The sequence below is a fragment of the Burkholderia sp. A9 genome (assembly GCF_000801975.1).
Genome location: NZ_JSZN01000015.1, coordinates 1 through 113,591, shown reverse-complemented (window position 1 = coordinate 113,591; position 113,591 = coordinate 1). Strand labels below are relative to the sequence as shown.

At 66.6% G+C, this 113,591-nt stretch carries 102 protein-coding genes and 6 pseudogenes; 61 read left to right on the top strand and 47 right to left on the bottom strand.

The features are described 5' to 3' along the window. Positions 1-32: 32 nt before the first annotated feature. The 6 genes and pseudogenes from PI86_RS07625 to glmS all read right to left on the bottom strand — a co-directional run bounded on the left by PI86_RS07625 (position 33) and on the right by glmS (position 7,382). The gene (locus PI86_RS07625) at positions 33-1,157 is read right to left on the bottom strand and encodes a hypothetical protein (protein ID WP_039320516.1); all 1,125 of its coding nucleotides are present in this window, start codon (positions 1,155-1,157) and stop codon (positions 33-35) included. A 523-nt stretch (positions 1,158-1,680) separates the two neighbouring features. Then, positions 1,681-2,229: a hypothetical protein gene (locus PI86_RS07620; RefSeq protein WP_039320514.1), complete on the bottom strand. Its 549-nt coding sequence runs from the start codon at positions 2,227-2,229 to the stop codon at positions 1,681-1,683. A 4-nt stretch (positions 2,230-2,233) separates the two neighbouring features. After that, on the bottom strand, positions 2,234-2,767 hold the full coding sequence (locus tag PI86_RS07615; RefSeq protein ID WP_039320510.1) for a hypothetical protein: 534 nt from the start codon (positions 2,765-2,767) through the stop codon (positions 2,234-2,236). Positions 2,768-2,839: 72 nt separating this feature from the next. Then, positions 2,840-3,322, bottom strand: a complete 483-nt coding sequence (locus PI86_RS07610; protein ID WP_039320509.1) for a hypothetical protein — start codon at positions 3,320-3,322, stop codon at positions 2,840-2,842. A gap of 991 nt (positions 3,323-4,313) precedes the next feature. Then, a pseudogene (locus PI86_RS16955) lies at positions 4,314-4,464 on the bottom strand (IS3 family transposase); the annotation flags it as partial. 1,088 nt (positions 4,465-5,552) lie between these two features. After that, positions 5,553-7,382, bottom strand: coding sequence for a glutamine--fructose-6-phosphate transaminase (isomerizing) (gene glmS, locus PI86_RS07605; protein WP_039320507.1), 1,830 nt, complete (start codon positions 7,380-7,382; stop codon positions 5,553-5,555). A gap of 156 nt (positions 7,383-7,538) precedes the next feature. Between glmS and PI86_RS07600 the strand changes: the two genes are divergently transcribed. Beyond that, positions 7,539-8,030, top strand: a complete 492-nt coding sequence (locus PI86_RS07600) for an Lrp/AsnC family transcriptional regulator (protein WP_039320504.1) — start codon at positions 7,539-7,541, stop codon at positions 8,028-8,030. Between the two features lie 19 nt (positions 8,031-8,049). On the opposite strand, the gene panB is transcribed toward PI86_RS07600, so the two are convergent. Further along, complete coding sequence (gene panB / locus PI86_RS07595; protein WP_039320501.1) at positions 8,050-8,901, bottom strand: 3-methyl-2-oxobutanoate hydroxymethyltransferase; 852 nt, start codon at positions 8,899-8,901, stop codon at positions 8,050-8,052. A gap of 77 nt (positions 8,902-8,978) precedes the next feature. Here panB and PI86_RS07590 point away from each other — a divergent pair, with 77 nt between their 5' ends. Then, complete coding sequence (locus PI86_RS07590) at positions 8,979-9,797, top strand: AraC family transcriptional regulator (protein WP_039320498.1); 819 nt, start codon at positions 8,979-8,981, stop codon at positions 9,795-9,797. Between the two features lie 28 nt (positions 9,798-9,825). On the opposite strand, the gene PI86_RS07585 is transcribed toward PI86_RS07590, so the two are convergent. Together PI86_RS07585 and PI86_RS07580 are read right to left on the bottom strand one after the other, a co-directional pair. After that, complete coding sequence (locus PI86_RS07585; protein WP_039320494.1) at positions 9,826-10,365, bottom strand: methylated-DNA--[protein]-cysteine S-methyltransferase; 540 nt, start codon at positions 10,363-10,365, stop codon at positions 9,826-9,828. Continuing rightward, positions 10,362-11,828 (bottom strand): DNA-3-methyladenine glycosylase 2 family protein, encoded by a 1,467-nt coding sequence (locus tag PI86_RS07580; RefSeq protein WP_039320491.1) that lies wholly within the window; start codon positions 11,826-11,828, stop codon positions 10,362-10,364. Before PI86_RS07580 ends, PI86_RS07585 begins: the two co-directional genes overlap by 4 nt. A 342-nt stretch (positions 11,829-12,170) precedes the next feature. Here PI86_RS07580 and PI86_RS07575 point away from each other — a divergent pair, with 342 nt between their 5' ends. Continuing rightward, positions 12,171-13,463, top strand: a complete 1,293-nt coding sequence (locus PI86_RS07575; protein WP_039320488.1) for an MFS transporter — start codon at positions 12,171-12,173, stop codon at positions 13,461-13,463. A 91-nt stretch (positions 13,464-13,554) separates the two neighbouring features. Here PI86_RS07575 and PI86_RS07570 read toward each other — a convergent pair whose 3' ends face one another. Further along, complete coding sequence (locus PI86_RS07570; RefSeq protein WP_039320486.1) at positions 13,555-14,658, bottom strand: LacI family DNA-binding transcriptional regulator; 1,104 nt, start codon at positions 14,656-14,658, stop codon at positions 13,555-13,557. A 93-nt stretch (positions 14,659-14,751) separates the two neighbouring features. Here PI86_RS07570 and PI86_RS07565 point away from each other — a divergent pair, with 93 nt between their 5' ends. Continuing rightward, positions 14,752-15,588, top strand: coding sequence for an NAD-dependent epimerase/dehydratase family protein (locus PI86_RS07565; protein WP_039320483.1), 837 nt, complete (start codon positions 14,752-14,754; stop codon positions 15,586-15,588). Positions 15,589-15,718: 130 nt separating this feature from the next. Here PI86_RS07565 and PI86_RS07560 read toward each other — a convergent pair whose 3' ends face one another. Then, a complete protein-coding gene (locus PI86_RS07560) occupies positions 15,719-16,042 on the bottom strand; it encodes a hypothetical protein (protein ID WP_014900369.1) in 324 nt (107 codons plus the stop codon). 602 nt (positions 16,043-16,644) lie between these two features. Here PI86_RS07560 and PI86_RS07555 point away from each other — a divergent pair. After that, positions 16,645-17,277 carry a LysE family translocator gene (locus PI86_RS07555; protein WP_039320479.1) on the top strand — a complete coding sequence of 211 codons (633 nt, stop codon included), beginning with the start codon at positions 16,645-16,647 and terminating at the stop codon, positions 17,275-17,277. Between the two features lie 75 nt (positions 17,278-17,352). On the opposite strand, the gene PI86_RS07550 is transcribed toward PI86_RS07555, so the two are convergent. Together PI86_RS07550 and PI86_RS07545 are read right to left on the bottom strand one after the other, a co-directional pair. Further along, positions 17,353-18,981, bottom strand: a complete 1,629-nt coding sequence (locus tag PI86_RS07550) for an NADP-dependent glyceraldehyde-3-phosphate dehydrogenase (RefSeq protein ID WP_039320477.1) — start codon at positions 18,979-18,981, stop codon at positions 17,353-17,355. Between the two features lie 460 nt (positions 18,982-19,441). Next, on the bottom strand, positions 19,442-20,386 hold the full coding sequence (locus PI86_RS07545; protein WP_039320475.1) for a LysR family transcriptional regulator: 945 nt from the start codon (positions 20,384-20,386) through the stop codon (positions 19,442-19,444). A gap of 226 nt (positions 20,387-20,612) precedes the next feature. Here PI86_RS07545 and PI86_RS07540 point away from each other — a divergent pair, with 226 nt between their 5' ends. The 5 genes and pseudogenes from PI86_RS07540 to PI86_RS07525 all read left to right on the top strand — a co-directional run bounded on the left by PI86_RS07540 (position 20,613) and on the right by PI86_RS07525 (position 25,414). Then, positions 20,613-21,641: a DUF1338 domain-containing protein gene (locus PI86_RS07540; protein WP_014900365.1), complete on the top strand. Its 1,029-nt coding sequence runs from the start codon at positions 20,613-20,615 to the stop codon at positions 21,639-21,641. Between the two features lie 163 nt (positions 21,642-21,804). Further along, positions 21,805-22,143: pseudogene (locus PI86_RS15680) on the top strand (response regulator transcription factor); the annotation flags it as partial. A gap of 165 nt (positions 22,144-22,308) precedes the next feature. After that, positions 22,309-22,479 (top strand): CsbD family protein, encoded by a 171-nt coding sequence (locus PI86_RS07535; protein ID WP_039320472.1) that lies wholly within the window; start codon positions 22,309-22,311, stop codon positions 22,477-22,479. Between the two features lie 415 nt (positions 22,480-22,894). Next, positions 22,895-24,046 carry a branched-chain amino acid ABC transporter substrate-binding protein gene (locus tag PI86_RS07530; protein WP_039320469.1) on the top strand — a complete coding sequence of 384 codons (1,152 nt, stop codon included), beginning with the start codon at positions 22,895-22,897 and terminating at the stop codon, positions 24,044-24,046. Positions 24,047-24,241: 195 nt separating this feature from the next. Next, positions 24,242-25,414 carry an NAD(P)/FAD-dependent oxidoreductase gene (locus PI86_RS07525; RefSeq protein ID WP_039320468.1) on the top strand — a complete coding sequence of 391 codons (1,173 nt, stop codon included), beginning with the start codon at positions 24,242-24,244 and terminating at the stop codon, positions 25,412-25,414. Positions 25,415-25,532: 118 nt separating this feature from the next. Here PI86_RS07525 and PI86_RS07520 read toward each other — a convergent pair whose 3' ends face one another. From PI86_RS07520 to PI86_RS07505, 4 genes are read right to left on the bottom strand one after another with little or no spacing between them, the layout of a single operon-like run. Then, a complete protein-coding gene (locus PI86_RS07520) occupies positions 25,533-26,105 on the bottom strand; it encodes a PAS and helix-turn-helix domain-containing protein (protein WP_014900360.1) in 573 nt (190 codons plus the stop codon). A 35-nt stretch (positions 26,106-26,140) separates the two neighbouring features. After that, positions 26,141-26,713, bottom strand: a complete 573-nt coding sequence (locus PI86_RS07515; RefSeq protein WP_039320465.1) for a DUF5943 domain-containing protein — start codon at positions 26,711-26,713, stop codon at positions 26,141-26,143. Between the two features lie 25 nt (positions 26,714-26,738). Continuing rightward, positions 26,739-27,710, bottom strand: coding sequence for a dipeptidase (locus tag PI86_RS07510; protein WP_039320463.1), 972 nt, complete (start codon positions 27,708-27,710; stop codon positions 26,739-26,741). A 55-nt stretch (positions 27,711-27,765) separates the two neighbouring features. Further along, positions 27,766-29,112, bottom strand: a complete 1,347-nt coding sequence (locus tag PI86_RS07505) for an MFS transporter (protein WP_039320460.1) — start codon at positions 29,110-29,112, stop codon at positions 27,766-27,768. Between the two features lie 301 nt (positions 29,113-29,413). Here PI86_RS07505 and PI86_RS07500 point away from each other — a divergent pair, with 301 nt between their 5' ends. The 4 genes from PI86_RS07500 to PI86_RS15675 all read left to right on the top strand — a co-directional run bounded on the left by PI86_RS07500 (position 29,414) and on the right by PI86_RS15675 (position 33,545). Then, positions 29,414-30,859, top strand: a complete 1,446-nt coding sequence (locus PI86_RS07500) for a DEAD/DEAH box helicase (protein WP_039320458.1) — start codon at positions 29,414-29,416, stop codon at positions 30,857-30,859. Positions 30,860-31,031: 172 nt separating this feature from the next. After that, on the top strand, positions 31,032-31,223 hold the full coding sequence (locus PI86_RS07495) for a hypothetical protein (protein WP_039320455.1): 192 nt from the start codon (positions 31,032-31,034) through the stop codon (positions 31,221-31,223). A 772-nt stretch (positions 31,224-31,995) separates the two neighbouring features. Further along, positions 31,996-32,571 carry a hypothetical protein gene (locus tag PI86_RS07490; RefSeq protein WP_039320736.1) on the top strand — a complete coding sequence of 192 codons (576 nt, stop codon included), beginning with the start codon at positions 31,996-31,998 and terminating at the stop codon, positions 32,569-32,571. Between the two features lie 359 nt (positions 32,572-32,930). Further along, a complete protein-coding gene (locus PI86_RS15675; protein WP_442854569.1) occupies positions 32,931-33,545 on the top strand; it encodes a type VI immunity family protein in 615 nt (204 codons plus the stop codon). Here the strand turns inward: PI86_RS15675 and PI86_RS07480 are convergent. Together PI86_RS07480 and PI86_RS07475 are read right to left on the bottom strand one after the other, a co-directional pair. After that, the gene (locus tag PI86_RS07480) at positions 33,542-34,864 is read right to left on the bottom strand and encodes an McrC family protein (RefSeq protein ID WP_052319390.1); all 1,323 of its coding nucleotides are present in this window, start codon (positions 34,862-34,864) and stop codon (positions 33,542-33,544) included. The two genes, PI86_RS15675 and PI86_RS07480, sit on opposite strands and share 4 nt — an antisense overlap. After that, entirely contained in the window at positions 34,861-37,119 is a 2,259-nt protein-coding gene (locus PI86_RS07475; protein WP_052319389.1) for an AAA family ATPase, read from the bottom strand. Before PI86_RS07475 ends, PI86_RS07480 begins: the two co-directional genes overlap by 4 nt. Before the next feature lie 607 nt (positions 37,120-37,726). Between PI86_RS07475 and PI86_RS07470 the strand changes: the two genes are divergently transcribed. From PI86_RS07470 to PI86_RS07395, 15 genes and pseudogenes are all read left to right on the top strand, one after another. Continuing rightward, entirely contained in the window at positions 37,727-38,926 is a 1,200-nt protein-coding gene (locus PI86_RS07470) for an aminotransferase-like domain-containing protein (RefSeq protein ID WP_039320454.1), read from the top strand. 10 nt (positions 38,927-38,936) lie between these two features. After that, entirely contained in the window at positions 38,937-39,125 is a 189-nt protein-coding gene (locus PI86_RS07465; protein ID WP_039320451.1) for a hypothetical protein, read from the top strand. 106 nt (positions 39,126-39,231) lie between these two features. Further along, positions 39,232-39,828: a pyridoxamine 5'-phosphate oxidase family protein gene (locus PI86_RS07460; RefSeq protein ID WP_039320450.1), complete on the top strand. Its 597-nt coding sequence runs from the start codon at positions 39,232-39,234 to the stop codon at positions 39,826-39,828. Positions 39,829-39,998: 170 nt separating this feature from the next. After that, positions 39,999-40,238: pseudogene (locus PI86_RS07455) on the top strand (epoxide hydrolase N-terminal domain-containing protein); the annotation flags it as partial. Beyond that, positions 40,226-40,588, top strand: a pseudogene (locus PI86_RS07450) (tripartite tricarboxylate transporter permease); the annotation flags it as partial. The pseudogenes PI86_RS07455 and PI86_RS07450, both read left to right, overlap by 13 nt. A gap of 256 nt (positions 40,589-40,844) precedes the next feature. Continuing rightward, on the top strand, positions 40,845-41,888 hold the full coding sequence (locus tag PI86_RS07445; RefSeq protein WP_039320445.1) for an alpha/beta fold hydrolase: 1,044 nt from the start codon (positions 40,845-40,847) through the stop codon (positions 41,886-41,888). Beyond that, entirely contained in the window at positions 41,888-42,424 is a 537-nt protein-coding gene (locus PI86_RS07440; protein ID WP_039320443.1) for a cytochrome P460 family protein, read from the top strand. The genes PI86_RS07445 and PI86_RS07440 overlap by 1 nt, the downstream gene beginning before the upstream one ends. A gap of 279 nt (positions 42,425-42,703) precedes the next feature. Then, a complete protein-coding gene (locus PI86_RS07435; RefSeq protein WP_039320441.1) occupies positions 42,704-43,060 on the top strand; it encodes a DUF4148 domain-containing protein in 357 nt (118 codons plus the stop codon). An 82-nt stretch (positions 43,061-43,142) separates the two neighbouring features. Further along, entirely contained in the window at positions 43,143-43,934 is a 792-nt protein-coding gene (locus PI86_RS07430) for an alpha/beta fold hydrolase (RefSeq protein ID WP_039320732.1), read from the top strand. A 26-nt stretch (positions 43,935-43,960) separates the two neighbouring features. Continuing rightward, positions 43,961-44,559 (top strand): annotated as a pseudogene (locus PI86_RS17905) (amidase family protein). Between the two features lie 418 nt (positions 44,560-44,977). After that, on the top strand, positions 44,978-45,448 hold the full coding sequence (locus PI86_RS07415) for a rhodanese-like domain-containing protein (protein WP_039320435.1): 471 nt from the start codon (positions 44,978-44,980) through the stop codon (positions 45,446-45,448). A gap of 28 nt (positions 45,449-45,476) precedes the next feature. After that, positions 45,477-46,436 carry a serine O-acetyltransferase EpsC gene (gene epsC, locus PI86_RS07410; protein WP_039320432.1) on the top strand — a complete coding sequence of 320 codons (960 nt, stop codon included), beginning with the start codon at positions 45,477-45,479 and terminating at the stop codon, positions 46,434-46,436. Further along, on the top strand, positions 46,433-46,654 hold the full coding sequence (locus PI86_RS07405; RefSeq protein WP_014900338.1) for a helix-turn-helix domain-containing protein: 222 nt from the start codon (positions 46,433-46,435) through the stop codon (positions 46,652-46,654). The genes epsC and PI86_RS07405 overlap by 4 nt, the downstream gene beginning before the upstream one ends. 135 nt (positions 46,655-46,789) lie before the next feature. Then, entirely contained in the window at positions 46,790-47,722 is a 933-nt protein-coding gene (locus PI86_RS07400) for a family 2A encapsulin nanocompartment shell protein (protein ID WP_039320429.1), read from the top strand. Further along, the gene (locus PI86_RS07395) at positions 47,697-49,709 is read left to right on the top strand and encodes a family 2A encapsulin nanocompartment cargo protein cysteine desulfurase (protein ID WP_039320426.1); all 2,013 of its coding nucleotides are present in this window, start codon (positions 47,697-47,699) and stop codon (positions 49,707-49,709) included. The genes PI86_RS07400 and PI86_RS07395 overlap by 26 nt, the downstream gene beginning before the upstream one ends. Positions 49,710-49,865: 156 nt before the next feature. On the opposite strand, the gene PI86_RS07390 is transcribed toward PI86_RS07395, so the two are convergent. Next, the gene (locus tag PI86_RS07390; protein WP_039320729.1) at positions 49,866-50,750 is read right to left on the bottom strand and encodes a patatin-like phospholipase family protein; all 885 of its coding nucleotides are present in this window, start codon (positions 50,748-50,750) and stop codon (positions 49,866-49,868) included. Positions 50,751-50,943: 193 nt separating this feature from the next. After that, a complete protein-coding gene (locus PI86_RS07385) occupies positions 50,944-51,558 on the bottom strand; it encodes a LysE family translocator (protein WP_039320423.1) in 615 nt (204 codons plus the stop codon). Between the two features lie 225 nt (positions 51,559-51,783). Here PI86_RS07385 and PI86_RS07380 point away from each other — a divergent pair, with 225 nt between their 5' ends. Next, positions 51,784-52,932, top strand: coding sequence for a porin (locus tag PI86_RS07380; RefSeq protein ID WP_039320421.1), 1,149 nt, complete (start codon positions 51,784-51,786; stop codon positions 52,930-52,932). 111 nt (positions 52,933-53,043) lie between these two features. Here PI86_RS07380 and groL read toward each other — a convergent pair whose 3' ends face one another. Next, positions 53,044-54,684, bottom strand: a complete 1,641-nt coding sequence (gene groL, locus PI86_RS07375) for a chaperonin GroEL (protein WP_039320418.1) — start codon at positions 54,682-54,684, stop codon at positions 53,044-53,046. A 12-nt stretch (positions 54,685-54,696) separates the two neighbouring features. Beyond that, a complete protein-coding gene (locus PI86_RS07370; protein WP_011356207.1) occupies positions 54,697-54,987 on the bottom strand; it encodes a co-chaperone GroES in 291 nt (96 codons plus the stop codon). A gap of 130 nt (positions 54,988-55,117) precedes the next feature. Between PI86_RS07370 and PI86_RS07365 the strand changes: the two genes are divergently transcribed. From PI86_RS07365 to PI86_RS07350, 5 genes are all read left to right on the top strand, one after another. Beyond that, positions 55,118-56,080 (top strand): DMT family transporter, encoded by a 963-nt coding sequence (locus tag PI86_RS07365; protein ID WP_235362704.1) that lies wholly within the window; start codon positions 55,118-55,120, stop codon positions 56,078-56,080. Positions 56,081-56,343: 263 nt separating this feature from the next. Beyond that, positions 56,344-57,057, top strand: coding sequence for a hypothetical protein (locus tag PI86_RS07360; protein WP_039320411.1), 714 nt, complete (start codon positions 56,344-56,346; stop codon positions 57,055-57,057). Further along, on the top strand, positions 57,058-57,339 hold the full coding sequence (locus tag PI86_RS07355) for a hypothetical protein (RefSeq protein WP_039320408.1): 282 nt from the start codon (positions 57,058-57,060) through the stop codon (positions 57,337-57,339). 88 nt (positions 57,340-57,427) lie between these two features. Then, positions 57,428-57,670, top strand: coding sequence for a hypothetical protein (locus PI86_RS16230; protein ID WP_235362703.1), 243 nt, complete (start codon positions 57,428-57,430; stop codon positions 57,668-57,670). Positions 57,671-57,744: 74 nt separating this feature from the next. Beyond that, entirely contained in the window at positions 57,745-58,071 is a 327-nt protein-coding gene (locus tag PI86_RS07350; RefSeq protein ID WP_039320406.1) for an antibiotic biosynthesis monooxygenase family protein, read from the top strand. A gap of 56 nt (positions 58,072-58,127) precedes the next feature. Here PI86_RS07350 and PI86_RS07345 read toward each other — a convergent pair whose 3' ends face one another. Continuing rightward, positions 58,128-59,060, bottom strand: a complete 933-nt coding sequence (locus PI86_RS07345; RefSeq protein WP_039320403.1) for a LysR family transcriptional regulator — start codon at positions 59,058-59,060, stop codon at positions 58,128-58,130. A gap of 205 nt (positions 59,061-59,265) precedes the next feature. Between PI86_RS07345 and PI86_RS07340 the strand changes: the two genes are divergently transcribed. The 4 genes from PI86_RS07340 to pdeR all read left to right on the top strand — a co-directional run bounded on the left by PI86_RS07340 (position 59,266) and on the right by pdeR (position 67,958). After that, positions 59,266-60,039: a putative hydro-lyase gene (locus PI86_RS07340; RefSeq protein WP_039320400.1), complete on the top strand. Its 774-nt coding sequence runs from the start codon at positions 59,266-59,268 to the stop codon at positions 60,037-60,039. Positions 60,040-60,228: 189 nt separating this feature from the next. After that, positions 60,229-61,533, top strand: coding sequence for an MFS transporter (locus PI86_RS07335; RefSeq protein WP_014900326.1), 1,305 nt, complete (start codon positions 60,229-60,231; stop codon positions 61,531-61,533). 118 nt (positions 61,534-61,651) lie between these two features. Further along, complete coding sequence (locus tag PI86_RS07330) at positions 61,652-65,290, top strand: hydantoinase B/oxoprolinase family protein (RefSeq protein ID WP_039320397.1); 3,639 nt, start codon at positions 61,652-61,654, stop codon at positions 65,288-65,290. Between the two features lie 664 nt (positions 65,291-65,954). Further along, positions 65,955-67,958 carry a cyclic di-GMP phosphodiesterase gene (gene pdeR / locus PI86_RS07325; protein ID WP_039320395.1) on the top strand — a complete coding sequence of 668 codons (2,004 nt, stop codon included), beginning with the start codon at positions 65,955-65,957 and terminating at the stop codon, positions 67,956-67,958. Positions 67,959-68,009: 51 nt separating this feature from the next. Here the strand turns inward: pdeR and PI86_RS07320 are convergent, their stop codons facing one another. After that, positions 68,010-68,873: a crotonase/enoyl-CoA hydratase family protein gene (locus tag PI86_RS07320; RefSeq protein WP_014900323.1), complete on the bottom strand. Its 864-nt coding sequence runs from the start codon at positions 68,871-68,873 to the stop codon at positions 68,010-68,012. 461 nt (positions 68,874-69,334) lie between these two features. Between PI86_RS07320 and PI86_RS07315 the strand changes: the two genes are divergently transcribed. Then, positions 69,335-71,305 (top strand): APC family permease, encoded by a 1,971-nt coding sequence (locus PI86_RS07315; protein WP_039320393.1) that lies wholly within the window; start codon positions 69,335-69,337, stop codon positions 71,303-71,305. A 141-nt stretch (positions 71,306-71,446) separates the two neighbouring features. Here the strand turns inward: PI86_RS07315 and PI86_RS17320 are convergent, their stop codons facing one another. Beyond that, entirely contained in the window at positions 71,447-71,659 is a 213-nt protein-coding gene (locus PI86_RS17320; protein WP_161792358.1) for a hypothetical protein, read from the bottom strand. A gap of 358 nt (positions 71,660-72,017) precedes the next feature. On the opposite strand from PI86_RS17320, the gene PI86_RS07305 reads away from it, so the two are divergent. Continuing rightward, positions 72,018-72,338 (top strand): DUF1840 domain-containing protein, encoded by a 321-nt coding sequence (locus PI86_RS07305; protein WP_039320390.1) that lies wholly within the window; start codon positions 72,018-72,020, stop codon positions 72,336-72,338. A gap of 123 nt (positions 72,339-72,461) precedes the next feature. Here PI86_RS07305 and PI86_RS17455 read toward each other — a convergent pair whose 3' ends face one another. The 3 genes from PI86_RS17455 to PI86_RS07295 are packed head-to-tail and all read right to left on the bottom strand — an operon-like array spanning position 72,462 to position 73,167. Next, positions 72,462-72,620: a hypothetical protein gene (locus PI86_RS17455; protein WP_162835534.1), complete on the bottom strand. Its 159-nt coding sequence runs from the start codon at positions 72,618-72,620 to the stop codon at positions 72,462-72,464. Positions 72,621-72,665: 45 nt separating this feature from the next. Continuing rightward, positions 72,666-72,935: a hypothetical protein gene (locus PI86_RS07300; protein ID WP_039320388.1), complete on the bottom strand. Its 270-nt coding sequence runs from the start codon at positions 72,933-72,935 to the stop codon at positions 72,666-72,668. 46 nt (positions 72,936-72,981) lie between these two features. Beyond that, positions 72,982-73,167 carry a hypothetical protein gene (locus tag PI86_RS07295; protein ID WP_014900317.1) on the bottom strand — a complete coding sequence of 62 codons (186 nt, stop codon included), beginning with the start codon at positions 73,165-73,167 and terminating at the stop codon, positions 72,982-72,984. A 351-nt stretch (positions 73,168-73,518) separates the two neighbouring features. Between PI86_RS07295 and PI86_RS07290 the strand changes: the two genes are divergently transcribed. Both PI86_RS07290 and PI86_RS17450 read left to right on the top strand, forming a co-directional pair. Further along, on the top strand, positions 73,519-75,411 hold the full coding sequence (locus PI86_RS07290) for a DUF3857 domain-containing transglutaminase family protein (protein ID WP_039320385.1): 1,893 nt from the start codon (positions 73,519-73,521) through the stop codon (positions 75,409-75,411). A 56-nt stretch (positions 75,412-75,467) separates the two neighbouring features. Next, on the top strand, positions 75,468-75,635 hold the full coding sequence (locus tag PI86_RS17450; protein ID WP_014900315.1) for a hypothetical protein: 168 nt from the start codon (positions 75,468-75,470) through the stop codon (positions 75,633-75,635). 58 nt (positions 75,636-75,693) lie between these two features. Here the strand turns inward: PI86_RS17450 and PI86_RS07285 are convergent, their stop codons facing one another. After that, entirely contained in the window at positions 75,694-76,728 is a 1,035-nt protein-coding gene (locus tag PI86_RS07285) for an AraC family transcriptional regulator (protein ID WP_039320382.1), read from the bottom strand. Positions 76,729-76,798: 70 nt separating this feature from the next. Here PI86_RS07285 and PI86_RS07280 point away from each other — a divergent pair, with 70 nt between their 5' ends. After that, the gene (locus tag PI86_RS07280; RefSeq protein WP_039320379.1) at positions 76,799-78,010 is read left to right on the top strand and encodes an MFS transporter; all 1,212 of its coding nucleotides are present in this window, start codon (positions 76,799-76,801) and stop codon (positions 78,008-78,010) included. A gap of 76 nt (positions 78,011-78,086) precedes the next feature. On the opposite strand, the gene PI86_RS07275 is transcribed toward PI86_RS07280, so the two are convergent. Continuing rightward, positions 78,087-78,554 (bottom strand): MarR family winged helix-turn-helix transcriptional regulator, encoded by a 468-nt coding sequence (locus PI86_RS07275; protein ID WP_039320376.1) that lies wholly within the window; start codon positions 78,552-78,554, stop codon positions 78,087-78,089. 82 nt (positions 78,555-78,636) lie between these two features. On the opposite strand from PI86_RS07275, the gene PI86_RS07270 reads away from it, so the two are divergent. Continuing rightward, on the top strand, positions 78,637-79,005 hold the full coding sequence (locus PI86_RS07270; protein ID WP_039320374.1) for a hypothetical protein: 369 nt from the start codon (positions 78,637-78,639) through the stop codon (positions 79,003-79,005). 102 nt (positions 79,006-79,107) lie between these two features. Beyond that, positions 79,108-79,725: a glutathione S-transferase family protein gene (locus tag PI86_RS07265; RefSeq protein ID WP_014900310.1), complete on the top strand. Its 618-nt coding sequence runs from the start codon at positions 79,108-79,110 to the stop codon at positions 79,723-79,725. A 58-nt stretch (positions 79,726-79,783) separates the two neighbouring features. Here the strand turns inward: PI86_RS07265 and PI86_RS07260 are convergent, their stop codons facing one another. The 4 genes from PI86_RS07260 to PI86_RS07245 form a co-directional block, all read right to left on the bottom strand. Further along, complete coding sequence (locus tag PI86_RS07260) at positions 79,784-80,506, bottom strand: HAD family hydrolase (RefSeq protein ID WP_039320725.1); 723 nt, start codon at positions 80,504-80,506, stop codon at positions 79,784-79,786. A 29-nt stretch (positions 80,507-80,535) separates the two neighbouring features. After that, on the bottom strand, positions 80,536-81,507 hold the full coding sequence (locus PI86_RS07255; RefSeq protein WP_039320371.1) for an ornithine cyclodeaminase family protein: 972 nt from the start codon (positions 81,505-81,507) through the stop codon (positions 80,536-80,538). 159 nt (positions 81,508-81,666) lie between these two features. Then, entirely contained in the window at positions 81,667-82,797 is a 1,131-nt protein-coding gene (locus PI86_RS07250) for a DSD1 family PLP-dependent enzyme (RefSeq protein ID WP_039320369.1), read from the bottom strand. A 111-nt stretch (positions 82,798-82,908) separates the two neighbouring features. After that, positions 82,909-83,835: a LysR family transcriptional regulator gene (locus PI86_RS07245; protein WP_152608061.1), complete on the bottom strand. Its 927-nt coding sequence runs from the start codon at positions 83,833-83,835 to the stop codon at positions 82,909-82,911. Between the two features lie 122 nt (positions 83,836-83,957). On the opposite strand from PI86_RS07245, the pseudogene PI86_RS07240 reads away from it, so the two are divergent. From PI86_RS07240 to PI86_RS07225, 4 genes and pseudogenes are all read left to right on the top strand, one after another. Continuing rightward, positions 83,958-84,158 (top strand): annotated as a pseudogene (locus tag PI86_RS07240) (transcriptional regulator); the annotation flags it as partial. Positions 84,159-84,417: 259 nt separating this feature from the next. Continuing rightward, entirely contained in the window at positions 84,418-85,020 is a 603-nt protein-coding gene (locus PI86_RS07235; RefSeq protein WP_039320365.1) for a DUF2760 domain-containing protein, read from the top strand. Further along, complete coding sequence (locus PI86_RS07230; protein ID WP_039320363.1) at positions 85,017-86,858, top strand: Hsp70 family protein; 1,842 nt, start codon at positions 85,017-85,019, stop codon at positions 86,856-86,858. The genes PI86_RS07235 and PI86_RS07230 overlap by 4 nt, the downstream gene beginning before the upstream one ends. Before the next feature lie 5 nt (positions 86,859-86,863). After that, a complete protein-coding gene (locus PI86_RS07225; RefSeq protein ID WP_039320361.1) occupies positions 86,864-89,617 on the top strand; it encodes an Hsp70 family protein in 2,754 nt (917 codons plus the stop codon). Positions 89,618-89,698: 81 nt separating this feature from the next. On the opposite strand, the gene ctlX is transcribed toward PI86_RS07225, so the two are convergent. Both ctlX and PI86_RS07215 read right to left on the bottom strand, forming a co-directional pair. Next, positions 89,699-90,700 carry a citrulline utilization hydrolase CtlX gene (ctlX, locus tag PI86_RS07220; RefSeq protein WP_039320359.1) on the bottom strand — a complete coding sequence of 334 codons (1,002 nt, stop codon included), beginning with the start codon at positions 90,698-90,700 and terminating at the stop codon, positions 89,699-89,701. Between the two features lie 58 nt (positions 90,701-90,758). Further along, a complete protein-coding gene (locus tag PI86_RS07215) occupies positions 90,759-91,838 on the bottom strand; it encodes an ornithine cyclodeaminase (protein WP_039320356.1) in 1,080 nt (359 codons plus the stop codon). Positions 91,839-92,134: 296 nt separating this feature from the next. On the opposite strand from PI86_RS07215, the gene PI86_RS07210 reads away from it, so the two are divergent. Then, entirely contained in the window at positions 92,135-92,566 is a 432-nt protein-coding gene (locus tag PI86_RS07210; protein WP_006479718.1) for an Lrp/AsnC family transcriptional regulator, read from the top strand. 77 nt (positions 92,567-92,643) lie between these two features. After that, positions 92,644-92,850, top strand: a complete 207-nt coding sequence (locus PI86_RS07205; RefSeq protein ID WP_235362702.1) for a hypothetical protein — start codon at positions 92,644-92,646, stop codon at positions 92,848-92,850. Between the two features lie 53 nt (positions 92,851-92,903). On the opposite strand, the gene PI86_RS07200 is transcribed toward PI86_RS07205, so the two are convergent. Both PI86_RS07200 and PI86_RS07195 read right to left on the bottom strand, forming a co-directional pair. Beyond that, positions 92,904-94,325: a sensor histidine kinase gene (locus PI86_RS07200; protein WP_014900298.1), complete on the bottom strand. Its 1,422-nt coding sequence runs from the start codon at positions 94,323-94,325 to the stop codon at positions 92,904-92,906. Then, positions 94,312-94,977 carry a response regulator transcription factor gene (locus tag PI86_RS07195; RefSeq protein ID WP_014900297.1) on the bottom strand — a complete coding sequence of 222 codons (666 nt, stop codon included), beginning with the start codon at positions 94,975-94,977 and terminating at the stop codon, positions 94,312-94,314. Before PI86_RS07195 ends, PI86_RS07200 begins: the two co-directional genes overlap by 14 nt. A gap of 237 nt (positions 94,978-95,214) precedes the next feature. On the opposite strand from PI86_RS07195, the gene PI86_RS07190 reads away from it, so the two are divergent. The 4 genes from PI86_RS07190 (at position 95,215) to PI86_RS07175 (ending at position 98,331) form a co-directional block, all read left to right on the top strand. Further along, a complete protein-coding gene (locus PI86_RS07190; protein ID WP_039320333.1) occupies positions 95,215-96,240 on the top strand; it encodes an ABC transporter substrate-binding protein in 1,026 nt (341 codons plus the stop codon). 113 nt (positions 96,241-96,353) lie between these two features. Further along, on the top strand, positions 96,354-97,664 hold the full coding sequence (locus PI86_RS07185; protein WP_039320331.1) for an MFS transporter: 1,311 nt from the start codon (positions 96,354-96,356) through the stop codon (positions 97,662-97,664). Between the two features lie 95 nt (positions 97,665-97,759). Continuing rightward, positions 97,760-98,035, top strand: coding sequence for a YlcI/YnfO family protein (locus tag PI86_RS07180; RefSeq protein ID WP_039320328.1), 276 nt, complete (start codon positions 97,760-97,762; stop codon positions 98,033-98,035). Beyond that, positions 98,032-98,331 carry a type II toxin-antitoxin system RelE/ParE family toxin gene (locus PI86_RS07175; RefSeq protein WP_039320325.1) on the top strand — a complete coding sequence of 100 codons (300 nt, stop codon included), beginning with the start codon at positions 98,032-98,034 and terminating at the stop codon, positions 98,329-98,331. The genes PI86_RS07180 and PI86_RS07175 overlap by 4 nt, the downstream gene beginning before the upstream one ends. A gap of 39 nt (positions 98,332-98,370) precedes the next feature. Here PI86_RS07175 and PI86_RS07170 read toward each other — a convergent pair whose 3' ends face one another. Further along, positions 98,371-100,167, bottom strand: coding sequence for a sensor histidine kinase (locus PI86_RS07170; RefSeq protein ID WP_039320322.1), 1,797 nt, complete (start codon positions 100,165-100,167; stop codon positions 98,371-98,373). Beyond that, complete coding sequence (locus tag PI86_RS07165; protein WP_039320319.1) at positions 100,164-100,811, bottom strand: response regulator; 648 nt, start codon at positions 100,809-100,811, stop codon at positions 100,164-100,166. The genes PI86_RS07170 and PI86_RS07165 overlap by 4 nt, the downstream gene beginning before the upstream one ends. Before the next feature lie 306 nt (positions 100,812-101,117). On the opposite strand from PI86_RS07165, the gene PI86_RS07160 reads away from it, so the two are divergent. After that, positions 101,118-101,570: a hypothetical protein gene (locus PI86_RS07160; protein ID WP_039320316.1), complete on the top strand. Its 453-nt coding sequence runs from the start codon at positions 101,118-101,120 to the stop codon at positions 101,568-101,570. A 102-nt stretch (positions 101,571-101,672) separates the two neighbouring features. Next, on the top strand, positions 101,673-103,691 hold the full coding sequence (locus tag PI86_RS07155) for an LssY C-terminal domain-containing protein (RefSeq protein ID WP_039320313.1): 2,019 nt from the start codon (positions 101,673-101,675) through the stop codon (positions 103,689-103,691). 122 nt (positions 103,692-103,813) lie between these two features. Here the strand turns inward: PI86_RS07155 and PI86_RS07150 are convergent, their stop codons facing one another. From PI86_RS07150 to PI86_RS07135, 4 genes are all read right to left on the bottom strand, one after another. Further along, positions 103,814-104,368, bottom strand: a complete 555-nt coding sequence (locus tag PI86_RS07150) for an arsenate reductase/protein-tyrosine-phosphatase family protein (protein WP_039320310.1) — start codon at positions 104,366-104,368, stop codon at positions 103,814-103,816. Positions 104,369-104,595: 227 nt separating this feature from the next. Next, positions 104,596-107,058, bottom strand: a complete 2,463-nt coding sequence (locus tag PI86_RS07145) for an alpha/beta hydrolase fold domain-containing protein (RefSeq protein ID WP_039320307.1) — start codon at positions 107,056-107,058, stop codon at positions 104,596-104,598. Then, complete coding sequence (locus tag PI86_RS07140) at positions 107,045-108,772, bottom strand: GMC family oxidoreductase (protein ID WP_039320304.1); 1,728 nt, start codon at positions 108,770-108,772, stop codon at positions 107,045-107,047. Before PI86_RS07140 ends, PI86_RS07145 begins: the two co-directional genes overlap by 14 nt. 26 nt (positions 108,773-108,798) lie before the next feature. Beyond that, positions 108,799-110,220, bottom strand: coding sequence for a coniferyl aldehyde dehydrogenase (locus tag PI86_RS07135; RefSeq protein WP_039320302.1), 1,422 nt, complete (start codon positions 110,218-110,220; stop codon positions 108,799-108,801). Positions 110,221-110,365: 145 nt separating this feature from the next. Between PI86_RS07135 and PI86_RS07130 the strand changes: the two genes are divergently transcribed. Further along, positions 110,366-111,412 carry an AraC family transcriptional regulator gene (locus PI86_RS07130; protein ID WP_039320300.1) on the top strand — a complete coding sequence of 349 codons (1,047 nt, stop codon included), beginning with the start codon at positions 110,366-110,368 and terminating at the stop codon, positions 111,410-111,412. Between the two features lie 58 nt (positions 111,413-111,470). Next, entirely contained in the window at positions 111,471-111,980 is a 510-nt protein-coding gene (locus tag PI86_RS07125) for a GNAT family N-acetyltransferase (protein ID WP_039320298.1), read from the top strand. A gap of 93 nt (positions 111,981-112,073) precedes the next feature. Here the strand turns inward: PI86_RS07125 and PI86_RS07120 are convergent, their stop codons facing one another. Next, positions 112,074-112,529, bottom strand: a complete 456-nt coding sequence (locus PI86_RS07120; protein ID WP_039320295.1) for an Lrp/AsnC family transcriptional regulator — start codon at positions 112,527-112,529, stop codon at positions 112,074-112,076. A 117-nt stretch (positions 112,530-112,646) separates the two neighbouring features. On the opposite strand from PI86_RS07120, the gene PI86_RS07115 reads away from it, so the two are divergent. Beyond that, positions 112,647-113,192, top strand: a complete 546-nt coding sequence (locus PI86_RS07115; protein ID WP_039320293.1) for an RBBP9/YdeN family alpha/beta hydrolase — start codon at positions 112,647-112,649, stop codon at positions 113,190-113,192. A 95-nt stretch (positions 113,193-113,287) separates the two neighbouring features. Here the strand turns inward: PI86_RS07115 and PI86_RS17375 are convergent. Next, the coding region (locus PI86_RS17375) for a hypothetical protein (RefSeq protein ID WP_039320291.1) at positions 113,288-113,591 on the bottom strand (304 nt) is incomplete at its 5' end.

The following is a 113,591-nucleotide window of genomic DNA, read 5'->3' as shown; positions in this document are numbered from 1 at the left end:
TCCGGTTGCCACGCGCAACGCACCAGGAAAAGTCAGTCTTCGTTGTATTTAAGGGTTGCTGGGTCACTGTTTCTGAAGATCGGATACCACGGCTGCTGCAGCGGGCCGCCGGCGGAGTTGGACTTGACGATGATGTCGCACGGCACCGGCGTTGTCGTTGCCGTCGTACTGCAACGCCACACCTGACCAGTCGTCGTAGAGTCGCCGCCAGTGATGGGGATATACAGCGTGTTGTGCGGCCCGAGAACAATTGCCTGTGCAAAGGCTCTGGCTCCGGGCGGCGTCGATAACGGAATTTCCGAGATGCGGGTTCCCGTCTTGCTATCGAGCTCGAGGATTCTATCGCTATCGTTCGGGTTCGCACGGAAGCTCGCGACCCACAAGTGGCCTGCGTTGTCGAAGACCAGACCCTCAGGACGATGGAGGTCCGGAACGGTGGCATTTGAGGCGAACACGTCAACGAATTTGCCATTGGTGGCATTGAAACGCAGGATGTAGCCGGTCACCGGGTTGAAGAGCGGGTCGGTCGGGGTGTCGAGGCAACCCGATGCCGAGACGTACAAGAGACCGTCAGGGCCAAATACAACGCCGCGCGGATGAAACACATCGGTGAACACCTTAGGGTCCGGCGTGAGACTGCCGACAAACGCGCCATTACTGTTATATTCTTTCACATTGCCGGCCGCGCACCCGTTCCCCCCGACGATATCCGCCACGTAATATTGATTACCTGGCCCTCCGCGCACGATGCCGCGCGGCGCAAAAGGTGCGTGTCGGTCGCTCGAGGCGACAAGCTTGCCAACAAATGTGCCTCTGTCGTCAAAGCGCAGAATCTCGCCGGATGCGGTGGCGTTCAAATTCTGGTTGACGACCACGAGTTGCCCATCCGTAAAAATCATCCCCCTGGGCCCGTCCAGCCCGGCAGCCGCAGGGGCAACAAATGAGTCAACATAGGCTCCGCTTGCATCGAACTGCTTGACGGAATTGTCCCCCGCGTCGCCGATGAACAGTGACTGCGCTCGCGCCGAGGGGCCTACCGAAAACGCACTGAATACCACCGCTGACAGCAAGATCGCGCGCGATGCCGAACGATACGTTAAACGAAATGTTGTTCGCAAGGAACCACTGCGTGAAGAAACACCAGAGCATGCAAACATTTGATACCTCCATTTGGTGTTAGCCACTTCGGGTGGGCAACAAGGCAATACAAAGGCAAGTTCGCTACGTAAAGTGTCCTATCCTCCGTTTGCAGGCGTAGACGAAGCCGAATCGTTGACAACTGCTCCGTCGGGACCTGCGTTGACACCGCCGCATGCGGTCAATACCGTTGCGACCCATATGACGAATGCTGTTGCTTGAGATGCTCTCTTAAAAAATGAGAGCCAATCCTTCATGGCGTGCTCCCAATGAGCAGAAGGGAAACATTGATGAGTTATTCCTCGCCCGAAGAAAGCGCATGGTTGCCCGCGAGGAGTCGGCTGCTTTCAAGAAACGCGCAGGGGGCGTGGTAAGGTCGTCGCGCGTCGGGAAAAGCGATTTCATAATGGCCTCCTCAGAGGCAGTGCGTGTTGCGCATCGAGCAAGTGGCTTTCACCGAGGCCTTCAGGATCCGGGATCCCAATGCCTTGTCGACTATGAGCATCTTCCGCGCGGCCTGTTGGTTGTCGTCGACTGTTCTGCCTATTCCATCCAGTACACACCCTCGAACTTGCTCTCGTTGTAGCCTTTTGAAGGTTCAGCGACCGAGGACTGCTGCAACGTACCCCGAATGCCTTGGAACTTCCCGGTGCCGCCAGTCAGCACGATATTGACCATCGCGGTGCGCCGCCCGCCCGACTGTCCCACCGACGCGCGAGTCGTCCCTTCCAACCGGCCAAATACGTTGTCGCCATTGGCAAGGATAAACACCACGTAGCCTGACACCCGGCCGTCATTGTCAACCAGGTCGGTTGCCGCACGCGTGACGAAGTCCCTGACCCGGACGCCGGCAAATGCAGGTGGGTCGTTGGGGAAGGTTCGATGGTTTTCGAAGATACGAATCTGGTGGCCGGGCATGTCGCCAACGTCGAGGGCGTGTTGTTGCGTGTATTTGGTATTGGCGGCCGGCACCGAAAAGGAAATCGTGTTCTTCTGCGGGGCCTGCGCCCATCCGCCGGACGCACCCACCATCCCGGCGGTGGCTACAACCGCCACAACAGCCCTTGCACGAGTCAAAGTTAAGCGCTTCATCGCGTCACTCCTGCATCCAGTACGTGCCTTCGGCTTTCGTCTCGTTGATGTCCTTCGAGGGCTGCACAATGGTCGAGTTGTGCAACAGACCGCGAAGTGTTTTGAATTTTCCGGTGCCGCCGGTAAGGATGGTATTTCCCACGACGGTCAGTCGGTCGCCCGCGTATTGTCCAGTCCCCTCGTACCGCCCAAAAATCTTGTCTCCATTGGCGAGCGTGTACACCACGTATGCGACGACGGGACCATCCGGCAGTTCCGCTTCGCCGGTTGTCGTCTGCTCCTTGACCGGCACCCCGGAAAACGCTGCCGTGTCTTTGGGAAAGGTTCGATGCAGCTGGAACACCCGCATGCGGTGGCCCGGCACATCGCCGACATCAATTTCGTGCTTGTCCGTGTACTTGCTATTCCCGGCGGAAACCTGATAGGAAATCGGGCTCTTCTGCTGGGCTTGGGCTGGATACGCGCCAAGCATCATCGCGCCGACGACCGTCGCTACAAGCAGGGGCGCACGCGAGTGGGCCACGACGGTTATTTTCATGGCTAACCTCCGTATGAATAAGCTGCCAACGACGAGTAGTCGTTGATGGCCTTTGCGAGAAAGTCGGCTCCGCTACTGAAGCTGGAACGGGTCGGTCGGGTAGCTGACCCGCGTGACGCCGGTCGTTGCGTTGAACACGTCGTGGCTCGCCGCGAGGAACCAGCCACGACGCGAAGTGGTCTGCGTCGTCACTTGCCGCACCACCGCCCGATACGCGAAGCGGTTTGCCAAGCCTGTGGCGCTGCTCGGTGCCGGTAGCATCAACGACGCCGACGCGCCGGGAGCCACCGTCACCAGTGAGATGACGGGCAGCCCGTCGGCATTGAACACGGTGTTGCCAGCTGCATCGTTAAAACTCGGTTGCGCGGCGCACGGGCCCGAGGGGGGCGTCACTGGTGCCGAGATGTTGGTGACGCTCAGCCGTGCCGTCTCACCCGCCACCATCCCGGACATGCCGAACAGCGCCGCGTCGAAGTCGGCCCGTGCGGTGAGCGGCGCGCCGATGGTTGCGAACACACATAGGAAACTGAACAGAAGATGCCTTTTCTTGTTCATGAACCACTCCTTCAAGGAGGCTCCAAGGTCAATCGTCGGGACCGGCGCCCGATGTGGGCTGAATGTTTTCAAAACGAAAGCGGCGTCACGCGTGAATCGTTTGCGTGACCTCTAAACTGCCGTCATCGCTCCACCTGGGGCTTAACGCAGGCGAGCGTCGACACACGTAAGCTCCCCCCGCGCATTAGAAAGCGAAGAGATAAACGCGTGCGGGCACCGCATGGGTGCGCCTGGGAGCTACTGACGGATGAGGGGGTATGCGTGTCGTAAGCAAGTGTCCATTGTCGCGGGTTCGTCTTGGTTCACTACTGCACCTTCCCCGGACACCACTAACGCTCACGATGAGGTGAGTAACAAGCTACATTTTGTTGGCAAAGAAAGCGTAGAACAGAGATTGGCGAATTGCAACCCGTAACAAATTTGAAATAAACTTATCATTGTCTAATCCGGCTACTGGCGGGCGACCTTCGTACGAAGATAGTGTTCTTTTAAAGAAATCGTTGGCTAAAAAATCGGTCAGCAGCACCACTAAAGCATGGAAATTTTTAATTCAGACGCCGCTCCCCTTACAGGGTCCAAGACACCTGACTGTTTGAAGCGCGGCTACCTGCGTGAAGCACGAACAACTCTGCGTGTCTTTGAAGTCTGCGTATTAAATCTTTTGTAACATCCGCGTCGCTGATGCGGCGTCGGTATTCGGTAACGATTTCATCTATACGCCGTCGCCGATTTCAAGATCCATGCGGGTTGCATTCGCCTAACTGCACGCCTAGGCTTAATAAAAATAAGTGATATTGCTCACCGTGTCTCATGTGAGCCGAATTGGTGTCCGGGGGGCGTAGTGAATCAAGACGAATTGGCGACTATGGACACTTGCTTCCACATCAGTGCCTTTTGAGTCTCGGTGTAGTAGATCCTGCGACGCTGTTTCATTTGCAACACCTCCACTGCTTACGTAGCGTCTAGTGTGTTGCATCGACCGGTTGAATCCGCTGCGTCCGTCGGCCAGTTGGTCATGCATGAAGTCCATCGACCAGACTTGGGACGGTGCACGGCATAGCCAGCGGCTCCGGTACTTGCCTGACCAGTCGTTTGCGCGGCTTGATCCGCAGGTTCAGTTCCAGTTCGCGATAGATCCGGTAGCCGCCGTCAATGTTGCTGAGGTTGCTGCTTCAGCGAACGGTGGGTTATCGACTCCCGCGAGGTGCCGCGTTGCCGCGCCCACCGCCTGACGGATTCCCTGTCGTACTTGGCCAGTTACCGCCGGAAGAGCCACTGCCTGACCGGCCGCCGCCCCCGGCCGATTTGGCCCCGCTCGACGAGCCCTTCGATGCGCCGCCCGAGTTGCTGCGCGCGCCACCTTGGCTGCTGCCTGTTCCCTTGCTCATCGTCGCCTCCATTGAACATGTGGGGTGCTACCAGTCGCTTCCGATGAGTCGGATTGCACATCGGGTTCGAGACCGTTACACCACGATACTCTCAGGGTGTCACTTCCGCGAATCCTTGGACAATCCGGTAGGCGAAAACGCAGACGCGCCGTTTCAGGCGCGGTGCCGGTGGATATCGATGTGTCGATTCGACCCCGAAGTACGTCATCTGCCATCCTCGAAATAGCAATGGCGGCCGCTATGCTATCGCTGCTCGCCAACGAGGTGATTTGTCTGAGCGGTTTTACGCCATCGCTGAGAATGAGCCAGAGGCCGGTCTCAAGGCTGGACCACTCGAAGATGAAAGGGCCATCTCTCAGCTCAGTGGCGCGCTTCTCGCCCTTGAACATGAGCCGTTTAATCGTCAGATGTTCGGCATATCGTGTCCCGAACTCCTCCGATACACCAATCTGCTCAAAGATATCCCACGCGAAGGGCGCAGACACGGTGCGCTGAGAAAGGGGGGGGCTTCAGAGAATAACCGTATTCAGGCAAATGACTGGTTCGGTTGGCCGCCGAGTCCCAAGACGCACTGCAAGTCACGTCCAGCGGCATGCGGCTGCAGCGTTACTATACCTGGGTGGAAGAAGCGTTCCGTGGGGCTCAATCCCTATGATTGCGCCAAAAACAGGGGGGCACGAGCACGTATTTTTCATGAAATACACGTGGCACAGTAAAAGCGCGCTGCGCCCCACCCAGCAAGCGCCTAGGGGAATATTGACCCCTTCCTAGAACGCTTCTACGAGAGGCTACGGGACGCTCTCATTTTTAGCGAACACAAGGAAAATGCCGCGCGGGCATCATCACTCCACCGTAACCGACTTAGCCAGATTCCTCGGCTTATCAATATCCGTCCCCCTTGCCAACGCCGCGTGATAAGCCAGCAACTGCATCGGCACCGTATGCAAAATCGGCGAAAGCGGCCCGTAGTACTCGTTAAGCCGAATCACCTCGATCCCTTCACTCGGCACCAACCCACAGTCCACATCCGCGAACACGAAAAGCCTGCCATTCCGCGCACTGACCTCGTGCATGTTCGACCGGAGCTTTTCCAGAAGCGCATCATTCGGCGCCACCGCAATCACTGGCATTTCATGACTGACCAACGCCAGCGGCCCATGCTTCAACTCCCCGGCGGGATAAGCCTCCGCATGGATATAAGAAATCTCCTTCATCTTCAGCGCCCCTTCGAGCGCGATCGGATAATGCATTCCGCGTCCGAGAAACAGCATGTTGTCGCGTCGCGCGAGCAGCTCCGACCAGCCCATGATCTGTGGCTCGAGCGCGAGCACCTTCGACATCGCGTCCGGCAGATGCCGCAGCGCGCGCAGATGCTCTTTCTCCTCGTCGTCACTCAACCGTCCGCGCACCTGCGCCAGTGACAACGTCAGCAAGAACAACGCCACGAGCTGCGTCGTAAAAGCCTTCGTCGAAGCCACCCCGATCTCGATCCCTGCACGCGTGACGAACTGCAGCGCGCATTCGCGCATCAGCGCACTCGTCGCGACGTTGCAGATCGCGAGCGTATGCACCATCCCGCGCTGCTTCGCGACATGCACCGCTCCGAGCACGTCAGCCGTCTCTCCGCTCTGCGACACCGCAACGACGAGCGTACGCGGATTCGCCACGCTGTCGCGATAGCGATACTCGCTCGCGATTTCCACGCTCGCCGGCAGTTTCGCGATGCTCTCGATCCAGTACTTCGCGGTCAGCGCCGCGTGATAACTGCCGCCGCACGCGAGCAACAACACCGAATCGACCTCGTTGAACACGCGCCACGCACCGTCGCCGAACAGCTCCGGCATGATCGACGCGACATCGAGCAGCGTATCGGCCACCGCCTGCGGCTGCTCGAAGATTTCCTTCTGCATGTAGTAGCGATACGAGCCGAGATCAGCCGCACCGCTATGCGCGGCGACCCGCTGCACCGCACGCTCGACGCGCTGGCCGGCCGCATCGACGATCCAGTAGCGATGCAGCTGGATATCAGCGACATCACCGTTCTCGAGGTAAGCGATGCGATCGGTGATGCCCGACAACGCGATCGCGTCCGACGCGAGAAAATTCTCTCCCTCGCCGACACCGACGACGAGCGGCATCCCGTCGCGCGCACCGACGATCCGGTGCGGCTCGTCGCGGCACATCACCGCGATCGCGTAGCTGCCGCGCAATCGCGCGACGGCGCGGCGCACCGCGTCGAACAGGTCGCCGTCGTACAGATGGTCGATCAGATGCGCGATTGCCTCGCTGTCGGTCTGGCTCGCGAACACGTAGCCATGCGCCTGCAGCTCCGCGCGCAGTTGATCGCAGTTCTCGATGATGCCGTTGTGCGACAGCGCGATGCGCGCGTTGTCGTCACTGGGCGAGAAGTGCGGATGCGCGTTGAGCGTGACGGGCGCGCCGTGGGTCGCCCAGCGCGTATGCGCGATGCCGGTGTAGCCCGACAGCGCCTGCGCGGCGATCTCGCGCTGCAGGTTGGCGACGCGGTCGACGCTGCGCGCGCGTGCCAGCGCGCGGTCGCGATAGACCACGACGCCGCACGAGTCGTAGCCGCGGTATTCGAGCCGCTTCAGCCCTTCGACGAGGTTCGGCAGGATGTCCCGCTGGGCGACCGCCCCGACAATTCCACACATATCGCGCTCCGTAAATGTCCTGTCTGGACCCGTGACAGCGATGGTAGAGGTGCACGAATGGAATTAAATTTCAAAATACATCGACAAATGAAACGAACCGGCGATCAGTTACCATGTTGAAATTAAATTTCACGCCCTGACCGGAAGGAGCCGCCAATGGCCGGCATCACGCTCGACGATCTCGACCTGCGCATCCTCGCGATCCTGCAGGAGGACGCGTCGTTGTCGAACCTGCAACTGGCCGAGCGCGCGCTGTCGTCGCCGCCGACCTGCATGCGTCGCGTGCGGCGGCTGACGGAGGCGGGCGTGATCCGCCGCCAGATCGCGCTGCTCGATCCGGCAGCGATCGGCACGGCCGTCACGGCGCTGATCGAGATCAGCCTCGACCGGCAGACGGCCGAAGACTACGACGCGTTCGAAGCCTACGTGTGTGCGGAGCCGGCGGTCACGCAGTGCTACCGCGTGTCGCCGGGGCCGGATTTCGTGGTGGTGGCCGACCTGGCCGACGTCGCCGAATACGACGAGTTCGCGCGGCGGCTGTTCACCGGTGCATCGAACGTCCGCAACGTTCGGACGTTCTTCTCGACGCATCGCGCGAAGTTCGAGGCGAACGCGCGGGTCGCGCATGCGATGCGCAAGCGCGGGTGATCGTGTCGTCAACCCGACTTCAAGCCGCGGCCGCGTCCGTCAGTTGCAGCGGCTTGCCATACCCGAAGCAATGCGCGGGCTCGGGAAACGCGCACTGACGCACGTCGTGCGCGTATCGGCGGATCGCGTCGCGCATCACGGCATTCGCATCGGCGTAACGCTTCACGAAGCGCGGCGTGTACGCGTCGAATGCGCCGATCATGTCCTCGGTCACGAGCACCTGCCCGTCGCAGGCCGGCGATGCGCCGATGCCGATCGTCGGGATCGCCAGCGTTGCTGTTACATGTCGCGCGAGCGCTTCGGCGGTGCCCTCGATGACGACACCGAACGCGCCGGCCCGCTCGGCGGCGCAGGAGGCGTCGAACACCTGCCCGGCCGAGCGCGGGTCCATCCCTTGCGCGCGGAAGCCGCCGGTCGCGTTCGCCTGTTGCGGCATGAGGCCGACATGCGCCATCACCGGAATGCCGCGATCGGTCAGGAAGCGGATCGTATCGGCCATCTCGCTGCCGCCTTCGAGCTTCACGCCTTGCGCGCCGGTTTCGGCGAGCAGGCGCGCGGCGGAGCGATAGGCTTGCGCGGGCGATTCCTGGTACGTCGAGAACGGCAGGTCGACGACGACGCAGGCTTGCGCGGCGCCGCGCACCACGGCCGCGCCGTGTGCAATCATCATGTCGAGCGTGACGCGCAGCGTATCGGGCATCCCGTACAGCACCATGCCGACGGAGTCGCCGACGATGATCACGTCGGCCACCTCGTCGACCAGCTTCGCCATCGGCGCGGAATACGCGGTCAGCGACACGAGGCTGCCGATGCCCTTCGTCGAACGGATCGCGGTGACGGTCTTGCGGGTGCTGCGGGTATGAGCGCTCATGAACGGAAGCCGTGTGAAAGAAGAGCCGTCACGGTAGCATCGCGCTCGTTCGTGCAATGACCTTCGGAGGACGTCTTATGTTGCTGGCGGGACAACCGGCCGACCCTTACGCGGTGCCGCCGATGGCGCGCCTGCCGAGGCCGCTGTTCGTGCGCGCGTTCGAGATTCCCGGCAACGTGAGCGTCGATGCGCACCGTCATCCGTGGGCCCAGCTGATGTATGCGACGAGCGGCGTGCTCGAGGTATCGACGCCGTTCGGCCAGCATCTGCTGCCGCCGCACTATGCGATGTGGATTCCACCGAACGTGCCGCATGCCGTGACGACCCGCGATTGCGTCGCGTTCCACAGCCTCTATCTCGACGAAGCGATCGCGCGCGACGACGCGCACGACGATTGCACGATCCTCTGCATGACGCCGCTGCTGCGCGAGCTGGTGATTGCCACCGCCGAACTGCCGGTGAACTACGACGAGACCGGACCGGACGGTGCGCTCGTCTGCCTGATCGCCGACCGGATCGCGCGTATGCGGCCGGCACCGCTGACGGTGCCGCTGCCGCGCGATGCGCGCCTGATGAAGATCGCACGTGGGTTGCACGCGTCGCCGGGCGATACGCGTAGTCTCGACGAATGGGGCCATCAGGTCGGCGCGACGCGGCGCACGCTGTCGCGGCTGTTTCGGCAGGATACCGGGCTGTCGTTCACCGAATGGCGGCAGGCCGTGCGGCTGCTGGCGTCGTTGCCGTTGCTCGACGCGGGCGAGCCGATCGGCACGGTCGCCGCGCAACTCGGCTATGACTCGACGTCGTCCTTCATCGCGCTGTTCCAGGCGAAATTCCGCATGACGCCCGGTGCGTATGCGAAGCGTGAGGCGCGCCGGCCGGTGCTGGCCGATTGAAGCGGCCGCGCGCGCCGCTCACTACGATTCAGAACGCGAGCGACTGCTGCATCGGATCACGCTCGCCGCGCGCGAACCCGGCACCTTCGAGCGACAACAGCGCGCGTTTCCGTTCAATGCCGCCCGCATAACCGGTCAGGCTGCCCGACGCGCCGATCACGCGATGGCACGGCACCATGATCGACACCGGGTTGCGGCCGACCGCGCCGCCGACGGCACGCGCGGCGCTCATCGGCAACCCGACGCGCTCGGTGATGTCGCCATACGACACGAGCTTGCCGAACGGAATCGCGAGCAGTTCCTTCCACACGCTGCGTTGAAACGCGGTGCCGCGCAGATGAATTGGCACGGAAAAAGTCTCACGCGTGCCGGTGAAATATTCGGCGACTTGTTCCGCGACCTTGCGCGCGAGCGGCGACGCGCTGCTTGCGTCTCCATTCGCGTCGGGTGCGATCGCAAGCGACGGATAGTATTTCTGCCCGACGAAGAACAGGCCCGTCAGCGCATCGTCCTCGATACGGATGGCGATGTCGCCCAGCGGGCTCGGAATCAGATGAGCGGGAGTCATCGCGAAGCTTCTCCATGAAGGCGCCACACATGCAGTGCGGCATACGCGCGCCACGGCGCCCAGCGCGCCGCTTTCGGCGCGGATGATGCGAGGCGCGGACGCTCGGCGGCGGCGCGCGGCGCAAGCCACGCGTCGTCGGCGGGGAACGCGTTCGGCCAGGCCAGCGCACGCATCGCGACGTACTGCACCGCGCGCTCGTCGAAGCCGGGCAGCGCACGCAACGCGGCGAGCGTCGCATCGAGCGGCGCCATCGGTTCGAGCGCAAGCGTGCCGTCGGCGACTGCGCGTGCCAGCGACACGATCGCCCGCGCCGCATCACGCGCGACACCGATCGTTTCGAGGGCCGCCGGCGGCGCACCAGCCAGCGTCGCTGCTGAAGGCAGGGCACGCGTGAGGCCCGGCGGCGCGTTGTCCAGCGGCGTGCCGAAGCGTTCGGCCACGCGCGCCAGCACCGCGCCTGCCGGCGTCGCCGCGAGGTGTTCACCCGCGATCGCACGGATGGCGATCTCGAGCCCGTCGAACGCGCCGGGCACGCGCAGGCCGGGCGAGCCGTCCGCGAGTTCGCCGAGATGCGCGTCGATCACGTCGGGCCGGCTGTCGAGATCGAACAGCCGCCGTACGCGCGCGAGCACGGCCGGCACGACGGGCGTAAGCGCGGGCGACACGGTGACCGCGAGCGCGAACCGCTGCGGCACGTGCGCGACGGACAGCCAGCCCGTCACATGACCGTTGCCGTTCGGCAGCGCGACGACGCGCGCATAGCCGTGCGCGTCGATCTGCTCGATGCCGTCGATCTGCCGCTGCGCGAGAAATTGCATCAGCTCGGGCCACGCGAACGGCGGCCGGTAAGGTAGCGGGAACGTCATGTCGCCGCCGGCGGATGTGCCCGCGCCCTTGCGCAAGCGCAGCGGATTGAGGCCGTAGCGTTGCCGGAACAAGTCGTTGAAGCGCCGCACGCTGCCGAACCCGGCGGTCGACGCGACGACGGCCACCGGCAGCGCGGTATCGCTCAGGAGCCGCTTGGCCATCAGCAGCCGGTGCGTCTGCGCGAACTCGACCGGCGACACGCCGAACTGCGCGGCGAAGATCCGGCGCAGATGGCGCTCGGTCACGCCGACCCGCTGCGCGAGCGCATCGACGGAGCGCTCGTTCAGGAACCCGTCCTCGATCAGCGTGGCGGCCGCGTCGGCGAGATTGCCGGACAAATCGAGCAGCCCGTGGCCGGGCGCGAGTTCGGGGCGGCAGCGCATGCACGGACGAAAGCCGGCTTTCTCGGCGGCCGCGGCGGTCGGGTAATAACTGCAGTTCTGCGCTTTCGGCGGCTTCACCGGGCAGACGGGGCGGCAATACACGCCCGTCGTCGACACGCCGACGAAGAACCAGCCGTCGAAGCGGCGGTTCCGCGAAAGCAGGGCGTCGTAGCAGGTGTCGGGATCGAGGCGCATGCGACGACTGTAAACCATCCGCGCCGCCGGTTCTGGCTGGAATCGGACCTGTGTATCGGCGCGCGGGCCTGCGTCCCGGCCCCGTTTCGCGCGCACGAAAATCCCGGAAAAACGGTTAATGCCATGCCGCGAAACAGTCGTCTCTTTTTGCGCGGCCAAATTTGAGATGACTCATCGAAATCCCCGACTGACACGGCACCGCCCCACGGCCTATTCTCTGAAAAACGTTTTCCAGAACTCGGCGGGAAAGCGGCAGCGCCACGAAAGGGGCGGGCCGCGACCCGCTCCGGCGCCCGTCGCCGGTCACGGACACGCAATATCCAGCGGCGCGACGGGCGCGACCGCGAATCGGAGACACTCATGCAATCTGCCGTCGTCGGCGCGGTGCGCGCCGCCGCCAGCCGCTACCGCTGGACCGTCTGTGCGCTGCTGTTCTTTGCGACCGTGATCAACTACATGGATCGGCAGATCCTCGGGCTGCTCGCGCCGATGCTCCAGCACGACATCGGCTGGACCCAGGTGCAGTACGGCCGCATCGTGATGGCGTTTTCCGCGTTCTACGCGATCGGTCTGCTTGGCTTCGGGCGCATCGTCGACTGGCTCGGCACGCGCATCTCGTATGCCGTCGCGATGCTGGTGTGGAGCATCGCGGCAATGCTGCACGCGGTGGTCGGTTCGGTGATGGGCTTCGCGGCCGTGCGCGCGCTGCTCGGGATCGGCGAGGGCGGCAACTTCCCGGCGGCGATCAAGACGACGGCCGAATGGTTTCCGCGCCGTGAACGCGCGCTCGCCACCGGCATCTTCAATTCGGGCGCGAACATCGGCGCGGTGTTCGCACCGGCGATCATCCCGGCGATCGCGGTGGCCTACGGGTGGCGTGCGGCGTTCGTGATCATCGGCGCGATCGGCATCGTGTGGCTCGCAGTGTGGCTGGTGATGTATCGCACGGCCGACACGCGCGCGCTCGCCGCGGAATACGACGAGCCGCGCGACGAAGCCGAAGCGCTTGACGCGGCGAACGCGGATGCCGGCGCGCCGCGCTGGGGCGAACTGATCCGCAAGCGCGAGACGTGGGCATTCCTGGTCGGCAAGTTCCTGACCGACCCGGTGTGGTGGTTCTACCTGTTCTGGCTGCCGAAGTGGCTCAACGAGTCGCGCGGGATGGACATGCAGCATATCGGCCTGCCGCTCGTGTGTATCTACGCGCTGACGACGGTCGGCAGCATCGGCGGCGGCTGGCTGTCGTCGATGTTGCTGCGCGCGGGCTGGAGCGTGAACGGCGCGCGCAAGACGGCGATGCTGATCTGCGCATGCTGCGTGCTGCCGATCGCGTTCGTGTCGCAGGTGCAGAGCCTGTGGGTCGCGGTGCTGATCGTCGGCCTCGCCGCCGCCGCGCACCAGGGCTGGTCGGCGAACCTGTTCACGACGGCGTCGGATCTGTTCCCGCGTCGCGCGGTCGCGTCGGTGGTCGGCATCGGCGGGATGGCCGGCTCGATCGGCGGCGTGCTGTTCTCGGAAGTGATCGGCCAGGTGCTGCAACGCACCGGCCACTACTGGGTGCTGTTCGCGATCGGCGCGCTGGCCTACCTGCTTGCGCTGGCGGTCATGCACATGCTCACGCCGAAGATGAAGCCCGCGAAGCTCGACGCGTGATCGCATGTCGGCAAGCGAGCGCGCCGCCCGGAGGCGGCGCGTTTTTATGGGTGATGCGGACAAGCGGTGCCGGCGGGACTTGGCGCGTGCTTCAACCAACCGCGGCCGTCGACGCGCGCACGATCAGCCGCGGCTCGAACGTCGAATAGCTCGCATCGGTGCGCCCGGCGAGTGCGTCGATCAGCTTCTGCATCGCGAGCTCGCCCATGTTCTCGCTCTGGATGTCGATGGTGGTCAGCGCGGGCGCCGCGTATGCGCCGTACGGCACGTTGTCGACGCCGGCGACAGACACGTCCTGCGGCAGCCGGAACCCGAGCGACGCGGCTTCCTTCATGAAGCCGAGCGCGATCAGGTCGTTGTAGCAGATCACGGCCTGCGGGCGCTGCGGCCCGAGCATCACGCGTGAGCACGCGCGCTCGCCGGCTGCGGCGGTCGGCGCATGCGCGTCGTGCACGTCGAGCGTGAGCCCCGCTTCGGCGAGACAGTCGCGCGCGCCCTGGATCCGTTCGTCGTTCACGCGCGCGGGCCCGAAGCCGAGGTACGCGATGCGCGTATGGCCGAGATTGAGCAGATGGCGCGCGAGCATGTAGGTGGCGAGCCGGTTGTCGATGCCGACGCTCGGAATCGGCAGGCCGGGGCTGCGTCGCAGCAGCACCAGCGGCTTGTGCAGGTCGAGCATCCAGCCGGCTTCCTCGTCGGGCATCCGCGTGCTGACGATCAGCCCGTCGACGCGCTGCGCGAGCGCCTCGATCAGCGAGCGTTCGCGCGCTTGATTCTCTTCAGTATCGACGAGCAGCAGCGTGTAGTCGTGCTGGAGCGCGATGCGGTTTGCGCCTTTGACGACGTTCGTGAAATACGGGTTGCTGATGTCGAGGATCACCACGCCGATGGTGCGGGTGCGCCCGGTGATCATCGAGCGCGCGAGCGGATTCGAACGGTAGCCGAGCCGCTCGATCGCTTCCTTGAGCCGTGCCTCGACGGTCGGCGAAAAGCGCTGCGTGCCGTTCACGTACTTGGACACCGTCGCGACCGACACGCCGGCTTCCGCGGCCACGTCGCGGATCGTCGGGGAAACTTTTTTCATCGGAAGGGTAACGTTTTCGTTCGATTGCACCGGATTGTGGCAGAAAAAGCCGGTGTCCGGCCACCGACCGATATCGGGAAAGTGCGGATGGCTGCGCACGGGTTCGGCCATTGACGTTTTGCGTGGGTCCCGCGTATAGTTGGAAAACGTTTTCCGGCCCGGACCCGTTCCGGGCACATTCCAGGACAGATTCAAGGAGACTCGATGAACGCCTCATCCACCGGCGCACGCAAGCCGTTCGGGCGCCTGCTGCTGACCGGCGCGGCCGGCAACCTCGGCCGCCAGGTGCGCGGCGCGCTGGCGAACTGGGCCGACGTCGTGCGCGTCAGCGACATCGCGGCGCTGGACGATGCCGAAGCGCATGAAGAAACCCGTGTCGTCGACCTGGCCGACCGGCCGGCGGTGATGGACCTCGTCGACGGCGTGGACGCGATCGTCCACCTCGGAGGCATTTCGGTCGACGCGCCGTTCGACGATCTCGTCGATGCGAACATCACCGGCACGTACAACCTGTACGAAGCCGCGCGCAAGCACGGCGTGAAGCGCATCGTGTTCGCGAGCTCGAACCATGCGATCGGTTTCCATCCGGTCACGGAAGTGCTCGACGCCGATTCGCCGATGCGTCCGGACAGCCTGTACGGCGTGACGAAATGCTTCGGCGAGTCGCTGTCGCGGTATTACTTCGACCGCTTCGGGATCGAGACGGTGTGCTTGCGGATCGGCTCGTCGTTCGAGGTGCCGAAGAACCCGCGCATGCTCGTGACGTTCCTCAGCTACCGCGACTTCATCGAACTCGTGCGCTGCTCGCTGCTGACGAACCGCGTCGGTCACGCGATCGTCTATGGCGTGTCGGACAACCCGGTGAAGTGGTGGGACAACACGAAGGCCGGCTTCCTCGGCTTCCGGCCGCGCGACAGCTCCGAGCAGTTCGCGGAGCTGTTCCCGGTGACGGCGCCGACCGCCGAGTACGACGATCCCGCGCAGCGGTATCAGGGCGGCGGATTCGTCGTTGGCGAGCCGATGGCGCGCAAGGCGACGTAAGGGCGCAAGTGCCGAGGGCGTCGCGGATCAGCGCAGGATGTCGGTCGCCTTGTGCCGGTCATGCGACGCCGTGATCGAACCTTCCCCGCGCCGGCGGCCGCCCGTCGCCGAAGCCGGTACGTCGCCCGGCTCACACCGGATACGCATCGTCGACTTTCAGGTTCGCGAGCCGGAACAGCGTGCGAAGCGTTTGCGGATGAATGTCGCGGCGCGCGGCGAGCGACGTCAGCATGAAATCGAGCACCTTCGCGTAGCGGAGCAGCACGAGGCAGCGCGCGAGATCCGCGCTGCCGTTGCGCATGTCCTCGGCGAGATGGACCATCTGCGTGGACAGCGCGCGCGCCATCTCGAGTTCCATCTGCTGTTTTTCAGTCCAGTCGGGCAGCGGTTGTTCGAGCACTTTCGCGAGAAAGAGCTGGAACGCCGTGTCGGACGAGTTGGGCAGCGCATCCATGAATGGCCTCGTTGCTTCGCGAATCGTTCGGACGGATCCGGCGGATGCGTCCGAGCAGGGTTCAGGTCCGCGTCGCTCGGCGGCGCGGCTTTCACGTCTAACGGAATGCAGGTTCCGTACCAGTGCCGCGATCCGATTGTTGAGGAATGTTGACGCGTGCCGCTGCGCAGGCCATCGCGTCCCGCCGGTACTGGTTTGCACGGAAAATCGAAGCGGGCGTCCATACGCATCCGTCGGTGACAGTCGCGTGCGCGACAGGGGCCGGACCGATGAAATGCTTCAGCGATGTAACGTAACGCCGGGCTGAAGCCGGCTTCGTGTTGCCGTCGAGGAGCCGCTTGAAGGGCAGCGCGGGCGTGCTTCGTCGGCGTCTGTCCCGCGCCGGACGCCGGCTCGCGGTGATCTCCGCTGCGCGGCGGAGCGCTGCAATGGATGCACCGGATGTTTCAGATTCGAGACGTTTTTGCGCGTGGCGATCCGGGTGGGGGCGCGACGTACGTCACCGCGTTACCCAACTGGCCCAGTGAGTACGCCGCCAACTGTCCATGGGCAGATGTCGGGCATTTGCCAACAATCTGCGCATCATCCCCGCAAGGTTCGACATGAGCGTCCACGCCTTCTTCTCGGCCAACCTGCTGCTGGCCTACACAGCCTATTTTGTCGGTACGGCCAGCCCCGGCCCGAGCAATCTCGCGATCATGTCGGTCGCCGCGAACCATGGCCGCAAGACGGCGCTCGTGTTTGCGCTCGGCGTGATTTCGGGGTCGATGTTCTGGGCGACGGTGGCCGCGCTCGGCGTGTCGGCGGCGTTGCTCGCGTGGTCGAAGCTGCTGGTCGCGATCAAGCTGTTCGGCGGCGTGTACCTGCTGTGGCTTGCGTACAAGTCGGGCCGCACCGCGTGGTCGGCCAGGCCGGCCGCTGCGCTGCAGGCGGCACCCGATCAGAAGCTGTCGCGCTTCTACGCGCGCGGCGCGATGCTGCACCTGACGAATCCGAAAGCCATCCTGGTGTGGGTGTCGATCGTCGCGCTGTCGTCGAACGGCGCGGGCGCGTCGCACGGCACCGTGGTGCCGGGCTGCATCGTGATCGGCTGCCTGGTGTTCGGCGGCTATGCGCTGGTGTTCTCGACGGACGGCGCACGCCGGCTGTACGTGCGCGGCCGGCGCGCAATGGAAGCGTGTCTCGCGGTGGTGTTCGGCGTGGCGGGGATCCGCTTGCTCGTGTCGAACGTATGAACGTGCCACGCGTGCTCGTCCAGACCAACCGCCGCACGAACGCGCGGCGGTTGGTTCGTCGCATCGCCACCCGCTTCAGAAAATGAAGCCCGTGTTGATGAACTTCGAGTAGTGATCCGACACGATCGAGTCGAGCAGCTGCTTGCTGCCGTCGGTCTGCTTCGCCGCGACCATCGAGCGGATCGAGAACGCGCGCAGCGCGTCGGTCACCGACAGCGTGCCTTCCGCCGAGTCCTTGCGTCCCGCGAACGGGAACACGTCCGGCCCGCGCTGGCACTGGCAGTTGATGTTCACGCGGCACACCTGGTTCACGAGCGGATCGACGAGCGCGCCGATCTGCGCCGGATCGGAACCGAAGATGCTGACCTGCTGGCCGTGCTCGGACGTCGTCACGTAATCGAGCGCGGTTTCGACATCGTCGAACGGCGCGACCGGAATGATCGGCCCGAACTGCTCCTCGCGATACAGCTTCATCCCTTCGGACACCGGATACACGACGGCCGGGTAGAACAGCGTCTTGCTGAACTCGCCGCCTGACTGGTTGACGACCTGCGCGCCCTTGGCCTTCGCGTCGTCGATCGCATCGGTCATGTACGCGGTGCGATGCATGCCCGGCAGCGGCGTGATGCTGACGCCTTTCTCCCACGGCATGCCGATCTTCAACTGTTCGAGCGCGGCGGTGAAGCGCTTCAGGAATTCGTCGACGATCGAGCGATGCACGAGCAGCATCTTCAGCGCGGTGCAGCGCTGGCCGTTGAACGACAGCGCGCCGAGCAGGCACTCCTTCACGGTGAGATCGAGATCGGCGTCGGGCAGCACGATCGCCGCGTTCTTCGCGTCGAGGCCGAGGATCGCGCGCAGCCGGTGCGACTTCGGGTGCTGCTTCTTCAGGTGATCGGCGACCTTGCTCGAGCCGATCAGCGCGAGCACGTTGATCTTGCCCGACGCGAGCATGTGCGGCACGACCACCGCGCCCGGCGCGTAGATGGTGTTGATCACGCCCTTCGGGAACGCGTCGCGGAACGCCTCGAGCAGCGGTTCGAACAGCAGCGTGCCGTACTGCGGCGGCTTGAACACCACGGTGTTGCCCATCAGCAGCGCGGGGATCAGCGTCGCGAAGGTCTCGTTCAGCGGATAGTTGTACGGCCCCATGCACAGCACGACGCCGAGCGGCGTGCGGCGGATCTGGCCGATCGTGCCTTCGGCGATCACGAAGCGCGAGTTCGCGTTGTCGAGGTCCTTCAGCGCGTCGATCGTCTGCGTCATGTACGTGACGGTGCGGTCGAACTCCTTCTGCGAATCGGCGAGGCTCTTGCCGATCTCCCACATGATCAGGTTCACGACCAGCTCGCGCTGCGCGACCATCCGCTTGATGAAGTCCTGCATGCACGCGATGCGCTGCTCGACCTTCATCGTCGGCCACTCGCCGCGGCCCGAGTCGTACGCGCGCACCGCGGCGTCGAGCGCCGCGTCGCTTTCCGTCTCGCCCATCACCGGATAGCTGCCGATCTCCATCTGCGCGACGCTGCCGTCCGGCTGGCGCACGCACACGGGCGACAGCACGGTCTTGGTCGCGCCGTCCCACGGGCGCAATGCGCCGTCGACGAGCGACACGCGCTGGTGGATCGGCGCCGCGAGGCGGAACTCGGCGGGGATGTCTTGATAGGCGGGAAACAGCTGCTGCAGGGAAGCGGAATCAGGCATGACGGTCTCGTTTGACAGGTGTCCGGGAAGGACGGGCGATGCGGAATCCTGAGCTGAATGATCCTCGATCCTGAATCGGCATCATGACGCGCGGACGACGAAGCGTCACGCGAAAGGCTGGCCGAAACGCGGAATGGAACCAGTTCCATTTAAAAGGAACACCGCGCCGATTGCAAGATTTGCCGAACGCTGTTGTGCAATGCGTAAGGATTTTGAAGGATTGTTTCCGAATGCCGGGAATCAGCCCGTCAGACCATGCGCAAACGTTTCACTTTGGCCGGTTTGGGCGGATAATGCTCTCGCGCGGCGAAGAAAAAATTGCCCCGGAACCTGAGAGAAAACACACGCAGTGAAGAAATGTGAGAAGGTCCGCCGCGCTGCCGAAGCGAGGTCGGCTGCCCGGAGCGCCGGGTCGGGGTTGCCCGCCCGGCGCGCACCGGCCTGCCGCGCTACGCCGCACTCACTCGACGTCTTCGTCATCCTCGTCGTCAAGCTCTTCGTCCCGCCCCGGCGCCGCATAGGCGCTTGCCTGCTCCAGCAACCACGCACGAAACGATTCCAGCGGCTTGCTGTGGCTGAACTCCGTCGGATACACGAGGTAGTACGCTGAATCGCCGACCGTCGCCGCGTCGCACGGCACGATCAGGCCGAGCTGGTGCAACTGTTCCTCGACGAAGAACTTCGGCACCAGCGCGATCCCGAGCCCGGCCGTGGCCGCGCTGATCAGCATCGTATGCAACTCGTAGCGCACGCCCTGCATCGTGCGGATGTCCTCGACGCCGTGCGTCTCGAACCATTGCGCCCAGGCGCCAGGGCGCGTGGTGGAGTGCAGCAGCGGATACGCGAGCAGATCCTCCACGCGTTCGACCGGCCCGTCGAGCAGCGCGGGCGAGCAGATCGGCACGACTTCCTCGCCGAACAGGTAGTCGGACGACGTGCCGGGCCAGGTCGGCTTGCCGTAGTGGATCGCGGCCTCGAAGTGGGTGTCCTCGAACGAGAACAGGTCGGTACGGCTGCCCATGTTCACGCGCACGTCCGGCGTGCGGTCGTAGAAGCTCTTGATGCGCGGGATCAGCCAGTGCGACGCGAAGGTCGGCAGCACCGCGAGCTCCAGGTAGCCGCCGCCGCTGCCGTGCGCGATGATCGACAGCGTGTCGCGGTCGAGCGCCTCCAGCGCGCGCCGCACCTGCGTGCCGTACAGCTTGCCGGCGCGCGTCAGCACGACGCGCTGCTTCACGCGCGCGAACAGCCGCACGCCGAGGCTCGCCTCCAGCGTCGCGATCTGCCGCGATACCGCGCTTTCGGTCAGGAACAGCTCCTTCGCCGCGTGCGTGAAGCTCTCGTGGCGCGCCGCGGCTTCGAAAGCCACGAGCGCACCCATGTTGGGGATCTTGAATTTGCGCATGATGCTCGTTTTGTCTGACGAACGGACCCGCCCGAGGCGGGCCGGCGGACGAGTGCGGGGACTGCGAATAATTCCAAAAACTCATCACATATCAATTTAATCTCGCTTTACGCCCCACCGCAACCCTTTGAATAATGCATCCCACGCAAGGCCAGGCGCCCGTTGGGCGGCCGGCCACCTGAGTTGCCGGCACGTTTGCCGGCGGTCCCCCGAGACGAGAATCCTGATGCGCAATCCGAATATCGAGAGCTTGCTGACGAAGCTGCTGGGACAGGCGAAGACCGACGCCCTGTTCGCGACCCTGAACATGCCGGCCATCCTCGACGAGTGGGAAGCCGACGTCGTCACGCGTGCCGAAATCGCGCAGGCGATGAACATGGCGCTGTTCGAAGGGCTGCTCGAACGTTCGGCGAACGGCCGCGCGTACACGGCCGACGCGATCGAAAACGGCGGCTCGGTCTACTTCGACCACGGCGCGCTGCGCACCGTGCGCTGGCCGCACACGGGCGCGCTGCCGCCGGGCGAAGCCGCGTTCACGCGCATCCTGCGTCCGCTCGGCTTCCGCCTGAACGGCCGTTATCCGCTCGACAAGCTCGGCATGACCGGCCGCGCGTATGCGCACGAAGATGCACCGGACGAAATCGCGCAGTTCTTCGTCAGCGAACTGCATCCGGAGCGTTTCTCGAAGGAATTCCAGCAGGCCGTGACGAACGTCGTCAGCTCGTCGCGCGATCCGCTGTCGCCGGCGGCCGTCGCGCTGCTGTGGGAGATCGAGCGTGAAGGCTGGCTGTCGCTCGACGCCGCGCACGCGCTGCTGCCCGAGATCGTCGGCGCGTTCGCGCGCCAGCACGACCTGCCGAACGAACTCGACTACGAGACGCTGCTGCTCGAATCGGCCGAGATGGCGTGGATCGCGACCGAAGGCAACGCGTTCAACCATGCGACCGATCGCGTGATCGACGTGTTCAAGCTGTCCGACGACGAGAAGGCGAAGGGCCGGCCGATGAAGCCGGAAGTCGAGCGTTCGCGCTCGGGCCGCGTGTTCCAGACCGCGTATCGCGCGGACATTGTCGAGCGCGAGTTCCGCACGCGCGACGGCGGCACGGTGAAGCGCAACGTGCCGGGCTCGTTCTATGAGTTCATCACGCGCCGTCGCACGTTCGACCAGGCGGCGCGCCGCTGGGTGACGGACCTGCGTTTCGATGCGGGCAACGCGCAGGGCATCTTCAAGATGACGGCGAACGCGGCGAAGTAAGCGCAACGCACGATGACGGACGGGCCGGCGGCTGATCACAGCCGCCGGCCCGTTTTCGCTGGATGGGCGCCGCGCTCGTCAGAGCAGGTGCGTGACCAGGTAGAACAGCACCAGCACGCCGACCGGTGCGCCGAGCAGCCAGGCGATCAGATATTTGCCCATGTCGTGGTTTAGCCGCACGCTGATCGAGAAGCTCGCGAACGTGCGGCGCGCGAATGCGCCGGATGCGGGCGCGCAGCTGTCGGACCTCACCGCGCGCGAGCGCGACGTGCTCGATCTGCTGTGTCACGGCCTCGCTGACAAGGAGATCGCCGGCCGACTCGGGCTCGCGCCGAACACAGTGCGCAATCACGGCGCGACGATCTACGCGAAGCTCGACGTGCACAGCCGCGGCGAGGCGATCGTGTGAGCGCGCGAGCGCGGGATCGTCGGCGCGGCCGAAGCCAACGGCGCGCGCGGCGACAAGGAGGCCGGGAAGGGCGGTGCGAACGGCAAGGATTGACGCCGGGCGTCGGGCAGCGGTGCGAATGCACCATTCAGGCTGGCGCATCCGCATCTGCATCTGCCGCGCGCGGTGCGCGGTGCGCGGCTGCGATCCTGTCCACTCGGCGGTGCGGCCCATGCTGCCGTGCCGTCGACTCTCCCCAACTCATCGCAGGAGACGACCATGAACAGGAATCGCATCGAAGGCAAGCTCAAGCAAGTGAAGGGGTCGGTCAAGGAAGCGCTCGGCAAGTTGACAGACGACCGCGAGACGGAAGCGGAAGGCCTGGCGGAACAGCAGGCCGGCGAGGCCGCCGATGCGGTGTGCAAGCAGAAGGAAACCGATCGGCACTGACCGAATCGCGCGATGCGCCATGCATCGTCGTCCGTTGACCAAGTGATGATGCGCCATCGGCATTACCCGGCGCGGCCTTGGTGCAAAGGCACTGGCGCGCATCCCGCGTGACGTTTCCGATCCCGGCCCGCCGTCGCGCGGGCCGCGCACCGTCCGCAGCGTCGGAACTTGATGATAAATCCTCACAACATAGTTCCGATAATTCGTTTGCTGCACGGGTATTGGCTACCCACAATCGGTTCACCTCTTTCGCGCTGGCAGGTTCTCCGGAGACGGAACCGCGGCGATCGACCGACCGGCTGGCGACGCGCGTTGCGCGACATCCCGGCGGCCGACGGATCCACCGGCACGCGGGAGGTCGCCGACGCGCGATAGTCGCGCGTCGCATCCCGACCCACAGATGAAGGATTGGCCGATGACGTTCCGCATTCGTTCGCTTTCCGGCGTTGCACTGACTGCTGCGCTCTTCGCGTTCCAGACGGGCGCCGCCCATGCGCAGGAGACGGTCATCAAGGTCGGCGTGGCCGTGCCGCTGACCGGCAGCGGTGCCGCGTACGGCAAGGACATCGAGAACGGCGTGCGCATGGCCGTCGACGAAGCGAACGCCGCGCACACGACGATCGGCGGCAAGCCGGTCAAGTTCGTCGTCGCGTCGCAGGACGACCAGAGCGATCCGCGCGTGGGCGTGCAGGCTGCGCAGCAACTGACCGATGCGCAGGTGGCCGTCGTGATCGGCCATTTCAATTCGGGCACGACGTTGCCCGCATCGAAGATCTATGCGAAGGCCGGCATTCCGATGATCACGCCGTCGGCCACCAATCCCGACATCACGCGCGCCGGCCTCGGCACCGTGTATCGCGTGATCGCCACCGACACGCAGAACGCCGGCAATGCCGGTGCGTACGCGGCGAGCGTGACGAAGGCGAAGCGCATCGCGATCATCGACGACCGCACCGCGTTCGGCCAGGGCGAAGCCGACGAATTCGAGAAGGCCGCGAAGGCGAACGGCGGCACGATCGTCGCGCGCGAATTCACGAACGACAAGGCCGTCGACTTCAGCGCGCAGCTCACGAAGATCAAGAGCACGAATGCCGACCTGGTGTTTTTTGGCGGCCTCGACGCGCAGTCCGCGATGCTGGTCAAGCGCATGCGCCAGCTCGGCATCCGCGCGCAGTTTCTGGCCGGCGGCGGCGTGATGAACGCGAACTTCATCAAGCTCGCGGGCAACGCGGCCGAAGGCGCGGCCGTGTGGGAATACGGACAGCCGCTGTCGCGGCTCGCGAAGGGCAAGCAGTTCGAAACGAAATTCAAGCAGAAGTACGGCGTCGACATGCTCGCGTATGCGCCGTTCGCGTACGACGCGACCTGGATCGCGATCAATGCGATGCAGAAGGCGAACTCGACGAAGCCGGCCGATTTCAACGGCGCGCTGAAGGGCACGCGCTACGACGGCATCACGGGCACGATCGCGTTCACCAGCACCGGCGACCTGAAGAACCCGAGCTCGACGCTGTATGAAGTGAAGAACGCCGCGTGGCAGCCCGTCACCACGCAATCGACGGACTGAACACCTGCACCCGCGCGGACTTTCGCGGCGACGCCGGACGTGCTGAAATACCCGCAACGATCGGATGCGATCGCGGCGCATGTCGGGGGCGATTCAGCGGGTGGTCCGCACGCACGGCGCCGCGCGCGACGCGGCACGAACAACCTTCGGGCGCGGCCGGCTGGCAGCGCCCATTACGAGTAACCGGAGTCAGTCGTGAGTTCTCAAGTCGTCATCGTCGGCGGTGGTGTGATCGGCAGCTCGATCGCCTATTTCCTGCGCGCTACCGATCCGACGGTGTCCGTGACCGTCATCGAACGCGATCCCACCTATGCGAAGTCGTCGTCGGCGCTGTCGGCCGCGTCGATTCGCCAGCAGTTTTCGACGCCGCTGTCGATCGAGATGTCGCTGTTCGGTATCGAGTTCCTGCGCGATATCGGCGAGCGGCTCGAGGTCGACGGCAACCGGCCGTCGATCGACCTGCATGAAGGCGGCTACCTGTTTCTCGCGACGCCGGCAGGCGACGCGACGCTGCGGGAGAACCATGCGCTGCAGACGAAGCTCGGTGCCGATATCCGCCTGATGGATCGCGATGCACTGCGCGCGAAGTTTCCCTGGCTGAATGTCGACGATCTCGTGTCGGGCGCTTACGGTGTGAGCGGAGAAGGGTGGTTCGACGGCTACGGGCTCGTGCAGGCGTTGCGCAAGAAGGCGCAGGCGCTGGGGGCGCGGTATGTGCCGGCCGACGTGACCGGCGTGGTTCGCGACGATCGCAAGATCACGCATGTCGTGACGGGCGACGGCGAGCGTCATGCATGCGACACGCTCGTCAATGCGGCCGGCGCGTGGGCGCGCACGCTGTCGTCGATGATGGGCATCGACATTCCCGTGTATGCGCGGCGGCGCAGCATCTTCAACGTGTCGTCGCCGGCGAAGCTCACCGATTGCCCGCTGCTGATCGATCCGACGGGCGTGTATTTTCGGCCGGAAGGGCGCACGTATATCTGCGGGACGTCGCCGAGCCCCGATCGCGATCCCGACGATCTGCCGCTCGACGAGGTCGATCACGACCTGTTCGATGAAGTGATCTGGCCGACGCTCGCGAATCGCGTGCCGGAGTTCGAGGCGCTGCGCGTGGAGAACTGCTGGTCCGGGTACTACGAGTACAACGTGTTCGACCATAACGCGATCATCGGGCATCACCCGGAACTCGATAACGTCGTGTTCGCGAACGGGTATAGCGGGCACGGGCTGCAGCAAGGACCCGCGACGGGGCGCGGGGTGAGTGAACTGATTTTGGGTGGGCGGTACGAATCGCTCGACCTGTCGTCGCTCGGCTGGGAGCGTGTGCTGGAAAACCGGCCGATCGTCGAAAAGAACGTCGTGTAGCGCGGCGTGTCCGCCCGGTGTGGGGTGGGCGGGATTCTCCTAGTGTCTCAATCTGATTGGCCCGGCTTTGCCGGGCTTTTTTTGTCCGGAGCGGGGACGCCGCTCTTGCGCGCGCGGCTCAGGCCAGCAGGCAGGCGATGAGATCGTGTGTCGTTCGGACTTCGTACTTTCTCAACAAGCTCGCGCGATGGATGTCGACCGTGCGCGGACTGATGCTCAGCTCCTTGCCGATCTCCTTGCTGGTCAGGCCGTGAACCAGAAACGCCGCGACGTCGCGCTCGCGTTCGGTCAACGTGCTGGTGACGTCCGGATGCTTTGCGTCTCCCGACAGGTCGGTGAAGGTCCAGATAGCCAGCTCGAAGGGCCGCTTCGGGTTGTATCCGAAGCCGCAGACGGTGACCCAGAAATGGCTGCCGTCGATGCGCCGCATGATGCGGTCGTCGCTGAACCCCGCATGTTTCGCGAGCAGCGGCGCGAGGCGACGGCCGGTCGTCGCGAAGTCCTTCTGCTGTGGATAGAGCTTCGCGAACGACTGGTCGATGATGTCGTCGCGTGTCGCCCTGAACAGTTGCAGGGCTTTGTCGTTGCAATCGATCATGACGCGCTCCCTGGCCACGATGGCCGCGACCGGCAGATGCCTGAAGAGATCTTCGTAGTCGAGACTGGACATCGTGTCGGTCATGTTCGGCATCTTGTCGACAGGTCCGAACCGGGTTCGGACCAGGGCTATCGGGCAGGTTCACTCCTGTCTGATTGTAGCGCCTGCAGAAATTGTCCCCCGACATGAAACACGCAGCAATCGTGTCCCTCGCCCGCACACCGGGCTTCCGCCGAATGCGCACGCGGGCCTTTGCTCGCTGCGTCGGCCGCGGTGTCGTTGACCCAGTCCATCGCACCGGCGAACCAGCCCGCGAACATGTAGCAAAGCTTTCCATGCTTGCCGGGCTGTGCCAGTACGAACGACGAGTGATGCAGGTGGATGCGCGCATGCGACGTCGACGGATCGGCTTCGGCGATGCTGAACCTGCCCCAGCCACGCTGCGACAGGCGCTTCAGATAATGCTCGAACACGGCCATGCCGCTGATACCGTGTTTCTCGGCTTCCTTGTCGCACCAGTGATAGGCCGACTTGTAGCCGGCGTGGTAAAGAATCGACGCGTAGGTTTCGCGGCCGAGCGCTGCTTCGACAGCCACATGATTGTTCGTGAAGAAGTGACGCGGAACGTACAGCATCGGCAGTGCGTCGGTGATCCAGACACCGGTGTCCGGATCGACGTCGATGGGCAATTGAGGCTGCATGGCGGGTACGGGGTCGATGAACGACTCAACCGTTCCAGACTTCGCCGAATACCCGCAGCCAGTTCTCGCCCATCACCTTCCTGATGCGCGACTCGCTCCAGCCGGCGCGTTGCATCGCGGCCGTGAGGTTCGGGAATTCGCCGATCGTGCGAATGCCTTCAGGATTGACGACCTTGCCGAATTCCGTCAGGCGACGATAGCGGCCCTTGTCATGCGTGATCCAGTCGAAGAACTCGGTGCTGTAGCCCTGCGTGAAGTCCGTGCCGATCCCGACCTTGTCTTCGCCGATCACGTCGATCACGTATTCGATCGCTTCGAGATAATCGTCGATGGTCGCGTCGGCGCCGCGTCGCAGGAACGGCATGAACATCGTGACGCCTACGAAGCCGTTTGCTTCCGCGATCTCGCGCAATTGATCGTCCGTCTTGTTGCGCGGATGCTCTTTCAAGCCGGACGGGCAGCAGTGCGAGTAAGTGACCGGCTTCTTCGAACAGGCGATGGCATCGGACGAAGTCTTCGCGCCGACGTGCGACAGGTCCACCATGATGCCGACCCGGTTCATCTCCTGAATCACTTCGCGGCCATATCCGGACAACCCGCCGTCCGGTTCGTAGGAACCCGTGCCGACCAGGTTCTGCGTGTTGTAGCAGAGCTGCACGACATTGACGCCGAGCTCCTTGAACACTTCGATATAGCCGAGGTTGTCCTCGAACGCATAGGCGTTCTGAAAGCCGAAGATGATGCCGGTCTTGTTCTCCTTCTTTGCGCGCAGGATGTCGTCCGTCGTGCGCACCAGCGTGAGAATTTCACTGTACTCGCGGATTTGCTGCTTCATTTCCGCGATGTTGTCGATCGTCTTCTGGAAGTCCTCCCACACGGAGACAGTGCAGTTGACGGCCGTGACGCCGCCTTTGCGCATGTCTTCGAACACCGATCGCTCGAATTTCGAAATGTTCAGGCCATCGATGATGATGCTGGAATCGTGAAGGCTGGTCATGGCGTCTCTCTACGCGTTGATTTTTGTGGGCAGGATGCAGAAGGCGGACAGGTGCTCAAATGGCACGTTCGACGCCGCGCTTGGCGGACTGCGTGGTTTTCCCGGTCGCCGGACCGGCGTCTTCGAGCGCCGTCTTCGACGTTTCCGGCAGCGACAGACCGCCGATCATCGCGAAGATCGACACGGCGATCAGGTAGTACGCAGGCGACAGGTTGGTGCCGGTCGCGGAGATCAACCACGTGGCGACGAGCGGTGCGGTACCGCCGAAGATCGTGTACGCGAGGTTGTACGTGATCGCCGACGCGGTATAGCGGGTTTTCGTCGCGAACACTTCCGACATGAGCGGTGCCGTCACCACGCCCGAGAGCACCGCGCCAATCGCCAGAAGCGCGACGCCGATCAGCGACTGCGACAACACGCCCGAGCCGCCCAGCGAGAAGGCCGGATAAACCGACACGATGATGAAGACGCCGGTGGTGGCGATCGTTGCGCGGCGGCCGACGAGGTCGGAGAAGAAGCCGGCGAGCGGACACAACGCCGCCGCGAAGAGGAGGGCGAGGACCGTCACGAGGAGCGACGTGCCGCGCGACAGGTGCCCGGCGACTTGAAGGTACGTCGCGAAATAGGTTGTGAACGTGTAGAAGGACAGCGCCGTCACGGACACGAAGGCACCGAGCTTCAGGATATTCCACGACTGCGAGTGCAGGGTTTCCATCAGCGGGGCATGCGCAACGTCGTGCTTGCCTTCGAGTGCCTGGAACGCGGGCGTTTCGTTCAGGTTGACACGCAAGTAGACGCCGATGAGGCCGACCGGCGCCGCGATCAGGAACGGTACGCGCCAGCCCCATTCGATCATCGCCTGCGACGACAGCGACGACTCGAGCAGGTAGGCCACCACCGCCGCGCAAGCGAACGACGAGAAGGTCGACACCGGCACGAAGCTGCCGAAGAATGCGCGGCGGCGGCGCGGTGCATGTTCCATCACGTAGGCGCATGCGCCCGCGTATTCACCGCCCGCGGAGAAGCCCTGGACGCAGCGAATGACCGTGAGAAGCAACGGTGCCCAGTATCCGATGCTCGCGTAGGTCGGGAGCAGGCCGATCAACGTGGTCGAGCCGGCCATCATCAGGATCGTGAGCGCGAGCGTTCGCTTGCGTCCGATGCGGTCGCCGATCACGCCGAAGATGAGGCCGCCCAGCGGGCGGAAGGCGAAGGCCACCGCGAAGACTGCGAATGTCTTCAGGAGTCCGACGGTAGGGTCGCCGCTGGGGAAGAATTCTCGCGTCAGGATGGTGGCGAGAAAGCCGTATGCGGCGAAATCGAACCATTCGACGAAATTGCCGATTGACGCTGCGGCGATCACGCGGCGTAGCGTTTGGGTGTCGACGTCCTGGGTGGTCATGGTCGTGTCCTCTTTATGCTTGCGTTTCGTTGCGTGGCAAAACCATGGTAGGGACGCCAATTACCTAGGTCCATACGTGTCAATTACCTAGGTAATCGGGGGCGGGGTGGCGTGTGAGACGGTCGAATGCATCGAGTGCGAAGGGCGGTGCATGTTTGGCGGGGCGTTGCCGTTTGCGCGCGGTGGCTGCGCCTGCATCATTTCAGGCGGTATCGAACGCATGCGCACGGTGACGGCAGGGCAGACCGGCGCAACCAGGCGGTAACCGCTAGAATTGCGGTTTTTAGCCCGGAACGCGTCAATGTCTTTTGCCTCGCTTGGCCTGATCGAACCCTTGCTGCGCAATCTGCAGGACCTCAATTACCAGGTGCCTACGCCGGTGCAGGCGAAGGCGATTCCTGCCGTGCTCGGCGGCAAGGACGTGATGGCTGCGGCACAAACCGGCACGGGCAAAACGGCGGGTTTTGCGCTGCCGCTGTTGCAACGGCTGGTGCAACACGGCCCCGCGGTGTCCAGCAACCGCGCGCGCGTGCTGGTGCTGGTGCCGACGCGTGAACTGGCTGAACAAGTGCTGCAAAGCTTTATCGAATACGGCAAAGGCCTCGACCTGCGATTCCTGGCCGCGTACGGCGGTGTGAGTATCAACCCGCAGATGATGAAGTTGCGCAAAGGCGTGGATGTGCTCGTTGCCACGCCGGGCCGTTTGCTGGATCTCAACCGCCAGAACGCAGTGCAGTTTGACCAAGTGCAGACGCTGGTGCTGGATGAAGCCGACCGGATGCTCGATCTGGGCTTTGCGCGCGAACTCAACGCGGTCTTTGCCGCCTTGCCCGTCCAGCGCCAGACCCTGCTGTTCTCTGCCACATTTACCGACGATATCCGCGCCATGGCGGCGGGCATTCTGCGCGGCCCGGTCAATATCAGCGTCAGCCCGCCCAATGCCACGGCCAGCAAGATCAAGCAGTGGGTGGTGCCGGTGGACAAGCGGAACAAGCCCGACCTCTTCATGCACCTGGTGGCCGAGAACAACTGGGAGCACGCGCTGGTGTTCGTCAAGACCCGCAATGGCGTGGATTACCTGGCGGCGATGTTGAATGACGCGGGCTATGCGGTCGACACCATCCACGGCGACAAACCGCAACCCGCGCGCCTGCGTGCGCTGGAGCGCTTCAAGACGGGCGAAGTCAATATGCTGGTCGCCACCGATGTGGCGGCGCGCGGGCTGGATATCGACGACCTGCCGCTGGTGATCAACGTTGATCTGCCGATCGTGGCGCAAGACTATGTGCACCGTATTGGCCGTACTGGCCGCGCAGGCGCCAGCGGGGTGGCGGTGTCGCTGGTGTGTGCCGATGAAGCACCGCAACTGGCCGCGATCGAAGCGCTGATCCGGCAAACGCTGCGCCGTGAAGAAGAGCCGGGTTTTGAAGCTGAACACCGCGTGCCGGAAACCAGCGCGACGGGTCAGATCATCAAGAAGCCCAAAAAGCCGAAGAAGCCCAAAGTGCCGCAAGCCGGGGCGGGCGCCATGCCCGTGTCCGGCAAAAAAACGCGGCCGCAAGGTGGCGACAGCAAACGTAAGCCCGTGGCGCCGCGCGCTGGGGCTGCGGGTAAGGGGGCAGGCGTGTCCAGCGGCAGCCCGTTCAGCGTGCAAAAGCCGCGTAGCAAACCCGCCAGCAAGGCGGCGACGGGTTCAGGCAAGCCGGCCGGCAAACCTGCTGGTGGCCGCGGCAAACGCCAACCCTGATCCGTGGGGACGACTCACGCCAGCCATCGAACCGGCTGGCGGTTCGGGGGCGCCGGCCGGCAACGGCGTGGCTTCGACGTGCATCAGGTCAGCGGGTAACCGGCTGCCGGGGTTGCATACGGAATCGTGGAAGCTAGACTGAAAGTTCCCCTTGCAAACCACGGAGGGAGACATGACGACGACCATCTATGTCGTGAAGACCGGCCAGCAGTTCCTCTGCACCGGCGAGGACGGCGACATCGGCATGGCACCGGAGATTCAGGAGGCCATGTCCTTTCTGTCGTATGAAGAAGCGAAAAAGGCGGCGAACGCGAATGCCGACCCCGGGTTCGAAATCCTGGCCGTCGAAATTACCACCCGCTGACGTGGCGTCCGCTGCCGGGCGCTCGGTGCCGCGTTGTCGCACCACCCGGCAAACGGCCGTTCGACCCGTGTGATGAAAGTCGCAAGATCGGCCGTTTGCAGCACCGTCGACGTCGGGATCGGCCGCGTTGCGTTCGTCCGGAGTTTCCGTGCACGTCCATTCTCTTCATACTCGCGCAATCCGACGGAGCCGTATGTGTTTCTGTTCCTATAATAAGATGGTTTATTAAAAACTATAATCAAAACGACATTTATTCAATTATAAGAATTTCAGTGTCTTTTAATTGCTAAAAGAACTTGGCGTCGCCTTGTAATCCCGCAAGCGCACGTCTATGTTCGATCAATAACAAAAACGCCTGCTCGCCAGGTTGTGGGCTGCGTTGTGTCCCGGGGACAGTCGGTAGTGAATGAAGAGAAGGAAGGCGGCGACTATGGACACTTGCTTCACGCGCACGGTCTAGACACCCTACGTCTCTATCATCAAGCATCCGCTTAACTGTACGGCCACACCGAGCGCCGGGTGACGTCACGTCTGCGCGTTTGCTTGTCCATCGGTAGTCAACGGGTGCTGTCCGGCACGCCGCGGGAAGCCGGTCATACGTTGCCACCAAAATCCCGAAACTGAGCGGCAGGCGTTTCGCAAACAATCGTAGCGAAGCGAAGCCGTGTCGTTTTTCGACTCCTGCTAACGAGTCTGCGCAGTGCGGTCGATAAAGCAGCAATTCTCTCTGCTTGATCAAGTCGAGCGCCCGATTCATGACATGGAGATGAACATGAAAAGCAAGCATCTAAGTGTTTGGTCCGCAACAGCTGTTGCCCTCCTATCTCTCAGTGGTGCCGCGCAGGCCGACGGCCTTTGCTCGAACGCGACCCTAAAGGGACAGTTTGGGTTTATCGGTCACGGAGAGATTCTTGGACTGATCGGCGCTGACGGCAAGGTGCATCCGTATGCGGCGCCGTCGATCCTCGATGACGTCGCCCTGGTGACGTTCGACGGCACGAGCCATTTTTCACGCACCGACTTCGGGGCGATCGGCGGGCTGCCGAAGGGTGGGCAGACGACATTCAATCCGAACCAGACCGGAACGTACACGGTGAACTCCGATTGCACCGGCACCATGCAAACCGTCTATACCACCGGCGGTGCCGTGCCGGCCGGCGTCGAGACCGATCTGAACATCGTCGTCGCTGCCGACGGAACGCTGATCGAATCCGTTGTCTACCGGGCGGTTACCGTGGCAGGCCAGAGCGCCGACGGCTTGGTAAAGTGCCCGCCGAATTGCGAGCAGGGTGTGCAAGAAACCTTTGAAGGGAAGAAGGTGTTTGCGCACGGTGATCGCCACGACTGATTGTCGGATCTTGGTCGCTGCCGTTCGGATGGGGGCGGGCCGAACGGCAGCGGTGGGGTGATGACGGTTGATTTCTTGAGAGAGCGTGGGAGGATGGTGTGGCGCACTATTTTTCCCGAACGACGATAAGGCCGATGTTCGCGAGGCAATGGCGGAATGTTTCCGGAACTACTCGGCATTTGCGGGCGACCGGCTGAAATGGCTCGCGCGTGATGGTCGGCAACCGGTGAAACTGAAGGGCGGCAAGATCGACGAGACCGCGCTGATCAACGCACCGGACGAGCAAGCTGCCACTGCAATCTGTATCGTCCGGCGACAGGGCAAAGGACGCCGGCCGGTGGGAGTTCCGTGTCTTCGGGTTGCCGAAGCGGATGGAGAGGCCGGATGGAGGCGCGAGCACGCGTACGTTTTCGGTTCCGGCCCCTTTCTTGTTTGCGCGTCCAGCAGCATTCCAGAAACTCTTCGTCGACTTTTCCCGTCGTCTGAACGTCTTCAGCGGCTACGCTTGCCATGCGGTCAATCTGAGCCGGACCGAGTGCGACGAGAACGAGCCAACCGAGTATTGGCTATCGAAGCGCAACATCGCGCTCGATGTTGGTGATCCGGTGATCAGCGCGATGCGCCTGCGCGACAAAATCAAAACCGTCGGTTGGTTGACGGCGATCGATAACCAGATGCTCGAGACGGTCGGTGGGTTGGTTGCCCTTCGAAGCGAGCTGCCCCCTAACTGGTTTGCGTTCTACGACATCGATGGTGGCGTAGTTATTCAGGCTGGAGCGGAACCGTTGCCGGGCGACGCGCCGGACGCAGACGGAAAGACGCAGCCAGTCGCACCTGCGAACTATGTGGTTCTCAACGCAATCGTCGAAAGGAGCATCGTGCAGTGTTTTCCGGTTGGAACGAGCTGGATCCTGCCTGCGGCTCAATCTGTTTGGCCCGACGTCGCCGGGCCTTTTGCGGCGGCGCGCGTCTAACGGGACCGTGGCTCGTACCGGTCGAATTTGGTCATGCGGAGGGGCATTGCGAGCACTTCCGGAAGCGACAGCTCGTCTGTTTCGAGATCGAACGGAAGCGCCCAGACTCTCAACCCGCCGCGGAACTCGAATGGCGGAAGCGGCATTCGGAAGCCATTCCACGCGGGATAAATCAGTAGCATATCGCCGGAGCCATTCTGATAGTAATGACCGTAAGCGAACAATTGATAGAAATCGGCCTGACTCAAACCATACTTGCCCGCTGCATCGGACGACTCAAGGCGCTTCCATTTTGCGTCCAGAACCCAGCGGCGATTCTGTAGACTGAGCAGCATATCGGGGCGCAATTGAAACAGCGATCTCTCTTGATGGATGCACAGCGAATGAAGGCGTGACTGGGTCGTTAATTGCGCATCGGGGGCAAGCCGGCGCTTCAACGCCTGGTACACATGGTGCTCGAATAACCGTTCCATCGGAAAGAGAAAGCTAATCCCTCGCCACTCGCCGCGGACCGCGAGTGGTACATGTCGATGAAGAATCAACTCGCACCACGGCTTGACGGTTTCGTAATGCGCCATCAGGCGATCACTGCGCCATTTCTTCAGATCTTGCTCGGGATCACGGCATGCCGGGATATCCCGAAACAGATCCGCCAGTTCGCGAGTTAACCGCCAATTATCAGGATCCCGTGTACGACGTAGCGTGAAATCCAGGCACGTCCGGATCAAGCGATTCTCGGGCCGGTTCGGATCGAAGACGCTGTGGCGAATCTCGAACAAGTGACGTTGGTGGACTGGCGCGCGCAGTTGGCGGGCGACGTGCAACTGTCCACGCAGATACCGCTGCTGTTCTTCGACCTGAATGTAGTCGGATCGTACGCCGCGTTTGGTGAGCCGTCCTACCGCGTCGAGGAACTGGCGAATGACCCATTCCGAAAGCGGTGCGTCGTAGCGCTCCAGCGCAGCCTCCGAGGTTTCGCGCGCCGGCAGGTCAAGCGCAGTGGAGATCAGTTTGCGCAATAGCCGCCGCGCAGCACGACATTGACTGTCTGCGTCGCCGGCGTTGCCATCGACATGCTTGGGCAGGATCTCGATGACTTGCCCGCATGGCGATTCCAACACGCCGACGAAATTGTCGAGTTGCAGGCTGACGCGTCCGTCGACCTGAAGTAACCGAGCCCCTTCGCTGCGGAACTTTCCGGCCATTCGGCACAGCCACTCGAAGGCGGTCTGAGAAATTTGAGCGTAGTCGATCGTCGGCTTCGATACCTGCGAGGTTGTCAGCCGCGCATATTCGCGAACGACGACATGATCGATCATTGGCCGTCCCTGTGCATCATATCGAGCGTATCGCTACCATCGATCGTTTTGCTAACGCCCGTGGCCGGGACCGCGTCACTGGTGATCGTCAACGCATAGCTCGATGCCCGGCCGAACGCAGCATGATTGATCTCGAAGCGTGACAGGCGCGGCTCGAGACCTTCTACGTGTCCGAAGAGTTCCACCGTATCAACCAGCACTTCCCTGATGAATCGGTCTGCGCCCGCATCCTTGCGATGGTCGTTCAACACCCATTGAATATGCTTCCAGTCCTCGAAGAAGTACTCCTGCAGCAATGGGAGCACCATACGCTGAAAGATATTCGCCAGACGATCAAGATCAGGTGCATCGACGAGAGGCATGAAGTAGGCGTGACCGATGCAATGTTCGCGATCGAGCAGCACTTCGATGCGCCGATTGATGGCTCGTAGCAGCTTGCCGATATCGATGCCGCTTACTTCTACGCCGTCCAGTAATTCAGGTTGCGGCGCCATTTCGACGAAGGAGAAGCGTCGCCGCAATGCAATGTCCAGCCCGGAAAGCGAGCGATCGGCGGTATTCATCGTGCCGATGATATGGAGATTTTCCGGTACGCCGAATGGCTCCTTCGAGTAAGGCAAAACGACTTCGAGCGCGTCGTGACTGCCCAAGCGCTTTGATGGTTCAATCAGTGTGATGAGTTCACCGAATATACGGGATACGTTCCCGCGATTGATTTCGTCGATGACGAGCACGTACGGCCGTTGGGTGGCGATGGCGTTGAGATGTGTGTCACCAGCCGGTTGTGCATCGCTTTTGATGATGGCATCAAGCAGCAACGGCCACTTGAAGCGTGTCAACCGATACACCGTCTTCTGAACGAATATCGCGCCGTCGTTAAGGGGCTTTGCGGCGATGTTTAGACCCGTGTATAGCCAATCGACTTTCAGCGTATGCGGGTAGTGCGGATCGCAGTCCGATTCCGAGTCGTAAGCATACTCGCGCGTGACGACGCCGACTGCCCCGATCTTGTCCTGGCCGTCGATGCTGACGAGGATGTCGCCCACCGCAATTTCTCTCGCGAACAGTCCGACGGTGCTCCGGTCATTCGTACCGAGCGATTCGAAATAGCGACGCCCCTCATCGGTCTGATGGCGCATGTCGCCAAGATCCGGCCAGCCGATTCGGGCTTCACCATGTTGCAGGCAGTAGGTTTTGACTGGCGAAGGCCCTGTGCCGCCGATCGAAATTTTCCAGATTGCCACGTCGTTCGGTATGTCGATCGTCGATACGCTACTTACCGAGATATGCTTCGCATCACGAACAATCTGCTTGAAGACTCCGTCTTCGATTTTGTATTTAATCTGGCCGTTATCATCGGAGTGGGCGCGTAACCCCTCCACGAAATCTTCGTAGCTGAAGCTCTGATGGAACGTCACGAAACGGACGCGTTGCTCTTCGGCCAGTTCGTCAAAACGGGTTTTGAGTTCGTTGCGTAGTCCAAGGTTTGCGTCGAAGAACTCTGGGTCGAGAATCCGAACGGCGGCCTCAATCGTACGATATGTCTTTCCTGTCCCCGGCGGGCCATAAAGTATCTGATTGAGATTGGTTTCCGATACGCGATTGATAGTGGTCGACATCTCTGTTTCAGAAGGCGGGGCGGCCATGCGAGCCGATATGTGGTAAATCTCGTCGCTCGTCGCGTCCTGTGTGATGACCAGAACCGTGCCGGCTCGGTACGATGCCTGGAAGCGACTGTTGAAGCGTGCCTGGATACGGCCGTGCTTTGCCAGCACACACGTCTGTACGGTCTGACCGTCGGGCCATACCAATGTGAATCGACGACGGCTGGTTCCGGTGTCGTCAGCGACAAAATCCGGCGGAAAGAAGTCTCGCGATCCATTGACGGTGATGTAGCCGTTCTTGATTGCGCCCTCCGTCAACTTGACAGACATTGCCCTGCGTTGATCAGTGGAACGTGTGCGGCAGAAATTCACCCATTCACGGATGCCGCTTCGAACGTTTGCAGAATTGCGGTTGCCGATGTCCTGAAACGTACCGCCGCTCCCGTAGTCGTCCAGCAACTTCAGGAGGCGCTCGGAATCAACGATGCCGAAAACGCTCGTGCCGTGGTGCGCCGAGATAACGTTGACGCCAGAGACGTAGGCGTCTGCCGTGCTCTTCATCTTGCCAGTCTCATGCAGCCACGTGCGAAAGTCCCGTTTGGCCGCGTCAATCTTGGCGCTCTCGTCCGAATCGCTCAAGAAGTCGCTCATACGGCCGGTCTCGTGGCGAGGCGGATAGCAGATATTGCCCGCATGGTCGTTGCAGCCGGAATCCTGGAACCGGTGTGACAAACAAGTTGAAATCGTTGGTCTGTAGTAGTTTTCATTAGCACTCGATCTGTCGCATCACAACAGATGAACTGAATGTCGATATCTGAATTTATTCGTTTCGCAATTGTGCTACTTGCTGTGCGATCAGGTGCATAGCTCGCGAACCCCGACGAGAGTCTACCTGCTTCGCCGGTCAGCGACGTCCAGTTGATGATGCAAGGCACCCGGCCTTCAGCGTTTCGGTAGATCGATAGGGGAAAGATCTGCCTGATCGCAAGTGACGTCGACCGAGATCGGAGAAGGACTTTCTGACAAGCAATGAGTCGGGAGCGGGTTCCCGGACTGTTTGATGGCGGTCCCTATGTCGCTCGACTGCCCCTCAATTAATGACCAAACCGCAAGACCTAGTGCATAGATATCGTTTGCCGCAGCGTTAATGACTATCGACAATCGTGGCTCGAATTCCCCGCCGTCGCGCCAGAAGCACCGCGGCGGGGCGGCACCTGTCGGCTATCCCGGCCGTCCGTGCCATCCAGCTCACGACGACATGTACGCGTTCACGCCCTCATTCCAAAACCCTGCCGGATCGCCGATCCGCGAGCTGTTCAAATACCTCTCCGAACCGGGGATGATTTCCTTCGCGGGCGGCTACCCGGCCAGCGAGCTGTTCGACGTCGACGGCCTGAACACCGCCGCCGAACGCGCGTACGCGCAGCCGGTCCGCTGCCTGCAATATGGCCCGACCGACGGCCTAGCCGAACTGAAGCAGCAACTGATCGCATTGATGGCGCGCCGCAGCGTGACGTGCACGCCGGCCGAACTGCTCGTCACGACCGGCTCGCAGCAGGGCCTCGACCTGCTGCTGCGCGTGATGGTTGCCCCGGGCGACGTCGTGCTGACCGAACAACCGGCTTACCCGGCAACGCTGTCGGCGATGCGACTGCAACAGGCGCGTATCGTCACGATCCCCGTCGACGGCGCAGGCCTCGACGTCGACCGCCTGGCATCGCAGCTCGCATCCGGCGCGATCGCGCAGCCGAAGCTGCTGTACACGGTCCCGACCTTCGCGAACCCGACCGGCGCGACGCTCACGCGTGAACGCCGCTTGAAACTGTTGCGTCTCGCGGTGCAATACCGTTTCCTGATCGTCGAGGACGATCCCTACGGCGACCTGCGTTTCGCGGGCGAACCGGTGCCGTCGATGCTCGCACTCACCCGTGAAGTCGAAGGCTCACGCGACTGGATCGTGCACTTTGCGAGCCTGTCGAAAATCGTCGCGCCGGGGCTGCGCGTGGGCTGGACGATCGCGCCGGCCGAGATCGCGCGGCGCTGCGTAATCGCGAAGCAGACGGTCGACCTGTGCAGCACGCCGTGGACGCAAGCCGCCGCCGCCGAATATCTCGCCGACGGCGCGCTCGAACGCCATCTGCCGCGCATCACGGCCGCTTACAAGGGCAAATGCGACGCGATGTGCGACGCGCTGCGCGACGGCTTCGGCGATGCGATCACGTTCCATCGTCCCGAAGGCGGGATGTTCGTGTGGGCGCGGATCGGCGCGGTGTCGTCGGACGCGCTGCTGCAGCAGGCGATCGCGAACAAGGTCGTGTTCGTGCCGGGCAAGGCATTCTTCGCGGACAACGTCGACGCCGCATCGCTGCGCCTGTCGTTCGCCGCGCCCGACGTCGATGCGATCCGGGAAGGCGTGGCGCGCCTCGTGCGCGCGTATGGTGCGGCTCTGGCCGCGTGAGGAGACACCTATGAACATCATCATCAACGACACCGCATGGATGGACGAAGCGCCGGGCATGGCCGATATCCGTCCGGTCGAGCACAAGTCGTCGCAGATCAGCGCGGGGCCGCAGTACGTCGCCGACGTGCTCGGCCGCTTCGGCGGGGATTCGACCGACACGAGCGACGCCGCGCCGGTCGTGCTCGGCTACAACTGAACCACGCGGCGGCGGACTCGCAACGAAAGCCGCAAGCGCTTCGCGAGCACCGCCGCTGAAACGGTTAAGCTAGCGCGATCGAATCCCGCAGGCTTGCTGCGCCATCATGTCCGATCCTGCTTCTGAATCGCTCACGCAAACATACGATCGTGTGTGGTCCTGCCTCGAGTCCGGCGTCAGCACCCAGCGCTCGCCGTTCACGATGCTGCAGGCCGCGACGCTCGGCGTCGACGGCGCGCCGAAGGTGCGCACGATCGTGTTGCGGCAAGTGAGCCGCGCCGATCGTCAGCTGTCGTTCCATACCGACGTGCGTTCGGAGAAAGTCGCGGAGCTGCGCCGCGATCCGCGCATCGCGATCGTCGCGAACGATCTCGATGCGCTCGTGCAGATTCGTGCGGAAGGCGTCGCATCGATCTGCGACGACGAAGCGCAGCGTCGCGCGATCTGGCAATCGAGCCGTCCGCATACGCTGCTGCTGTATCGCGCACCGTTGCGTCCGGGCACGCCGATCGAGTCGCCTGAAGACGTGCACGTCGCGGCGAGCCAAAGCGCCGCCGCCACCGACGACGGTTATCAAAATTTCTGCCTGCTCCACGTCACGGTGACGCGCATCGACTGGCTCGAACTCGCGCGCAGCGGCCATCGCCGCGCGGTGTTCGACCTGAACGACGACGGCTACGAAGGCCGCTGGATCGCGCCCTGACGGCGACGGCCGCAGCACGGCGACAAACGCAAACAAACCAGACACATCCGGGATACATCAGACCTTTCAGATAGGCAACGCCGCATGACCCGCGCGCGCCCGAATGAAAGAACGCGCGACAGGGCGCGCGGCATGTTCACTTTCCACCTCACGAAAGGAGATGCCGAACGATGTCTTCCACACCGTTTTCCCCGATGCGTCGCCACCTGCTGGCCACTTCCGTCGCCGCCGGTGTTACCGCGATGCTGCCCACCGCGCTTCACGCGGCAACCGGCGACAACGGCATACGGCCGTTCACCGCACACATTCCCGATGAAGCGCTGGTCGACCTGCGCCGCCGCATCGCCGCGATGCGCTGGCCGGGCCGCGAGACCGTCGCCGACGAATCGCAGGGTGTGCGGCCTGCGCGCAGATCCACAACCTGCATACGCTGATGAGCTGGCCCGAGTTTCTCGGCTACGGGCTGCTGTCGATCCTGCTGGCCGGGCTGATCGCGTATCTGCTCGCGATGCACCACGCGCACCGCGCGGCGTCGTTCGTCGCGCGCAAGCTGAGCCACGACGCGATCATCGCGACCTTCGCGGGGCTGATCGTCGTGATCGGCGTGTGGGAAGGGCAGCTGCTGGGGCTCGCGGTGATCGTCACGGTCGGCCTGTTCGGCGGCATGCTGTCGCGGCTGTTCGCGTTCAACACGGGCGTGCAGTTCATGGGGTATTACGTCGCGGCGCTCAGCGTGCCCGCGATCGTCAAGCTGCTCTGACGCATCGGCACACGGGGCCGCGTGTGCCGCACGGCTCCCGAAACGCATCGTTTCGCGTGCGATTTTGAATCGCCGTGTGTCGTGATCGAACCCGGATACGTTGAGATACAAAGCATCCGGATGGTTCGGATATAAAACCGGTGAAGCGATTCACGCAGCGGCGCGGTGCCATGCACCGCCGGCGTGAACGGCGATACCGAAGTGTCCGCACGTGCCGCGGGCCCCTTCCTTAGCGATCGACAATGGAGAACGAGTCATGCCTGATACCGTGAACACCCGACGCCGCCTGATCCTGGGTACGACGCTCGCCAGCCTGACCCTGGCCGACCTCGGGTTCGGCGCGTTGGCGCACGCGCAGTCGGCGCCCGCCGCAGCGACGGCGAAAGGCGCGGCTGGCGTCGTGTCGCTGGGCAAGATCCACCAGATCGACGCCGGCGTGCTCAACGTCGGGTATGCGGACCTCGGGCCGAAGAACGGCCCCGTCGTGTTCCTGCTGCACGGCTGGCCGTACGACATCTACAGCTACGCGGAAGTTGCGCCGCTGCTGACGGCGGCCGGCTACCGCGTGATCGTGCCGTACCTGCGCGGCTACGGGGCGACCACGTTCCGCTCGGCCGACACGGTGCGCAACGGCCAGCAGGCGGTGACGGCCGTCGACATCGTCGCGCTGATGGATGCGCTGAAGATCGACCGCGCGGTGTTCGGCGGCTACGACTGGGGTGCGCGCACGGCCGACATCATCGCGGCGCTGTGGCCGCAGCGCGTGAAGGCGCTGGTGTCGGTGAGCGGCTACCTGATCGGCAGCCAGGAGGCGAACCGCAAGCCGCTGCCGCCGCAGGCCGAATTTCAGTGGTGGTATCAGTTCTACTTCGCGACCGAACGCGGCGCGCTCGGCTACGCGGAGAATCGCGATGCGTTCAACAAGCTGATCTGGCAGCTCGCGTCGCCGAAGTGGCAGTTCTCCGACGAGACCTATGCGCGCAGTGCCGCGTCGTTCCAGAACCCCGATCACGTGGCCGTCGTGATCCACAACTATCGCTGGCGCCTCGGGCTCGCGAAGGGCGAAGCGCAGTACGACGACATCGAGCGGCGTCTCGCGGCCGGTCCGGCGATCACCGTGCCGACGATCACGATGGAAGGCGACGCGAACGGCGCGCCGCATCCGCAGCCGGCCGCATACGCGAAGAAGTTCACGGGCAAGTACCAGCACCGGACGATCACCGGCGGCATCGGCCACAACCTGCCGCAGGAAGCGCCGCAGGCGTTCGCCGATGCGATCCTGCAAGTGGAGCATCTGTGATGCGGGCACCCGCTGGCGTGTTGCATCTCGGCGCGCGCCGTGCGCTCGGCGCGGGCGTCCTGCTGGCCGGCGCGCTGTCGGCGAGCGGCCCGGCCGCGTTTGCCGAGCAGCCGAAGCCGGCCGCGTCGCCGATCCACGGGGTCACGATTCCGCCCGGGTACCGGAAGTGGGAAATGGTCGCGCCGGCCGAGGAAGCGGCGCCGCTCGACGAACTGCGCGTGGTGCTCGGCAACCCCGTCGCGATCCGAGCGCTCGAACAGTCGACGCTGCCGTTTCCGGACGGCACGATCCTCGTGAAGCTCGCGTACAAGCGCAAGCAGTCCGACGAGTTCGCGCCCGCGACGGTGCCCGGCCAGGCGACGACCGTGCAGGTGATGGTGAAGGATTCGCGCCGCTATGCGTCGACGGGCGGCTGGGGTTTCGGGCGCTTCATCAGCGGCGTGCCGGCCGATATCGGTCAGCATCAGACGTGCTTCGCGTGTCACCAGGCGCGCGTGAAGAATCACGACTATGTGTTCACGCGGTTGGCGCCTTGATGTGACTTGACGCGATCGGTTTGACGAAGAGGCGTGCCACGTGAGGCACGCCTTTTTTGTGCGGCGGGAGGCAGGGCGAGCGGTACGTTGTTGTGCGGGTTTGTATTGCACTGTATCTGGAGCCGTTGCGGAAACATCGGATTGCACAACCCCCCTGTTTCGGAAACATGCCGGATACGTGGGCCGGTTCTACTGTCGACATGCAGCAAACGTTCGGTGCCAGACGTTCGCATCGGACACCAAGTGATCGATACCCAACTTCCTCTCAGGAGAACGCTCATGAAAGCCGCTCGAATCCTCGCAGTTGCAGTGCTCGCTTCCCTCCCCGCATTGTCGTTTGCCGATACCGGCCACGGCCTCACGCGTGCCGACGTGCGCGCCGAACTCGTCCGCCTCGAGCAGGCCGGCTACAACCCGGCCGGCAGCGAAGCACATTACCCGGACGATATCGCCGCCGCACAGAACGCCGTCGCCGCCGCGGAGCAGGTCGCGCGTTCGGACCAGAACGGCCCGTCGAAGTCGCAGGACGACAACGTGGCCAAAGCGTCGACGCCGGCCGGCCGCTACGCCGCAGCCGACCCGCGTGCCGCACGGAATTCACGCACGGCTGCCGACGATCTGTACGCGCATTCGTGATCGGTTGGCGCGCCTGCCGGACGCAGGCGCAGTCGCATCAGCAACACTTGATATGAACAACACGACAGAAAGGGGCATGACGATGGTCGGTTTGACGAAACGGGTTCTGGTGTCCGCGGCGGTGATCGGCGGGTTGTTCGGTGCGGTCGCGGCGCAGGCAGCGCCGAAGGACGACCTGAAGGGCACGAACGTCGTGCTCGTGCATGGCGCGTTCGCCGACGGGTCGAGCTGGAATCGCGTGATTCCGCTGCTCGAAGCGCGCGGTCTGCATGTCGTAGCGGTGCAGAACCCGCTGAGCTCGCTCGCCGACGACGCGGCAGCGACGAAGCGCGCGATCGACGCGCAGAAGGGGCCCGTCGTGCTGGTCGGCCACTCGTGGGCCGGTGTCGTGATCAGCGACGCGGGCAACAACGACAAGGTCAAGTCGCTCGTCTACGTCGCCGCGTTCGCGCCCGACAACGGCCAGTCGATCGCCGACGTCACGCAGGGGCTGCCGGCACCGGCGTGGGCCGGCGAACTACGCAAGGACGCCGCTGGCTTCGCGACGCTGTCGGACAAGGCGATCGCGCAGGATTTCGCGCCGGACCTGCCGCCCGTGCAGCAGCGCGTCGTCGCGGCGACGCAAGGGCCGTGGTACGGTGGCTGCATTTCGGAGAAGGTCACGCAGGCCGCCTGGCATGCGAAGCCGTCGTCGTTCGTCGTCGCGACGCAGGACCGGATGATCGATCCGAATCTGCAGGAGGCGATGGCGAAGCGGATCGGCGCGACGGTCACGCGCGTGAACGGCAGCCATGTCGCGATGCTGAGCCAGCCGAAGGCCGTGGCCGACGCGATCATCGCGGCTGCAGAACGGGCGAAGCAGGATGCGCAGTGAGTGAACGCGGTGCCGCGATGTGGATAATGCGCGGCGCCGTCGGCGATTGTGATGCCCTTTCACGAGGACGAATCACGACGCAACAGTTCTGGCAGCTGTCCGCTACCGAAATCGCGAAGCGGGTGCGGCACCGCGAAGTCTCCGCGCGGGAAGTGGCCGATGCCACGCTCGCCCGTCTCGACGCGGTGAATCCGGCGATCAACGCGGTGGTCGAGCATCGTCCCGACGACGTGCGGCGGCAAGCCGACGAAGTCGATCGCGCGATCGCGCGCGGCGACGATCCGGGCCCGCTCGCCGGCGTGCCACGCTGACGCGGCAGTGGCGGCTGTTTCTCGACGAATACGCGGTGTTGCTGCTGCCGGTGTCGTCGGAACTGCCGTTCCCCGACGATCTCGATCGGAAGGGGCCGGACGGGTTCGAGCGCGTATGGGAAGCGCAGCTCACGCTGCGTGCGCTGCCGGCGATGGGGCTGCCAGGGCTCGCGGTGACGACGGGGCTCGTGAACCACGTGCCGGTCGGTGTGCAGGTGGTCGCCGCGCATCATCGCGAGGATCTGTGCCTGCTTGCCTGGCGCGATATCGAGGCGCGCGGCGTGCCGGTTGTGCCGGGCGATCCGGTGCCCTGATGCGGTGACGGGTGTGGCGCGTCGGCGCTGCACCGCGTCCATCGGTCGTGCTTCATCGATGCGTCGATGCGTGCGCCACTCAAACCGGTGCACGATGCCATTTCGGATTCCATGACAACGTGCGGCGCGCGTCGCGTGCCGCATCGTTCGCTATCTCGCGCTCCTTTCACCTTTCAATCACCTTCCGTGCACGACATCGAACGGCCATCGCTTCCTATCCCCCGCACGAACCCGCCGCGATAGCGCGCGTCTGCTATTGCATTTCGCACGCCGCTGATTAGGAAATGAATTTTTATTGGTTCAGCTTCCTGGACCGCGCTCGCATAGTGGCGCTGACGGCTATAGACAGCAAGCAAGCTGCACCGGCCGCATTCCCGGCGTGGTGGGTCATACGAATCTGCGAGAACAAGGAAGCTTGATGATGGTTGCACTGGAACAACGAACCGCCGCCCAGCAGGCGCTCGAAGACGCCCGCGCGGCGGCCGCATCGGCGGGCACGCCCTACGCGGGCGGCGTGGCGCCGGAAGCCGCGTGGGCCCTGTTTTCCGCCGGCGACGCGCTGCTGGTCGACGTGCGCACCGCGGAGGAACGGAAATTCGTCGGCCACGTGCCGGAATCGCTGCATGTGTCGTGGGCGACCGGCACGAGCCTGACGCGCAACCCGCGCTTCGTGCGTGAACTGGAAGCGAAGACCGGCAAGGACGCGGTGGTGCTGCTGCTCTGCCGCAGCGGCAACCGCTCCGCGCAGGCGGCCGAAGCCGCGACCAAAGGCGGGTTCACGCAAGTATTCAACGTGCTCGAAGGGTTCGAGGGCGACCTCGACGAACGGCTGCATCGCGGCGACCGCAATGGCTGGCGCCATCGCGGCCTGCCGTGGGCGCAGGACTGAGTCACGGCCGTTACGGGGAGAAGTCAGCATGGCCGCATTCGATATCGACGACATCGTTCAGTCGCTCCAGACCGTGCGCCGCGCGTGGCGCGAGAAGCAGCGGCGCTCGCTCGAACCGGGCGGGCGCGACCTGCCGGCGCGCGAGGCGCTCGCCCAGATCGTCGGCGCGCTGAAGGGCGTGCTGTTCCCGATGCGGCTCGGGCCGCCCGACCTGCGGCAGGAGAGCGAGAACTTCCATGTGGCCCACGCGCTCGACGCGGCACTGAACGCGCTGCTCGCGCAGGTGACGCTCGAACTGCGCTACGCGGCGCGGCAACGTAACGCCGACGCGCGGATCGACGAAGTGGCCGCCACCGCCGTGCAAGCGTTCGCCGCACGTTTGCCCGACATCCGCCGGCTGCTCGACAGCGACGTGCTGGCTGCGTTCCATGGCGATCCGGCCGCTGGCAGCGTCGACGAAGTGCTGCTCTGCTATCCGGGCATCCTCGCGATGATCCACCACCGGCTCGCGCACGAGCTGTACCGGCTCGGGCTGCCGCTGCTCGCGCGGATCATCGCCGAGCAGGCACACGCGGAAACCGGCATCGACATTCATCCGGGCGCGCGCATCGGCGGCGGCTTTTTCATCGACCACGGCACGGGCGTCGTGATCGGCGAGACCGCGATCATCGGCGAGCGCGTGCGCGTGTACCAGGCCGTCACGCTGGGTGCCAAGCGTTTCCCGCGCGATGCGGCCGGCCATCTGGAGAAAGGGCTCGCACGTCATCCGATCGTCGAGGACGACGTCGTGATCTATGCGGGCGCAACGATCCTCGGCCGCGTGACGATAGGCCGCGGCGCGGTGATCGGCGGCAACGTGTGGCTCACGCAGGACGTGCCTGCCGGCGCCAACGTCACGCAGGCCGTGCTGCGCAGCGAAGCGAACGCCGCGCCGCGTGCGCGGGTCGAGCCGGCCGAGCCGGTGCCCGACGCGCAGGTGGCGACGTGACCGACCTGATCCAGCACTTCGGCGCCAACGTGCGCAAGCTGCGCGAGGCGCGCACGTGGTCGCAGGAGCAGCTCGCCGAACACGCGGGGCTGAACCGCTCGTATGTCGGCGAGATCGAGCGCGGCGAGGCGATCGCGTCGATCGTCACGGCCGACAAGATCGCGCGCGCGTTCGACGTGTCGATCTCCACGCTGCTGCCCGGCGTGTACGTCACCTGACGCATCCCGCTTCTTTTCCCCTTCGGTTGTGCCGTGTGACGGCTATAGCATGTTGAGCCGGCAGGTGCGTGCTTCCGATAATCACCGAGCGTCATAAGCAATCCCGTTTTTCATCTTAAGAACCCGGAGCCACACATGTCGACCGTTGCAAGCGGCACGGCCGCGCTGAGCGATCACGCCGCCCGCCAACTAGCCAACGCTACCAAGACCGTCCCGCAGCTTTCCACGATTACGCCGCGCTGGCTGACCCATCTGCTGCAATGGGTGCCGGTCGAGGCCGGCATCTATCGCCTGAACCAGGTGAAGAACCCGGAAGCCGTACGCGCCGCGTGCACGCAGCTCGAGGACGAAATCGTGCTGCCGCGGACCTTCGTGCCGTACGAGGAACAGCCGCGCGAGTATTTCCTGAATGCGGTGAGCACAGTGCTCGACGTGCATACGCGGATCTCCGATCTCTACAGCAGTCCTCATGACCAGATCAAGGAACAGCTGCGCCTGACGATCGAGACGATCAAGGAGCTGCAGGAAAGCCAGCTGATCAACAACCCGGACTACGGGCTGCTCGCGAACGTGACCGACGAACAGCGGATCTTTCCGCTGACCGGCGCGCCGACGCCGGACGACCTCGACGAGCTGCTGACCAAGGTGTGGAAGGAACCCGCGTTCTTCCTCACCCATCCGCTCGCGATCGCCGCATTCGGCCGCGAATGCACGCGGCGCGGCGTGCCGCCGCCGACGGTCAGCCTGTTCGGCTCGCAGTTCCTCACGTGGCGCGGTATTCCGCTGATCCCGTCGGACAAGGTGCCCGTCGCCGACGGCAAGACCAAGATCCTGCTGCTGCGCGTCGGCGACAAGCGCCAGGGCGTCGTCGGCCTGTATCAGCCGGGCGTCGCGGGCGAGCAGGGGCCGGGCCTGTCGGTGCGCTTCATGGGGATCAACAACCAGGCGATCGCGTCGTACCTGATCTCGCTGTATTGCTCGCTCGCGGTCCATTCGCCGGATGCGCTGGCTGTCCTCGATGACGTCGAAATCGCCAAGTTCCATGACTATCCCGACACCTACCGTTAATCCCGGCCCGGCCGGCGGCGACGCGCTCGCATTGCCGCACGCGCCGCTGCCGGCCGGCCTGCCCGACCCGGCGGCGCTCGCGCGGCTCGCGTCCGAGTTCTTCGCGACGCCGCCCGGGCAGGCCACCGCGCCCGGGCTGGCGGCGGGCAGCGGGGCCGTCGGCGGCGTGCCGTCGGCGTTGCCGGCCGCCGCGCCGATCCTCGCGTCAGTGAGTAATCCGGCGCCGGCCGGCTCGCCGCTCGCGGGGCCGGGCGGCACGGGCACCGGCGTGCCGGGCCTCGCGTTGCCGCAAGGCAAGGCGCCCGGCGCGAACCTCGCGCCGTCCGCGCCGACGCACGTGCTGTCGCTCGGCAATCGCGTGCCCGCGCTCGCACCGCATGCAGCCGCGCAGAACGGGCTGCCCGACAACGCGGTGTCGATCGCGCCCGCGTTCGAACCGCGCGTCGGCGGCGCGGCGCTTGGCGTGCCGCAGGCGAATGCGGCGGTGTCGGAGGGCACGGTGAAGGCTGCGCCGGCTGCGTCGCCGTACTACTTCACCGACGGTTCGCTGCAGGGCTGGCAGGCGACGCCGCAGGACATCGTCGTGCCGTCGAACGGGCTCGCGTCGCCGGAAGCGTTCGGGCTGCCGGGCGACGACGCGTTGCGCGACCTGCTCGCGGTGCATCGCGGCGTGCCGGTGTCGCGCGCAGCGGGCGCGGACGTGCCGCGTTATTTCATCGACGATGCGCATGCCGCCGAGCCGCAGGGCAACCTGTATCGCGGCGCGCACCCGCCGTTCGACGTGAATGCGATCCGCCGCGATTTCCCGATCCTGCAGGAGCGCGTGAACGGCAAGCAGCTCGTCTGGTTCGACAACGCGGCGACGACGCACAAGCCGCAGGCCGTGATCGATCGTCTCGCGTATTTCTATGCGCACGAGAACTCGAACATCCACCGCGCCGCGCATGCACTGGCGGGCCGCGCGACGGATGCGTACGAACATGCGCGCGACACCGTGCGGCGCTTCATCGGCGCGGCGTCGTCCGACGAAATCGTATTCGTGCGCGGCACGACCGAGGCGATCAACCTGATCGCGAAGACGTGGGGCGTGCAGAACGTCAGCGAAGGCGACGAGATCGTCGTGTCCCATCTCGAGCATCACGCGAACATCGTGCCGTGGCAGCAGCTCGCGGCGCTCAAGGGTGCGAAGCTGCGTGTGATTCCGGTCGACGATTCGGGGCAGGTGCTGCTCGACGAATACCGGAAGCTGCTCAACGATCGCACGAAGATCGTGTCGGTCACGCAGGTGTCGAATGCGCTCGGCACGGTCGTGCCGGTGCAGGAGATCGTCGAGCTCGCGCATCGTGCGGGCGCGAAGGCGCTGGTCGACGGCGCGCAGTCGATCTCGCACATGCGCGTCGACGTGCAGGCACTCGATGCGGATTTCTTCGTGTTCTCCGGGCACAAGATCTACGGGCCGACCGGGATCGGCGTCGTGTACGGCAAGCGCGCGATCCTCGACGACATGCCGCCATGGCAGGGCGGCGGCAACATGATCGCGGACGTGACGTTCGAGCGCACGGTGTTCCAGCCGCCGCCGAACCGCTTCGAGGCCGGCACCGGCAATATCGCGGATGCGGTGGGGCTGGGTGCGGCGCTCGACTACGTGGGCCGCGTCGGCATCGAGAACATCGCGCGCTACGAGCACGACCTGCTTGCCTATGCGACGAGCGTGCTCGCGCCGGTGCCGGGCGTGCGGCTCGTCGGTACCGCGCGCGACAAGGCGAGCGTGTTGTCGTTCGTGCTCAAGGGCTATGAGACCGAGGAAGTCGGGCAGGCGTTGAACGAAGAGGGCATCGCGGTGCGCTCCGGGCATCACTGCGCGCAGCCGATCCTGCGGCGCTTCGGGCTGGAGGCGACGGTGCGGCCGTCGCTGGCGTTCTACAACACGTGCGATGAAGTCGATGCGCTGGTGAGTGTCGTGAGGAAGCTGGCGACGCGGCGCTGAGACGCGCGGCACGCGAGAGGGCCGCTTGTGGCTCCCGGCAACGGGACGTCACAAGCGGCCTTTGTTCGGGTTCTTCGCACATTTCCGGGGAGATACCCCGGCAGCCCGGCAATCGGCGTTCATCGTTCTTGAGTGTGCACGGCGCGTAGGCAACCCTCAATGCGACAGCGCCGCGGCGTGATCGTGCTCGCGCAGTTGGTCGGGAATCGCGCACTGCGCGAGCCCGCCCGCATCGATCCACGCACGCGTGCGTTCCGCGGCCTTGTCGATCAGTTGCGCGCACTGCGAGTAATCGTATGACGACACCTCGAGCGGACAGAGCGGCGGTACGACATGGATTTGCGCGCGTGCCGCGTACAGCTCCAGATCGCGCACCAGTTGCCGCGCGATCACGAGCGTCAGCGCGTGCGTCGCATGCGCGATCGCGCTGCGCGGCGGCACGCGCAACGCACAGGCGAACCCGGCCGGCAGCACGACGATCCGCTTGACGCCGAGCGCGAGCGCAACCGAGATCGGCGTATTGTTCGCGACGCCACCGTCGACGAGCTCCACGCCGCCGATGCTGACCGACGGAAACACGCCGGGAATCGCCGCGCTGGCCTGCACGGCATCCACGACCGGGCCGGCGGACAGCACGACTTCGCGGCCGCTCAGCACGTCGGTCGCGACGATGTGGAGCGGCAACGCGGCCTGCTCGATCCGCCGGTACGGCAGGTTCTTTTCCAGCAGCAGGCGCAGCGCATCGGCCTCGACCAGGTGCGGCCGGTTGCGCAGCAGCATCGCGACGAGGCTGCGCATCGAGAACGGCATGACGTCCTGGCGGCGGATCCGGCACCACAGCGCGGCGAGCATCGCGACGCCATCCGCATCCGGCCGGCCGGCGAAATAGGCCGCATTGATCGCGCCCGCCGACGCGCCGACGACGCAATCGGGCCGTTCGCCGCTGGCGACCAGCTCGCGGAGCATGCCGACCTCGATCGCGCCAAGACTGCCGCCGCCGGCGAACACGAAGGCGGTCGAGGGAGTGGGATCGGAAGTCACGGTGCGCCCTCCTGCGGTTGGCTGCGACAGTGCTTTCTCCATAATGGATCGTGCGGCGTCCCGGAGGTCCTGATGAAAACCCTGCCGGCACGCGGACCCGGCCGGTCGGCCGACGATGCGCGTTGCGCGCCGCGTTCCCCGGAATCCCGAGATGAACCTCTTTTTGGGGGGTAATGCGGAAACGTGACGCCGATCAACGCCCGGCCAGCATCCGCCCGCCGAGCCCCATCAGCAGCAGGCCAGCCGTCGTATCGAGCACGGCCTTGCGTCGAATCAGGAGCCGGCGCACGGACGGATGCGACGCGAGCAGCGCCATCGTGCAATACCACGCGGCCGAAATCCCGATCGACAGCGCGACGACCGCGAGATCGAGCCATGCCGGCGCGTGGGCCGGCACCATCAGCGCGAAGATGCTGCCGTAGAACGCGACGGATTTCGGGTTGGTCATGCTGACCACATAGCCCTTCTTCGCGGCGTGCCAGTCGGAGGATGAGGCCGGTGCGGCAACGGGCAGCGGCTGGCGCGCGGTCAGCACCATTTTCAGGCCGAGCCAGATCAGATAGGCGGCGCCCGCCAGCCGCAGCGCGGTATGCACCCATGCGACGTGGGTCACGAGCAGGCTCAGGCCGGCAATCGCGATCGCGGCCCAGGTGCCCGACGCGGCGGCGAGGCCGAGCCCCGTCATCACGCCGGCGCGGCGCTGCGCGACCGCGGTCGACGTGACGATCACCAAGTTCGGGCCCGGGCTGGCGACGCTCAGCAGCAGGACGCCGGCGAGCGGCAGCAACGTGTTGATGGTGGTCGACATGGCTTTCGGGTGCGAAGCGGCGGGGGGCTTTCATCTTACCCGAGCCTGGTGCACGGGACGCCCCACGGCGGCAACCGCAATTGTTGACGGCGTTGGAAAGGACCAATCCAGAAGCGGCAATAGGTGGCGCGATTTTGACCGATTATTCTCCCGATCGCAGTACCGGCCTCCGGACGCGAGTGCTATCGGACTGCTTACAAAATCAATTGCTCAGGGAGGCCATACATGAGACGCATCGTCGTTCCCGGTGGTATCGGCGCGGTTTTCGCCATTGCAGCATCGTCCGCGTTTGCACAGAGTTCCGTCACGTTGTACGGCCTCGTCGATACGGCGATTCGTTATCAGACGAATGCCGCCCCCGACGGCCGGGACCTGATCGGGATGACCGTCGGCCCGGAAACGCACAGCCGCTGGGGCTTGCGCGGCAGCGAGGATCTCGGCGGCGGGCTGTCGGCGATCTTCCGGCTCGAGAATGGGTTCGAGCTCGGCGACGGCAAGCTGCACGTCGCGAACACGCTGTTCAGCCGGCAGGCCTACGTCGGCCTGTCGAGCGACCGGTACGGCTCGCTGACGTTCGGCAACCAGTACGCGCCGCTGTATGACACGATGGGCGACGTATTCGATCCGATGACTGTCGGCGACTACTGGCAGGACAGTTGGGCGTACAACGGCATCGGCAACTACCTGACGGTGGCGAACTCGGTGAAGTACCAGTTCTCGTACAACGGGTTGAGCGTCGATGCGATCTACGGGTTCGGCAATCATGCCGGCGCAATGGGCCTCGACAGCACGTACGGCGTGGAGTTGACCTACGCGCGAGGGCCCGCGTCGATCAACGCAGGCTTCCAGCAAACCTCGGTGTCGTCCGTGAACGGCAGTACGGTCAACGGTGCGAAGGTGAACTTCCTGCACGTGAGCGGCGCGTATCAGGTCACGCGGTCCGTCCGCCTGCTGGCAGGCTGGCTGCACGGCCAGGACAAGACGGGCACGACGGACTTCAACATGCAGCAGGCCGGCGCGCCCATGCTGGGCGGCGGCAGCCCGAATCGTATCGACGATACGTTTTACGTCGGCGCGAACTGGCAGGCCACCGCGCCACTGCTGATCACGGTGGCCGGCTATTACGGCCACGCGCGCAACGCGGAACGGCTCGATGGCACGCTCGGCTCCGGGATCAACTATTCTGCGACCGTGTTGGCCGAATATGCGCTGTCGAAGCACACGGAGGTATACGGCACGGTAGATTTCGCACGCGGCAACGGTGCGTTCGCGGCCGACTATCCGGGTGCCACCAACCCGCTGACGGGCAAGGTCGACCAGATCGGCAGGACCAACAACGTCGGGGCCGCGATCGGCCTGCGCCAGATGTTCTGACGACGGTTCGCCCGGCGTCCGCTGATAAAAAACGCGTGGCGACCGGTGCCGCCACGCGTCGTGGGTGGAGGCGTGCGGTCGCCAGGTTCGGGCGATCGCACGTACCGGCGATCAGAAATCGAACCCCGGCCCGCCCGCACCCGGGCCGCCCGGCGTCGCGGCCGGCGCCGCGTCCTTCGGCGCTTCGAACACGGTCGCATCGGTCGTCAGCAGCAGCCCGGCGACCGACGCCGCGTTCTGCAGCGCGGTGCGCGTGACCTTGGTCGGATCGAGCACGCCCGATTCGACGAGATCGCCGTATTCACCGGTCTGCGCGTTGTAGCCGAAGTTGCCCGCGCCTTCCGCAACCTTCGCGACAACCACGCTCGCTTCCTCGCCCGCATTCGTGACGATCTGGCGCAGCGGTTCCTCCAGCGCGCGCAGCACGATCTTGATGCCCGCGTTCTGGTCGGCGTTCGCGCCCTTCAGTTCGCGGATCGCCGGCCGCACGCGGATCAGCGCGACCCCGCCGCCCGGGACGATGCCTTCTTCCACAGCCGCGCGCGTTGCGTGCAGCGCGTCGTCGACGCGGTCCTTCTTCTCCTTCACCTCGATCTCGGTCGCGCCGCCGACCTTGATCACGGCCACGCCGCCGGCCAGCTTCGCCACGCGTTCCTGCAGCTTTTCACGGTCGTAGTCCGACGTCGCTTCCTCGATCTGCACGCGGATCTGCTTCACGCGCGCCTCGATGTTTTTCGCATCGCCCGCGCCGTCGATCACGGTCGTGTTTTCCTTGCCGACCTCGATGCGCTTCGCCTGGCCAAGCTCGGCGAGCGTCGCCTTTTCGAGCGTCAGGCCCGTTTCCTCGGCGATCACCTGCCCGCCGGTGAGGATCGCGATGTCCTCGAGCAGCGCCTTGCGGCGATCGCCGAAGCCCGGCGCCTTGACCGCGACCGTCTTCAGGATGCCGCGGATGTTGTTCACGACCAGCGTCGCGAGCGCTTCGCCCTCGACGTCCTCAGCAATGATCAGCAGCGGCCGGCCCGACTTCGCGACCTGTTCGAGCACCGGCAGCAGGTCGCGGATGTTCGAGATCTTCTTGTCGTGCAGCAGGATGTACGGGTTCTCGATCTCGGCGATCTGCTTGTCGGGATGGGTGATGAAGTACGGCGACAGGTAGCCGCGATCGAACTGCAGCCCTTCGACCACGTCGAGCTCGTCGGCGAGCGACTTGCCGTCCTCGACGGTGATCACGCCTTCCTTGCCGACGCGGTCGATCGCCTCGGCGATGCGCTGGCCGATCGATTCCTCGCCGTTCGCGGAGATCGTCGCGACCTGCGCGATTTCCTTGCTCGTGGTGGTCGGCTTGCTGATCTTCTTCAGCTCGTCGACGGCTGCTGCCACGGCCTTGTCGATCCCGCGCTTCAGGTCGAGCGGGTTGAGCCCGGCCGCGACGTATTTCTGGCCTTCACGCACGATCGCCTGCGCGAGCACGGTGGCCGTCGTCGTGCCGTCGCCGGCCGCATCGCTGGTGCGCGACGCGACTTCCTTCACGAGCTGCGCGCCGATGTTCTGCAGCTTGTCCGCGAGTTCGATTTCCTTCGCGACCGACACGCCGTCCTTCGTGACGACGGGCGCGCCGAAGCTGCGTTCGAGCACGACGTTGCGGCCCTTCGGCCCGAGCGTGACCTTCACTGCGTTCGCGAGAAGGTTGACGCCTTCGGTCAATTTCGCACGGGCGACGTCGCTGAAAATGATTTCCTTCGCTGCCATGATTGCACTCCGTTATTGATTGACGACCGCGACGATGTCTTCCTCGCGCAGTACGAGGAATTCGTTGCCGTCCACCTTGACGGCCTGGCCTGCGTACTTGCCGAACAGCACGCGTTCGCCGACCTGCAGGTCGGGCACGATGCGCTGGCCGTCCGCGTCCTTGCGGCCGGGGCCGACGGCGATCACTTCGCCCTGGTCGGGCTTTTCCGCGGCGCTGTCGGGGATCACGATGCCCGAAGCGGTGGTGGTTTCCTGGTCGAGTCGCTTCACGATGACCCGGTCGTGCAAGGGGCGTAGGCTCATCTGTCTGTCCTGTTCTGTTGCGTCGAAATTGGCTGGCACTCTTCATCAGAGCGTGCTGACGAGTATAAAAACGCGCGGCGGCGCGATCCAATAACGGATTCGGAAAAGCATTTGCGCGGATGCGCTATGGATGGAGAGCGAAGGGCGCCGCGCAGCCGAAGCGTATGATCCCGACATCGCACACTCGCCCGGGGAGCGCACGAGCGTGGCAAGGACACCGGAAGCCGGACGACAACCCGCGTGGCTGCGCATCGCGCCCGCGCTGTTCCTGCTGCTGTGGGCGAGCGGCTTCGTGTTCCTGAAGCTCGGGCTGCGCGATGCCGATCCGCTGACGTTCCTCGCACTGCGCTACGCATGCGTCGTCGCGCTGCTCGCCGGGCCGTTCCTGTGGCTGCGCCCCGCGTTGCCGCGCACGCGCGGCGAATGGCGCAATCTCGTCGTCGTCGGCTTGCTGCTGCAGGCCGGCTATTTCTCGTTCACGTATCTGAGCCTGAAGCTCGGGATGTCGGCCGGGGCCGTCGCGCTCGTCACGTCGCAGCAACCGATTCTCGTCGGCCTGCTCGCGCCGCTGATCGCCGGCGAGCGTGTCGGCGCGCTGCGCTGGATCGGGCTCGCGCTCGGCGCCGCCGGCGCGGTGCTCGTCATCCTCGCGCGTTCGTCGGTCGCGGTGTCGTCGGCGTGGGCGCTGGCGTTCGCGCTGCTCGCACTCGCGTGCATCACCGGCGGCACGCTGTGGGAAAAACGCTTCGGCACCAACGTCCATCCCGTCACCGCGAACCTCGTGCAATACACGGTCGGCCTCGCGGTGACCGCGCCGCTCGCGTTCGCGCTCGAACCGATGCACGTGCACTGGACCGCCGGCCTCGCCGGTTCGCTCGCGTACCTGGTGATCTGCAATTCGCTGATCGCGATCTCGCTGCTGCTGGCGATGGTGCGCTACGGCGAGGCGTCGCGCGTATCGGCGCTGTTTTTCCTGATTCCGCCGGCCACCGCGCTGATCGCGCTCGTCGTGCTCGGCGAGACGATCGGCGCGCTCGCGTGGCCGGGGATGGCGCTTGCCGCGGCCGGCTTGTATCTGGTGATGCGGTACTGAGCGAGCGGCACGGGCCACCTCGAGCAGGTAACACAATTTAAAGGTTCTGAGAGGGCGTGTACTTTCGTGCACTCGCCCGGAATGCGCCCGCCTGTCCGTGCCCACACTGCGGGCCGCAGCGCCTCGCCGGCGTGTTCCAGGAAAACGATGCGAGCTTTCAGCCCCGCCGAGCGCGGGGCTTTTTTCTGTTCCATGAAAACCGGGAGCTTGTGGCGTCGTGTTTCGAAAAGTAGATTCGCCCGACGATAACGCCGGAGTGTCGAATGGCTTCGATTGCGATCGAGTTGGGTTCTGGAAAGCGCGCGACGCTGACACGCGCGGGAAGTGCAACGTTGTCGGCCAATCAACGCGCTGCAGTCTCTGAGTTGATGCTGCACTGGCCGAAGTACGCGGGCCTGACAACGAACGCGATGACGTACCTCCGACAATTCGGCCTTGACGCATTTCGTGGTGCCCCGCTCGATATGCTTAGGTCTGCCATCGAGGGCGGGCGGGTCGTGGTCGAGATCGAGCGCCTGGCGGATGGTGGTGGCGTTTCTGGTGGTCAGCCGTCCACGCCGCCTTTCCCTCGGGCGAATCGGCTCGCCAGGGTGGCGCCGATGGCGTCGCTGCCGGTAGACAAGCCGATCCCGAGTTGGGCGCGTCCAAGTGATGTATTGGCCGATGAGTTGATAAGCTATTTGGAAAGCGTCATAGGGGGCGCAGGCGGCGGCGTTACCGGCACGGCATCCGGGCTGGTTGATACGCCGCTCGGCGACGCTGCACCGTTTTCGCCGGGGGACTCGCCTTTGGGTGACGATTCGTTGAATCTGGCTGCGCGCCGCGTGAACGAAGGGTTGGAGGTTGCCTGTATGGAGAAATACGAAGCAGCTATCGAATTGTGCAATCGACTGGCAAAGGTCATGGGCGGGCTTGCCGGGCTGGCACTGTGCAAGCAGAATGCGTTTATGAATTACCAGGAATGCAGGGGATTCTAAATGGCTAAGCATTCGCCTTATGCCGTCGTGGTGATTTACGACGAGGACCAGCAAAGACTCACCGTAAAAGCGGCTGATCCGGACAAAATCGCGCCGCAGTTACAGGGCGTTCTCGAAATGCCGATCCTGTTGGACGAGTTCGACTATCGGATAGATGATGAATTTGCTCGTCGCCTCGGTGCCGCAATGCTGAACCTCATCGCTGCCGGGCAGCCCTGCATCGAGAAATACATGAGTGTGACGCTTGAGCCTATTCCGAGGCCGGGTGGCGGCAGCCGCTGACGCTTGTAGAAGAATGTGACATGAGCAAACCGAGACGGGCAATCATCGTGTTTACGACGAGGACACTGAACAAGTTGCGTTATGCACAGTGTTTCGCAAGGACGTGCAGGCCGTCCTTGACCGCGAAATGAATGCGGGTGTCGCCATCACGATTCCGCGGCATGCAGAACCGAACGACGGGTGTCCGATTACCGATGAGGACGCGCGGCGACCAGGCGGCATGGCACTGCTGATGCAGGCGGGCGTACATCCGGAATTGCGCGAACGGCTCAAATTCGCGGAGGCAGGTTCCGTCGACTGGTCCCCTGTTCGGCGCCCGGACACAGACTGAACCCGCACGCCGCCTCGGCACGCCGCGCGTGCCTTACACTTGGCGCTCTTTCAATCGTCTCCGATGGAGCGCGCATGTACGCATCGACCTTCATTTTCCGCGCCGGACAATACGACGACGAATTCCACCGGCTCGACCAGCAGATCGCCGACATGGCGCGTGCGACGCCCGGCTATCTCGGCGAGGAGACGTGGGAGAACACCGGGGCCGGGCTGATCCAGAACGTCTACTACTGGGAATCGGAGGCGGCACTGCAGCAACTGATGCAGCACCCCGCGCATCTCGAAGCGAAGGCGAAGCAGGCGCGCTGGCTGGACGGTTATCGCGTCGTGATCTCGAAGGTGCTGCACGAGTACGGTGACGGCAAGCTCACGAAGCCGCACGCGGGGCAGCCTGCGTGAGCTGACCGCCGGCGCCCCGCGTCAGGCATGCCGCGCGAACGCACCGGCGCGCGGCGTCAAAGCGCTTCGACCAGCAACCGGTTGCTGTTCCCGCAATACTCGTGACACGCGGCGCGTGCGGCGATCGACGCGCCGTGCACGAATTTCGGCGCATCGGCGCGGCGCGACATCGACACGACGATCGATGGCGGCGACGGCTGCAGCGGCAGCTCGACGACCTCGCCGCTGGCGATCAGCGCATCGACGAACAGCACCGGAATCGCGGCGACGCCGTAGCCGTCGCGCACCAGCTGCACGATCACCGAGATCGACGGCGAGCCGGTGATGCGGGTCTCCGACAGCGGCACGCCATGCGCGTGCGCGAGCGTGCGCACGATGTCCTCGAGCGCGCGGTGCGGCGCGGTCCCGCGCCCGTAGGTCAGGATCGGCTGGCGCAGCACCTGCCGCGCGAGGCCGGTGCGCGTGTTCGGCAGCAGCCCCGCGCGCGCGATCCAGCGCACCGGATAGTTCGCGAGCGCGTCGCACACGACCGACGCTTCGTCGCTGCCCTCCACCCGAATGATCAGATCGAGCTCGCCGGCCATCAGCCGGCGCTGCAGCACGACGCTGACGTCGACGGTCAGGTCGATTTCCAGTTGCGGATAGTCGGCCGCGAGGCGACGCAGGTAGTGCGGCAGCCAGCTGTGCACGACCGTCTCGATCACGCCGAGCCGCAGCTTGCCGCGCAGCGCGCTTTCGCCGGCCGCGGCGGCCTGCAGCTCCTGCGTTGCCTCGACGACGGCCTTCGCATAGCCGAGCAGGTACTCGCCGTTCGGTGTGAGCCGGAATGCGCGGCTGTCGCGATCGACGAGCACCGTCTGCAATTCGTCCTCGAGCGCCTTCAGGCGTTGCGAGATCGCGGCCGGCGTCGCGTGCAGCGCGGCGGCCGTGGTGCGGAAGTTGCGCAGCTTCGCGAGCGTGACGAAGGTTTCGAGAAAACGCGTGTTCATGGCGGTCGGACGGACGGTGGACGCGCAGCTTGCCGGTGAAGAAAAGTGAACGGGACCGGGGAAAACCCCGAGATTCGTTAAGAAATTCTATACGCGGAGCGCAAAAAAACTCGTTGGCGACAAAATTTTTTCTTTTCTATTCTTCGCCGTATCTGCTGACGCAACACCGTCATCCCGACGACATCCCGATCTGTCACCCAACATCATGACGCCTTCCGAATTTCGCCAGTCCGTGCGCAACGGCACCTTCCGCAGCCCGACCGCCGGCCAGTGCGGCCCGTTCGCGCAAGCGAATCTCGCGATCCTGCCGAACGCGTACGCGCACGATTTCCTGCGCTTTTGCCAGGCGAACCCGAAAGCGTGCCCGCTGCTGGGCGTTGGCGACCCGGGCGCGTTCCGGGTCGACGTGCTCGGCGAGGATCTCGACATCCGCACCGACGTGCCGAGCTACAACGTATACCGCGATGGTCGCCTGACCGAGCGCGTCGAATCGCTCGAAGCGCTGTGGCGCGACGATTTCGTGGTGTTCGCGATCGGCTGCTCGTTCTCGTTCGAGGACATGCTGGTGCGCGAAGGGATCGGGCTGCGCCATATCGAGGAGGGTCGCAACGTGCCGATGTACCGCACGTCGATCCCGAACCGTCGCGCGGGCATCTTCGGCGGCCAGCTGGTCGTATCGATGCGGCCGCTGCGCGGCGCCGACGCGATCCGCGCGGTGCAGATCACGAGCCGGTTCCCCGGCGTGCACGGCGCGCCGGTCCATATCGGCCATCCGCAGGAACTGGGCATCGCCGATCTCGGCGCACCCGATTTCGGCGACGCGGTGACGGTGCGCGACGGCGAACTGCCGGTGTTCTGGGCGTGCGGCGTGACGCCGCAAACCGCGCTGATGGATGCGAAGCTGCCGCTCGCGATCGCGCATACGCCGGGCTACATGCTGATGACCGACATCACGAACGCGTCGCTGGCCGTGTTCTGAACCGACTGACGCCGGCAGCCCGCGCGGCCGCCGGTCCGCCCCGTCGCGGCGGCATGCCGCGACCGCAGACGATCCGCCCGGCCGGAGGGCGGCGCGCATCCGCGGCCAGCCGGCCGCGAGTGCGACGCAGGCACCCACGCAAGACCCGACACGACGATTTTGACCGCGCATTTCGACAGGAGCCTCACCATGGAAAGCAAGACCCTCCCGGCGCCCGCCACTGACCCCGCGGGCCCCGCACGCAACGGCCTGTTCGGGTGGTACGCGGACGCGCAGCCGCGCGAACGCCGTGCGTTCTGGAGCTGCAAGGTCGGCTACATGCTCGACGGGATGGACACGCAGATGCTGTCGTTCGTGATCCCGACGCTGGTTGCGACCTGGGGCATCTCGCTCGCGGACGCCGGCTTCATCGGCACGATGACGCTGCTCGCGTCGGCGCTCGGCGGCTGGATCGCGGGCATCCTGTCCGACCGGATCGGCCGCGTGCGCACGCTGCAGTTGACCGTGCTGTGGTTCGCGGTATTCACCGCGCTGTGCGGGCTCGCGCAGAGCTACCACCAGCTGCTCGCGGCGCGCGCACTGATGGGCTTCGGCTTCGGCGGCGAATGGACGGCCGGCGCGGTGCTGATCGGCGAGGTGATCCGCGCGCGCGATCGCGGCAAGGCGGTCGGCCTCGTGCAGTCGGGGTGGGCGATTGGCTGGGGGCTGTCGGCGCTGCTGTATGCGCTGCTGTTCTCGGTGCTGCCGGCCGAACAGGCATGGCGCGCGCTGTTTCTCGTCGGCCTCGCACCGGCGCTGCTGGTGGTCGTGATCCGCCGCTACGTGAAGGAACCGGACGTCTACGAGAAGGAGAAGGCCACGCAGGCGAAGGTGGCCGACGCGCCGCGCCTCACCGAAATCTTCGCGCCGAAGCTGCTGTCGACGACGCTGCGCGCGGCGCTGCTGACTACCGGCGCGCAGGGCGGCTACTACGCGATCACGACCTGGCTGCCGACGTTCCTGAAGACCGAGCGGCACCTGACCGTGATGGGCACCGGCGGCTATCTCGCGACGATCATCGTCGGCTCGTGGGTTGGCTACCTGACGAGCGCGTACCTGACCGACCGTCTCGGCCGCAAGCCGAACTTCATCCTGTTCGCGCTCGGCTCGATGGTGATCGCGTTCGCCTATACGTCGCCGGCGCTGCACCTCACGAACACGTCGATGCTGTGGCTCGGCTTCCCGCTCGGGTTCTTCGCGTCGGGCATCTTCTCCGGGATGGGCGCGTTCCTCACCGAGCTGTTCCCGACCCGCGTGCGCGGCTCCGGCCAAGGCTTCTGCTACAACGTGGGCCGCGCGATCGGCGCACTGTTCCCGTTCCTGATCGGCGCGCTGTCGAAGCACTACGGGCTCGGCGCGAGCATCGGGATCTTCGCGGTCGCCGCCTACGGCGTGATGATCGTCGCCGCGCTGACGCTGCCCGAGACGCGCGGCCGCGAACTCGACGCCGCGTAAGCGGGCGCCCGCCCGCCGCTTCACTTTCCCTTTTTCATCGAAGCCTTCTCGCGGCGCGCGACGCGCGCCGTGCGGCGGCGCTCGTCCATCGATTCAACGACGCATCGAGTTCATCGCCATGACTGACCGACACGCTTTCCCCGTTTCCTCCGACGCCGCACGCTGGCAATTCTGGATCGACCGCGGCGGCACGTTCACCGACATCGTCGCGCGCCGGCCCGACGGCACGCTCGTCACGCACAAGCTGCTGTCGGAGAACCCCGAGCAATACCGCGACGCGGCCGTTGCCGGCATCCGCCACCTGCTCGGCCTTGCCGACGGCGAGCCGATCACGCCCGCACGCGTCGACATGGTGAAGATGGGCACGACCGTCGCGACCAACGCGCTGCTCGAGCGCAAGGGCGAACGCACCGCGCTCGCGACCACGCGCGGCTTTCGCGACGTGCTGCGCATCGCGTACCAGAACCGGCCGCGCCTGTTCGATCTCGACATCGTGCTGCCCGATGCGCTGTACGAGACCGTCGTCGAGGTGGACGAGCGGATCGGCGCGCACGGCGATGTCGTGATGCCGCTGGATCTGCAGCGCGCGGAAGCGGCGCTGCGCCGCGTGTTCGACTCGGGCGTGCAGGCGTTGGCCATCGTGCTGATCCACGGCTATCGCTACACCGCGCACGAACGCGCGCTGGCGGACCTCGCGCGCCGCATCGGCTTCACGCAGGTGTCGGTGTCGCACGAGGTGTCGCCGCTCATGAAGATGGTGTCGCGCGGCGACACGACGGTGGTCGACGCGTACCTGTTGCCGATCCTGCGCCGCTACGTCGAGCAGGTCGCGCACGAGATGCCGGGCGTGAACCTGCAGTTCATGCAGAGCAGCGGCGGGCTGACGCGCGCCGACGCGTTCCAGGGCAAGGACGCGATCCTGTCCGGCCCGGCCGGTGGCATCGTCGGGATGGTGCGCGCCGCGCGCGCGGCCGGCTTCGACCAGGTGATCGGCTTCGACATGGGCGGCACGTCGACCGACGTATCGCACTACAACGGCGAATTCGAGCGCGTGTTCGAGACGCAGGTGGCCGGCGTGCGCATGCGCGCGCCGATGATGAGCATCCATACGGTCGCCGCCGGCGGCGGCTCGGTGCTCGGCTTCGACGGCGCGCGGCTGCGCGTCGGGCCCGAATCGGCCGGCGCGAATCCGGGTCCGGCCGCGTACCGGCGCGGCGGCCCGCTGACGGTGACCGACTGCAACGTGATGCTCGGCAAGATCCAGCCGGACCATTTCCCGCGCGTGTTCGGCCCGCATGCGGACGAACCGCTCGACCGCGCCGGCGTGGTCGCGAAGTTCGCGGCGCTCGCCGACGCGATCCACGCGGCGACCGGGCGGCGCGACACCCCCGAGGCACTGGCCGAAGGTTTCCTGGACATCGCGATCGGCAGCATGGCGAACGCGATCAAGAAGATCTCGGTGCAGCGCGGCCACGACGTGTCGCGCTACGTGCTGACAACCTTCGGCGGCGCGGGCGGCCAGCACGCCTGCGGCGTGGCCGACGCGCTCGGGATGACGCAGGTGTTCGCGCATCCGCTCGCCGGCGTGCTGTCCGCATATGGGATGGGCCTCGCCGATCAGACCGCGATGCGCGAGCGGGCGGTGGAGGCCGTGCTGTCCGATGCGTCGCTGCCGGCGCTGAACGCGACGCTCGACCGGCTGACCGACGACGCGGTCGGCGCGCTGCTCGAACAGGGCGTGCCGCCGGAGCGCATCGCGACCGAGCGCCGCGTGCACCTGCGCTACCAGGGCACCGATTCCGCGCTCGACGTGCCGGCCGGCAGCGTCGACGCGATGCAGCAGGGGTTCGAGGCCGCCTACCGGCAGCGCTACGCGTTCCTGATGCCCGGCGTGCCGCTAGTGGCCGAACTGGCATCGGTCGAGGCGATCGGCCGGTCGGATGCGCCAGTCGAGGTCGCGCCGCTCGCGCCGCGCGACGATGACGCGACGCCGCATGCGCACAGCGCCGTGCGCTTCTATTCCGGCGGCCAATGGCATGACGCGGCGCTGTACGTGCGCGACACGCTGCTGGCCGGCGATGCGATCGACGGGCCGGCGATCGTCGCGGAGAAGAACGGCACGACCGTCGTCGAGCCCGGCTGGCGCGCGCGGATGACCGCGCAGGGCAACCTCGTGCTGACGCGCACGACGCCGCTGCCGACGCGCCGTTCGCTCGGCACCGACGCCGATCCGGTGCGGCTCGAGATCTTCAACAACCTGTTCATGTCGATCGCCGAGCAGATGGGGCTGCGGCTGCAGAACACCGCCTACTCGGTGAACATCAAGGAACGGCTCGACTTCTCATGCGCGATCTTCGACGGCGACGGCAACCTGATCGCGAACGCGCCGCACATGCCCGTACACCTGGGTTCGATGGGCGAGAGCATCCGCACGGTGATCGAGCGCAATCGCGGCCGCATGCGCGACGGCGACGTGTTCATGCTGAACGATCCGTATCACGGTGGCACGCACCTGCCGGACGTCACCGTCATCACCCCGGTGTTCGCGGACGGTTCGGACGCGCCGCTGTTCTACGTCGGCTCGCGCGGTCACCACGCGGACATCGGCGGCACGACGCCGGGCTCGATGCCGCCCGATTCGACGCACATTGACGAGGAGGGCGTGCTGATCGACAACTGGCAGCTCGTGTCGGCGGGCGTGCTGCGCGATGCCGACACGCGCGCGCTGCTGGCCTCCGGCCGCTACCCGGCACGCAACGTCGAGCAGAACATGGCCGACCTGCGCGCGCAGGTCGCCGCGAACCAGAAGGGCGTGGACGAGTTGCGGCGGATGGTGGCGCAGTTCGGCCGCGACGTCGTGCTCGCGTTCATGGGGCACGTGCAGGACAACGCGGAAGAAGCGGTGCGGCGCGTGATCGGCGCGCTGCAGGACGGCGCGTACCGCTATCCGCTCGACAACGGCGCCGAGATTCGCGTCGCGATTCGCGTCGATCGCGCGGCGCGCCGGGCGGAGATCGATTTCACCGGCACGTCCGCGCAGCTCGACAACAACTTCAACGCGCCGAAGGCCGTCTGCATGGCCGCCGTGCTGTACGTGTTCCGCACGCTGGTCGGCGACGACATCCCGCTGAACGCCGGCTGCCTGAAGCCGCTGACGGTGATCGTGCCCGCCCGCTCGATGCTGAACCCGGAGTATCCGGCGGCCGTCGTGTCGGGCAACGTCGAGACGTCGTCGGCGATCACCAACGCGCTGTACGGCGCGCTCGGCTGCGTCGCGTCGAGCCAGGGAACGATGAACAACTTCACGTTCGGCAACGACCGATACCAGTACTACGAGACCATCGCCGGCGGCAGCGGCGCGGGCGACGGCTTTGCGGGCGTCGGCGCGGTGCAGACGCACATGACGAACTCGCGGCTGACCGACCCGGAAGTGCTCGAATGGCGCTACCCGGTGCGGCTCGACTCGCACCGGTTGCGCGCGGGTTCCGGCGGCGGCGGGCGCTGGCGTGGCGGCGACGGCGCAGTGCGGCGGATCCGGTTCCTCGAGCCGATGACCGCGTCGATCCTGTCGAACAACCGGATCCATGCGCCGTTCGGTGCGGCGGGCGGCGAAGCGGGCGCGCTCGGCCGCAACACGATCGAGCGCGCGGACGGCACGGTCGAGACGCTCGAGCATATCGGCCGCGCGCAGATGGCGGCGGGTGACGTGTTCGTGGTCGAGACGCCGGGCGGCGGCGGATACGGCACGGCAGGCTGAACGACGCAGCGCGGCGCGGGCAGTGGCGCCCGCCCGCCGCACTGCGTTCGCGCGTGCCGGGCGGCCGATCGTACCGGTTCCATGAGCGAGGTCGCGCGCAAGCCGCGCGTTCCGTCAAACACGCCCTTCCCGGAAATCGGCGCGAAATTGCAACGGGTCCGGGAATAATGCCGCGCATTTGACACGCGAACGGCAATGCAAATGGTGCAATGCCGGCGCGGCGCAACGTGATCGTACCCTCTCAATTCGCCCCGCCGCGAGCCGCTTCCGGCGGGCCGCGATGTTCCCGCAAACGCCCGTCCGGCGGGGCGCTCGGCCGGTTCCGCCGGCCCCGTTCAAGGCGCCGCGGCCGGTCGCGCGCACGGCGCCAAACACGAAAAGTCCGCCGTGCCAATCGAATTCCGATTCCTTGACACCCCGTTCCAAATGTGAGTGCCAATCCTGATCGTCATTTGATAAGATGGGTCCCATCATTCGTTGGGAAAACCTGCGCGCATCTGCGCGAACGCCGGGTCGCATTAGTTGGAAACAAGTACGGAACGAGGGTCGCTGTTACGGCTATCACGACTGCCCTTCCGGGTACGCGCGTCGCGCGAGCCGGGATCGGGGGTGGCCCGTTCGTGTCCGTCTACACTGTGCGTTTTTTCTGCATCGGGGCGTGTCCATGGATGACGAAAACGATAGCGCGGTGCTTGAGGCGCATCTCGGTACGCGCAGCCCATGCTGGCGCCTCGGCACCGACAGCAATGCACTCGAACTGGCCGCCGTGCGCGGCCTGACCAATGTCGCGATTGCGCTGACGACCGGGCAGGCCGCGCAGATTCGCGCGCTGACCGGCGTCACGTCGCACCTCGTGCTCGAACTCGCGCTGTTCGGCGATCGGGTCAGCCTGCATCTGGTCGGCAGGAAGGTCGACACGAGCCAGTGGGCCGGCACGGCCTCTGCCTATTCCGATACCGCGTCCGTCGCGGGCGATCTCGCGCACGGGCTCGCGTTCGCCGAGCAGGTCGTGTCCGAAGTGAATTCGCTCGTCGTGATCCTCGACCGCAACGGGAGGGTGCAGCGCTTCAACCGTCTGTGCGAGGAGGTGACGGGCAAGCGTGAGGTCGACGTGATCGGCCGTAGCGCGTTCGACCTGTTCATGAGCCCCGAGCAGGGTGCGCAGTCGCGCAGCAACATCAGCGGTTTTTTCGCGAGCAACAGCTCGTACGCGGTCGAGCGCTACATCAACACGGTCAACGGCCCGCGCCTGTTCCAGTTCCGCAACAAGTTCGTGCAGAGCGGCAGCGGTGCCGACGAGCAGTTCCTGATCTGTTCGGGCATCGACATCACCGAGGAGCGCAACGCGCAGCGGCGGCTCACCGAACTCGCGAATTCCGACGTGCTGACCGGCTTGCCGAACCGTCATGCAATCAGCGAGCGCATCCATGTCGCGCTGACAGCCGACCGCACCGACATGCGCGGCCAGGTCGGCATCCTGTTCCTCGATCTCGACAACTTCAAGCGCGTCAACGATCACTACGGACACATCACCGGCGACCGCCTGCTGCAGGACGTGTCCGCGGTCATCAGCGGCTGCCTGCCGTCAGGCGCGACGCTCGCGCGGCTCGGCGGCGACGAATTCCTCGTGCTGTTCGAGCACGGCACGCGGCCGCTGCTCGAGGCGACCGCGCAGATCATCCTCGAGCGACTGCGTACACCGATCCATCTCGGGCTGGTGGAGGTCTACACGAGTTGCTCGATCGGCATCGCGATGTATCCGCAGCACGGCGATTCGCTCGAAACGCTGATCCGCAGCGCCGACACCGCGATGTACGTCGCGAAGGAAGAGGGCAAGCACACGTACCGCGTGTTCTCGCTGGAGATGAACCAGAAGGTCGCGAAGTACATGTGGCTCGACACGAACCTGCGCAAGGCGCTCGAGGAAGAGCAGTTCGTGTTGCATTACCAGCCGGTCGTCGACATCGCCACCGGCGACGTGCACGGCGTCGAGGCGCTGATTCGCTGGCAGTCGCCCGATCGCGGGCTCGTCGCGCCGATCGAGTTCATCCGCTTCGCGGAGGAGTCGGGGTTGATCGCGCCGCTCGGCCGCTGGGTGATGCGCACCGCGGCCGCGCAGGCCGCCGCGTGGAAGGCGAAGGGGCTCGACGTTCGGATCGCGGTGAACGTATCCGCGCGGCAGTTGCAGGACATGAACATCGTCGATCAGTTCGCGTCGATTCTCGACGGCGCGGGGCAGAAGTCGAGCCTGGTCGACATCGAACTCACCGAAAGCAGCTTCATCGAGGATGAAGAAGCGGCGCACGAGCTGATGAATCAGTTCCGCCAGCTGGGCGCGGAGATTCACCTCGACGACTTCGGCACCGGCTATTCGTCGCTGTCGCAACTGTCGCGCCTGCCGCTCGATTCGATCAAGCTCGATCGCAGCTTTATCACGGGCATCGACCGCAACCCGCGCTCGCAGGCGCTGGTGCGCTCGGTCGTGTCGCTGGCGAAGGCGCTGAGTTTCTCGGTGATCGCCGAAGGCGTCGAAACGCACGCGGAAGCCGAGTTTCTGAAGCAGATCAATGTCGACCACGCGCAGGGTTTCTACTTCGCGCGGCCGATGCCGGCCCAGGCTTTCGAGGCCTGGCTCGCGGAAACGAGAAAGCTCAGGCTGATCGCCTGAGCCTGCCATTGCGGCGCGCCGCCGCGCGGGCGGCGGCGCGGTCCGGTCACGTTACACCGTGCGCAGCTTCGACACGCGCCGGTTCTGCAGCATCACGAGGCGTTCCATGTAAGCGAGGTCCTTCGGCTCGATCGTGAACGCCGCGTGAACCCATTCCTCGGTGATGTCCATCAGCTCCGAACGCGTGAGCTGGAACACGCGATCGCGCGCACGCAGCATCGCGCGGATGCCGTTCAGCTTCGGCTTCATCACGTCGATGAAGGTGCGCGTCGCAAGATACGCGTCGCCCGCATCGAACGTCTGGTCGATCAGCCCGCGATCCTCGTACCACTCGGCCGCATGCGCTTCGCCGGACGAGATCAGCGATTCCGCGAGCCCGCGGTCCGCCTTGCGCGCGACCAGCGAATAGCCGCCCATGCCCGGGAACAGGTTGAACGCGATCTCGGGAAAACCGAGCTTCACGCCCTTCTGCGCGAGCATGTAGTGGTGCGCGAGCGCGGCCTCGAAGCCGCCGCCCAGCGCGCTGCCCTCGACCATCGCGATCGAGATCGCACCGGTGCCGAAGCCCGTGTAGATCTCGTAGACGCCATCGATGCACGAGCGCGCATAGGCCATCAGCTGGTCGCGCCGGCCGCTGCGGATCGCGTCGACGAAGAAGCTCAGGTCGCCGCCGACGTTGAACAGCTCGGGAACGAGCGAGCCCGTCACCCAGAAGTCGAACTGCAGGCCCGAGTCGCGCGCGACGCGCGCGAGATGGATGATGTCGGTGACGAGTTGCTGGTTGAAGCACGGCCGCGGCTCCGATCGCAGCATCATCCACATGACGTTGCGGCCTTCTTCGTAGAACGCGGTCAGTTGCGTAAGTTCGCCTGCTTCATAAAACGGGCGGCACGCCGGATGGGATTGGAGTTGCATGGTATGTCCTCGAGTTGTGGTTTTTGAAAACCGCCGCGACCGGCGCTGCGCGGGGAAACCGGCTTTCCGCATGACGCCGGTCGCGAGGCACCGCCATTGTTGCGCGCACACAAAAGCGGAATTGCGGGGAACAACGCACGAGCGGGGGGCGGGCGTGAATCGCGTCCTTGCGAACCTTGCAAGCCATACGAACATCGGGCGTGGCGTGATCGCGTGATGGGCAAAGGGACGCGGCCGGCCTCGCGTACACGGTGGCCGGGGCGAGGCGCGCCGATGCGGGCGGCCGGTGCGCGGCGCGGGATGGCCGCGTGGAGCGGGGGCGGCGTGCCGTTCGCTTACGCGTCGAAAGCGACGCCGGGCCGCCGGCCGGCTCTCATGGAATGTGCGGACTGGCGCGGCGGCCGGGCGTCGACTAGCTTTTAAGGATGACGCCGCCGGGTCCGGCGTTCCGGGAGGGGACCATGACCGGATTCCAGAAGGTGTGGCAGATGCTCGTCGGCAAGCCGCTGGACCCGCTCGATCCGCGCACGCGGCATGCGATCGCCGTGACGCCGTTGCTGGCCTGGGTCGGGCTCGGTGCCGACGGTCTGTCGTCGTCGTGCTACGGCCCGGAGGAGGCGTACCTCGCGCTCGCGCACCACACGCCGCTCGCGCTGTTCCTGGCGCTCGCCACCGCGGCCACCGTGTTCGTCATCGCGCTCGGCTACAACCAGGTCATCGAACTGTTCCCGACCGGCGGCGGCGGCTATCGCGTCGCGACGTCGCTGCTCGGGGCGAAGCCCGGCCTCGTGTCGGGCGCGGCGCTGCTGGTCGACTACGTGCTGACCGTCGCGACGTCGCTCGCGAGCGGCGTCGACGCGTTCTTCAGCCTGCTGCCGGTGAGCGCACAGGCATTCAAGCTCACGACCGAGATCGTGCTGATCCTGCTGATGACGGGGCTCAACTTCCGCGGGATGCGCGAATCGATCATGGTGATGCTGCCGATCTTCATCGGCTTCGTCGTGCTGCATTTCGGGCTGATCGTGTACGGCGTCGCGGCGCACGGCAGCAACCTCGCGCTGATCGTGCCCGACGCGGTGCACGAGGCGCACGGGATGTCGCAATCGCTCGGCACGTTCGTGATGCTCGCGTTGCTGATGCGCGCGTTCTCGCTGGGCGGCGGCACCTATACGGGCCTCGAGGCCGTGTCGAACAACGTGAACATGCTCGCCGATCCGCGCGTGCCCAACGGCAAGGTGACGATGTGGTACATGTCGACATCGCTCGCGTTCACGGCCGGCGGCATCATCCTGCTGTACATGCTGTGGCATGCGCGACCGGTCGAAGGCGAGACGCTCAACGCGGTCGTGTTCGGCAGCGTGATCGATCATCTCGGGCTCGGGTCCGCGTTCGCGCGGCACGCGCTGCTCGCGGCCGTGCTCGCGTTCGAGGCCGGGCTGCTGATGGTCGGTGCGCAGACGGGCTTTCTCGACGGGCCGGCCGTGCTGTCGAACATGGCATCGGATTCGTGGGTGCCGCGCCATTTCCGCGACCTGTCGACGCGCCTCGTGCGGCAGAACGGCATCATCGTCGTCGGCCTGTCGAGCCTCCTGATCCTGTTGTGGACGCACGGCAGCGTCGACGTGCTGGTCGTCCTGTACAGCATCAACGTGTTCCTCACGTTCAGCATGTCGCTGCTCGGGCTGTGCACGTACTGGTGGCGCCATCGCAGCGAGCAGGGCTGGTTCAAGCACTTCTGCCTGTCGGCGCTCGGGCTGAGCGTGACGGCGACCGTGCTCGTCATCACGCTGATCGAGAAGTTCACGGCCGGCGGCTGGCTCACGGTGCTCGTGACGAGCGCGGTGATTGCGCTGTGCTTCATGATCAACCGCCACTACGCGTACACGCGCATGCAGCTCGCGAAGGAAGACGCGCTGTTCTCGGGGCCGCCGCCGAACGTCGACGAGTCCGCCGCGCCGGGCCGGCCCGATCCGTCGCAGCCGACGGCCGTGCTGCTGGTCGGCAAGCATCGTGGCGCGAGCATGCACGCGCTACTCTGGGTCAATCGCCTGTTTCCGGGGCACTTCCGCAACGTGATCTTCCTCGCGGTGGGCGAAGTCGACGCGAAGGCATACGACGGGCACGAGCATCTCGAACGGCTGCGTCACACGATCACCGAATCGCTCGACTACTATGTCGCGCATTGCCGCCGCAACGGCATTGCGGCCGACTACCGGATCGCGTTCGGCACGAACCCGGTCGTCGAATTCATGAACCTCGCGTCGGCGACGCTCGACGCGTATCCGAATGCCGTGTGCTTCGCCAGCAAGCTGATCTTCCGGCGCGTGAACTTCCTGACGGCGTGGCTGCACAACCAGACGCCCGTTGAGCTGCAGGCGCGGCTGCACGTCGAGGGCCGGCAGATGGTGCTGCTGCCGATGAACGTCGGCTAGCGGTGCGGCGGCCGGGTGCCGAGGACGCGTGAACACGATCTCATCGCACCGGCTTGATGGAAGGCGCTCGGCAGTCGAATGGGCCGGAACGATTTGCCAAGATGCGCGGCGCTTTGCGGAAATCAATCGGACTGCAAATCTTTACGGAGAGACTTTGTCAAGCACGAAGTCACGACGTTCACTCGTTCTGAAGCGTGACAACATCAACTGCACGATCACGAACCGGAACAACGCCGGCGCTACGCTGAAGGTCGCGCTGGCGTGCGCGAACGAACAGGGACGCGGCAAGCGCACCGTGACCGGTGCTGTCACGCCATGCGCTACGACCGGAAGGGAAAGCTGCGCGGACAGCATGCGCAGGCCGGCGCGTACACGCGCGCGTGGACGTGGCGCGGCAAGCGCGTCGGCGATTGCCGCTGACGCATCGACTTGCGGCGCGTCCGGTGCGTCCGGTGCGTCGGGCGCAAGGCATTCCGGAGCCGGGCACTTGAATGAATCACAACGTGACATAAAATGAAAGCAGGCCGTCGCGTCATCCGGCCGCTACGCCGCAAACGAACCCGGCCGCGCCATGCGCGCATCGTGCCGGGCGAACGTCCGGTTCAGAAGAACGGGGCGGCGACCGGGCGCAGCAGGATGACCGGCCGGCCTCGCCGCGGCCGGCGGCGGCGAGCGCCGTACGGTCTCGCGGCGACGACCACGGGAAACGACGATGATGGTTACGTTTCGGTCATCCGCCGCACCGGATATCGTGATGTTGTGCGATCTGGCCCAGTATCTGCTGGGACTCGTCGGCAAGGGGCTCGACGTTCGCGGTGTGATTTCATCGGACGAATTGCCCGACGCGATCGCACGGCTCGAACAGGCGATCAGGGATGATGCGACGCGGGAAAGCGCGCACGAGCGTTCGACGCCCGCGCAGCGCACCGAGTTGTCGCCGCATGCGGGCGGGCTCGCGCAGCGCGCGTGGCCGTTGCTGGACATGATGCGTGCGGCCCAGGAACAGGGGCGGCACGTGATGTGGGGCGTGTAGGGATGTGGGGCGTGCCGGCGCGTAACGCGCGCCGGTCGCCCCGGAGCCGGACCTCCGCTGCAAGGCCGACGGTGTGGCGTCGAACGACGCCGTGCCGTCGGCCGATTTTTATGCGCGGCGCGATTACGGACGATGATGCGTATGCGAGCGCGTCGAGCGCCGCGCGGACCGGTGCAGCAGCTTGTCGCGCGTGCGGTCGCGGCCGCGTCGGGCCGCGAAGAACAGCACCGCGAGCACGAGAATCGCGAGCAGCACGAGGGTCCGGACGATACCGTTTTCCATGTCGCCTCCGGCAGGATGAGGGACGAGGTGCGCCGTGGGCGGGCGTCAGCGCGTCAGCTTGCCGGCCAGCTTCGTATCGATGAAGCGCCTGGCCAGCGCGATCGAGACCCTGACCGCGTCCGTATCGTTGCGGAACACGTGGTGCTTCGGGGCGAGCAGGTGCGCCTCGTGGCGACCGCCGGCATCGCGCCAGTACACGACGGCGAGCGGCGGGTACAGCGCGCCGAGCTCGAGGCCTTCGCCGGCCACCGCGTCGACCAGCGCGCCCGCGCGGATCTCGCATTGGCGATAGGTCAGGCAGAGCGGTGATTCCATGGCGATTCCCTGCGCGGGCGCCGGTCGTTCCGACCCCGCGCCGTATTCACGTCAGCATCGGCATCGCTTCGATCAGCGCGATGCCGAGCAGCGCGCCGATCGCGGCGCCGACCAGCTTCGGGTGCCAACGCTCGAGATGCAGCGCCGTCAGCAGCGCACCGAACAGGATCACGCCCAGCAGCGCGAACGCGATCACGAGGTAGCCGATTTCGAAATCGTTGTTGATCAGCATGATGTCTCCTTCCCCATGTCGGCGTGCCGGTTTCACCGAACCTTCATGCGTTTCGGCGCCGCCGCACGCACGCTTGACCTGCCTCGATTATATGTCACAACATGATATAAAAACCGGTCGCACGGGGAGCCTGACGCGAAACGGAGCTATCCGCACGTGCGCCTCGCGGCGGTCCCGTGCCGGCCGGAATGTCGTGCGGCGCGGCCTGCCGCCGTGCGGCTTGACGCTCGCCGGCACGTCTCCCACACTGGACTCAACAACCGGCGCACATCACGCGGGACGGAGCCTTGTCCGTGCCGATGGGTGTCGGTCGCGCCCCGACCTGAACACGAACGTGCGGAGAGCTTCGACGTGGTGCGTTTTCCGTTCCGCCTGACCGGCCGGCGCTGCGCGGTTGCGCTCGCCGTCGCTGCCGTTGCGCTTGCGCGGCCCGCGCTTGCCGATTCGCGCGACGAAGCGCCCGTCACGCTGGTCAGCGATGTCCACCTGTTCGTGCTTCAGCACGACGGCTCGCTCGACGAGGAAGACGATTCGACGCTGCGTGCGAACGATGCGAACGGGATCGACGCGATCGCGCAGCGCTACGTGTGGTTCGACAAGAACCTGGAGAAGGTCGACCTGGTCGCGGCCGAGACGATCGATCGCGACGGTGTCGCGCATCCGGTCGGCGCCGACGGCATCCGCGACGTACAGGAGCCGCGTTCGGCCGGTGCGCCGACCTTTCAGGACGGGTTGTTGCGCACCGTCGTGTTTCCCGGCGTCGAGGCCGGGTCGAGCACGCGCATCGTGTTCCGCAAGACGCGCACGAAGCCGGTCAACGCCGGCTACTTCGGCTACTACGTCGAACCGTCGCGCGAGCCGGTGGACAACCAGCGGCTGATCTTCGACGTGCCGGCCGACCTGCCGCTACATGCGGACGCGCGCGGCTACGTCGCGTTGCCGCCCGTCACGGCGAACGGCCGCACGCGCTACGCATTCGAGTATCGGCACGGCCCGTACGACCGGATCGAGAACGGCTCGGTCGGCTATCCGACTTACGGCGACCGGCTCGTGGTGTCCACGCTGCCCGATTACGCGGCGTTCGCCGCGCGCTATCGCGATGCGGCCGTCGACCCGAGCGTGGCCGATCCGGCCGTCGTGCAACTTGCGCGCGCGTTGACCGCCGACGCCGCCGATCCGCATGACAAGGCGCGCATCCTGTACGACTGGGTGCAGGCGAACGTGCGCTACGTCGCGCTCTTTCTCGGCGAGACGGCCGCCGCGCCGCATCGCGTGACGGACATCCTGCGCAACCGCTACGGCGACTGCAAGGATCACGTTGCGCTGTTCGGCGCGTTGCTGGCGGCGGTCGGCATCCGCAGCGAAGCGGTGCTGATCAATCTCGGCTCCGTGTACACGCTGCCGTCGGTGCCTGGTTATGGCGGCGGCGCGATCAACCACGCGATCACGTGGCTGCCCGATCTCGGGCTATACGCGGATACCACGACGGCCGGCATCGCGTTCGGCTACCTGCCGCCGATCGTGATGGATCGGCCGGCGCTGCTCGTCGATACCGGTGTGCTGTCGCGCACGCCGGCCGCGCAGCCGCGGCGCCGCACCGCGCGGGTGGAGATCGATGCCGCCCAGCCGGGTGTCGCACGGTTTCATGCGCTCGTCGAGGATGACGGCTGGACGGCGGAACTCGAACGCAACCTGTTTCGCCGCGCGCCGCCCGACCGCATCCGGCAGCTCGCGAACGAACGCGTGCGGCAAAGCGGACTGCGCGGCCGCGCGCAGATCGCGACGAGCGATCGCCGCGTGACGGACGGGCCGTTCGACGTGACCTTCACCGGCACGCTCGACCACGTCGTGTGGCCGGACGGCACGACTGCGGTGCCCGCGCTGTCGAGCCTCACGGGCGGCATCGCGACGCAGGTCGAGGGCTGGCTGGCCGAACCGGTACGCACGCAGCCATGGGCGTGCATTGGCGGCACGTTCGACGAGACCGGCCAGATCGCGCTGCCGGCCGACGTCGCGGTGACCGACCTGCCGGCCGATACGGCCGTGCACGACCGCTTCGTCGAGTTCACGTCGCATTACGTATTCGATGCGGCCGCGCGCGTCGTGCAGGTCACGCGGCGGATGAAGGCCGAGTTCGGCCGGCAGGTCTGCACGCCCGATGAGTTCGCGGCGCTGCGCGCGGTGCTCGAACGCATCGAACGCGATACGCAGGCGCAGATCGTCGTGCGGGCGCAGGGGCGTTGAATGGGTGAAGGCAGTGAGCGCGTCGCCGTCATCGGCCGACGCGCAGGAGGGACATCATGACGGAACGAGACCAGGAGATCGCCGATCTCTCGAGGGAATTGCTGGGCCGGATCGTGCAGGGCATGGTCACGAACGGCGCGACCGTGGATGCGGAGCAGTGCGCGGCGCTGGCGGTGCAGTGTGCGACGGCGCTGGTCGACAAGCTTGACGCGCGCAGCGGCTGAGCGGAATCGTGACGGCGGGCGCCGCGTTTCGTGATGCCGGGGCGCGCTGCGTTGTGCGTCACGCGTCGGCGTGCGCCTCGCCTTCCGCCCGCATCGCGCCCGGCGGCTTGCCGATCACGCGCTTGAACGCGCGGCTGAACGCCGCGAGCGACCCATAGCCGAGCCGGTATGCGACCGCCTCGATCGTCTCGCGGTCGCGTGCGATCCACTGCGCGGCGAGCCGCATCCGCAGTTCGGTCAGGTAACGCACCGGCGTCATCCCGGTGGCCGCGAGAAAGCGCTCGGCGAACACCGAGCGCGACACGCCCGCTTCGGCGGCCAGTTCCGCGACGCTCCAGTTGCGCCCCGGGTCGCGATGCAGTGCGACGATCGCGCGGCCGAGCTTCGGTTCGCGCAGCGCCTGCACCCAGCCCGTCGCGTCGCCGCACCCGCACTCGACCCAGCCGCGCACGATGAACGCCGCGACCACGTCCGCGAGCCGCGCGAGGATGCCCGCGAAGCCCGCGCGCTCGGCGCACGATTCGCGCTCCATCGCATCGAGCATCGGGCGGATTTCCGGGTAGCGCGCGAGCAGCGTGCCGACGTGCATGAACTCCGGCATCGTCCCGACGAGCGGCTGCATGCCGCCGAGATCGAGTTCCATGCACGCGCTGAAGATCAGCGCATCGCCGGCGGCCGGCTCCAGCGCGGCGCACGAGGTCGCGCCCACCGACGCGACCGTGTCGCAGATCTTCGCGACCTCGAAGCCGCCGATCTCGCGGCAGGTGGCGTCCGGATCGGACACCAGCGCATGCGTGCGGCCGTGCGGCAGCAGGATCGCGTCGCCGGCCTCGAGCCGCACCGTCGTGCCGGCCGCGTCGCGCAGCAGCACGGGCCCGCGCCCGACGAAATGGAACTGCGCACGGCCCGGCGCGTGGCCGAAGCTCAGCCCGAACGGCCGCGGCACCTGGATGCGGCGGTACTGCACGCCGCTCAGGCGCATCCCCAGCAGCAGCTCGCTGACGAGGTCGTGTACGTCGGGCACGGGGGGAAGCAGGGGCTCGGACATCGCAAGATTCGGACGATCGATCAACAAGAACGGATTGTATGTCATAGACCGTCCTGCCGTCGTTCCTTACGATACGCCGTCATCAGTACTTTCCCTATCCCACTCGGAACGACCCATGAATCCCGGAATCTCCTCTGCCGCCACCACGGCGGCCCCCCGCGAGCCGGCCTGGGGCGCCGTCTTCGCGATGACGCTCGGCGTGTTCGGTCTCGTCACGGCCGAATTCCTGCCCGCGAGCCTGCTCACCCCGATGGCCGACAGCCTCGGCGTGAGCGAAGGCGTGGCCGGCCAGGCCGTCACGGCCACCGCGACAGTCGCGCTCGTCACGAGCCTGCTGATCTCGGCGCTGACCCGCACGATCGACCGGCGGCGCGTGCTGCTCGCGTTCTCGGTGCTGCTGGTCGCGTCAAATCTCGCGGTCGCGTTCGCGCCCGACCTGACGACGCTGCTGATCGGCCGCGTCGTGCTCGGCGTCGCGCTCGGCGGGTTCTGGACGATGGCGACGGCCACCGCGATGCGGCTCGTGCCGACCGCGATGGTGCCGCGCGCGCTGTCGATCATCTTCAGCGGCGTGGCGGTCGCGACGATCGCCTCTGCGCCGATGGGCAGCTACTTCGGGCACCTGATCGGCTGGCGCAACGTGTTCCTGATCGCGGCCGGGCTCGGCGGCATCGCGTTCGTGTCGCAGGTCATGACGCTGCCGTCGATGCCGCCGAGCGGCACGACGCGGCTGCGCACGCTCGTCGACGTGCTGCGCCGGCCGACCGTCGGCCTCGGGATGTTCGCAACGATCCTCGTGTTCACCGGGCATTTCGCGTTCTTCACGTATCTGCGGCCATTCCTCGAACAGGTTGCCGGCGTCGGCGTGAACGGGTTGTCGGCGATCCTCCTCGGCTACGGCATTGCGAACTTCGTCGGCACGTCGCTCGCGGGCCGCGTGCTCGAGCACCGGCTGCGGCCGATGCTGATCGGGATGCCGGCGCTGATGGTCGTGCTCGGCATCGCGCTCGTCGCGCTCGGCCGTGCGCCGGTCATCGACGCGGTGCTCGTCGCGTTGTGGGGGATGGCGTTCGGCGGCGTACCGGTCGCGTGGTCGACGTGGGTCACGCGCACCGTGCCCGACGAGGCCGAGAGCGCAGGCGGGCTGATCGTCGCGGCGATCCAGCTCGCGATCGCGACGGGCGCAGCGGCCGGTGGCGTCGTGTTCGACGCGAACGGCGCGGGCGGCGTGTTCCTGGGGGCGGCTGCGGTGCTGGCCGTGGCGGTCGCGACGATCGTGACCGGCGTGCCGAAGCGGGTCGGCGTGGCGCCTGCGCTGGCTGAATGACGCAGGTGCTGGCCGCTCGATTCGAGTATGGGTCGGCCTGCTGTCCGGTACGTCGAGAAACCGGCGAGCGTGCGCTTCAGCGGCGCGTAGCGGGATCCTCCGACAGCGCGCGCAACTGGCCGCGCAACACATCGACTTCTCCTGCCGCGAACGGCCGTTCGATGTCGGCGTGCGCCTGCTGCCACAGCGGGAACGCTTCGGCGAGCAGCTGATGGCCGGCCGGCGTGAGTTCGAGCAGGCGGCTGCGCTTGTCGTCCGGGTCCTGCGTGATGGTCACCAGGCCGCGCCGCTCGAGCGGCTTGAGCGCGGCCGTCAGCGTGGTGCGGTCCATCGCGAGCAGCGACGCGACCGATTTCATTGCGGCCGGTTGCGGCCGGTTCAACGACATCAATAACGAAAACTGGCCGTTGGTGAGATCCAGCGGACGCAGCACGTCGTCGAAGATGCGCGCGAGATTGCGCGCCGCGCGCTGCATGTGCAGGCACAGACAGCAATCGCGCACCATTAGCGTCGTTTCGAAAGGGAGCTTTTCTTTGCGTGCCATGTTGCAATTGTGTTGATATCAACCTATCGTGTCAAGGGCGAGGAGCGGCGCCCCGTCGCTCCCGCCATCGGACGGAGGAAGCATGAGTGCTCAACAGCAGTTGTATCTCGCGGTATTCCTCGGCAGCAAGGAGAGCGCGGCCATGAAGGCGTGGCTGGCGCTACCGGAGGACGAGCGTCGCACCCGGGAGCGGGAGGGGATCGCCGCGTGGCATGCGTGGGTCGACCGGCATCGCGACGCGATCGTCGAGCTCGGCGGGCCGCTCGGCAAGACCAAGACGATCGGCAACGGCGGCGTCACGGACACCGCCAATGCGATGAGCGGGTTTACCGTCGTGCGTGCCGAGTCGCACGAGGCCGCGGCCGCGCTGTTCGAAGGCCATCCGCATTTCACGCTGTTCCCGGGCGAGGCGATCGACGTGATGCCGGTGCTCGCGGTGCCCGGCATGTGAACGGCGCAGGCGCCGTGCGCGCGGTCGTCGCGGTCGTCGCGGTCGATGGGCCGTGACCTGCGGGCGCGGATGTTCCCCGACATTTTCGATGGAGACATTGCGATGAAGCTTTACGGATTCGCCGGCACGCGCTCGCAACGCGCGCTCTGGGGGCTCAAGGAACTGGATGCGGATTTCGAGTTCGTGTCGGTCAACCTGCTGGCGGGCGAGCACAAGCGGCCCGAATTCCTGCGCATCAACCCGGCCGGCAAAGTGCCCGTGCTGGTGGACGGCGATCTCGTGATTCCCGAGTCGGCCGCGATCGTGCTGTACCTCGCAGACAAGTATCCGGAGAAGGCGCTGCTGCCGGTCGATCCAGCACTGCGTGCGCAGGCGTATCGGTGGGTCATGTTCGCGGTGACGGAGCTCGAGCAGCCGCTGTGGCGCATCACGCGGCATTCGTTCATCTATCCGCCGGAGAAGCGCTCGCCGGCCGATATCGAGTTGGCACGCGAGGATTTCGCGACGATGGCCGCGATCCTCGACAAGCATCTCGAAGGGCGCGAATTCATCGTCGGCGACGCGTTGACGGTGGCCGATTGCGTGACGGTTTATCTGATCGACTGGGCGAGCGAATGCCACCTGATCGAACCGTTCCCGCAATTGCGCGCATATCTCGAACGGCTTTACGCGCGGCCGAAGGCGCCGCAACGGATCGCGGAGGCCCGCAAGGCGGCGTGAAGCGGTGGTCGGTCAGGTCGACGGGCGTGATCGACTGCGTTATCCCGCCGGCTCGCGGTCACGACACCTCGACCGGCCCACCGAGCACGCGACACAGCGTCGACAGGTCGCGAATGGTCAGATGAGGAGACGGGGCACGATGCGCAGCGTGCTCCGCTTCCTGGCCAGCGTGGCGCACCACCCAAGCCGCCTGAAGCCCCGCGTTCAACGCGCCGACGACATCGAGGTGAAAGTCGTCGCCGACGTGAAGCAGTTCCGCCGCATGCACGCCGAGCGCCGCGGCGGCCGCATGGAAGATCTCCGGCTCGGGTTTCGCGAACCCGAACGCACGCGCGCTGAGCGTCTCGCGAAAGAACTCGCCGCCGCCGGTCAGCCGAAGGTCCGCGTTGCCGTTGGTCACCGCGATCAATGGAAACCGCGCGCTCAACCACGCGAGCGTCGGCAACGCATCGTCGAAGAACTCGACCTGGTTTCGCGCGGTATAGAACACGTCGTATGCGCGGTCGGTCAGCGTGACGTCTTCGTTCGCCCGCTCCAGCGCAAGGCGGATCGATCCGATTCTCAACGCACGATAGTCGCTGACGAGGTCGGGCCGCGCGCGCTCGTACTCGTCGCGCAATTGGCTCAATGCCTGCGACGTGGGCAGTACGCTCGCGGTATTGGGCGCATGTTCGATCAGCCAGGCGTGAAGCGACGCTTCGGCCCGTTCGACGGAGGGCCCGAACGGCCACAGCGTGTCGTCGAGGTCGAACGAGATGGCGGAGACTTTGGAGGGATGCATGGCGATGGAAGATACCACGCGCTCGCCGTTCACCACGGCCACGGGACGGAGCGTCCCGCGCCATTCTCGACGGCCTGCCGATACAGGAAGCGCGCGACGGTCAGGTCCTGAAGCGCGAGCCCTGTCATGTCGAACACGGTGATCTCGCCCGGCGCGCGATCGACCGACACGGTCCCGGCGAGCACCTCGCCGATTTCAGTGCGTGGCAGATCGGGCGCCCATTGGCACTCGCCGATGCTGCGCGCCTGCTCGTGATCGTCCACGAAAATGCGCGCGCGCTCCAGCACGCCTTCGGGCAGTTCGCGCTTGCCGGCGGTGTCCGCGCCGACGCAGGTCAGGTGAGTGCCCGGCTGAACTGCGTCCGCGTCGAACAGCGGGCCGCCGCCCGGCGTTGCCGTGATGACCACATCGCTGTCGGCCACCGCATCGTTGCGGTCCCGTGCGACGCGGATGTCGCAGCGTTCGCGGAATGCCGATTCGAACACCGGGTCCGATGCGCCGCTGACGTTCACGTACAGCACCGAGCACCGTTGCGGCAGCAACCTGATCGCATAGTCGAGCTGGACGCGCGCCTGCACGCCGGTGCCGAACACGCAGATTCGCGCGCTGTCGCGGCGGGCCAGCGCCTGCAGGCCCAAGCCCCCGGCCGCACCGGTCCGGGCGGTGGTGATCGCGTTGCCGTCCATGATGCAGAGCGGGCGGCCCGTGGCCGGATCGAACAGCGCGATCGTCGCCTGGTGCGGCTCACCGCCCCGGCTTCGATTACCGGGCCAGAACCCGGCCGCCTTGAAGCCGAGCAGATCCTGGCTCGCGACGTCACCCGACTTGATGCCAAACACGCCGCCGGTATGCAACTTCTCGCGCACGACCGGGAACACGCGTCCGGCGCGTTGGCTGTGCAACACGAAGGCTTCGCGGACCGCCGCCATCACTTGTTCGGCTTGAAGGGCCGGTTCGACGACATCGCGGTCGAGAAGAAGGAGTTGGGCGTCTGACGGCATGGTGGGCGAGCCTGTTGAGGTGCAAAGCGAATCGCGAATTATATAGTTTGTACAGATTTAGACGAATGGTCAATGTCGCTCTGACTAGCGTGCGGTGGCTGGTTTCGTCGTCGGAAATCGGCGCATCACGTCACTGCACCGACCGCGCCCGAGTGATCCCTACCACCCGTAGAAGCGCGGCCAGGTTTGAATGGTGTCGTCGCCGCTTAGCGCGTGGTATTCCGGATGCTGCGCACCGGTCGCGCACGCGTGGTTCGGCAGGATCCGCAAACGGGTGCCGATCGGAAACCGCTTCGCGATGCCCGTGTCGGGCGTACCGCTGCGGGACACGATACCGTGCTCCTGATTGGCCGCGCTCATGACGTACTCGCCGAGCACTTCGCCGTCTTCGGTACACACCTGCCCGTAGCCGAAATCCCGCGCCTGCCGCTGCGTGCCGCGATCGCGGCTCATCGCCATCCAGCCCGCGTCGACGATCGCCCAGCCTTTTTCTTCCTGGTGTCCGATGACGGTGGTCAGCACCGACAGCGCGATGTCGGACAGCGCGCACACGCCGATGTTGTGCATCACGAGGTCGAACAGCACGTACACGCCCGCGCGGACTTCCGTCACGCCGTCGAGGCGCTCCGCGGAGAGCGCGGTCGGCGTCGATCCGATGCTCACGACCGGGCAGGGCAACCCGGCTGCCCTGAGCCGCTCCGCGGCGCGCACGGTCCGGCTGCGCTCCTGTTCGGCGATCGCGACCAGCGCTTCGCGGGTGTCGTATTCGTAGCTGGAGCCGGCATGCGCGAGCACGCCGCCAAGCGTCATGCCGCCGTCGTTCAGCGCACGGCCGACGTCGATCAGCCGGTCGTCGTCGGGCGGAATCCCCGAGCGATGGCCGTCGACGTCGATCTCGATCCAGACTTCGAAGCGTTCGCCGTGCTCGCGACCGAATTCTGCGATCGCGTTCGCGGTCTGCAGGCTGTCCGCGACGATCTTCAGGTCGCAGCCCTGCCGGCGCAGCGCGAGCGCCTGGCCGAGCCTGGCGGGAATCATCCCGACTGCGTAGACGATGTCGCGCACACCGGCCGCGAAAAACTGTTCGGCCTCCTTCAGCGTCGACACCGTGATGCCTTGTGCGCCCGCCGCGAGCTGCGCGTCGACGACGTGCCGGCACTTGGTCGTCTTTACGTGCGGCCGGAACCTGACGCCGAGCGCGTCCAGATGCGCCTGCATGCGTGCGATGTTGTCGCGCATGCGATCGACGTCGATCAATGCGGCGGGGGTGTTGAGGGGAGGGATGCCCATGATGCGTTGCCTCGAGGATTTCCGATGCAGACATCGTAGGGCGTTTGGCATTCCGTATGTTTAACGCATGCCAAATCGATCATTAAGCAATATTTAATCGCGGGACGGCGCTCATGCCTTGCCGCGCCACGGTGGCGGATCGAGAAACTGCGTCGCGGCTTCGAGGAAAACCCGTTGCCGCGCGGAGCGGCCGGTGCGCGACGGCAGCAGCGCGGTCACGGGCGCGGGCGGCAGATGCCAGTCGGGCAGCAGCCTGACCAGCTTGCCGTTCGCCAGCAGCGGCGCGACGTCCCACTCGGAGCGTTCCACGATGCCGAGCCCGGCCAGTGCCCAGTCGGTGATGACGGTGCCGTCGTTCGACGACAGCGCGCCCGTGACGCGGATCACCGCCGATCGTCGGGATTCGCCCTTGCCGTCGCCGGCTTGCGAAAAGCGCCAGCGCGGAACGTCCTCGTCGTTTTCACGCAGGCACAGACAGTCGTAGCGGGCCAGGTCGGACGGATGACTCAGTGCGTTGATGCGACGCGCGTAGCCGGGGCTCGCGCACAGGAAGCGCTCGTTGGGTGCGAGCGGATAGCCGATCCACGACGACGATTTCAGGCTGCCGACATGGATCACCACGTCGGCTCCCGACGCACTGGTCAACGGGCTTTCCGACAGGTGCAGCGAGATCTCGAGCTTCGGATGCGCGCGCTGCACGTCGCGCACGATCCGCGCGACATACTTGCGCCCGAAGCCGAACGGCGCGACGACGCGCAGCGTGCCTTGCACGTCGCCGCGGTCGCCGGAGAGGTTGACCGGCAGTGCCTCGACACGCTCGAGAATGTCGACGGCTTCCTGGTACAGCCGCTGACCTTCTTCGGTCAACGCGATGCCTTTCGACTGCCGCACGGCGAGCCTGACGTTCAAGCGCGCCTCCATCCGCTGCAGGCGCATGGTGACCGCGGGCGGAGTGAGGTCGAGCAAGCGCGCGGCGGATGCCAAGGAGCGCGACGCGCCGATCGCGCGCACGAGTCGAAGGTCGTCGAGGTCGAGCATTTCGTTTCTCTTAATGCTGGCGTTGCCGAGCATTAAACATCACATCACGTCTGTTGCGCGAGATCGCTGGCCATCTCCGTCCGCGCGCCGACGAACAACGCATCGATCGGCACGACCTGCCCGTCGGCGAGCCGCCGGTGTTTTCCGATCTGGTGGCCGATGATGCGCCCGAATGCCTGGTCGAACAGGCGGTCAACGCGCATCTGTCGGCCACGCTGAACGAGGCCGAAGCGGCGCTGCTCGCGCGCTTCGGCGAAGTCACGCTGGGCACGCTGTCGCGCGAATTCGAAGCGACGGCGGCACGTCGCCGCAAGCCGCGCTGACGCGCCGCAACATCGCGGCCGACGGCAACTAGCCGGCAGTCCGACGCAATCCGGCGCGGCGCAAAATCTGCACGCCGTTGTGTTCTGTCCCCCAACTTCTGCCCGGTTCGCCCGTCACAGGGCAAAATACGGGTTTTCCGCACCCGAGAGGGTGCGTCCGAATCACGCGCCGGGCGGCGGCAGTGCGCAATCGCACGCCGCCGCCCGGCGCCCAGGCAAGCTGCTCGCCGTGTCGCGAGCCCACAGGAGTCCAGACCCCATGCCCGAATCCAACCTGTCCTTCTTCGGCCGGCTATCGCTGGCCGTCGGCACGTTCTTTTCCGTGATCGGCAATCGCGAGTTCGCGGCCGGCGTGCTGCGCGTGCGCGACGGCGCCCCGGTACCGGCGCCGGCCGCACCCGCTCCGGCCCCGGTTGCGCCGGCCCCCGCCGCGGCCCCGGCGCCCGCGCCCGTGAAGGCGCCGGCCCCCGAGCTGCGCGAAGCGAGCCCGCAAGCCGCGCTGCAACTGCTCGGCCTGTTGCAGCGCGATGCGCGCTTCATCGATTTCGTCGAGGAAGACATCGCCGGCTACGCGGACGCCGACATCGGCGCCGCCGCACGCCTTGTGCACGACGGTTGCCGCACTGCGCTGCGCGAGCACTTCACGATCGTGCCGGTGCGCGACGAAGCCGAAGGCAGCCGCGTGACGCTGCCGGCCGGCTTCGACGCGACGGCCGTGCGCGTGACGGGCAACGTGGTCGGCGCCGCGCCGTTCACGGGCACGGTCAGCCATCGCGGCTGGCGCGTGGCCGACGTGCGCCTGCCGAAGCTGACGGGCAGCCACGACGCATCGGTGGTCGCACCGGCGGAGGTGGAACTGTGAGCGATCCGCGCTATTCGATCGGTATCGACCTCGGTACGACCCACTGCGCGCTGTCGTACGTCGACAGCGCCGCGAGCGACGGTGAAACCATCACGCAGCAGGTGCTGCCGATCGCGCAGCTGACCGCGCCCGGCGCGCTGGAGTCGCGCGACCTGCTGCCGTCGTTCCTCTACCTGCCGCATGAAAGCGAGCTGACGCAGGGCGACCTGACGCTGCCGTGGACCGCCTCGCGCGGCTTCGCGGTCGGTGAAATGGCCCGCACCCGCGGCGCCGGCACGCCGATCCGCCTCGTGTCGAGCGCGAAGAGCTGGCTGTGCCACCCGGGCGTCGATCGCCGTGCGGCGATCCTGCCGAGCGACGCGCCGCCCGAGGTGTCGCGCGTGTCGCCGCTGGAAAGCTCGATCCGCTACCTGACCCACCTGCGCGAAGCGTGGGACCACACGCACCCCGACGCGCCGTTCGCCGACCAGGACGTGACGGTCACGATCCCCGCATCGTTCGACCCGGCCGCGCGCGAACTGACGGCAGAAGCCGCCCGTGCCGCCGGCTACTCGCGGATGACGCTGCTCGAGGAGCCGCAGGCCGCGCTTTACAGCTGGATCCAGAAGAGCGAAGGCGGCTGGCGCAAGCAGGTGCAGGTCGGCGACCTGATCCTGTGCGTGGACGTCGGCGGCGGCACGACCGACCTGTCGCTGATCGCGGTGGTCGAGCGCGACGGCAATCTCGAACTGCATCGCGTGGCGGTCGGCGAGCACATCCTGCTCGGCGGCGACAACATGGACCTCGCGCTCGCGCACGTGGTCGCGCGCAAGCTCGCGCAGCAGGGTACACAGGCCGATCCGTGGCAACTGCGTGCGCTGACCTACGCGTGCCGCGCGGCGAAGGAAACGCTGCTGTCCGACCCGACGACCGACGCGGTGCCGCTCGTCGTGCCGAGCCGCGGCTCGAAGCTGATCGGCGGCTCGATCCGCACGGAGCTGACGCGCGCCGAACTCACGCAGATCATCCTCGAAGGCTTCTTCCCGCAAGTCGACGCGGCCGCGCGGCCGGTGAGCCGCGCGCGCGTCGGCCTGACGCAGCTCGGCCTGCCGTATGCGCAGGACGCGGGCATCACGCGCCATCTCGCGGCGTTCCTCGGCCGCCAGGTCGCGGCGCTCGACGCGCTCGAAGGCGTGCAGCGCACGCTGCCGCAGGGTGCGACGTTCCTGCATCCGACCGCGGTGCTGTTCAACGGCGGCGTGTTCAAGTCGACGCTGCTCACGCAGCGCGTGCTCGATACGCTCAACGGCTGGCTCGCAGCGGAAGGCGCGCCGGCCGCGCGCCTGCTCGAAGGCGCGGATCTCGATCTCGCGGTCGCGCGCGGCGCGGCGTACTACGGCTACGTGAAGCGCGGCCGTGGCGTGCGCATTCGCGGCGGCACGGCGCGTGCGTACTACGTCGCGATCGAATCGGCGATGCCCGCGGTGCCGGGGCTGGAGCCGCCGGTGCAGGCGCTGTGCGTCGCGCCGTTCGGGATGGAGGAAGGCTCGGATGCGGCGCTGCCGCCGCAGGAGTTCGGCCTCGTCGTCGGCGAACCGGTGCAGTTCCGCTTCTTCGGGTCGTCGGTGCGTCGTCAGGATCAGGTTGGCACGCTGCTCGACTACTGGTCGCCGGAAGAGCTGCAGGAACTCGAGGAAATCCAGGCCACGCTGCCCGCCGAAGGGCGCACGGTCGGCGAGGTCGTGCCGGTGAAGCTGCATGCGCGCGTGACCGAGGCCGGCACGCTCGAACTCGAGGCGATCCCGAGCGGCACCGACGAGCGCTGGAAGGTCGAGTTCGACGTGCGCGGCGCCGCCTGAACGCGATGAAGCGCTATACGGTCGGCATCGACCTCGGCACCAGCAACACGGTCGTCGCATACGTCGAGGCCGGCTCCGACGCGATCCGCGTGTTCGACGTCGAGCAGCTGGTCGGCCCCGGCGCGGTGGCCGCGCAGCCGCTGCTGCCGTCGGTGCGCTATCACCCGGCGGCGGGCGAACTGCCGCCGGACGCGCTGCGCCTGCCGTGGGCGGCCGCTCCGAAGGCAAACGCGAACGCGGCCGCCGCCGCTGCGCCGCCGGCCGTGATCGGCCGCTATGCGCGCACGCTCGGTGCGCAGGTGCCGGGCCGGCTCGTCACCAGCGCCAAGAGCTGGCTGTCCCACGCATCGGTCGACCGCCTCGCGGCAATCCTGCCGTGGGGCGCGGCCGACGGCGTCGACAAGGTGTCGCCGGTCGACGCGAGCGCGAGCTATCTCGCGCACGTGCGTGCCGCGTGGGATGCACGCTTTCCCGATGCGCCGCTCGCGAAGCAGGACGTGATCCTCACGGTGCCCGCGTCGTTCGACGACGGCGCGCGCGCGTTGACGGTCGAGGCAGCCAGGCGCGCGAAGCTGCCGGCGCTGCGGCTGCTGGAAGAGCCGCAGGCCGCGTTCTACGACTGGTTGTACGGCCAGCGCGCGACGCTGCGCGACACCTTCGCCGGGGCGCGTCGCGTGCTGATCTGCGACGTCGGCGGCGGCACGACCGATCTCACGCTCGTCGACGTCGCGCCGGGCGACGACGGCGAACCGACCTTCACGCGCGTCGGCGTCGGCAATCACCTGATGCTCGGCGGCGACAACATGGACCTCGCGCTTGCGCGCCTGGTCGAGACGCGGCTGACCGAGCCCGGCACGCGGCTGTCGGCCGCGTGCCTGTCGCAGCTCGTCGAACGCTGCCGCGCGGCGAAGGAGCGGCTGCTCGGCGACGACGCGCCGGCCTCCGTCACCGTGACGCTGCTCGGCGCGGGCAGCAAGCTCGTCGGCGGCGCGCGCTCGGCCGAGCTGACGCGGCAGGAAGTCGAGCAGATCGTCGTCGACGGGTTCTTTCCGCAGGTCGCGGCCGGCGAGCTCCCGCGCCGTGCGCGGGCCGCGATCGTCGAATTCGGCTTGCCGTATGCGAGTGACCCGGCCGTCACGCGGCACGTCGCCGCGTTCCTGAACCGTCACGCGGAAGGCCCGCTGCCCGACACGCTGCTGCTCAACGGCGGCGTGTTCCGTGCGGACGTGCTCGCCGGCCGTCTCGCGCAGACGCTCGGCGCGTGGCGCGGCGCGCCGCTCGACGTGCTGCACAACGCGCATCCGGACGTCGCGGTCGCGCGCGGCGCGGTGGCCTACGGCCTTGCGCGGGCAGGGCATGCGCCGCGCATCGGCGGCGGCTCCGCGCGCAGTTATTTCCTCGTGCTCGACGATGGCGGCGATGCAGCGGCACGCGGTGTCTGCCTGCTGCCGCGCGGTTCGGAAGAAGGCCGCGAGATCCGGCTCGAGGAACGCACGTTCGCGCTGCAGCTCGGCCAGCCGGTGCGTTTCCACCTCGTGTCGACGGTGGCCGAAACCGCATACCAGCCCGGCGATCTGGTCGAACTGGACGGTGGCGACTTCGTGCGGCTGCCGCCGATCGCGACGGTCGTCGATCGGCAGGCCGGCGGCGACGCGCGCGAAACGCCGGTGAAACTCACCGCGTCGCTGACCGAGGTCGGCACGCTCGAAATGCACTGCATCGCAACCGATGATGCAGCGCGGCGCTGGCGGCTCGAATTCCAGTTGCGCGGCGATGCGCCCGCGCAGGGCGACGATGCCGCGCTCGCGCGCCATCCGCGTCTCGATCACGCGATCGAGCTGATCGACCGCTCGTTCGGCAGCAAGGCCGCGGACGTTACGCCGAAGGACACGCGACGGTTACGCGCGCAACTTGAGCAGGTGCTCGGTCCGCGCGACGAGTGGGACGTTGCACTCGCACGCGAACTGTTCGACGCGTTGCTCGCGCGGGCGCGTCGCCGGCGGCGTTCGGCCGATCACGAACGCGCATGGCTGAACCTCGCCGGCTACTGCCTGCGCCCGGGCTTCGGCCATCCGCTCGATGCCTGGCGCATCGAGCAGCTGTGGCCGCTGTTCGACGACGGGATCCAGTACGTGAACGACGCGCAGGTATGGTCCGAGTGGTGGACGCTTTGGCGGCGCGTGGCCGGCGGCCTCGACGACGACGCGCAGACGCAGGTGCGCGACGCGATCGCGTTCCTCGAGCCGTCCGACGACAAGCGTCGCAAGCTGCCGTTCGACCCTGCCAAGGTCGGCCCTGCCGACATGACACGCTTGTCCGCGTCGCTTGAACGACTGCCTGTCGGGCGCAAGGTGGAACTGGCCGAGCGATTGATCGTGCAATTGCAGAAGCCGGCAGAGCGCACGCTGTGCGCGTGGGCGCTCGGGCGGATCGGTGCGCGCCGGCCGTTCTACGGCAGCGCGCACAGTGTCGTGCCGGCCGACGTCGCGAATCGCTGGCTCGATGCGCTGTTCGCGCTCGACTGGAAGCACGTCGAGCCCGCGGCCTTCGCCGTCGCGCAAATCGCGCGAATGACCGGCGACCGCGAGCGCGATCTGCCGGACGAGACGCGTGAGGCGGTGATCAGGCGCCTGTCGGTCGCGAATGCGTCGGCAGCGTGGATCGACATGGTGCGCGAAGCGATTGCGTTCGACGAAGCCGACACGGCGCGCGTGTTCGGCGAGACGCTGCCGGCCGGGTTGAAGCTGCTGGCAGGTTGATTGAAAGGCGGGATGCTTCGATCTGGTGTGCAGATCGAAGCATTGTCCGGTTGCGTCGGAGCTTCCGCCGCGGCAGGTCTCTCAGGTGTGCGACACCGGTTCGCGGCGCCGTTCCGGCGATTCGATTTCCTTCGCGTCAGGTGCCGCCGCGCGCCGCGCGAGGTGAATGCCCGCGAGCATGCAGCGCACCGATCCGCCGGCCAGTTCGATCGTCGGCACGTCGAGCGGCAGCAGCCGCGCGGAGCGCTCGATCGTCCCGCGCTGCTCGTCGGTGAGACAGTCGAAGGCGCGCCGCGACAGTGCGAGCACGCGCCCGTCCTTGCCCGACAGTTCCAGCGTATTGCCCGCGAAGTTCGCGATCTGCGCGTGGTCGAGCGCGATCACGGTGCGCCCGGTCTCGGCCAGGCGTTGCGCGATCTCGTCGCGGCGCCGGCGGTCGGCGATCAGGTCGAGGCCGACCATCGCGAACTCGGTGGCGACGCTCATCATCACGTTCGTGTGATAGATCGGGTTCCCGTTGGCGTCGGCCGTGTCGAAGCAGATCGGCTCGAAGTTGAAGTTCGTGCAGAAGCGCTCGAGCGCGACCGGATCGGCGCGGCGCGAACGCGCGGTGTACGCGATCCGCGCGACATGGTCGAGCACCATCGCGCCGGTGCCTTCCAGGAACACGTCGTCGTATTCGAGCCCCGAGTAGTCGATCACGTCCTGCACGCGGTATTCGGCCTTCAGCATCTCGACGATGTCCGCGCGCCGCTCGCGGCGTCGGTTCGGGCTATACATCGGATACAGCGCGATGTGTCCGCCCGGATGCGTCGAGAACCAGTTGTTCGGGAACACCGAGTCGGGCGTGTCGCGCTCGCCGTGATCGTCGAACACATGCACGCGCACGCCTGCGTCCGCGAGCGTCTGCGCGGCGGCGGTGACTTCGTCGCGCGCGGCGGCCGACACCGACGGCGTGTCGTTCGCGCCGCCGGCGGCCGTGCGCTGGAAGGCGTTGTCGGCCGCGGTCTGCGGGTTCGGCAGGAAGTGGTGCGGCCGGATCATCACGACGGCGGCCGGCGCCTGGATCGATACGAGATTCATGGATGGTAAAGGCGAGAGGCGGGGAACCGGGCGGCGCGCACGCCGCCCGCGATGACGATCAGCGCGCGAATGCGGCGACGGCTTCGGTCACGAACGCCGCGTGACCCTGCGCGATCGCAGCCGGATCGTCGATCAGCGCGAACAGGTTCTTCGGATCGACGGCCGGCGGAATCAGCGCGATTTCGACGCCCGCGTTGTGCTGCTGCGCGAGCGCGTACAGGTAGCGCAGCGCCGAGTAGTCCTCGAGCGCGAAGCCGACCGAATCGAACACCGTGACTTCGTCCGCGCGTTCGCGGCCGGTCGTCTCGCCCTGCAGCACGCGCCACAGCTCGGTCACCGGGAAATCGGCCGGCATTTGCTGGATCTCGCCCTCGATGCGCGACTGCGGCTCGAATTCGACAAACACGCGGCCCGCGTGCAGCACGCCCGCTTCGAGCTCGGTCTTGCCCGGGCAATCGCCGCCGACCGCGTTCAGGTGCATGCCGGGCTCGATCATGTCGGCCGTGACGATCGTTGCGTACGCCTTGTCGGCGGTGACGGTCGTCACGATGTCGGCGCCGCGCACGGCGTCGGCGGTCGATGCGGCGCGCACGACGCGCAGTGCCGGATAGGCGGCGAGGTTCTGCACGAGCTTGTCGGTCGCGTGCGGATCGACGTCGAACACGCGGATCTCCTCGATGCCGAGCAGCGTGTGGAACGCGATCGCCTGGAATTCGCTCTGCGCGCCGTTGCCGATCAGCGCCATCGTGCGCGAGTCGGGGCGCGCGAGCGCCTGTGCGGCCAGCACCGACGTCGCGGCCGTGCGCAGCGCGGTGGTCAGCGTGAGTTCGGCGAGCAGCAGCGGGTAGCCGGTGTCGACTTCGGCGAGTGCGCCGAAGGCCATCACCGTGTGCATCCCGCGTGCGGCGTTGACTGGGTGGCCGTTCACGTACTTGAACGCGAACAGCGATGCGTTCGCGACGGGCATCAGCTCGATCACGCCGTCGCGCGAGTGGCAGGCGATGCGCGGCGACTTGTCGAAGTCGGCCCAGTGCAGGTAATCGGCGCGCAGCGTGTCGACGAGCTCACGCAGGAACGGCGTGACGCCGGTCTTGGCGATCAGTCGGGCAGTTGCGGGTACGTCGAGGAAGCGAGTCATCGGTCTGTCTCCATTTTTTTGCCGGGACGGGTGTCCTGGCGTTCTGGTCGACCGGGGCGGGCGCTTCGGCCCGGGCCCCGGCTCCATGAAAAGCGGTGTCGCGGCGGATGCTGCCGGTCGATGGAGTCATTATTTCCGGGAGTCGAGCCAACAAAAAGACGGCAAAAGTGGCAGATTTATCGATAGACTTGGCAAATTGCTGGCCAATTCCGGCAGTTTGTACGATACGTACTAGTCGGAATGCATGCGGTCCGGCACGCTGGCGGCCGGCTCACGTTCAACAGGAAGGTCCGTTCATGATTACGCTCGACGACGTCGACCGGCAGCTCATCGCGCTGCTGCGCGACAACGCACGGCTGCCCGTCGTCGCCCTCGCGAAGGAGTTGCGCGTCGCGCGCGCGACGGTGCAGAACCGGCTGACGCGGCTGGAGAAGAACGGCGTGATCGTCGGCTATACGGTGCGGCTCAAGCCGGCGGCCGAGCGGCACCGGATCCGCGCACTGATGTCGATCGCGGTGCAGGGCAATCGCGGTGCGGAAGTGGTGAAGGTGCTGCGCGGGCATCCGAACGTCGCGTCGATCCACAGCACGAACGGGCGCTGGGATCTGGTCGCCGAGCTGCATGCCGATTCGCTCGAGCACTTCGATCGCGTGCTCGGCGCGATCCGGTTGATCGACGGCATCGCGAATACGGAGACGAGCATTTTGTTGTCGACGCACAAGGCGTGACGAAAAGCACTTGGCGTGCCGAAACCCAGGGCAGGTTGACGTTCTCCGGACATCGAACGCCACGAGGGCGCCGCGCCATGTTGACCGATTCCATTCAGAAAGCCGGCTACGACTTCGAACAGCGGGACCCACCAGGCGCGACGGACTACCCGTCGTTTACGCAGGCATTCGATGCATTCCCGCGGATCGCGCAGCATGCCGAGGGGAACGAATTGCAGGACGGCCCGTTGCCTGCGCGTGTGCTGCAGCATGACGACGATCGTGACAGCGACAGCGACGACTGAGCATCTGTCGCCGGTTGGCGTTCGAACGGCCGTATGTCAAATACTCCGGTAGCCTAAGCTTTGTCCGCGTGCGTCGTCGCCGCCCGCGGAAACGTCAACACCACCGCAAACCCGCCCGCATCGGGAAACGCGAACCCGACGCGCCCGCCGTGCGCCTTCATCACTTCCTGCACGATCGCGAGCCCGAGCCCCGACCCCGTGCGGCGCTCGCTGCCATCCGGCGCGATCCGCACGAACGGCTGCAACGCCGCATCCCAATGCTCGCGTGGAATCCCGCGCCCGTTGTCGGTGACGGTCAGCGTCACCGCATCGTCCGCATGACCCGCCGTGGCGACCGATACGACGATATCGTCCGCATGACCATGCAGCAGCGCGTTGTGCAGCACGTTCGACAGCGCCTCCTGCAGGCTGATCGCATCGCCGTCGATCCACGCATGCGGCGCGTCGCTCGCGAACGCGACGGCCACGTCGCGCTCGTCCGCGAGCGGAATCGCGCGGCCGAGCACGTTCTTCGCGAGCGCGACGAGCTCGACCGGTTGCAGCGGCACGGCCTCGGTGCGATGGATCACCATCGCATGATTGAGCAACTGCCCCGTGAGCCGCCCGACATCCGAGCAGGTCGCGCGCAATGCATCGAGGCGCGCCGCATGACGCGCGGGATCGGCTTCGCCGTCGAGCAGTTCGATCTGCGCGTCGAGCCGCGCGAGCGGCGTGCGCATCTGGTGCGCGGCGTCGGCGATGAAGCGCTGCATCGCGTTGATGCGCTCGGCCAGGCGATGCATCAGCCCGTTGATCGAACCGATGATCGCATCGATCTCGCTCGGCGTATCGACGGCCACCGGCCGCAGGTCGGCCGGGTCGCGCGCGGCGATGATCGCGCCGATCTGCGCGAGCGGGCGCAGCCCGCGCCGGATCGCGAGGCCGCTCGCACCGATCGCGAGCACGCTCATCAGCAGGATCAGCGTCCACACCTTGATGCTCATGTCGTTGGTCAGCTGCTGCCGCGCATTGGTTGTCTGCGCAACCGTGACGAGCGCCCAGCCCGGCGTGCTTTCCTCGGGCATGTAGCGCGCGATGGTCGCGGTGCGGATCCGGTGCCCCTGGTAGACGGCGTTCGCGAACGCGGGGCCCTGTTTCGCGGCGGCGAGCGTCGCGGGGCTCGCGAGATCGTTGTAGCCGGCCACCACCACGCCGCGCGAATCGACGACCTTGTAGTAGACGAGGTCGTAGCGCGACAGCGTCGACAGCGCGGCCACCGGCGGGTTCAGCGCGAGCACGCCGCCCTGCACGTACAGGTTCTCCGCGACCTGGATCGACGCGCCGGCGAGCAGCTGGTCATAGGCGCGTTCGGCCGCGACGCCCGCGTAGTAGCGCGCGATGATCGCCAGCGCGAGCGCGCCGGTCGCGACGACGAGCGCGATGAACAGCAGCGTGCGCCCGAACAGCGTCTTCGGGAACCAGTCAATGCGCGGCAATCTGATACCCCATCCCGCGCGCGGTGCGGATCTCGACCGAGCTGCCCTGCAGCTTCTTGCGCACGCGTGTCACGTATTGCTCGACGGCGTTCGCGGTCGGCTCGTTGCCGAAGCTGAACAGCTGGTTCAGCAGCTCGTCCTTCGAGAAGATCCGCTGCGGGCGGCTGGCGAGAATCTCGAGCAGCGCGAACTCCTGGCGCGACAGCGACAGCGGCTGGCCGTCGAGTTCCGCGAGACGGCTGCTGCGGTCGATCACGAGGCCGCCGAGCGTCAGCACGTCGTTCGCATGGCCGCTGTTGCGGCGCAGCAGCGCCTGCACGCGCGCGTCAAGCTCGCGATAGTCGAACGGCTTCACCAGATAGTCGTCGGCGCCGAGGCCGAGGCCGCTCACGCGGTCGTCGATCGCCGAGCGCGCAGTGACGAGCAGTACCGGCGTCGTGCTGCCCGACGCGCGCAGGTGGCGCAATACCGTGAAGCCGTCGAGCCCGGGCAGGTTCGCATCGAGCACGACCAGATCGAAGCGCTCGACGCGCAGCAGGCTGTTCGCGGTCGAGCCGTCGGTTTCGAGATCGACGGCGTGGCCGAGCCGCGCGAGGCGGCTACGGATCGCCGCGCCGATTTCGGCATCGTCCTCCACCACGAGAATGCGCATGGTGCCGTTTGCAGGTAGATGGGTTTAGGGGTTTTCCCGAGGCCGGGATGTCAGCATTTTCTCAGACTCGCTCGATAACCTGTGTCCAGCCGGAACAAGCGACGACGGCATTAATACCAGAGGAGACGACAACATGCAGCATGTCACGGGCACGACGCAGGCGCGGCCGACGGTGCGCAGACGCGCGCCGCTGGCTGCCGCGTTGCCGCCCGCCGCCTGCTGCGCGGAGGCGCGCGCATGACGACGTCGTCGCGCCGCCGCGCGTTGCTCGCCGCCGGCCTCGGTGCACTGGGCGTGCTCGGGGCGCGGTCGCTGGTGCGCGCGAAGCCGCGCACCGTGCGGATCTCGAAAGGCTATGGCGTGCTGTACCTGCCGCTGCTCGTGATGGAGAAGCAGCGCCTGTTCGAGCGGCACGCGGCGCGGCACGGCCTGCGCGACGTCGCGGTCGACTGGGTGCTGCTCGACGGCGGCAATTCCGTCAACGACGCGATGATGGCCGGCACGCTCGACTTCGCGGGCGCCGGCGCGCCGGGTTTCATCGAGCTGTGGGCGCGGGCGCGCGGGATTCCGAACGTCGAGGTGATCGGCATCAGCGGGCTGTCGACCACGTCGCTGTCGCTCAATGCGAACCGTCCGGGCCTCGCGTCGCTGCGCGACTTCACGCCGTCCGACCGGATCGCGGTGCCGGGTATCCGCACGTCGCTGTCGGCGGTCGTGTTGCAGATGGTCGCGAGCCGGCAGCTCGGCGCGACGCATTTCGCGCAGCTCGACTCGATCACCGTGAACCTGCCGCATCCGCAGGCGATGCAGGCGCTGATCCGCCGCGAGAACGGCGTCACCGCACACTTCACGTCGCCGCCGTTCTCGACGCTCGAATTGCGGCAGCCGGGCATTCATCGCGTCGTGAACTCGGTGGACGTGCTCGGCCCGATGACGCTCGACGTGGTGTTCGCGCCGAAGCGGCTCGTCGACGCGGAGCCTGCGCTGGCCACGGCGTTTCTCGGCGCGCTCGACGAAGCGAACCGCCTGATCGCGCAGGACCCGCGCGCGGCGGCCGCGCTGTATGCGTCGTCGTCGGGGGTCGGCGTGTCGCACGACGACGTGATGCAGATGCTCGCCGCGCCGGACACGCGGTTCTCGGTGCGGCCGAACCAGCTGATGGACTACGTCGAATTCCTGTACCTCGCCGGCACGATCAAGGCGAAGCCGCGCGCGTGGCACGAGATGTTCGCGCCGATGCTCGACGACTACCGGACGGGCTGAGCGCCGCCGTCCGTCGCCGGACCCCGATTTCATCGAACCCCACCGCGCCCGCGCATTCGTTGCGCGTGGCGCCGATTCAACCGACCAGCAACCGATTCACGGAGGAGCCCGTAGTGAACGCTACCGAAACCCTGGACCCCGCGTCCGCCGAAGAGCAGCGCATCATGTCGAAGATGGCGCGGCGCCTGCTGCCCATCCTCGTCGTGATGTTCCTGATCGCATTCATCGACCGGCAGAACGTCGGTTTCGCGAAACTGCAGATGGTGCACAGCCTCGGGATGACCGAGGCCGCGTTCGGTCTCGCGTCGTCGCTGTTCTTCATCGGCTACCTGCTGTTCGAGGTGCCGAGCACGCTCGCGCTGCATCGCTACGGCGCACGCGTGTGGCTCGCGCGGATCATGCTGACGTGGGGTCTCATCACCGTGCTGATGGGCTTCACGACGTCGATGCCCGCGTTCTGCTCGCTGCGCTTCCTGCTCGGGATCGCCGAGGCCGGCTTCTATCCGGGCGTGATCTATTACCTGACGCTGTGGTTCCCGCAGAGCTACCGCGCGAAGGTGCTCGGCATCTTCACGCTCGGCAGCGCGCTCGCGAACATGCTCGGCTCGCTGGTCGGCGGCGTGCTGCTGAGCCTGAACGGCGTGTGGGGGCTCGCGGGCTGGCAGTGGGTGTTCGTGGCGACGGGCATTCCGGCCGTGATCGTCGCGATCGTCGTGTTCCGCGTGCTGCCGGCATCGTTCCGCGATGCACCGTTCCTCGACGAACGCGAGAAGCAGATCGTCGCGGCCGCGCTCGAACGCGAGAAGCCCGCGCAGGCCGAGCACGGGCAGCCGTGGAAGGCGCTGCTCGATCCGCGCGTGATGCTGTTCGCGGCGACCTACATGCTGATGTCGACGTCGCTGTACGGCGTCACGTACTGGCTGCCGACGCTCGTGAAATCGTTCGGTGTGTCGAGCAGCATGAACGGACTCCTGAGCATGCTGCCGTGGGCGCTCGCGGTGCTGCTGCTGGTGTGGCTGCCGTCGAAGCTGCGCCGCGCGAAGAGCATCCTGCGCACGATCGCGATCGTCGCGGCGCTCGGCGCGCTCGGCTTCCTGCTGAGCCTCGTGCTGCCGTCGACGCCGCTGCGCTTCATCGCGCTCGTGCTCGGCGGCGCGTGCATCCCGCTGCTGTATCCGTGCTTCTGGTCGATGCCGCCGCGCTACTTCACCGGCGCGCGGGCGGCAGCGAGCGTCGCGGCGATCAATTCGATCGGCAACCTCGGCGGCTTCATCAGCCAGAACCTGATGCCGTTCGCGGGCAAGGTGACGGGCACCGCGTTCGGGCCGATGATCGTGCCGATCGTGTGCCTCGCGTTGCTCGGGATCGGCGCGCTGGTCGCGTGGACGCGCTCGGAGCGGGGGATGGTCGCGGCGCGGGCGTGAGCGGTCTTGACGGCCCGGCTACAACGAACGGCCGACTGCCGTCGATTTGGGCGATGCGCTACCATGCATTACATATGTAATGCATGGAGAGTGCAATGAAAACGGCCACGATGCCCGCGCTGCGCGTCGATCCGCAGTTGCGTGAGGAAGCGGAATCGGTCCTGGCGGAAAACGAGACGCTGTCTGCGTTCATGGAGGCGGCGTTGCGCGATGGCATTGCTCGGCGACGCCTGCAGCGCGAATTCGTCGCGCGAGGTTTGGCGTCGCGTGACGACGCGCGGCGAACGGGCGAATACGTCGATGCCGCGGATGTTCAGCGCGAGCTCGAGCGCATGCTGAAAGCGGCTCGTTCGAAGAAGGCGGCCGATTGAGCTATCAGGTCCGATATACGCGCGCGGCGCGCGAAGACTGGGTGCGACTGTATCGATATCTGCTCGACCGTGATGAGGAAGCGGCAGCGAGGGCGTTGGAAGCAATCGAACGAGGCGTGGCCATGTTGCGATGGTTTCCGTTTACCTGCCGCAAGATCGATGAGCGCAATCCGTTCCTGCGCGAACTGATCGTTTCCTTCGGTACGTCAGGCTACGTCTCGTTGTTCGAGATCGAAAGTGCAGAACAGGTCACGATCCTCGCCGTTCGGGATCAGCGGGAAGACGACTTCCACTGATCCCCGCAGCGGCATTCCGCCGCTGCTGCTTGAACCGCTTTACCTGTCAGTGCCCGACGCCCCCCGTCCGTCATGCGCAATCGCGACATGCGCGGACGACAACGGAATCTCCACCTCCACCGTGGTCCCTTCGCCGAGCGTCGTATCGATCCGTAGCGTGCCGCCGACCAGGTACGCGCGCTCGCGCAGGCCCACCAGCCCGAACGATCCCGACTTGCGCGGCGCACCGGGATCGAAGCCCGCGCCGTCGTCATGGATCCTCAGCGCGATCGTGTCGTCCCGGTACAACAGATCCACGGTCGCGCTCGACGCGGCCGCATGCCGCGCGACGTTCGCGAGCGCTTCCTGCGCGATGCGGAACACGGCCGTCGCATACGGTTCGTCGAGCTGCAGCTCGGCCGGCTCGACGCGCAGCGCGCACGCCATGCCGTGACGGTGCCGGAAATCGTCCACGAGCCATTGCATCGCGGCCGCGAACCCGAGATCGTCGAGCATCAGCGGGCGCAGGTCGGACGCGATGCGTCGCGTGGCCGTCACCGCGCCGCGCGCGAGCGCGTGCATCGCCGCGATCTTGCGCGCAAGCGGCGCGTCGTCCTGCGGCACGTGGTCGAGCAGCCATTCGAGATCGTTCTTCAGCGCCGCGAGCATCTGCGCGAGCTCGTCGTGCAGTTCGCGCGCGATGCGGCGCTGTTCGGCCTCGCGCGCGCTCGCGCTGATCGCCGCGATCTCGCGCAGCTCCTCGCGCGACTTCTGCAGCGCCCGCTCCGCGCGCACGCGCTCCTCGACTTCGCGCCGCAGGTCGCGGTTCGACGCGCTCAACTGGGCGGTGCGGGCCGCGACACGCTGCTCGAGCCGTTCGTTCGCCTCGTTGAGCTGCGCGCTCTTCTGCACGACGAGCAGATGCTGATAACGCGCACCGGCCAGCGCGCGCACCGTCTGCGCATGCAGCCGGCCGTTCTCGAACAGCAGCGCGAACAGCACGACGCCCGACGCGACGAGGCCGTACGTGCGTCCCGCGTAGAAGCCCAGGTCGAAGCGGCCGTGATTCAGCATCGCCGACAGCGCGATGTCGAACAGCCAGGCGACGAGCACGATCATCACCCACAGGTCGAGCACGGAATGGCGCCGCCGCAGCCGCCACATCAGCACGAGCGCGGCGAGGTTCAGCGTCCAGACGGTCGTGATCGCGTTCGTCATCGTCGACGCCATCCGGTTGCCGTTCATGATGCGTGGCAGCAGGTCGTGGCCGGTGGTCGCGAGCAGCGCGAGCGCGACGGTCGCGCCGGCGGCCACGACGATGCACAGCAGGATCGGAATCGCCGCGCGGCGCTGCGCAAGCGCCGGCGGCCGGGCGCGCGGCGTCACGCGCAGCAGCACGTACGCGGCGACCGCCAGCGGAAAGCCGCCGTGCCAGAACAGATAGAGCCATGCGGTGGTCTGTTCGCCCGCGCCGAGCAGGCCGGTCGGCGTGAACAGCCCGGGAAAGGTCAGCATATGGGTGCCGGCCATGAAGCCCGTGAACAGGTAGCCGCCCGCGAGCGCGAGCAGCGATTTCTCGCGCAGGATCGCGTACTGGCCGAGCAGCAGGCCGGCCGTCACCATGTCGTTGACGACGATCGCCGACTGGTACACGGGGATGAATGCCTGCGCCTGGGCCAGCTGCACGCCCGCGAACGGCGCGAGCGCGGCGAAGATCACTGCCGACACGATCACCGTCGCGATCGCGAGCCGCCGCTCGGGCCGGCCCGGCGGCAGCGACGACATGAACAGGCGTGACGGGTCCTGCGGGTCCTGCGCGTCGTCGGCAGCGGGGCGGAAGCGGGATGCGGTCGTCATGCGTCGTCGCCACCGAGGTCGAGATCGTGCCGCACCGCATAGCGGACCAGCGCGGCTTCGTGCGGCAACGCCATCTTCTCGAGGATCCGCGTCTTGTAGGTGCTGACCGTCTTCGCGCTGAGCGTGAGTTCCGACGCGATCCGCGTGACCGTCTGGCCGGCGACGATGCGGCGCATCACGTCGAGCTCACGCGCGGACAGCCGTTCGTGCGGCAGCAGGTCGGCGGGGGCGCGCAGCGTGCGCGCCAGGCTCTCGGCCGCCGACGGGCTCACGTAGACGCCACCCGCCGCGACCTTGCCGACCGCCTCGACGAGTTCGGCGGTCGCGCTGTCCTTGGTCAGATAGCCGGTCGCGCCGGCCTTGAACGCGCGCGCGGCGTACTGCGTTTCCGCATGCATCGTCAGCACGAGCGTGCGCAGCGACGGCGCATGCGCCTTGACGAGCCGGATCAGCTCGATGCCGGTCGGCGCGGGCATCGACAGGTCGAGCAGCAGCACGTCGGCGGTGCCGCGCTCCGCCAGCGCGAGCGTGGCCGCGCCGTCGCTCGCCTCGCCGACGATTTCGAAGCCGCCGGCCGTTTCCAGGATGTGACGCAGTCCGTCCCGCATGACTGCGTGATCGTCAGCCAGAATTACCCTGATCATCTAGCGTCCTCTTCGGGATGACGCCGCGGACTGCGCTGCCGGTTGTCGCCGCGGCCGTTCTTCTGAGCAATATATTCCGCCGAAGCCGGAAATGGTGCACCTGCGGGAAATTTTTGAGACATCCGGGAATGGAATGTGTCTTGTATCGAAATGATCAGCATGAAATGGTACAGGCGACAGGGCCAGATGGGGTGGGTATTCCCGGGGACGTTGCCGCCGGCGGGAGGGGGCGACGCCTCACGAACGGGCCTGATTCAGAGATAAACTGGTGCCCGATTGACCCGTGCCATCCGAGGAGTCTCCACGATGATCGATCTCGCCGAGATACTGCCGTCCGCGCTGCCCGACGCCGTCGCCTGGGCCGACACGCAGGCGGCGAACGGGCTGGCGAACGGCGTGCCGCTGACGCCCGCGCAGGCCGCCGATGCACGTGCCGTGGGCGTCTCGCAGCCGGAGCGGATCCGTCTCGTGATTGCCGACCGGCTGCCGTTCCCCGACACGCCTGCGCTGGGCGCGATCGCGCGCGACACGGGGCTGCTGTCGCCCGGGACGATCGGCCTTACGCTCGGCCATGCGGTGTTCGTGCTGCGCGGCCACGACACGCGGCGCCTGCTCACGCACGAGTTCCGCCATGTGCACCAGTATGAAGCGGCCGGATCGATCGGCGAGTTTCTCGCGCGCTACCTCCTCGAGATCGCGACGGTGGGCTACCACGATGCGCCGCTCGAGGCCGATGCGCGGCAGTTCGAGTTCGACTGACGTCGCCGGCCGGCGCGAACGCGCGCGCACTCCGATGAACCTTCCACACGCCTTCGCGGGCCCGGCGCATGCAGGCCGCACCGCGACACCGCGCGGCCCGCGATGAGCGACACGATCCACGCGTGGCTCGGCGCGATCGGCGCGCATCCGGTGCTGGTGCTGGCGATCGTGTTCGTCACCGCCTGCGCCGAGGCCATCGCGCTGGTCGGCACGATCGTGCCGGCCGGCGCCGTGATGTTCGCGGCCGGCACCCTGATCGGCGCGGGCGCGCTCGATGCGTGGACGACGATCGGCGTCGCGGCCGCCGGCGCGATCGTCGGTGACGGGGTCAGCTACGAGCTCGGACGGTACTACCGCGGTGCGATCCGGAACGGCTGGGTCCGGCTGGGCTACGCGGATGCGTATGCGCGCGGCGAGCAGTTCGTGCTGCGGCACGGCATGAAGAGCATCGTGCTCGCGCGCTTCCTGGCGCCGGTGCGCGCGGTCGTGCCGGTCGTGGTCGGCTGCGCGACGCTGCCGCGCCGTTCGTTCTATCCGGTCAACGTCGTGTCGGCGCTGATCTGGGCGCCCGCGCACGTCGCGCCGGGCATCCTGTTCGGCGCGTCGGCGGCGCTGGCCGCGGCGATCAGCGTGCGGGTCGCCGCGATCCTGCTGGTGGTTGCCGCGCTGGTCGCGCTCGTATGGATCGGCGTGCGCGTCGCGCTGCGGCGTGGCTGGCCGTTGCTGGGCCGCGCGGCCGGCGCGGCCTTGCATGCGTGCGTGCGGCGCTGGCCGCGCTTCGGCGCACGGCTGCACGGCGCGATCGACCGGATGCGCCGCCTGCCGGGCGCCGTGCCCGGGTTCGCGCTGCTGTTCGTCGGCTGCGTGTGGCTGTTCGCCGGGATCGTGCAGGACGTCGTCGCGAACGATCCGCTGATGCACGCCGACATCGCGCTGTACGCGTTCCTGCAGAACCTGCGCACGCCGCCCGCGGACGCCACGATGCGCGCGCTCGCCGTGCTGCATGGACGCGATACGGGGCTGATCGTCGCGGCCGCGTTTCTCGTCTGGCTGTTGATTCATCGCTGCTGGATCACGTCCGCCTGGTGGCTCGCGACGGTCGGCATCGCGGTCGTGCTCGTGCCGGCGTTCGGCGCCGGCACGCCCGGTGCGACGCCCGCGAGCCTGCCGCCCGGCGCGCTGCACGTGCCGTTGCCCGATGCCGACGCGGCGTTCGCGATGCTCGCGAGCAGCGGCATCGGCTGGGTGCTGGCGCGCGACCGGCCCGCGCTGTGGCGCATTCCGGTCGTGACGGCGGTCGTGCTGTGGATCGTGCTCGGCGGCTTCGCGCGGCTGTATGTCGGCGATACCTGGCTGTCCGGCTTGCTTGGCGGCTGGAGCCTCGGGCTCGCGTGGTTCGCGGTGCTGGCCGGCGCTCATGCGTACTGGCAGGTGGGCGAGCACGTGCAGCCGAGGGGGGCGCTCGTCGCGGTGCTCGTCGTGCTCGCGACGGCCGGCGTCTGGACGGTGCCCGCGCAATGGCAGCTCGATCGTGCGGCGCGTCCGCATGTGGGCGACGTCGTCGCGATGACCGTCGACCAGTGGCTGCGCGGCGGATGGCAGCGCGTGCCGACGCGCCGCACCGAGATCGGCGGCGATCGCGAGGAATATCTGCTGCTGCAATGGTGCGCGACTTCGGATACGCTCGATCGCCATCTTTCGCTGGCCGGCTGGCAACGGGCGACGCCGTGGTCGCCCGCGACCGCGCTGCGCTGGCTGTCGCCGCAGGTGCCGGCCGAGGCGCTGCCGGTGCTGCCGCGCTACACGCATGGCGAGAGCACGCGCCGCGTGTTCGTCCGCGTCGATCCGGCCCGGCCGGACAGCCGCCTCGTGCTGCGGCTGTGGCGTTATCCGTATGTGCTGCAGGATGCGCTCGGCCTGCGGCCGCTGTGGTACGGCGCGCTGTATCGCGAGACGCTGCACCGGCCGGCGCGGCTGATGACGACCGTGCGCACGACGACGATCGACGATACGGCGACGATCGCGCAGGCGCTGCAGGTCGAGCCGACGATCGAGAGGCCGCCGGCGGGGATGAGCGCGGCGCCGGCCGCGATGCTGCTCGTGTGGATGGTGCAGCCTTGACGGCCGTGTGCGGTATTACGCGTGCGCCGGCTGCGCGGGGACGACGGACAGGCGCAGGCCGATGGTCAACCCGCCGGTCGCTGCCGCACGACGCGACGGGCGACCCGGCGGGCCCACGCGCGTTACGGTTTCGCGGGCGCGGCCGTCGCGACCTTGTCGAGTGCGGCCGGGAGGAACGCGTCGAGCTGCGCGGTCACCGATTCGTAGAAGGCGATCGGCTTGCCCCACGCGTCGGGCACGTCCTTGTGCTCGCCGGTCGCATATTCGGCGAGCGTGAACACCTTGCCCGCGGCCGACGGATAGAGCGCGAGCACCTTGTCCTTGTGCTTGTCGGTCATCGTCAGGATCACGTCGGAGTGCTTCACGTCGTTCGCGTTCAGTTGCACCGCACGATGCGCGGACGTGTCGAGCCCGCGCCGCTTCATCAGGATCACGCCGTTTTCCTCGGGCCTTTCGTCGTACGGATCCTCGTCGACCGCGCGCGAGATCACCGCGATGTGCGCGTGCCGTTGCGCGATCAGTTGTCCGGCGATCGCTTCGGCCATCACGCTACGTCCGGTATTGCCCGTGTCGACGAATGCGACCTTCTTCGGTTCGTCCGCGAATGCCGACGTCGCGCACTGGACGCCCAGGCAACAAAGCAGGGCAAGCGTCTTGAGGGTGTGGCTTTTTTTCACTGGTGTCTCCGCAAGTTTTGGGGGAGCCGCCGCGCCATGGCGGCGCGGCGGCTTGCGGAGATCATGCCGGCCGCGCGTGTCGGAAAAAAATAAACGGCAGGTTTTGGCAAGCGGGCGTCGCATTGTTGCAAGCGGGCACGGTGACGGCGCACGCGCCGTCCGTCCGTCCGGCCGACCGAGGCAGCCGGGCAACGCCGACTCGCTCGCCGTGCATCACCGGTTCATCGCTACGCCGCTGCCGTTGCGTTCCCCGTCACCCGCTGCGCAGCAAACCCCGCTAGCGTCCGCAACGCATCCCGTGCCGAGCGCAGATAGAACGCCTGCAGATGAAACACATGCCAGCGCGCGGCATGAATCTCCAGCCGGCACGGCACGCCGCAGGCGAGCGCATGATCTGCGAGCCGCTGCGCATCCGACAGCAGCACCTCCTGGTCCCCGGCCTGCACCAGCATCGGCGGCAAGCCGCGCAAGTCGGTGTCGAGCGGGCCGCGCGCCGCAACCGAGCCGGCGCCGTGGTACCAGCGCAAGCCCTGCTCGAGCCAGCCGCGCCGGATCATCGGATCGTCGTGGCGGCGCGATGCCAGCGTTGCGCCGCCCAGCGCCGGGTCGGTCACGGGCGAGATCAGCAGCAGCGCGGCCGCGGCGGGCTCGCCACGCTCGCGCAGCGCAATGGCGAGCGCCAGCGCGAGCGCGCCGCCGGCCGAATCGCCGGCAATGACGATCCGCTGCGGCGCGTAGCCTTGCGCGCGCAACGCGGCGTAGGCGGCCAGCGCGTCGTCGAGTGCCGCGGGGCTCGGATGCTCGGGTGCGAGCCGGTAGTCGGGCACCCACACCGGCAGGCCGGCTTCGGCCGCGAGCCGCGTGGTCACGCCGCGATGCGTGTGCGGGCCGCCGAGACAGAACGCGCCGCCGTGCAGATAGAGGATCGCGCCGCCCGCGTCGCCGCACTTCGGCGCGATCACTTCGACCGGCACGCCAGCCGCGGCAGTCCGGTAGCGCAGCGTGCCGCCCGCGCCCGGCATCAGCGGCGACAGCAGCGCGACGACGCGACGTTGCATGCGCGCGCCGAACGGCGGCCCGATCAGCGGCCGGAACGCGACGCGCAGGAAGCCGCGCAGCGACGCGGCGGCGAGCGCCTCCACGCGGCCGGCAGGCGGCGCGACGACGACACCGTGCGTCGGCGTGGCGGGGCCGGGCAGCGGCTGCGTGAAGCGGTACGCGGACAGCCCGGTGAAGCGCGTGATCCATCGATAGGTCAGCGTGAAGCCAGGCCAGTTGGTGCTGTTGTGGCCCGACGCATCGACGTACCAGCTCTTGCAGCCGCTCCACACCGAGCCTTCGAGCCGCTGCTGCACGTGTGCGTTGAAGCGCCGGTAGCGGCGCGGGTCGACGTCGACCGCGCTCGCGCCGTCGCGCCGCATCGCGCGCACGCAGCGCATCACGTGTGCGATCTGGCTTTCGAGCATGTAGACGATCGAGTTGTGGCCGAGGTTGGTGTTCGGGCCGTACAGCATGAAGAAGTTCGGAAAGCCCGGTACGGTGAGCCCGAGATACGCCTGCGCGCCGCGTCGCCAAGCGTCGTTCAGGTCGAGCCCGTTGCGGCCCGTGATGCGCATCGGCGACAGGAACGACGTGGCCGCAAAACCGGTGCCGTAGACGATCGCGTCGACCGGGTGGTGCACGCCGTCGTCGGTCTCGATGCCGTCCTCGGTCACGCGCCGGATGCGCTGTGTGACGAGCTCGACGTTGTCGCGGGCGATCGCGGCGAGGTAGTCGCTCGACAGCAGGATCCGCTTGCAGCCGATCGGATAGTCGGGCGTGAGCCGTTCGCGCAGCGCGGGGTCGCGCACGTCGCGCGCAAGCAGCTTGCGGAACGGCCGGCCGACCGCGACATCCATCAGCCCGCGCAGCCGCGTGAATGCGATCGCACGCGATTCGTAGCGCACGTAGATCGACGCGCGATGCAGCTTCATCGCCCACGGCAGCCGGCGGAACAGCGCCCGCTCCCACGGGCGATACGCGCGGTCCGGGCGCGGCATCACGTAGGCCGGCGAACGCTGGAACACGACGAGGCGCTCGACGTCGCCGGCGATCGCGGGCACGAACTGGATCGCCGATGCGCCGGTGCCGACCACGGCCACGCGCTTGCCCGCGAGCGGATAGTCGTGATCCCAGTGCGCGGAGTGGAATGCGCGGCCGCGGAACGTGTCGATGCCGCGCAGGTCGGGCAGCGCGGGCCGGCTCAACTGGCCGGTGCCGCTCACGAGCACGGCGGCGCTGAGCACGGTGCCGTCGGCGAGCGTGACCTCCCACAGCGCGCGGGCCTCGTCATAGCGCGCGCGCTCGACCTCGGCGCCGAAACGCAGGTAGCGCGCGAGGCCGTACTTGCGCGCGCAATGCTGCAGGTACGCATGGATTTCGGGCTGCGGCGCGAACACGCGCGACCAGTTCGGGTTGGGCTCGAACGAGAACGAGTACAGGTGCGAGGGCACGTCGCACGCGGCGCCCGGGTAGCGGTTGTCGCGCCACACGCCGCCGACGTCGTGCGAGCGTTCGACGATCATGAAGTCGTGAATGCCGGCGCGTTGCAGCGCGACTGCCATGCCGATGCCGGCGAAGCCGGCGCCGATGATGAGCACCGCCAGCGGCGCGGCCGGTGCGGCGGGACGGGGGGCTTCAGGCGATGACATGGCGGGTTTCCTCGAGCTGGGTCGCATCGTGCGACGCGCACGACGCGGGAACGGTGTCGCGGTGTGCCGGCGCGGCGGCCGGTTCGCATTCGGTGTCGGCAGGTGCGCGTGCCGGCGTACGCTGCACGCCGCGCATCAGGTCGACGGCCTTCTCGGCGATCATGATCGTCGGTGCGTTGGTGTTGCCGCCGATCAGCGTCGGCATGATCGACGCATCGACGATGCGCAGCCCCTGCAGGCCGTGTACGCGCAATTGCGGATCGACGACCGCGAGCGCGTCGCGTCCCATCCGGCACGTGCCGACCGGGTGATACACGGTGTCGGTGCGCCGGCGCAGCACGTCGCGAATCTCGTCGTCGGTCGTCACGTTCGCGGTGAACATGTCGCGCGTGATCCATTCGGCGAGTGCCGGCGCTTCCATCAGCCGGCGCGTGAGCCGGAAGCCGGCGACCATGTCGTCGACGTCGCGCGGATCGTCGAAGAACGCGGGGTCGATGCGCGGCGCGGCGAGCGGATCGGCGCTGTGCAGCGTGACCGAGCCGCGGCTGCGCGGCCGCAGCAGGCACACATGGCACGACAGCCCGTGGCCGGCGTGCAGCCGGCGCGCATGATCGTCGACGAGCGCGACCACGAAGTGCAGTTGGATGTCGGGTGCATCGAGGTCGGCTCGCGTCTTGAGGAAGCCGCCGCCTTCCGCGAAATTCGACGTCAGCATCCCGCGCCGTTCGCGGCGAAAGCGCGCGAACTCGCGCAGCATGCGCAGCCCGCCGCGCGCGGACACGCCCAACGTGTCGACGCTGCGCGCGCGGTAGCCGAGGATGAAGTCCGGATGATCCTGCAGGTTGCGGCCGACGCCGGGCAGGTCGGCCCGCACCGGGATGCCGAGCCCCTGCAGTTCGCGGGCCGGACCGACGCCCGACAGCATCAGCAACTGCGGCGTCTGCAGCGCGCCGGCCGCGAGCACGACTTCGCGCCGTGCGCGCAGCGTGCGGACTTCGCCGTGCTGCCGCACCTCGACGCCCGTCGCACGCGTGCCGTCGAACAGGATGCGCAGCACCTGCGCGTGGGTTTCCACCGTCAGGTTGTCGCGGCGGCCGACGTGCGGCAGCAGGTACGCGCGCGCCGCGCTCCACCGTTCGCCGTGTTTCTGCGTGACCTGGTAGAGGCCGACGCCTTCCTGCTGGGCGCCGTTGAAGTCGTCGGTGAGCGGCAGGCCGGCCTGCCGTGCCGCTTCCAGGTAGCGCGCATGGAACGGGTTGCCGGTGCGCAGGTCGCTGACCCACAGCGGGCCGTCGCGGCCGTGCCAGGCGTCGTCGAAGCGCTCGTTGTGCTCGCTCAGGCGGAAGTACGGCAGGACGTCGTCGTAGGCCCAGCCCTCGTTGCCGAGCGCGGCCCAGCCGTCGTAATCGACACGATGGCCGCGAATGTAGACCATCGCGTTGATCGCGGATGATCCGCCCAGCGCCTTGCCGCGCGGCTGATAGCCGATGCGTCCGCCGAGCCCCGGCTGCGGCACCGTGTCGAACGCCCAGTTGTTCACGCGGGTCGGCAGCATCGCGACCGCGCCCGTCGGCACGTTGACGATCGCGTTGTCGCCGCGGCCGCCGGCCTCGAGCACGCAGACGGTCACGGCCGGGTCTTCGGTGAGGCGCCCCGCGACGACGCAGCCGCCCGAACCGCCGCCGACGACGATGTAGTCGAAAGTCTTGCTCATGAAATCGTCTCCCGATGGTCGATGGGTCACGCGATGCGCGTGAGCGCGCGCAGCAGCAGGTCGAAGGTCCTGCCGTACGGCGGGTGGAACAGCGCGGTGCCGCTGCGGCGCGCCTGGTGGAACACCGGCTTGTGATGGCTGAACGTGTCGAAGCCCCATTTGCCGTGATACGCGCCGCTGCCGCTCGGGCCGACGCCGCCGAACGGCTGGTGTTCCTGTGCGAGATGCCACAGGCAGTCGTTTACCGTGACGCCGCCCGACACCGTTTCGCGCAACACGCGATCGCGGCGCGCGGCGTCGCGGCCGAACCAGTACAGCGCGAGCGGGCGCGGCCCGCGGTTTACGCGCTCGATCGCGTCGTCGAGATCCGCGTATTCGACGATCGGCAGCACGGGGCCGAAGATTTCCTCGCGCATCACGCGCATTGTGTCGCGCGCGCCGAGCACGAGCGTCGGCGCGAACTTGCGCGAGCCGGCGGGGAAGCGTTCACTGGCCGGATTGACTTCGAGCACGCGTGCGCCGCCGTCGCGCGCATCGTCGACCAGGGCCGCGAGGCGGTCGCGGTGGCGCGCGCCGATGATCGCCGTGTAGTCGGGGTTGGCGACGAGTGTCGGGTAGCGGCGTGCGATCGCGTCCGACACGCGCGCGGCAACGGTCGGCGCGGTGCCGGCGGGCACCAGCAGATAGTCGGGCGCGATGCAGGTCTGGCCGGCATTGAGCAGCTTGCCGAACGCGATACGCCCGGCCGCGTGCGCGACGTCGCACGACGGATCGAGGATCGCCGGCGACTTGCCGCCGAGCTCGAGCGTGACGGGCGTGAGGTTCGCGGCCGCGGCTTGCGCGACGTCGCGGCCGACAGCGGTCGAGCCCGTGAAGAACAGATGATCGAACGGCAGCCGCGCGAATGCCTTCGCGGTGTCGACGTCGCCGGTGACGACGCTCAGTTCGTCGGCGTCGAACGCGCCGGCGACGAGCGTGTCGAGCAGCGCCGACAGTCGCGGCGTCAGTTCCGACGGCTTGACCAGCACACGGTTGCCGGCAGCGAGCGCCGCGACCGCCGGGCCGATCGCAAGCTGCAGCGGATAGTTCCACGGGGCCATCACGCCGACGACGCCGCGCGGTTGCGGCGCGAGCCGGTTGTAGCCGGGCCGGAAGTGCGCGGCGGTCGGCACGCGGCGTTCGCGCATCCAGTGCCGCAGATGCGCGCGTGCATGACGCAGGCCGCTTCGAACCACGAACAGTTCGGCGAGCTGCGTTTCGTGCGCGGAGCGTCCGCCGAAATCGGCGTCGATCGCGCGCACGAGCGCGGCTTCATGCGTATCGAGCAGCGCGCCCAGGCGTTCGAGCCGCGACAGGCGGATCGCGAGCGGCGGGGCGGGATCGCGGGCGAATGCCTCGCGCTGGCGTTCGAAGCGGGCGGCGAGGTCGGGTGGGCGACTCGGTCGCATGGTGTCTCCTCCGGGGGGGCGTTGGCGTCGTTCGGGCGACGACTGATGACGCCGATGGTGCGGGCCGCACGGGAAAACACCAATGCTGCTTGGGGACAATTGTTTTAGTATTTGGGCCAAATCGGCGCTTCGAGGGTTTCTCCGCATGAGCTTCTGGGATTTCACCCGGAGTCCGGCCAGCGCCCGGCTGCTGGTCGATTTCGGCGACGAGCGCGGCGTGCCGCGCACGAAGTTGCTGGCCGGCACGGGCCTCGCGGACGCGCAGCTCGACGACCCCAACGTCGAGGTGACGGCCGCGCAGGAGCTGCGGCTGACCGGCAACCTGCTGCGCGCGCTCGGGCGCGCGCCGGGCCTCGGGTTCGAGGTCGGGCAGCGCTATCACTTCTCCGCATACGGCGTGTGGGGCTACGGGCTGATCGCGAGCGCCACCGCGCGCGACGCGCTGGCGCTGGCGATGCGCTTCCTGCCGCTCACGTATGCGTTCACCGTGATCACGTACCGCGAGGAAGCCGGGACGGGCATGCTCAATTTCGGCGCGCCGGAGCTCGACGCCGACCTGAGCCGGTTTCTCGTCGAGCGCGACATGACCGCCGCGGCCGTGCTGCTGCGCGAAATCGGCGGCGGCGATTTCGCGTTGTCGCGCTTCACGGTGCAGGCTGCGAGTGCGCCGAGCGCCGCCGCGGTTGCGTCGCGCCTCGCCGGCATCGAACCCGCGTTCGGCGCGCGCGCGAACCGCCTCGCGTTCGATCGCGCGTTTCTCGACCGGCCGCTGCCGCATGCGAACCCGCTGACGGTCTCGATGTGCGAGCAGATGTGCGGCCAGCTGGTCGAAGCGCGGCGCGCGCGGGTCGGCACGGCGGAGATGGTGCGGCAATATCTGACGGCGACGCCCGGCAACGTGCCGTTCTCGCTCGAGGACATGGCGCGGCTGATGAACACGAGCCCGCGCACGTTGAAGCGCCGGCTGCAGGAGGAAGGTACGACGTTCCGCGAGCTGCTCGCGCAGGCGCGCGGCGCGATGGCCGAGACGCTGCTCGGCGATGCGCACCTGTCGCTGACGGAGGTGGCCGAGCGGCTCGGCTTCAGCGACCTGTCGAGTTTCTCGCAGGCCTTCAAGCGCTGGTATGGGGTGCCGCCGGGCACCTATCGCAGCGGCCTGCTGCGCGATGACACCCGCGCCGGCGCGGCATAGTGCCATGCGCGTCGGCTGGCACGCGCGCATCCCCCCAACCCTTCACGAGAGAACCCGCATGATCACGCTTCGCCCGATGACCGAAGACGATTTCCCCCGCTTCTGGCCCACCTACCACGCGATCGTCGCCGCGCAGGAGACCTATGCATTCGATCCCGCGTCGACGCGGGAAGCCGCTCGCGCGCTGTGGCTCGACGCGCCGCTCTGCACGTGGGTCGCCGAGGAGGACGGCGTGCTGCTCGGCTCGTACTACCTGAAGGCGAATGCGGCCGGGCCCGGCAATCACGTGTGCAATTGCGGCTACATGGTCAGCGAGGCGGCGCGCGGCAAGGGCGTCGCGCGCCTGATGTGCGAGCACTCGCAGCAGGTGGCGCGCGAGCGCGGTTTTCTCGCGATGCAGTTCAACTCGGTGGTCGCGACGAACGAAGTGGCGGTCGCGTTGTGGCAGAAGCTCGGCTTCGACATCGTCGGCCGGTTGCCGCGCGCATATCGTCACGCGCGGCTCGGCTTCGTCGACTGCCTCGTGATGTTCAAGTGGCTCGGCGACGCAGCGGACGCCGAAGCCTGATTCCGGCGTCAGACGGCGAATTCGGTTCATCCGCCACCGGTGAGCAAGCGCGTTCGATGAGCGGCAACGCGCAACGCCGGGCCGGCGCTGGCTTCAACCCAGCAGCGCTTTCCCGAGCGGCTTGACCGGCTCGGACCGGAGCACCAGCGAAGTCGTGACCGCGCCGAAGCGCGCAATCGCGTCGATGATCGTTTCCAGCTGGCCGGGTGTCGGCACGAGCACCTTTAGCAGGAAGCAGTCTTCGCCGGTCATCCGGTGGATCTCGATGACGTGCGGCATCTCGGCGAACGCGCTCAGCGCCGGCTTGATGTGTTCGTGCGTTGTTTTCAGCCGGATGATGGCCATCATCCCCAACCCGAGTGCCGCCGGATCGATCCGCGCGCCATAACCGGCGATGATGCCGCGCTCTTCCAGGCGCCTGACGCGCTCCGAGGTCGCGGGCTGTGACAAGCCGATGCGCCGGCCGACTTCGGACAACGGCGTGCGCGCATTGTCCTGCAGCGCTTCGATGATCGCGATATCCAGGCGATCGAGCTCTCCGTCCGGCATGTCTGCCTTCCTGTTCCGTTAATTCATCGGGATTCTGTCTCAATATCCGATGACTTGCCATTCCCCGCAGAGGTCCGGCGGGCCAGACTGCGAACTCTCATGTTCATGGAGGCAGGAATGGATCGAAGCATCGTCATCGTGCCGGGGATCGGCAACTCGGGACCGGATCACTGGCAGAGTCACTGGGAGGCGGCGTTTCCGCGCGCCACACGCATTGCGCCGGCGTCGTGGGACAGCCCCGACCTGAGCGACTGGATCGCGGCGCTGGATGCAGCCGTCGCGGAGGCCCGAACCCCGCCGGTCGTGGTCTGCCATTCCCTCGGGTGCCTGCTGTTTGCGCACTGGCACGCGGCTGCAACACGCCCGTTGCACGGGGCGTTTCTCGTGGCGGTGCCCGATCCGGACGGGCCGGATTTTCCGGTCGCCGCACAGGCGTTCGCGCGTTTGCCGGCCGGCGATTTCGGCAGCCGGCCGGTGGTGGCGATCGCCAGTTCGGATGATCCGTACGACCCGTCGGGGCGAGCGATCGCATGGGCCGCGGAGCGCGGCGCGAAACCGCTCGTGCTCGGCGCGCGCGGCCATCTGAACGAGGCTTCCGGGTTGGCGGGATGGGATGAGGGGCGCGCGCTGTTCGCGGCCTTTACGGCAGGACTGGGCGCGTAGCGCATAGCGGGGGCCGGCACTCGGCTGCGCGTTTCCGGGCGACTTGCACGGCATCCCCGCAGCCGGAGCACGCCGGTCTCGCGGCGGGTCAAGGATCATCGGCCGATCGGCGCGCACGCTTCGGCAGTCGAGATCGACGCACGCCGACAGACGGATTCCGCATCGACGACGCCCGGGCCGTCACGCCGCGTCGGCGGTGCGGGCGCCAGGCCCGTACCGGCCTCGAACCACGACGGAGACACCCCCTTGCGCGCAGCGCCGCAACCGGAGCATGCCGGCCAGACGCAGACGCAGACGTAGACGTAGACGTAGACGTAGACGCAGACGCAGACGCAGACGCAGACGCAGACGTAGACGTAGACGCAGACGCAGACGTAGACGCAGACGTAGACGTAGACG

Bases quoted from the DNA above. Each gene is read 5' to 3' on its own strand.
- PI86_RS07625 (WP_039320516.1), bottom strand. From the start codon at position 1,157: ATGTTTGCATGCTCTGGTGTTTCTTCACGCAGTGGTTCCTTGCGAACA.
- PI86_RS07620 (WP_039320514.1), bottom strand. From the start codon at position 2,229: ATGAAGCGCTTAACTTTGACTCGTGCAAGGGCTGTTGTGGCGGTTGTA.
- PI86_RS07615 (WP_039320510.1), bottom strand. From the start codon at position 2,767: ATGAAAATAACCGTCGTGGCCCACTCGCGTGCGCCCCTGCTTGTAGCG.
- PI86_RS07610 (WP_039320509.1), bottom strand. From the start codon at position 3,322: ATGAACAAGAAAAGGCATCTTCTGTTCAGTTTCCTATGTGTGTTCGCA.
- glmS (WP_039320507.1), bottom strand. From the start codon at position 7,382: ATGTGTGGAATTGTCGGGGCGGTCGCCCAGCGGGACATCCTGCCGAAC.
- PI86_RS07600 (WP_039320504.1), top strand. From the start codon at position 7,539: ATGGCCGGCATCACGCTCGACGATCTCGACCTGCGCATCCTCGCGATC.
- panB (WP_039320501.1), bottom strand. From the start codon at position 8,901: ATGAGCGCTCATACCCGCAGCACCCGCAAGACCGTCACCGCGATCCGT.
- PI86_RS07590 (WP_039320498.1), top strand. From the start codon at position 8,979: ATGTTGCTGGCGGGACAACCGGCCGACCCTTACGCGGTGCCGCCGATG.
- PI86_RS07585 (WP_039320494.1), bottom strand. From the start codon at position 10,365: ATGACTCCCGCTCATCTGATTCCGAGCCCGCTGGGCGACATCGCCATC.
- PI86_RS07580 (WP_039320491.1), bottom strand. From the start codon at position 11,828: ATGGTTTACAGTCGTCGCATGCGCCTCGATCCCGACACCTGCTACGAC.
- PI86_RS07575 (WP_039320488.1), top strand. From the start codon at position 12,171: ATGCAATCTGCCGTCGTCGGCGCGGTGCGCGCCGCCGCCAGCCGCTAC.
- PI86_RS07570 (WP_039320486.1), bottom strand. From the start codon at position 14,658: ATGGCCGAACCCGTGCGCAGCCATCCGCACTTTCCCGATATCGGTCGG.
- PI86_RS07565 (WP_039320483.1), top strand. From the start codon at position 14,752: ATGAACGCCTCATCCACCGGCGCACGCAAGCCGTTCGGGCGCCTGCTG.
- PI86_RS07560 (WP_014900369.1), bottom strand. From the start codon at position 16,042: ATGGATGCGCTGCCCAACTCGTCCGACACGGCGTTCCAGCTCTTTCTC.
- PI86_RS07555 (WP_039320479.1), top strand. From the start codon at position 16,645: ATGAGCGTCCACGCCTTCTTCTCGGCCAACCTGCTGCTGGCCTACACA.
- PI86_RS07550 (WP_039320477.1), bottom strand. From the start codon at position 18,981: ATGCCTGATTCCGCTTCCCTGCAGCAGCTGTTTCCCGCCTATCAAGAC.
- PI86_RS07545 (WP_039320475.1), bottom strand. From the start codon at position 20,386: ATGCGCAAATTCAAGATCCCCAACATGGGTGCGCTCGTGGCTTTCGAA.
- PI86_RS07540 (WP_014900365.1), top strand. From the start codon at position 20,613: ATGCGCAATCCGAATATCGAGAGCTTGCTGACGAAGCTGCTGGGACAG.
- PI86_RS07535 (WP_039320472.1), top strand. From the start codon at position 22,309: ATGAACAGGAATCGCATCGAAGGCAAGCTCAAGCAAGTGAAGGGGTCG.
- PI86_RS07530 (WP_039320469.1), top strand. From the start codon at position 22,895: ATGACGTTCCGCATTCGTTCGCTTTCCGGCGTTGCACTGACTGCTGCG.
- PI86_RS07520 (WP_014900360.1), bottom strand. From the start codon at position 26,105: ATGCCGAACATGACCGACACGATGTCCAGTCTCGACTACGAAGATCTC.
- PI86_RS07515 (WP_039320465.1), bottom strand. From the start codon at position 26,713: ATGCAGCCTCAATTGCCCATCGACGTCGATCCGGACACCGGTGTCTGG.
- PI86_RS07510 (WP_039320463.1), bottom strand. From the start codon at position 27,710: ATGACCAGCCTTCACGATTCCAGCATCATCATCGATGGCCTGAACATT.
- PI86_RS07505 (WP_039320460.1), bottom strand. From the start codon at position 29,112: ATGACCACCCAGGACGTCGACACCCAAACGCTACGCCGCGTGATCGCC.
- PI86_RS07500 (WP_039320458.1), top strand. From the start codon at position 29,414: ATGTCTTTTGCCTCGCTTGGCCTGATCGAACCCTTGCTGCGCAATCTG.
- PI86_RS07495 (WP_039320455.1), top strand. From the start codon at position 31,032: ATGACGACGACCATCTATGTCGTGAAGACCGGCCAGCAGTTCCTCTGC.
- PI86_RS07490 (WP_039320736.1), top strand. From the start codon at position 31,996: ATGAAAAGCAAGCATCTAAGTGTTTGGTCCGCAACAGCTGTTGCCCTC.
- PI86_RS07480 (WP_052319390.1), bottom strand. From the start codon at position 34,864: ATGATCGATCATGTCGTCGTTCGCGAATATGCGCGGCTGACAACCTCG.
- PI86_RS07475 (WP_052319389.1), bottom strand. From the start codon at position 37,119: ATGAGCGACTTCTTGAGCGATTCGGACGAGAGCGCCAAGATTGACGCG.
- PI86_RS07470 (WP_039320454.1), top strand. From the start codon at position 37,727: ATGTACGCGTTCACGCCCTCATTCCAAAACCCTGCCGGATCGCCGATC.
- PI86_RS07465 (WP_039320451.1), top strand. From the start codon at position 38,937: ATGAACATCATCATCAACGACACCGCATGGATGGACGAAGCGCCGGGC.
- PI86_RS07460 (WP_039320450.1), top strand. From the start codon at position 39,232: ATGTCCGATCCTGCTTCTGAATCGCTCACGCAAACATACGATCGTGTG.
- PI86_RS07445 (WP_039320445.1), top strand. From the start codon at position 40,845: ATGCCTGATACCGTGAACACCCGACGCCGCCTGATCCTGGGTACGACG.
- PI86_RS07440 (WP_039320443.1), top strand. From the start codon at position 41,888: ATGCGGGCACCCGCTGGCGTGTTGCATCTCGGCGCGCGCCGTGCGCTC.
- PI86_RS07435 (WP_039320441.1), top strand. From the start codon at position 42,704: ATGAAAGCCGCTCGAATCCTCGCAGTTGCAGTGCTCGCTTCCCTCCCC.
- PI86_RS07430 (WP_039320732.1), top strand. From the start codon at position 43,143: ATGGTCGGTTTGACGAAACGGGTTCTGGTGTCCGCGGCGGTGATCGGC.
- PI86_RS07415 (WP_039320435.1), top strand. From the start codon at position 44,978: ATGATGGTTGCACTGGAACAACGAACCGCCGCCCAGCAGGCGCTCGAA.
- epsC (WP_039320432.1), top strand. From the start codon at position 45,477: ATGGCCGCATTCGATATCGACGACATCGTTCAGTCGCTCCAGACCGTG.
- PI86_RS07400 (WP_039320429.1), top strand. From the start codon at position 46,790: ATGTCGACCGTTGCAAGCGGCACGGCCGCGCTGAGCGATCACGCCGCC.
- PI86_RS07395 (WP_039320426.1), top strand. From the start codon at position 47,697: ATGACTATCCCGACACCTACCGTTAATCCCGGCCCGGCCGGCGGCGAC.
- PI86_RS07385 (WP_039320423.1), bottom strand. From the start codon at position 51,558: ATGTCGACCACCATCAACACGTTGCTGCCGCTCGCCGGCGTCCTGCTG.
- PI86_RS07380 (WP_039320421.1), top strand. From the start codon at position 51,784: ATGAGACGCATCGTCGTTCCCGGTGGTATCGGCGCGGTTTTCGCCATT.
- groL (WP_039320418.1), bottom strand. From the start codon at position 54,684: ATGGCAGCGAAGGAAATCATTTTCAGCGACGTCGCCCGTGCGAAATTG.
- PI86_RS07370 (WP_011356207.1), bottom strand. From the start codon at position 54,987: ATGAGCCTACGCCCCTTGCACGACCGGGTCATCGTGAAGCGACTCGAC.
- PI86_RS07365 (WP_235362704.1), top strand. From the start codon at position 55,118: ATGGAGAGCGAAGGGCGCCGCGCAGCCGAAGCGTATGATCCCGACATC.
- PI86_RS07360 (WP_039320411.1), top strand. From the start codon at position 56,344: ATGGCTTCGATTGCGATCGAGTTGGGTTCTGGAAAGCGCGCGACGCTG.
- PI86_RS07355 (WP_039320408.1), top strand. From the start codon at position 57,058: ATGGCTAAGCATTCGCCTTATGCCGTCGTGGTGATTTACGACGAGGAC.
- PI86_RS07350 (WP_039320406.1), top strand. From the start codon at position 57,745: ATGTACGCATCGACCTTCATTTTCCGCGCCGGACAATACGACGACGAA.
- PI86_RS07345 (WP_039320403.1), bottom strand. From the start codon at position 59,060: ATGAACACGCGTTTTCTCGAAACCTTCGTCACGCTCGCGAAGCTGCGC.
- PI86_RS07340 (WP_039320400.1), top strand. From the start codon at position 59,266: ATGACGCCTTCCGAATTTCGCCAGTCCGTGCGCAACGGCACCTTCCGC.
- PI86_RS07335 (WP_014900326.1), top strand. From the start codon at position 60,229: ATGGAAAGCAAGACCCTCCCGGCGCCCGCCACTGACCCCGCGGGCCCC.
- PI86_RS07330 (WP_039320397.1), top strand. From the start codon at position 61,652: ATGACTGACCGACACGCTTTCCCCGTTTCCTCCGACGCCGCACGCTGG.
- pdeR (WP_039320395.1), top strand. From the start codon at position 65,955: ATGGATGACGAAAACGATAGCGCGGTGCTTGAGGCGCATCTCGGTACG.
- PI86_RS07320 (WP_014900323.1), bottom strand. From the start codon at position 68,873: ATGCAACTCCAATCCCATCCGGCGTGCCGCCCGTTTTATGAAGCAGGC.
- PI86_RS07315 (WP_039320393.1), top strand. From the start codon at position 69,335: ATGACCGGATTCCAGAAGGTGTGGCAGATGCTCGTCGGCAAGCCGCTG.
- PI86_RS17320 (WP_161792358.1), bottom strand. From the start codon at position 71,659: ATGCTGTCCGCGCAGCTTTCCCTTCCGGTCGTAGCGCATGGCGTGACA.
- PI86_RS07305 (WP_039320390.1), top strand. From the start codon at position 72,018: ATGATGGTTACGTTTCGGTCATCCGCCGCACCGGATATCGTGATGTTG.
- PI86_RS17455 (WP_162835534.1), bottom strand. From the start codon at position 72,620: ATGGAAAACGGTATCGTCCGGACCCTCGTGCTGCTCGCGATTCTCGTG.
- PI86_RS07300 (WP_039320388.1), bottom strand. From the start codon at position 72,935: ATGGAATCACCGCTCTGCCTGACCTATCGCCAATGCGAGATCCGCGCG.
- PI86_RS07295 (WP_014900317.1), bottom strand. From the start codon at position 73,167: ATGCTGATCAACAACGATTTCGAAATCGGCTACCTCGTGATCGCGTTC.
- PI86_RS17450 (WP_014900315.1), top strand. From the start codon at position 75,468: ATGACGGAACGAGACCAGGAGATCGCCGATCTCTCGAGGGAATTGCTG.
- PI86_RS07285 (WP_039320382.1), bottom strand. From the start codon at position 76,728: ATGACATACAATCCGTTCTTGTTGATCGATCGTCCGAATCTTGCGATG.
- PI86_RS07280 (WP_039320379.1), top strand. From the start codon at position 76,799: ATGAATCCCGGAATCTCCTCTGCCGCCACCACGGCGGCCCCCCGCGAG.
- PI86_RS07275 (WP_039320376.1), bottom strand. From the start codon at position 78,554: ATGGCACGCAAAGAAAAGCTCCCTTTCGAAACGACGCTAATGGTGCGC.
- PI86_RS07270 (WP_039320374.1), top strand. From the start codon at position 78,637: ATGAGTGCTCAACAGCAGTTGTATCTCGCGGTATTCCTCGGCAGCAAG.
- PI86_RS07265 (WP_014900310.1), top strand. From the start codon at position 79,108: ATGAAGCTTTACGGATTCGCCGGCACGCGCTCGCAACGCGCGCTCTGG.
- PI86_RS07260 (WP_039320725.1), bottom strand. From the start codon at position 80,506: ATGCATCCCTCCAAAGTCTCCGCCATCTCGTTCGACCTCGACGACACG.
- PI86_RS07255 (WP_039320371.1), bottom strand. From the start codon at position 81,507: ATGCCGTCAGACGCCCAACTCCTTCTTCTCGACCGCGATGTCGTCGAA.
- PI86_RS07250 (WP_039320369.1), bottom strand. From the start codon at position 82,797: ATGGGCATCCCTCCCCTCAACACCCCCGCCGCATTGATCGACGTCGAT.
- PI86_RS07245 (WP_152608061.1), bottom strand. From the start codon at position 83,835: ATGCTCGACCTCGACGACCTTCGACTCGTGCGCGCGATCGGCGCGTCG.
- PI86_RS07235 (WP_039320365.1), top strand. From the start codon at position 84,418: ATGCCCGAATCCAACCTGTCCTTCTTCGGCCGGCTATCGCTGGCCGTC.
- PI86_RS07225 (WP_039320361.1), top strand. From the start codon at position 86,864: ATGAAGCGCTATACGGTCGGCATCGACCTCGGCACCAGCAACACGGTC.
- ctlX (WP_039320359.1), bottom strand. From the start codon at position 90,700: ATGAATCTCGTATCGATCCAGGCGCCGGCCGCCGTCGTGATGATCCGG.
- PI86_RS07215 (WP_039320356.1), bottom strand. From the start codon at position 91,838: ATGACTCGCTTCCTCGACGTACCCGCAACTGCCCGACTGATCGCCAAG.
- PI86_RS07210 (WP_006479718.1), top strand. From the start codon at position 92,135: ATGATTACGCTCGACGACGTCGACCGGCAGCTCATCGCGCTGCTGCGC.
- PI86_RS07205 (WP_235362702.1), top strand. From the start codon at position 92,644: ATGTTGACCGATTCCATTCAGAAAGCCGGCTACGACTTCGAACAGCGG.
- PI86_RS07195 (WP_014900297.1), bottom strand. From the start codon at position 94,977: ATGCGCATTCTCGTGGTGGAGGACGATGCCGAAATCGGCGCGGCGATC.
- PI86_RS07190 (WP_039320333.1), top strand. From the start codon at position 95,215: ATGACGACGTCGTCGCGCCGCCGCGCGTTGCTCGCCGCCGGCCTCGGT.
- PI86_RS07180 (WP_039320328.1), top strand. From the start codon at position 97,760: ATGAAAACGGCCACGATGCCCGCGCTGCGCGTCGATCCGCAGTTGCGT.
- PI86_RS07170 (WP_039320322.1), bottom strand. From the start codon at position 100,167: ATGACGACCGCATCCCGCTTCCGCCCCGCTGCCGACGACGCGCAGGAC.
- PI86_RS07165 (WP_039320319.1), bottom strand. From the start codon at position 100,811: ATGATCAGGGTAATTCTGGCTGACGATCACGCAGTCATGCGGGACGGA.
- PI86_RS07160 (WP_039320316.1), top strand. From the start codon at position 101,118: ATGATCGATCTCGCCGAGATACTGCCGTCCGCGCTGCCCGACGCCGTC.
- PI86_RS07155 (WP_039320313.1), top strand. From the start codon at position 101,673: ATGAGCGACACGATCCACGCGTGGCTCGGCGCGATCGGCGCGCATCCG.
- PI86_RS07145 (WP_039320307.1), bottom strand. From the start codon at position 107,058: ATGTCATCGCCTGAAGCCCCCCGTCCCGCCGCACCGGCCGCGCCGCTG.
- PI86_RS07140 (WP_039320304.1), bottom strand. From the start codon at position 108,772: ATGAGCAAGACTTTCGACTACATCGTCGTCGGCGGCGGTTCGGGCGGC.
- PI86_RS07135 (WP_039320302.1), bottom strand. From the start codon at position 110,220: ATGCGACCGAGTCGCCCACCCGACCTCGCCGCCCGCTTCGAACGCCAG.
- PI86_RS07130 (WP_039320300.1), top strand. From the start codon at position 110,366: ATGAGCTTCTGGGATTTCACCCGGAGTCCGGCCAGCGCCCGGCTGCTG.
- PI86_RS07125 (WP_039320298.1), top strand. From the start codon at position 111,471: ATGATCACGCTTCGCCCGATGACCGAAGACGATTTCCCCCGCTTCTGG.
- PI86_RS07120 (WP_039320295.1), bottom strand. From the start codon at position 112,529: ATGCCGGACGGAGAGCTCGATCGCCTGGATATCGCGATCATCGAAGCG.
- PI86_RS07115 (WP_039320293.1), top strand. From the start codon at position 112,647: ATGGATCGAAGCATCGTCATCGTGCCGGGGATCGGCAACTCGGGACCG.